Annotated in this window: 107 protein-coding genes, 1 tRNA gene and 1 riboswitch (2 of these 109 running past the window's edge); of the genes, 53 read left to right on the forward strand and 55 right to left on the reverse strand. The window is 64.7% G+C overall.

Annotated elements, in window-relative coordinates; translation table 11 throughout:
* A protein-coding gene (ccmI, locus tag E4P09_RS02740; protein WP_137388036.1) for a c-type cytochrome biogenesis protein CcmI crosses the window boundary here: on the reverse strand, positions 1 to 4 show its 5' end (the start). Its footprint begins 1109 nt before the window's first position; only the first 4 of its 1113 coding nucleotides appear in the window; the start codon lies at positions 2 to 4; its stop codon lies off the left edge, out of view.
* A gap of 197 nt (positions 5 to 201) precedes the next feature.
* On the opposite strand from ccmI, the gene E4P09_RS02745 reads away from it, so the two are divergent.
* The 4 genes from E4P09_RS02745 to E4P09_RS02760 all read left to right on the forward strand — a co-directional run bounded on the left by E4P09_RS02745 (position 202) and on the right by E4P09_RS02760 (position 5866).
* On the forward strand, positions 202 to 1452 hold the full coding sequence (locus E4P09_RS02745; protein WP_137388037.1) for a sarcosine oxidase subunit beta family protein: 1251 nt from the start codon (positions 202 to 204) through the stop codon (positions 1450 to 1452).
* 409 nt (positions 1453 to 1861) lie between these two features.
* Positions 1862 to 2224 (forward strand): sarcosine oxidase subunit delta, encoded by a 363-nt coding sequence (locus tag E4P09_RS02750; protein WP_137388038.1) that lies wholly within the window; start codon positions 1862 to 1864, stop codon positions 2222 to 2224.
* On the forward strand, positions 2221 to 5262 hold the full coding sequence (locus tag E4P09_RS02755; protein WP_428977683.1) for a sarcosine oxidase subunit alpha family protein: 3042 nt from the start codon (positions 2221 to 2223) through the stop codon (positions 5260 to 5262). Before E4P09_RS02750 ends, E4P09_RS02755 begins: the two co-directional genes overlap by 4 nt.
* Positions 5255 to 5866 (forward strand): sarcosine oxidase subunit gamma, encoded by a 612-nt coding sequence (locus E4P09_RS02760; protein WP_170984197.1) that lies wholly within the window; start codon positions 5255 to 5257, stop codon positions 5864 to 5866. The genes E4P09_RS02755 and E4P09_RS02760 overlap by 8 nt, the downstream gene beginning before the upstream one ends.
* 4 nt (positions 5867 to 5870) lie before the next feature.
* Here E4P09_RS02760 and E4P09_RS02765 read toward each other — a convergent pair whose 3' ends face one another.
* Positions 5871 to 6755, reverse strand: a complete 885-nt coding sequence (locus E4P09_RS02765; protein ID WP_137388040.1) for a methylenetetrahydrofolate reductase — start codon at positions 6753 to 6755, stop codon at positions 5871 to 5873.
* Between the two features lie 310 nt (positions 6756 to 7065).
* On the opposite strand from E4P09_RS02765, the gene E4P09_RS02770 reads away from it, so the two are divergent.
* Positions 7066 to 8067: a GlxA family transcriptional regulator gene (locus E4P09_RS02770; protein ID WP_137388041.1), complete on the forward strand. Its 1002-nt coding sequence runs from the start codon at positions 7066 to 7068 to the stop codon at positions 8065 to 8067.
* A gap of 340 nt (positions 8068 to 8407) precedes the next feature.
* Here E4P09_RS02770 and E4P09_RS02775 read toward each other — a convergent pair whose 3' ends face one another.
* From E4P09_RS02775 to E4P09_RS02830, 12 genes are all read right to left on the reverse strand, one after another.
* Positions 8408 to 9790 (reverse strand): ATP-binding protein, encoded by a 1383-nt coding sequence (locus E4P09_RS02775; RefSeq protein WP_137388042.1) that lies wholly within the window; start codon positions 9788 to 9790, stop codon positions 8408 to 8410.
* A gap of 39 nt (positions 9791 to 9829) precedes the next feature.
* Positions 9830 to 10501, reverse strand: a complete 672-nt coding sequence (locus E4P09_RS02780; RefSeq protein ID WP_137388043.1) for a response regulator transcription factor — start codon at positions 10499 to 10501, stop codon at positions 9830 to 9832.
* Positions 10502 to 10505: 4 nt separating this feature from the next.
* Complete coding sequence (locus E4P09_RS02785; RefSeq protein ID WP_137388044.1) at positions 10506 to 10706, reverse strand: PepSY domain-containing protein; 201 nt, start codon at positions 10704 to 10706, stop codon at positions 10506 to 10508.
* Positions 10707 to 11107: 401 nt separating this feature from the next.
* Positions 11108 to 11869, reverse strand: coding sequence for an SDR family NAD(P)-dependent oxidoreductase (locus E4P09_RS02790; RefSeq protein WP_137388045.1), 762 nt, complete (start codon positions 11867 to 11869; stop codon positions 11108 to 11110).
* A 4-nt stretch (positions 11870 to 11873) separates the two neighbouring features.
* The gene (locus E4P09_RS02795) at positions 11874 to 12509 is read right to left on the reverse strand and encodes a microcompartment protein (RefSeq protein WP_137388046.1); all 636 of its coding nucleotides are present in this window, start codon (positions 12507 to 12509) and stop codon (positions 11874 to 11876) included.
* Between the two features lie 35 nt (positions 12510 to 12544).
* Positions 12545 to 12826: a BMC domain-containing protein gene (locus E4P09_RS02800; protein WP_137388047.1), complete on the reverse strand. Its 282-nt coding sequence runs from the start codon at positions 12824 to 12826 to the stop codon at positions 12545 to 12547.
* A gap of 25 nt (positions 12827 to 12851) precedes the next feature.
* Complete coding sequence (locus E4P09_RS02805) at positions 12852 to 13127, reverse strand: EutN/CcmL family microcompartment protein (protein WP_137388048.1); 276 nt, start codon at positions 13125 to 13127, stop codon at positions 12852 to 12854.
* Entirely contained in the window at positions 13124 to 13549 is a 426-nt protein-coding gene (locus tag E4P09_RS02810) for a hypothetical protein (RefSeq protein WP_137388049.1), read from the reverse strand. The genes E4P09_RS02805 and E4P09_RS02810 overlap by 4 nt, the downstream gene beginning before the upstream one ends.
* A 5-nt stretch (positions 13550 to 13554) precedes the next feature.
* Entirely contained in the window at positions 13555 to 14154 is a 600-nt protein-coding gene (locus tag E4P09_RS02815) for a BMC domain-containing protein (protein WP_137388050.1), read from the reverse strand.
* Positions 14155 to 14172: 18 nt separating this feature from the next.
* Entirely contained in the window at positions 14173 to 15783 is a 1611-nt protein-coding gene (locus E4P09_RS02820) for an aldehyde dehydrogenase family protein (protein WP_205041997.1), read from the reverse strand.
* On the reverse strand, positions 15780 to 17072 hold the full coding sequence (locus E4P09_RS02825) for a class-III pyridoxal-phosphate-dependent aminotransferase (RefSeq protein ID WP_137388051.1): 1293 nt from the start codon (positions 17070 to 17072) through the stop codon (positions 15780 to 15782). Before E4P09_RS02825 ends, E4P09_RS02820 begins: the two co-directional genes overlap by 4 nt.
* An 18-nt stretch (positions 17073 to 17090) precedes the next feature.
* Complete coding sequence (locus E4P09_RS02830; protein ID WP_137388052.1) at positions 17091 to 18089, reverse strand: phosphotransferase enzyme family protein; 999 nt, start codon at positions 18087 to 18089, stop codon at positions 17091 to 17093.
* Positions 18090 to 18344: 255 nt separating this feature from the next.
* Here E4P09_RS02830 and qhpR (E4P09_RS02835) point away from each other — a divergent pair, with 255 nt between their 5' ends.
* The gene (qhpR, locus tag E4P09_RS02835; RefSeq protein WP_137388053.1) at positions 18345 to 19397 is read left to right on the forward strand and encodes an AraC-like transcriptional regulator QhpR; all 1053 of its coding nucleotides are present in this window, start codon (positions 18345 to 18347) and stop codon (positions 19395 to 19397) included.
* A 31-nt stretch (positions 19398 to 19428) separates the two neighbouring features.
* Here the strand turns inward: qhpR (E4P09_RS02835) and fabG are convergent, their stop codons facing one another.
* The 7 genes from fabG to E4P09_RS02870 all read right to left on the reverse strand — a co-directional run bounded on the left by fabG (position 19429) and on the right by E4P09_RS02870 (position 27383).
* The gene (gene fabG / locus E4P09_RS02840; protein ID WP_137389210.1) at positions 19429 to 20208 is read right to left on the reverse strand and encodes a 3-oxoacyl-ACP reductase FabG; all 780 of its coding nucleotides are present in this window, start codon (positions 20206 to 20208) and stop codon (positions 19429 to 19431) included.
* 18 nt (positions 20209 to 20226) lie between these two features.
* The gene (locus E4P09_RS02845) at positions 20227 to 21048 is read right to left on the reverse strand and encodes an ABC transporter permease (protein WP_338048977.1); all 822 of its coding nucleotides are present in this window, start codon (positions 21046 to 21048) and stop codon (positions 20227 to 20229) included.
* Positions 21049 to 21050: 2 nt separating this feature from the next.
* Positions 21051 to 21896, reverse strand: coding sequence for an ABC transporter permease (locus tag E4P09_RS02850; protein WP_239025002.1), 846 nt, complete (start codon positions 21894 to 21896; stop codon positions 21051 to 21053).
* Between the two features lie 118 nt (positions 21897 to 22014).
* Positions 22015 to 23082 (reverse strand): ABC transporter ATP-binding protein, encoded by a 1068-nt coding sequence (locus E4P09_RS02855; protein WP_239025003.1) that lies wholly within the window; start codon positions 23080 to 23082, stop codon positions 22015 to 22017.
* Positions 23083 to 23165: 83 nt separating this feature from the next.
* Positions 23166 to 24329: an ABC transporter substrate-binding protein gene (locus E4P09_RS02860; RefSeq protein ID WP_137388055.1), complete on the reverse strand. Its 1164-nt coding sequence runs from the start codon at positions 24327 to 24329 to the stop codon at positions 23166 to 23168.
* A gap of 322 nt (positions 24330 to 24651) precedes the next feature.
* Positions 24652 to 25092 (reverse strand): diol dehydratase small subunit, encoded by a 441-nt coding sequence (locus E4P09_RS02865; protein ID WP_137388056.1) that lies wholly within the window; start codon positions 25090 to 25092, stop codon positions 24652 to 24654.
* On the reverse strand, positions 25089 to 27383 hold the full coding sequence (locus E4P09_RS02870; RefSeq protein WP_137388057.1) for a propanediol/glycerol family dehydratase large subunit: 2295 nt from the start codon (positions 27381 to 27383) through the stop codon (positions 25089 to 25091). The genes E4P09_RS02865 and E4P09_RS02870 overlap by 4 nt, the downstream gene beginning before the upstream one ends.
* A 188-nt stretch (positions 27384 to 27571) precedes the next feature.
* On the opposite strand from E4P09_RS02870, the gene qhpR (E4P09_RS02875) reads away from it, so the two are divergent.
* Positions 27572 to 28630: an AraC-like transcriptional regulator QhpR gene (qhpR, locus tag E4P09_RS02875; RefSeq protein WP_170984198.1), complete on the forward strand. Its 1059-nt coding sequence runs from the start codon at positions 27572 to 27574 to the stop codon at positions 28628 to 28630.
* Between the two features lie 117 nt (positions 28631 to 28747).
* On the opposite strand, the gene E4P09_RS02880 is transcribed toward qhpR (E4P09_RS02875), so the two are convergent.
* Positions 28748 to 28821 (reverse strand) — tRNA-Cys (locus E4P09_RS02880).
* Between the two features lie 441 nt (positions 28822 to 29262).
* Here E4P09_RS02880 and E4P09_RS02885 point away from each other — a divergent pair.
* The 4 genes from E4P09_RS02885 to E4P09_RS02900 all read left to right on the forward strand — a co-directional run bounded on the left by E4P09_RS02885 (position 29263) and on the right by E4P09_RS02900 (position 35541).
* Positions 29263 to 29931: a protein-L-isoaspartate O-methyltransferase family protein gene (locus E4P09_RS02885; RefSeq protein WP_338048978.1), complete on the forward strand. Its 669-nt coding sequence runs from the start codon at positions 29263 to 29265 to the stop codon at positions 29929 to 29931.
* Positions 29932 to 30173: 242 nt separating this feature from the next.
* Complete coding sequence (locus tag E4P09_RS02890) at positions 30174 to 31652, forward strand: TolC family outer membrane protein (protein WP_137388059.1); 1479 nt, start codon at positions 30174 to 30176, stop codon at positions 31650 to 31652.
* A gap of 154 nt (positions 31653 to 31806) precedes the next feature.
* Entirely contained in the window at positions 31807 to 32604 is a 798-nt protein-coding gene (locus tag E4P09_RS02895; RefSeq protein WP_137388060.1) for a DUF2497 domain-containing protein, read from the forward strand.
* Between the two features lie 231 nt (positions 32605 to 32835).
* Positions 32836 to 35541: a valine--tRNA ligase gene (locus tag E4P09_RS02900; protein ID WP_137389214.1), complete on the forward strand. Its 2706-nt coding sequence runs from the start codon at positions 32836 to 32838 to the stop codon at positions 35539 to 35541.
* A 79-nt stretch (positions 35542 to 35620) separates the two neighbouring features.
* On the opposite strand, the gene E4P09_RS02905 is transcribed toward E4P09_RS02900, so the two are convergent.
* The 3 genes from E4P09_RS02905 to E4P09_RS02915 are packed head-to-tail and all read right to left on the reverse strand — an operon-like array spanning position 35621 to position 37537.
* Complete coding sequence (locus E4P09_RS02905) at positions 35621 to 36148, reverse strand: CoA-binding protein (protein WP_137388061.1); 528 nt, start codon at positions 36146 to 36148, stop codon at positions 35621 to 35623.
* A gap of 4 nt (positions 36149 to 36152) precedes the next feature.
* Positions 36153 to 36980, reverse strand: a complete 828-nt coding sequence (locus E4P09_RS02910) for an enoyl-CoA hydratase (protein WP_137388062.1) — start codon at positions 36978 to 36980, stop codon at positions 36153 to 36155.
* Positions 36981 to 36982: 2 nt separating this feature from the next.
* Positions 36983 to 37537 (reverse strand): hypothetical protein, encoded by a 555-nt coding sequence (locus tag E4P09_RS02915; RefSeq protein ID WP_137388063.1) that lies wholly within the window; start codon positions 37535 to 37537, stop codon positions 36983 to 36985.
* A 128-nt stretch (positions 37538 to 37665) separates the two neighbouring features.
* Between E4P09_RS02915 and E4P09_RS02920 the strand changes: the two genes are divergently transcribed.
* The 4 genes from E4P09_RS02920 to argC all read left to right on the forward strand — a co-directional run bounded on the left by E4P09_RS02920 (position 37666) and on the right by argC (position 40330).
* Positions 37666 to 38112, forward strand: coding sequence for a PaaI family thioesterase (locus E4P09_RS02920; RefSeq protein WP_137388064.1), 447 nt, complete (start codon positions 37666 to 37668; stop codon positions 38110 to 38112).
* 180 nt (positions 38113 to 38292) lie between these two features.
* Positions 38293 to 38754 (forward strand): 50S ribosomal protein L13, encoded by a 462-nt coding sequence (gene rplM, locus E4P09_RS02925; RefSeq protein ID WP_137388065.1) that lies wholly within the window; start codon positions 38293 to 38295, stop codon positions 38752 to 38754.
* A 5-nt stretch (positions 38755 to 38759) separates the two neighbouring features.
* Positions 38760 to 39236: a 30S ribosomal protein S9 gene (gene rpsI / locus E4P09_RS02930; protein ID WP_137388066.1), complete on the forward strand. Its 477-nt coding sequence runs from the start codon at positions 38760 to 38762 to the stop codon at positions 39234 to 39236.
* Positions 39237 to 39382: 146 nt separating this feature from the next.
* On the forward strand, positions 39383 to 40330 hold the full coding sequence (argC, locus tag E4P09_RS02935; protein WP_137388067.1) for an N-acetyl-gamma-glutamyl-phosphate reductase: 948 nt from the start codon (positions 39383 to 39385) through the stop codon (positions 40328 to 40330).
* A 221-nt stretch (positions 40331 to 40551) separates the two neighbouring features.
* Here argC and E4P09_RS02945 read toward each other — a convergent pair whose 3' ends face one another.
* From E4P09_RS02945 to E4P09_RS02955, 3 genes are all read right to left on the reverse strand, one after another.
* A complete protein-coding gene (locus tag E4P09_RS02945; RefSeq protein ID WP_137388069.1) occupies positions 40552 to 42042 on the reverse strand; it encodes an aldehyde dehydrogenase in 1491 nt (496 codons plus the stop codon).
* A 169-nt stretch (positions 42043 to 42211) separates the two neighbouring features.
* Positions 42212 to 42379 (reverse strand): 50S ribosomal protein L33, encoded by a 168-nt coding sequence (gene rpmG / locus E4P09_RS02950; RefSeq protein WP_137388070.1) that lies wholly within the window; start codon positions 42377 to 42379, stop codon positions 42212 to 42214.
* Positions 42380 to 42496: 117 nt separating this feature from the next.
* On the reverse strand, positions 42497 to 43255 hold the full coding sequence (locus E4P09_RS02955; protein ID WP_137388071.1) for an NUDIX hydrolase: 759 nt from the start codon (positions 43253 to 43255) through the stop codon (positions 42497 to 42499).
* Between the two features lie 128 nt (positions 43256 to 43383).
* Between E4P09_RS02955 and E4P09_RS26675 the strand changes: the two genes are divergently transcribed.
* A complete protein-coding gene (locus tag E4P09_RS26675) occupies positions 43384 to 43518 on the forward strand; it encodes a glycine zipper domain-containing protein (RefSeq protein WP_275406434.1) in 135 nt (44 codons plus the stop codon).
* Positions 43519 to 43537: 19 nt separating this feature from the next.
* On the opposite strand, the gene E4P09_RS02960 is transcribed toward E4P09_RS26675, so the two are convergent.
* From E4P09_RS02960 to topA, 3 genes are all read right to left on the reverse strand, one after another.
* On the reverse strand, positions 43538 to 43879 hold the full coding sequence (locus E4P09_RS02960; RefSeq protein WP_137388072.1) for a hypothetical protein: 342 nt from the start codon (positions 43877 to 43879) through the stop codon (positions 43538 to 43540).
* A gap of 170 nt (positions 43880 to 44049) precedes the next feature.
* On the reverse strand, positions 44050 to 46419 hold the full coding sequence (gene rnr, locus E4P09_RS02965; protein ID WP_137388073.1) for a ribonuclease R: 2370 nt from the start codon (positions 46417 to 46419) through the stop codon (positions 44050 to 44052).
* 5 nt (positions 46420 to 46424) lie between these two features.
* Complete coding sequence (topA, locus tag E4P09_RS02970; protein WP_137388074.1) at positions 46425 to 49127, reverse strand: type I DNA topoisomerase; 2703 nt, start codon at positions 49125 to 49127, stop codon at positions 46425 to 46427.
* A gap of 446 nt (positions 49128 to 49573) precedes the next feature.
* Here topA and E4P09_RS02975 point away from each other — a divergent pair, with 446 nt between their 5' ends.
* Positions 49574 to 49882, forward strand: a complete 309-nt coding sequence (locus tag E4P09_RS02975; RefSeq protein WP_137388075.1) for a hypothetical protein — start codon at positions 49574 to 49576, stop codon at positions 49880 to 49882.
* A 6-nt stretch (positions 49883 to 49888) separates the two neighbouring features.
* Here E4P09_RS02975 and dprA read toward each other — a convergent pair whose 3' ends face one another.
* The 5 genes from dprA to ruvX form a co-directional block, all read right to left on the reverse strand.
* Positions 49889 to 51046 (reverse strand): DNA-processing protein DprA, encoded by a 1158-nt coding sequence (dprA, locus tag E4P09_RS02980; RefSeq protein WP_137388076.1) that lies wholly within the window; start codon positions 51044 to 51046, stop codon positions 49889 to 49891.
* Positions 51047 to 51109: 63 nt separating this feature from the next.
* Complete coding sequence (gene plsY, locus E4P09_RS02985) at positions 51110 to 51718, reverse strand: glycerol-3-phosphate 1-O-acyltransferase PlsY (RefSeq protein WP_137388077.1); 609 nt, start codon at positions 51716 to 51718, stop codon at positions 51110 to 51112.
* Between the two features lie 10 nt (positions 51719 to 51728).
* The gene (pyrC, locus tag E4P09_RS02990) at positions 51729 to 53051 is read right to left on the reverse strand and encodes a dihydroorotase (RefSeq protein ID WP_137388078.1); all 1323 of its coding nucleotides are present in this window, start codon (positions 53049 to 53051) and stop codon (positions 51729 to 51731) included.
* Positions 53048 to 54082 carry an aspartate carbamoyltransferase catalytic subunit gene (locus E4P09_RS02995; protein ID WP_137388079.1) on the reverse strand — a complete coding sequence of 345 codons (1035 nt, stop codon included), beginning with the start codon at positions 54080 to 54082 and terminating at the stop codon, positions 53048 to 53050. Before E4P09_RS02995 ends, pyrC begins: the two co-directional genes overlap by 4 nt.
* A gap of 65 nt (positions 54083 to 54147) precedes the next feature.
* Entirely contained in the window at positions 54148 to 54651 is a 504-nt protein-coding gene (gene ruvX / locus E4P09_RS03000) for a Holliday junction resolvase RuvX (RefSeq protein ID WP_137388080.1), read from the reverse strand.
* Between the two features lie 139 nt (positions 54652 to 54790).
* Here ruvX and E4P09_RS03005 point away from each other — a divergent pair, with 139 nt between their 5' ends.
* The 5 genes from E4P09_RS03005 (at position 54791) to E4P09_RS03025 (ending at position 60143) form a co-directional block, all read left to right on the forward strand.
* Positions 54791 to 55483: a metal-dependent hydrolase gene (locus tag E4P09_RS03005; protein ID WP_137388081.1), complete on the forward strand. Its 693-nt coding sequence runs from the start codon at positions 54791 to 54793 to the stop codon at positions 55481 to 55483.
* A 14-nt stretch (positions 55484 to 55497) separates the two neighbouring features.
* Positions 55498 to 56442, forward strand: a complete 945-nt coding sequence (locus tag E4P09_RS03010; protein ID WP_137388082.1) for a GNAT family N-acetyltransferase — start codon at positions 55498 to 55500, stop codon at positions 56440 to 56442.
* 170 nt (positions 56443 to 56612) lie between these two features.
* Entirely contained in the window at positions 56613 to 57233 is a 621-nt protein-coding gene (locus E4P09_RS03015; RefSeq protein ID WP_170984199.1) for a helix-turn-helix domain-containing protein, read from the forward strand.
* Between the two features lie 54 nt (positions 57234 to 57287).
* A complete protein-coding gene (betB, locus tag E4P09_RS03020) occupies positions 57288 to 58751 on the forward strand; it encodes a betaine-aldehyde dehydrogenase (protein ID WP_137388084.1) in 1464 nt (487 codons plus the stop codon).
* 408 nt (positions 58752 to 59159) lie between these two features.
* Positions 59160 to 60143, forward strand: a complete 984-nt coding sequence (locus E4P09_RS03025; RefSeq protein WP_170984200.1) for an HWE histidine kinase domain-containing protein — start codon at positions 59160 to 59162, stop codon at positions 60141 to 60143.
* Positions 60144 to 60175: 32 nt separating this feature from the next.
* Here the strand turns inward: E4P09_RS03025 and E4P09_RS03030 are convergent, their stop codons facing one another.
* The 4 genes from E4P09_RS03030 to E4P09_RS03045 form a co-directional block, all read right to left on the reverse strand.
* Positions 60176 to 61579 (reverse strand): carbohydrate porin, encoded by a 1404-nt coding sequence (locus E4P09_RS03030; protein WP_137388086.1) that lies wholly within the window; start codon positions 61577 to 61579, stop codon positions 60176 to 60178.
* Between the two features lie 178 nt (positions 61580 to 61757).
* Positions 61758 to 62990, reverse strand: a complete 1233-nt coding sequence (locus E4P09_RS03035; protein WP_137388087.1) for a porin — start codon at positions 62988 to 62990, stop codon at positions 61758 to 61760.
* Positions 62991 to 63289: 299 nt separating this feature from the next.
* Entirely contained in the window at positions 63290 to 64222 is a 933-nt protein-coding gene (locus tag E4P09_RS03040; RefSeq protein WP_239025004.1) for an alpha/beta fold hydrolase, read from the reverse strand.
* A 13-nt stretch (positions 64223 to 64235) separates the two neighbouring features.
* Entirely contained in the window at positions 64236 to 66419 is a 2184-nt protein-coding gene (locus tag E4P09_RS03045; RefSeq protein WP_137388088.1) for a transglycosylase SLT domain-containing protein, read from the reverse strand.
* A 251-nt stretch (positions 66420 to 66670) separates the two neighbouring features.
* Here E4P09_RS03045 and dapA point away from each other — a divergent pair, with 251 nt between their 5' ends.
* Together dapA and smpB are read left to right on the forward strand one after the other, a co-directional pair.
* Positions 66671 to 67549, forward strand: coding sequence for a 4-hydroxy-tetrahydrodipicolinate synthase (dapA, locus tag E4P09_RS03050; protein ID WP_137388089.1), 879 nt, complete (start codon positions 66671 to 66673; stop codon positions 67547 to 67549).
* Between the two features lie 8 nt (positions 67550 to 67557).
* A complete protein-coding gene (smpB, locus tag E4P09_RS03055) occupies positions 67558 to 68037 on the forward strand; it encodes an SsrA-binding protein SmpB (RefSeq protein WP_137388090.1) in 480 nt (159 codons plus the stop codon).
* Positions 68038 to 68040: 3 nt separating this feature from the next.
* Here smpB and E4P09_RS03060 read toward each other — a convergent pair whose 3' ends face one another.
* Complete coding sequence (locus E4P09_RS03060) at positions 68041 to 68712, reverse strand: uracil-DNA glycosylase (protein WP_137388091.1); 672 nt, start codon at positions 68710 to 68712, stop codon at positions 68041 to 68043.
* Positions 68713 to 68720: 8 nt separating this feature from the next.
* Positions 68721 to 69326, reverse strand: a complete 606-nt coding sequence (locus E4P09_RS03065) for a LabA-like NYN domain-containing protein (RefSeq protein WP_137388092.1) — start codon at positions 69324 to 69326, stop codon at positions 68721 to 68723.
* A 220-nt stretch (positions 69327 to 69546) separates the two neighbouring features.
* On the opposite strand from E4P09_RS03065, the gene folK reads away from it, so the two are divergent.
* The 16 genes from folK to E4P09_RS03145 all read left to right on the forward strand — a co-directional run bounded on the left by folK (position 69547) and on the right by E4P09_RS03145 (position 83454).
* Entirely contained in the window at positions 69547 to 70059 is a 513-nt protein-coding gene (gene folK / locus E4P09_RS03070; protein ID WP_239025005.1) for a 2-amino-4-hydroxy-6-hydroxymethyldihydropteridine diphosphokinase, read from the forward strand.
* A gap of 93 nt (positions 70060 to 70152) precedes the next feature.
* On the forward strand, positions 70153 to 70764 hold the full coding sequence (locus tag E4P09_RS03075) for a L,D-transpeptidase (RefSeq protein ID WP_239025006.1): 612 nt from the start codon (positions 70153 to 70155) through the stop codon (positions 70762 to 70764).
* A gap of 211 nt (positions 70765 to 70975) precedes the next feature.
* A complete protein-coding gene (gene rpoZ / locus E4P09_RS03080; protein WP_137388094.1) occupies positions 70976 to 71383 on the forward strand; it encodes a DNA-directed RNA polymerase subunit omega in 408 nt (135 codons plus the stop codon).
* A gap of 177 nt (positions 71384 to 71560) precedes the next feature.
* Positions 71561 to 73762: a RelA/SpoT family protein gene (locus E4P09_RS03085; RefSeq protein WP_137388095.1), complete on the forward strand. Its 2202-nt coding sequence runs from the start codon at positions 71561 to 71563 to the stop codon at positions 73760 to 73762.
* Positions 73763 to 73862: 100 nt separating this feature from the next.
* A complete protein-coding gene (locus tag E4P09_RS03090) occupies positions 73863 to 74486 on the forward strand; it encodes a DUF2062 domain-containing protein (RefSeq protein WP_170984201.1) in 624 nt (207 codons plus the stop codon).
* On the forward strand, positions 74483 to 74908 hold the full coding sequence (gene acpS, locus E4P09_RS03095; RefSeq protein ID WP_137388097.1) for a holo-ACP synthase: 426 nt from the start codon (positions 74483 to 74485) through the stop codon (positions 74906 to 74908). Before E4P09_RS03090 ends, acpS begins: the two co-directional genes overlap by 4 nt.
* Before the next feature lie 162 nt (positions 74909 to 75070).
* Positions 75071 to 75868: a signal peptidase I gene (gene lepB, locus E4P09_RS03100; RefSeq protein ID WP_137388098.1), complete on the forward strand. Its 798-nt coding sequence runs from the start codon at positions 75071 to 75073 to the stop codon at positions 75866 to 75868.
* Positions 75868 to 76608, forward strand: coding sequence for a ribonuclease III (gene rnc, locus E4P09_RS03105; protein ID WP_137388099.1), 741 nt, complete (start codon positions 75868 to 75870; stop codon positions 76606 to 76608). Before lepB ends, rnc begins: the two co-directional genes overlap by 1 nt.
* 3 nt (positions 76609 to 76611) lie before the next feature.
* Complete coding sequence (era, locus tag E4P09_RS03110) at positions 76612 to 77568, forward strand: GTPase Era (RefSeq protein ID WP_428977684.1); 957 nt, start codon at positions 76612 to 76614, stop codon at positions 77566 to 77568.
* A 21-nt stretch (positions 77569 to 77589) separates the two neighbouring features.
* Positions 77590 to 78330: a DNA repair protein RecO gene (recO, locus tag E4P09_RS03115; RefSeq protein WP_137388101.1), complete on the forward strand. Its 741-nt coding sequence runs from the start codon at positions 77590 to 77592 to the stop codon at positions 78328 to 78330.
* Positions 78331 to 78453: 123 nt separating this feature from the next.
* Positions 78454 to 78858, forward strand: coding sequence for a methylmalonyl-CoA epimerase (gene mce, locus E4P09_RS03120; RefSeq protein WP_137388102.1), 405 nt, complete (start codon positions 78454 to 78456; stop codon positions 78856 to 78858).
* Positions 78859 to 78879: 21 nt separating this feature from the next.
* Positions 78880 to 79158: a DUF1467 family protein gene (locus tag E4P09_RS03125; protein ID WP_137388103.1), complete on the forward strand. Its 279-nt coding sequence runs from the start codon at positions 78880 to 78882 to the stop codon at positions 79156 to 79158.
* A 174-nt stretch (positions 79159 to 79332) separates the two neighbouring features.
* On the forward strand, positions 79333 to 79557 hold the full coding sequence (locus E4P09_RS03130; RefSeq protein WP_137388104.1) for a hypothetical protein: 225 nt from the start codon (positions 79333 to 79335) through the stop codon (positions 79555 to 79557).
* 589 nt (positions 79558 to 80146) lie between these two features.
* Positions 80147 to 81493 (forward strand): proline--tRNA ligase, encoded by a 1347-nt coding sequence (proS, locus tag E4P09_RS03135; protein ID WP_137388105.1) that lies wholly within the window; start codon positions 80147 to 80149, stop codon positions 81491 to 81493.
* Positions 81486 to 82754, forward strand: a complete 1269-nt coding sequence (locus E4P09_RS03140; protein WP_137388106.1) for a lipoprotein-releasing ABC transporter permease subunit — start codon at positions 81486 to 81488, stop codon at positions 82752 to 82754. The genes proS and E4P09_RS03140 overlap by 8 nt, the downstream gene beginning before the upstream one ends.
* Complete coding sequence (locus E4P09_RS03145) at positions 82747 to 83454, forward strand: ABC transporter ATP-binding protein (RefSeq protein WP_137388107.1); 708 nt, start codon at positions 82747 to 82749, stop codon at positions 83452 to 83454. The genes E4P09_RS03140 and E4P09_RS03145 overlap by 8 nt, the downstream gene beginning before the upstream one ends.
* Before the next feature lie 3 nt (positions 83455 to 83457).
* On the opposite strand, the gene E4P09_RS03150 is transcribed toward E4P09_RS03145, so the two are convergent.
* Positions 83458 to 84150 (reverse strand): NAD-binding protein, encoded by a 693-nt coding sequence (locus E4P09_RS03150; RefSeq protein ID WP_170984203.1) that lies wholly within the window; start codon positions 84148 to 84150, stop codon positions 83458 to 83460.
* A gap of 318 nt (positions 84151 to 84468) precedes the next feature.
* On the opposite strand from E4P09_RS03150, the gene E4P09_RS03155 reads away from it, so the two are divergent.
* Entirely contained in the window at positions 84469 to 84939 is a 471-nt protein-coding gene (locus E4P09_RS03155; protein WP_137388109.1) for a GNAT family acetyltransferase, read from the forward strand.
* Positions 84940 to 84987: 48 nt separating this feature from the next.
* Here E4P09_RS03155 and E4P09_RS03160 read toward each other — a convergent pair whose 3' ends face one another.
* The 6 genes from E4P09_RS03160 to E4P09_RS03185 all read right to left on the reverse strand — a co-directional run bounded on the left by E4P09_RS03160 (position 84988) and on the right by E4P09_RS03185 (position 91134).
* Positions 84988 to 85518 (reverse strand): SRPBCC family protein, encoded by a 531-nt coding sequence (locus E4P09_RS03160; RefSeq protein WP_137388110.1) that lies wholly within the window; start codon positions 85516 to 85518, stop codon positions 84988 to 84990.
* A gap of 175 nt (positions 85519 to 85693) precedes the next feature.
* Positions 85694 to 86539 (reverse strand): ABC transporter permease, encoded by an 846-nt coding sequence (locus E4P09_RS03165; RefSeq protein ID WP_137388111.1) that lies wholly within the window; start codon positions 86537 to 86539, stop codon positions 85694 to 85696.
* Positions 86532 to 87446, reverse strand: a complete 915-nt coding sequence (locus E4P09_RS03170) for an ABC transporter permease (RefSeq protein WP_137388112.1) — start codon at positions 87444 to 87446, stop codon at positions 86532 to 86534. Before E4P09_RS03170 ends, E4P09_RS03165 begins: the two co-directional genes overlap by 8 nt.
* The gene (locus E4P09_RS03175) at positions 87443 to 88522 is read right to left on the reverse strand and encodes an ABC transporter ATP-binding protein (RefSeq protein ID WP_338048995.1); all 1080 of its coding nucleotides are present in this window, start codon (positions 88520 to 88522) and stop codon (positions 87443 to 87445) included. The genes E4P09_RS03170 and E4P09_RS03175 overlap by 4 nt, the downstream gene beginning before the upstream one ends.
* A gap of 109 nt (positions 88523 to 88631) precedes the next feature.
* Positions 88632 to 89696 (reverse strand): ABC transporter substrate-binding protein, encoded by a 1065-nt coding sequence (locus E4P09_RS03180; protein WP_170984204.1) that lies wholly within the window; start codon positions 89694 to 89696, stop codon positions 88632 to 88634.
* Positions 89697 to 89883: 187 nt separating this feature from the next.
* The gene (locus E4P09_RS03185; RefSeq protein ID WP_137388115.1) at positions 89884 to 91134 is read right to left on the reverse strand and encodes an aminopeptidase; all 1251 of its coding nucleotides are present in this window, start codon (positions 91132 to 91134) and stop codon (positions 89884 to 89886) included.
* Positions 91135 to 91334: 200 nt separating this feature from the next.
* On the opposite strand from E4P09_RS03185, the gene E4P09_RS03190 reads away from it, so the two are divergent.
* Positions 91335 to 92408, forward strand: coding sequence for a helix-turn-helix domain-containing protein (locus E4P09_RS03190; protein WP_137388116.1), 1074 nt, complete (start codon positions 91335 to 91337; stop codon positions 92406 to 92408).
* A gap of 8 nt (positions 92409 to 92416) precedes the next feature.
* Here E4P09_RS03190 and E4P09_RS03195 read toward each other — a convergent pair whose 3' ends face one another.
* The gene (locus tag E4P09_RS03195) at positions 92417 to 93889 is read right to left on the reverse strand and encodes an aldehyde dehydrogenase family protein (protein ID WP_137388117.1); all 1473 of its coding nucleotides are present in this window, start codon (positions 93887 to 93889) and stop codon (positions 92417 to 92419) included.
* Between the two features lie 527 nt (positions 93890 to 94416).
* Positions 94417 to 94616: riboswitch (cobalamin riboswitch) on the forward strand.
* 110 nt (positions 94617 to 94726) lie between these two features.
* On the opposite strand from E4P09_RS03195, the gene E4P09_RS03200 reads away from it, so the two are divergent.
* The 5 genes from E4P09_RS03200 to E4P09_RS03220 are packed head-to-tail and all read left to right on the forward strand — an operon-like array spanning position 94727 to position 100332.
* A complete protein-coding gene (locus E4P09_RS03200; protein WP_137388118.1) occupies positions 94727 to 96724 on the forward strand; it encodes a TonB-dependent receptor plug domain-containing protein in 1998 nt (665 codons plus the stop codon).
* On the forward strand, positions 96724 to 97563 hold the full coding sequence (locus tag E4P09_RS03205) for an ABC transporter substrate-binding protein (RefSeq protein WP_137388119.1): 840 nt from the start codon (positions 96724 to 96726) through the stop codon (positions 97561 to 97563). Before E4P09_RS03200 ends, E4P09_RS03205 begins: the two co-directional genes overlap by 1 nt.
* On the forward strand, positions 97560 to 98582 hold the full coding sequence (locus E4P09_RS03210; RefSeq protein ID WP_137388120.1) for a FecCD family ABC transporter permease: 1023 nt from the start codon (positions 97560 to 97562) through the stop codon (positions 98580 to 98582). Before E4P09_RS03205 ends, E4P09_RS03210 begins: the two co-directional genes overlap by 4 nt.
* Positions 98579 to 99376: an ABC transporter ATP-binding protein gene (locus tag E4P09_RS03215; protein ID WP_137388121.1), complete on the forward strand. Its 798-nt coding sequence runs from the start codon at positions 98579 to 98581 to the stop codon at positions 99374 to 99376. The genes E4P09_RS03210 and E4P09_RS03215 overlap by 4 nt, the downstream gene beginning before the upstream one ends.
* Positions 99373 to 100332 carry a DUF6925 family protein gene (locus E4P09_RS03220; protein ID WP_137388122.1) on the forward strand — a complete coding sequence of 320 codons (960 nt, stop codon included), beginning with the start codon at positions 99373 to 99375 and terminating at the stop codon, positions 100330 to 100332. The genes E4P09_RS03215 and E4P09_RS03220 overlap by 4 nt, the downstream gene beginning before the upstream one ends.
* Before the next feature lie 100 nt (positions 100333 to 100432).
* Here the strand turns inward: E4P09_RS03220 and E4P09_RS03225 are convergent, their stop codons facing one another.
* Positions 100433 to 102064 carry a GMC oxidoreductase gene (locus tag E4P09_RS03225; protein WP_137388123.1) on the reverse strand — a complete coding sequence of 544 codons (1632 nt, stop codon included), beginning with the start codon at positions 102062 to 102064 and terminating at the stop codon, positions 100433 to 100435.
* The gene (locus tag E4P09_RS03230) at positions 102061 to 103047 is read right to left on the reverse strand and encodes an aldo/keto reductase (protein ID WP_170984205.1); all 987 of its coding nucleotides are present in this window, start codon (positions 103045 to 103047) and stop codon (positions 102061 to 102063) included. The genes E4P09_RS03225 and E4P09_RS03230 overlap by 4 nt, the downstream gene beginning before the upstream one ends.
* Before the next feature lie 203 nt (positions 103048 to 103250).
* On the opposite strand from E4P09_RS03230, the gene E4P09_RS03235 reads away from it, so the two are divergent.
* The 3 genes from E4P09_RS03235 (at position 103251) to E4P09_RS03245 (ending at position 106452) form a co-directional block, all read left to right on the forward strand.
* Positions 103251 to 104207, forward strand: a complete 957-nt coding sequence (locus E4P09_RS03235; RefSeq protein WP_170984206.1) for an alginate lyase family protein — start codon at positions 103251 to 103253, stop codon at positions 104205 to 104207.
* A gap of 138 nt (positions 104208 to 104345) precedes the next feature.
* Entirely contained in the window at positions 104346 to 105755 is a 1410-nt protein-coding gene (locus E4P09_RS03240) for an undecaprenyl-phosphate glucose phosphotransferase (RefSeq protein ID WP_137388126.1), read from the forward strand.
* A gap of 4 nt (positions 105756 to 105759) precedes the next feature.
* Entirely contained in the window at positions 105760 to 106452 is a 693-nt protein-coding gene (locus E4P09_RS03245; RefSeq protein ID WP_137388127.1) for a polysaccharide deacetylase family protein, read from the forward strand.
* On the opposite strand, the gene E4P09_RS03250 is transcribed toward E4P09_RS03245, so the two are convergent.
* The 3 genes from E4P09_RS03250 to E4P09_RS03260 are packed head-to-tail and all read right to left on the reverse strand — an operon-like array spanning position 106421 to position 109826.
* Positions 106421 to 107320, reverse strand: a complete 900-nt coding sequence (locus E4P09_RS03250; RefSeq protein WP_137388128.1) for a glycosyltransferase family 2 protein — start codon at positions 107318 to 107320, stop codon at positions 106421 to 106423. The two genes, E4P09_RS03245 and E4P09_RS03250, sit on opposite strands and share 32 nt — an antisense overlap.
* Positions 107308 to 108606: an O-antigen ligase family protein gene (locus tag E4P09_RS03255; protein ID WP_137388129.1), complete on the reverse strand. Its 1299-nt coding sequence runs from the start codon at positions 108604 to 108606 to the stop codon at positions 107308 to 107310. Before E4P09_RS03255 ends, E4P09_RS03250 begins: the two co-directional genes overlap by 13 nt.
* Positions 108603 to 109826, reverse strand: coding sequence for an MATE family efflux transporter (locus E4P09_RS03260; RefSeq protein ID WP_137388130.1), 1224 nt, complete (start codon positions 109824 to 109826; stop codon positions 108603 to 108605). Before E4P09_RS03260 ends, E4P09_RS03255 begins: the two co-directional genes overlap by 4 nt.
* Before the next feature lie 188 nt (positions 109827 to 110014).
* Between E4P09_RS03260 and E4P09_RS03265 the strand changes: the two genes are divergently transcribed.
* The 3 genes from E4P09_RS03265 to E4P09_RS03275 form a co-directional block, all read left to right on the forward strand.
* On the forward strand, positions 110015 to 110770 hold the full coding sequence (locus E4P09_RS03265) for a WecB/TagA/CpsF family glycosyltransferase (protein ID WP_170984207.1): 756 nt from the start codon (positions 110015 to 110017) through the stop codon (positions 110768 to 110770).
* Positions 110767 to 113076 (forward strand): GNAT family N-acetyltransferase, encoded by a 2310-nt coding sequence (locus tag E4P09_RS03270; RefSeq protein WP_338048996.1) that lies wholly within the window; start codon positions 110767 to 110769, stop codon positions 113074 to 113076. Before E4P09_RS03265 ends, E4P09_RS03270 begins: the two co-directional genes overlap by 4 nt.
* 66 nt (positions 113077 to 113142) lie before the next feature.
* Positions 113143 to 113565 carry the 5' end (the start) of a GumC family protein gene (locus tag E4P09_RS03275; protein ID WP_137388133.1) on the forward strand. 1059 nt of this gene lie beyond the right edge of the window, so only the first 423 of its 1482 coding nucleotides appear in the window; it begins with the start codon at positions 113143 to 113145; its stop codon lies beyond the right edge, outside the window.

Consider the following 113565-nt stretch of genomic DNA (forward strand, 5'->3'; position numbering starts at 1 on the left):
CCATGTTTCTCCTGTGCCGGGCGCATGCTGGCCTGGCGCCTCGATCCACTTTATGGTGTCGCAGTTTACGCGCTCGGCGTCGCAAAGCTGCGTGTCTTGATGCCGGCCGGTGCTATGGTCGCCCACCATGCGGGCGGTCATCACAGGCCGCCTCACAGCTTTGCGCGTCGGGCGGGCCCGGCAGCACCATCGCGATAGGCCATGAAGCTCTACTCGATATTCACGTTGGCGCGCAATGCGCTGAACTATCACAAGGACTGGCCGCGCGCCTGGCGCAGTCCGGAGCCGCGGCCCGAATATGATGTCGTGATCGTCGGGGCGGGCGGCCATGGGCTCGCCACGGCCTATTACCTCGCCAAGGAGCATAAGGTCACCAATGTGGCGGTGCTGGAGAAGGGCTGGCTCGGCGGCGGCAACACGGGGCGCAACACCACCATCATCCGCTCGAACTACCTGCAGGACGAGTCCATGGCCATCTACGAGCTGTCGCGCAAGCTCTATGAGGACTTGTCGCAGGAGCTGAACTTCAACGTGATGTTCTCGCCCCGCGGCCTGCTCATGTTGTGCCAGACCGAGCACGAGCTCAGGGCGCTCAAGCGGACGAGCCATGCCAACCGCCTGGCGGGCATCGAGGCGCGCATGATCGATCCGGCCGAGGTCAAGCGCCTGGTGCCGATCATCAACGACAGCCCCAATGCGCGCTATCCCGTTCTCGGCGCCTATTACCAGCCGCGCGGCGGCACCGGCCGGCATGACGCGGTGGCCTGGGGCTATGCGCGCGGGGCGGATGCGCGCGGCCTCGACATCATCCAGAATTGCGAGGTGTTCCGCATCCTGCGCGAGGGAGACGGGGTGGCGGGTGTCGAGACCAGCCGCGGCACGATCCGCGCCAAGAAAGTGGCTGTCGTCACCGCCGGCAACACCTCGCCGCTCATGCAGTCGGCGGGGGTCAACATGCCGCTCGAAAGCGTCTGCCTGCAGGCATTGGTCTCCGAGCCCATAAAGCCGGTGATCGACGTGGTGGTCATGGCCAACACGGTGCACGGCTATATCAGCCAGTCCGACAAGGGCGAGCTGGTGATCGGCGGCGGGGCGGACCCCTATAACAACTATTCGCAGAGGGGCACACTGCCGGCGCTGGAGCACACCATCACAGCCCTGGTCGAGACCTTCCCCATCATCTCCCGGCTGCGCATGATGCGCTCCTGGGGCGGCATCGTGGACATGACCGGCGACCGCTCGCCCATCATCGGCAAGACCGACGTGAAGGGCCTCTATGTGAATTGCGGCTGGGGCACCGGCGGGTTCAAGGCCATCCCGGGTTCCGGCTTCGTGTTCGCCGACACCATCGCCAATGACCGCCCTCACCCGATCGCCGGCCCCTTCGGTCTCGACCGTTTCCTGCAAGGCCGCCTGATCGACGAGAGCGTGGCGGCGGCGGTGGCCCACTGAGGCCTCGATGTTGGGTTGCAGCAAGCATGAATAACTCTACGAATGTCGTCATGCCCCGGCATGACCGGGGCATCCAGGGCAACACGGCACACCCCTTCCCCTCCGGTCCCTGGATCACCCGGTCAAGCCGGGTGATGACGCTGACAGAATCCGTCATGCCCCGGCTCGTCCGGGGCATCCAGGGCAGCACGGCACACCCCTTCCCCCGGCGCCCCTGGATCACCCGGTCAAGCCGGGTAATGACGCTGACAGAATCCGTCATGCCCCGGCTCGTCCGGGGCATCCAGGGCACCACGGCACACCCCCTCCCCCGGCGCCCCTGGATCACCCGGCCGAGCCGGGTGATGACGGTCAGGGCCAGCCGATCTGCCGTAAGCCGCACACAACCCATAGCAAGGGATGGCCTGCCATGCTGCTGATCACCTGCCCCGTCTGCGGCAATGTCGGGGACGAGACCGATTTCCACTATGGCGGCCAGGCGCATATTGCCCGGCCCGCCTCGGCCAACCCGGCTGACGTGAGTGACGAGGCGCAGCGGGACTATCTCTATGTCAGGCTCAATCCGAAGGGCCTGCATTTCGAACGCTGGCGCTGCGACCGGGGCTGCGGGAAATGGTTCCACATGGCCCGCGACACGGTGACCATGTCGATCAAGGCCTATTATCCCATTACCGAGAAGCCGCCGCGCGAGATCATCGCCGAGATCCCGCCGACCAATCCCTGGTACGGCGTTTTCGATGAGAGCCAAGCCGGCGATGGAGGCGCGCGGTGACCGGCCAGCCCTACCGTCTGCCGGCGTCCCCCGATCACGGCCGGCTCATCGACCGCAGCCGCAGGCAGATCTTCACCTTCGACGGCCGGCGCATGACCGGCTTTGCCGGCGACACGCTCGCCTCGGCCCTGCTGGCCAATGGCGAGCGCCTCGTGGGGCGCAGCTTCAAGTATCACCGGCCGCGCGGGATCATGGGCCTCGGCGCGGATGAGCCCAATGCGCTGGTCGGCATCGGCGTGGGCGCGCGGCACGAGCCCAATCTCAGGGCGACGCAGGTCGAGCTCTATGACGGCCTCACCGCCGTCAGCCAGAACCGCTGGCCCAATCTCACCTTGGACATCGGCCAGGTGAGCAGCCTGTTTTCCCGCATCCTGCCGGCCGGCTTCTACTACAAGACCTTCAAATGGCCGCAGCGGTTCTGGGAAATGCTCTATGAGCCGCTGATCCGCCGGGCCGCGGGCCTCGGCAAGGCGCCGACGGGCCCCGACCCGGACATCTACGAGCAAGTGCATGCCCGTTGCGACGTGCTGGTGGTGGGGGCAGGCATCGCGGGCATCGCCGCGGCAGAGGCTGCAGCCTCGCGCGGGGCGCATGTCTTCATCGTCGATGAAAACCCGCGCTTCGGCGGCGTCGCCGATCTGTTCGGCGGCACGATCGATGGCCGCCCCGCACTGGACTGGGTGCGGGACAAGGCCGGCGCGCTCGCCAAGGCGCCGAATGTGCAGGTGATGACCCGCACGACGGCCTGGGGCCATTACCACGACAATTTCGTCGCGCTGCTGGAGCGGGTGGCGGACCATGAGCCGGGCGCTGCCGCCTCGGGCAAGCCGCGCCTGCGGCTATGGAAGCTCAGGGCCCGGGAGATCATCCTGGCGACCGGCGCCTTCGAGCGGCCGATTGCCTTCGCCAATAACGATCGCCCGGGCGTCATGCTGTCGACCGCCGGTCGTGCCCTGCTCAGCCGCTACAGCGTTGCGCCGGGCCAGCGCGGCGTGATCTTCACCAACAATGACGATGGCTATCGCACGGCGCTCGCCTATGCCAGGGCGGGCGTGCCGATCGCGCGGCTGGTGGATGCGCGCGCCGAGGCGGCGGGCCCGCTCGCCGAAGAGCTGCGCGCGGCAGGGGTGGCCATCGCGCCGGCCGCGGCGGTTTCGAACATCAAGACCAGCTTGGGCGGCCTTTCCATCACAGAGGTGGTGGTCAGCCCCTACCGCGCCGGCCAGGGCCGCGTGTCGTCGGAAGAGGTGATCCCGGCGGATTTCGTGCTGGTGGCGGGCGGCTGGAACCCTGTGGTCAATCTCTGGTGCCACAATGGCGGCAAGGTCAGGTTCGACGAGCAGAGCGCCACGTTTATGCCCGACGTGACCGCGGCGCGCATGCGGGCGGTGGGTGCTGTGAATGGCACCTTCGACCCGGCGGCAATCCTGGACGAGGCCTATGCGGCGGGTGAGGCGGTATCGGGCCGGGATGGCGCACCGGTCGCCCGCGAGCGGGTCGCCCGCGCCAAGGCGGAGCCCCAGCCCATCGGCTCACTCGAGCCCGTGTGGTTCGTGCCGGCCACCGGCTCGTATAACGAGGGCAACAAGCATTTCATCGACCACCAGAACGATGTCACCGCCGCCGACCTGGAGCTTGCCTTGCGCGAAGGTTACCAGTCGGTCGAGCACGTGAAGCGCTATACCACCTGGAGCATGGCGACCGACCAGGGCAAGACCAGCCACCTCTTGGGCCTGGGCGTTGTCTCCGGCGCGACCCACAAGCCGATCGGGCAGATCGGCACCACCACCTTCCGGCCGCCCTATACGCCGGTCACCTTCGGGGCGATTGCCGGCAGCCACACCAAGCAGCTGTTCCTGCCGGTGCGCCGCACGCCGGTCTATGGCTGGCACCGCGCCCAAGAGGCGAGCTTCGAGCCGGTAGGCCATTGGCGCCGGCCCTATTGCTATCCCAAGCCGGGCGAGAGCCGGCATGACGCGGTCAACCGCGAGATCCGCACGGTGCGCGAGAAGGTGGGGCTGCTCGATGCCTCGACCCTCGGCAAGATCGAGGTGAAGGGCCCCGATGCGGCCGAATTCCTCGACCGCATCTACACCAACACCTTTTCCACCCTGAAGGTCGGCCGCGCCCGCTATGGTCTCATGCTCACCGAGGCCGGCTTCCTGTTCGACGACGGGGTCACCGTCCGGCTCGCCGAGGACCATTTCCTCGTGCACACCACCTCCGGCGGGGCCGACCGGGTGGCCGCCTGGCTGGAGGAATGGCTGCAGACGGAATGGCCGCACTATAAGGTGTTCGTCACCAATGTGACGGAGCAGTGGGCGCAGTTCGCGCTGGCCGGGGCCAAGGCCCGCACCATCCTTGAGAAGCTCGGCACGGACATCGACCTGTCCCCCGAAGCCCTGCCCTTCATGGGTTATGCCGCGGGAACGCTCGGCGGCTATCCCGTGCGGCTCTATCGCATCTCGTTCTCCGGCGAGCTGTCCTTCGAGATCGCCACGCCGGCGCATTACGGCCGCGGCCTTTGGGATGCGCTGCTGGCTGCCGGGGCGGAGTTCGGCATCGGCCCTTACGGCACGGAAGCCCTGCACGTGCTGCGCGCCGAGAAGGGCTTCATCGCCATCGGCGACGAGACCGACGGCACGGTCACCCCGCTCGATCTCGGCCTCGGCTGGGCGGTTTCCAAGAAGAAACCGGACTTCCTGGGCAAGCGTGCGCTCGAGCTCGCCGATCTCAAGGCGGAGGGGCGCAAGCAGCTGGTGGGGCTTTTGACCGAAGACCCGCAGGTGGTGCTGCCGGACGGCGCCTATGCGGTGGAGACGGTGCTGCCGCAGCCGCCGATGGACATGATCGGCCAGGTCACCTCCACCTATTGGAGTCCGACCCTCGGCCGCTCCATCGCCCTCGCCCTGATCCGGAACGGGCGTGAACGCATGGGGCAGGTGATCAGCTTCCCCTTAGGCGATGGCAAGGTGGTCCGCGCCAAGGTGGTCGAGCCGGTGTTCTACGACAAGGAGGGAGCGCGGCAGAATGTCTGACCCGGTTTTCACAAGCCCGCTTCAGGACAGGATCTCGCCCGGCGATCTGGCGATTGGGCTGAGCGAGATTGCCGATCTCGGCATGATCGATTTACGCGGTCATGCCGACGATGCGGCCTTCATGGCGGCGGTGCGCGATGGCCTGGGTGTCGACCTGCCGCTTGCGCCGCGCAGCTCCGCCCGGCATGGCGACCTGACCATCCTCTGGCTTTCGATCGACCAATGGCTGGTGCTCGCCCCGCGCGCCGAGATCCCGAGCTTGGCGGAAGCGCTGCGGGCAAGGCTTGCCGGCGTGCATTCCCTGGTCTGCGATGTCAGCGACATGCGCTGCATCATCCGCCTCACCGGCCCGAATGCGCGGACAGTGCTGATGAAGGGCTGCTCGCTCGACCTGCTCGGCCCGGAGATCAAGGCGGGCTATGTCAAGCGGGTGCTGTTTGCGGAGATCGCGGCGCTCATCCACGTGGTCGACACCGATCCCGACGTCATCGACCTGTTCGTGTTCCGCTCCTATGCGGATTATGCCTGGGAATGGCTGCTCAAGACCGGCCATCGCAACGCGGCGCTGACGCTCTATGGCGAGCAGCCGGCCCCGCCGGTTTAGCCCGCTAGCGCGAACGGACCTCGTCGACCCAGCCGAACAGCTTGTCATAGCCGCCGAAGGGATAGAGATGCGCCCCGGCGATGCCGAGCTCCGGCCGGGTCTGCTGTATCAGGCCGAGATCGGCCACCAGCTCGTCGGGGGTTGCGACCGTCAGCAGCTTGGTCACGTTCAGCGCCTGCTTGCGGATCATGCGCGCCGACGGGCCGACGCCGCAGAGCAGCGCATATTTCACCAAGGTCTTGACCGTGGCCGGTCCGGGGATGCCCACATAGATCGGCAGCGTGACGCCATTCGTACGCAGCGCTTCCGCCCAGCGCTCCACCGGCTCCGCCGCGAACAGGAATTGGGTGGCGAGGTAGGCCTCCATCCCGTGCTCGGCCGCATAGGCCTGCTTCTGCAGCAAGGCCTCGAGCAGCACCGCTTCCCCGTGGGCCTTGGTGATGTCCGCATTGCCTTCCGGGTGGCCGGCAAGCCCGAGCTTGCGGATGCCGTGCTTCTCGAAAATCCCGGTGCGCAGCAGGCTCATGGTCGAGTCGAACATCCCCACCGGCGCAAGCCCACCGCCAATGGCCAGCACCTGGGTCACCCCCGCCTCGCCGGCAAAGCGCGCCATGCGGTCATCGAGGGACGCCGCGTCGCTGATCAGCCGCGCCGGCACGTGCGGGACGGGGTTGAGCCCCCTGGCGGCCAGCAGCTTGGCCGTCTCGACCTGCTGGGGAACCTCGTTGGGATCGATCAGGGCGATGTAGACGCTTGCCCCCGGCTCCATGGCGTCGCCGAGCATCGCCACCTTGTCGGCGTGCTTCGGCGTGATCTCGACCGTGAAATTCTCGAGGAAGTCACGGGCGGGGTTCGGTCTATTGCGCAGAGTGGCAAGCAAGCTGGCCATCACGGGCGAGTCCTGGCGGAACGGTTCAATTGCTTAGCAGTATGTAGTCGCTTCCGAAAGCAGGCACCCCTCTCAAAGCGACTTCGCCGCACGAGATTGCGACGGCCCTGGCCGATAGAATTCAGACGTCATTCTGAAAATCCCAAGGCAAGGCGCGCGTGGCTGTGCTAATGATCAGGCGGGTTGTTATCTTGCGTGCCCGGCGTATGTTCCTAAGGGCCAGTGCGTCGCGCCTGGCCTAGCGCGGCGCCGAGACGTTCGGGCAGCCCCGCCGCATGATGCAGCGGCCTGATTTGGGTTCGGACGAGCGATGTTTGGACAACCGCCTTACGATCTGCCGCAACGGTTCGCGTTCATCCTGGTTCCGGAATTCTCCATGATGCCGGTGACCTCCGCGATCGAACCGCTACGCCTGGCCAATCGCGCGGCCGAGCGGCAGCTCTATGACTGGTCCATGTATTCGGTGGACGGCGAGCCGGTGACCGCGTCGAACGGGCTCGTCACCGCGGTCAGCGGCACGCTCGATGCCATTCCCGCCCATGCGACGATCGTGGTGTGCAGCGGGCTCGACGTGCAACAGCATACGGACAAGCGGCTGGTCTCCTGGCTGCGCAAGATGGGCCGGCGCGGCAACGACATCGGCGCGCTGTGCACGGCCAGCCATATTCTGGCCGAGGCCGGGCTGTTCGACGGCCATCGCTGCACGATCCATTGGGAGAACCTGCCGGGTTTCTCCGAGGCCTTTCCCGATATTGACGTGACAGGCAGCCTGTTCGAGATCGACCGCGACCGGTTCTCCAGCGCCGGCGGAACCTCCGCCCTCGACATGATGCTGTCCCTGATCAGCCGTCAGCACGGGCCGGACCTTGCGGCGGAGGTGGCGGAGACCATCCTGCATTCGCCGGTGCGGCACCACAGCGAGCACCAGCGCATGTCGCTGCCGGCCCGCATCGGCACGCGGCATCCGAAGCTGGTCAGCATCATCGAGCAGATGGAGCAAAACCTCGAGGACCCGCTGAGCCCCACGGTGCTCGCGCGGCAAGCCGGGCTCTCCACCCGCCAGCTGGAGCGGCTGTTCCGCCGCTATCTCGACCGCTCGCCCAAGCGCTATTATCTCGAGCTCAGGCTGCGCAAGGCCCGCTCGCTGCTCTTGCAGACCGACATGTCTGTCATCAACGTGGCGCTCGCCTGCGGCTTCTCCTCGCCTTCGCATTTCTCGAAGTGCTACCGCGCGTTTTTCGGCCGCACCCCCTATCGCGAGCGCGGCGTTCCGAGCCTGGACAAGGCCGTCTCGGGGCAGGCCGCGGAATAGTATCAGTTATGTACGTCATCACCGGCCTTGAGCCGGTGATCCAGGGCTTCACGGGAAAGGGTGTGCCGCGAGGCTCCTGGATGCTCCGGTCAAGCCGGAGCATGACGTTGAGTAACAACATCAAGCTTTTACGTCGTCACCGGCCTTGAGCCGGTGATCCAGGGCTTCATGGGAAAGGGTGTGCCGCGAGGCTCCTGGATGCTCCGGTCAAGCCGGAGCATGACGTTGAGTAACAACATCAAGCTTTTACGTCATCACCGGGCTTGAGCCGGTGATCCAGGGCCACGAGGAACGGCGCGTGCGCGCTCCCTCCCCTCGAAGGCAGGGATGATCCCTGCACTCAGCCCGCCGCCGGCAAGCGCAGCACCACGAGCAGGCCGCCAAGAGGAGATGTCTCGAGGCTGAGGCTGCCGCCATACATGCCGGCCGCCTCCGAGACAATGGAAAGGCCAAGGCCGGAGCCGGGCTTGGTTTCATCCAGCCGGTAGCCGCGCTTGAGGGCATCGGCGCGGCGTTCGGGCGGCAGGCCCGGTCCGTCGTCATGCACCTCGACGAGAAGCCAATTGCCGCGCTCGCCCGAGCGCGGCGGCAGCGGGAAAGCCTTCACTGCGATCGCCGAGCGGGTCCACTTGAACGCATTGTCCAGCAGGTTGCCGATCATCTCCTCGAGATCCTGTCGCTCGCCGCGGAACCTGAGGGACTTCGGGCAGTCGACCTTCACATCGATCGTGCGGTCGGCATTGATCCGGTGCAGCGTCCTGACCAGCGCCTCGATCACCGGTGCGATCTCGGTCACCGCCCCCAGGCTTTGGGCGCGAGCGGCCAGCCGCGCCCGGTCGAGATAGAGGTTCACCTGGTCGCGCATCACGCCGAGCTGTTCCAGCACCTTGGCCGAGAGCGGGCCGGGCGTGGCATTGGCCTCGTTGGTCATCACGCTGAGCGGTGTCTTGAGCGCATGGGCAAGATTGCCGACCTGGGTGCGGGCGCGCTCGATCACCTCGGTGTTCGACTGGATCAGGGCATTCAGCTCCTGGGCAATATCCTGGATCTCCACGGGAAATGAGCCGGTAATGCGGTTGGCGAAGCCGGCGCGTATGGCGCCGATCTCGCCTTGCAGCTTGCGCATCGGCCGCAGGCCGTAGCGGACCTGCACGAAAATGGCGGCCACCAGCCCTAACCCGAGCAGGCTCAACACCAGCACGAGCGTGTTGGTGAAGGCGGAGATTTCGCTGCGCAATTCGTCGAAATTACCGGCAACGACAAAGGAATAAGGCTCGTCCGAGCCGAACAGCCGGTACCGCTGCTCGATCGCGCGCAGCCGGTGCCCGTCCGCATCGCTGAGATAGAAACGGGCAAGCCCGTTTTCATCGCGCTGGTCGAGGGCGCCGGGCGGGATTTCCAGGCGCTGTTCGAGGAGGGAATCGGAGGGCAGGCTCTGCTCGGGATTGTTGACGGCGCTGACTTGCCAATACCAGCCGGAAAGCGGCAGGCCGAAGCGGCTGTCGGCGAGCGTCTCACGCAGGGTGAGCTTGCCGTCTTCGGTCAGCTCGACGGAGGCCAGCAGCCCGTCGAGCACGGCTTGCAGGCGGGCGTCGAAGTTCCGTTCGACCGCGTTCTGGAACAGCGATTGCAGGAGGATGCCGGCGGCGAGAATGATGATGAGGCTGACCAGGGCCGCCGAGGCGATGAGGCGGAAGGTCAGCGAGTTCAGGCGCATCGCCATCGGCGATCCGCGCCCGTGCCCTTGTCCCGCGAAGGCGTGCTAAACGGCATTGTCCGGCTCTGCCAGGCAATAGCCGAGCCCGCGGACGGTCCTGATCATATCGGTGCCGATCTTCTTGCGCAGCCGGCCGACAAACACCTCGATGGTGTTGGAGTCGCGGTCGAAGTCCTGGTCATAGAGGTGCTCGACCAGCTCCGTGCGCGACACCACCCTGCCCTTGTGATGCATGAGGTAGGCGAGCAGGCGGTATTCGAGGGAGGTTACCTTCACCGGGTTGCCGTTCACGATCACCCGGGCGCCACGGGTGTCGACCGTCAAAGGCCCGCAGGTGATCTCGTCAGTGGCGTGGCCGGCATTGCGTCTGAGCAGCGCCCGGATGCGGGCCAGCACCTCTTCCATGTGGAACGGCTTGGCGACATAGTCGTCGGCGCCGGCATCGAAGCCGGCGACTTTGTCGCTCCAGCGGTCGCGCGCCGTGAGGATGAGCACGGGCATGTTGCGCCCGTCGCGGCGCCATTTCTCCAGCACGCTCACCCCGTCGAGCACCGGCAGCCCGAGATCCAGCACCACGGCGTCGTAAGGCTCGTTGTCGCCGAGGTAATGTCCTTCCTCGCCATCGGCGGCGGAGTCGACCGCGTAGCCGGCATCGCTCAGCGCCATCACCAGCTGTCGGTTGAGATCGGGATCATCCTCTACGACCAGTAGTCTCATCTGCTCAGTAACCCAAAACCTGCCCTGTGCGGGCGTCAATCACCACCACACGGATTTGCGAGTCGTCGCGGAGCTTCACAAGATAAACCGGCGCGCCGCGCTTCGAAAGCCGTACATCGAGCAGCTTGCCGGGTACAGCCTTCTGCGCGGCGCGGGCGGCGACATATTTGGAGATGAGGGGCTCGCCGCCGCCCTGGCCGAACATATCCGCAGGCCGACCGCCCGGATTTGGCGGCAGGCGCTGAGGACCCCCCGGCGGCGGAGCAACGGGGGGCAGCCCGGGCAAGGGCTGCGGCAGCACGATCAGGCCGGGGCTGCGGGGTGGACGCGTCCCAGGGGGTGGCGGTGCCGGTGGGCGCATGGCGCGCGGCGAGGGTGCCGGCGCGGCGTCCATGGCCGGCCGGGCGGNTGCCTCGCGCCAGACAAACCACTACCTCTCCCTCTCAGGCCAAATCCAATGGTGAGCCGAGCCAACGCGCCAACGCCCTCCCTGCGAGCGTAAACCTCGAGGGCCCGCCATCCCGCGGGCCCCTCTCTTTTTTGCTCCGGGAGTGGTGGAAGAAACGTGGTGCCCAGCGCTCGTCGCCTGGCAACGCGCGACGTCAGTCAGCCGAGGCACTCGCCGCCGTCGATGACCAGAGCCTGGCCGGTCATGAAGGATGAGCGGTCGGATGCGAGAAACAGCACCGCTTCCGCGATCTCGTCGACGCTGGCGAAGCGGCCCATCGGAATCTTGTGGCGGACATAGTCCTCGAGCGCGGCGCGTTCGCCCATCTGGCGCATGAACGGCTCGTTGAACGGCGTGTCGACCCAGCCTGGGCAAAGCGCATTCACCCGGATGTTGTGGCGGGCATAGTCGAGCGCGATCTGTTTCGTCATGGCCACGACCGCATGCTTCGTGGTCGCATAGGCGATCATCTCGCGGTCATACAGCACGCCCGAATTCGACGCCGTTATGATGATCGAGCCGCCGCCTTGCGCCTTCATGTGGGGGACCGCCAGCTGCGCCAGCCGGAAATGCTGGCGCACGTTCAGCCGCCAGGATCTGTCCATGCCCTCCGTATCGGCCTGTTCGAGCGAGCCTTCCACCTGGATCCCGACATGCGAGTGCAGAATGTCTATCCGCGCGAAGGTTTCCATGCAGCGGGCCACCAGCGCTTCGAGCTGGCGGTCGTCCGACACGTCGGTGACGACTGCCAGGGACCGAGCGCCCGCCCGCTCCAGTTCGCGCGCGGTTTCAGCCGCCTTTTCGCCGTCGCGGTCGGCAACCACCACCGCTGCACCCTCGCGCCCGAGAATTTCGGCGCTGCCTCGACCGATGCCGGATCCGGCACCGGTCACGATGGCTACCCGGTCTTTCAGGATCATGCCTTCAATCCTTTCTGGTCCGGCCGATGACACTGCCCAGCACCTTGTCGATGCGGTCGCGGGCACGCTCGCACTCCTCGTGCGTGCCGGCGAGAAACAGCCGTCCGCTGGCGCCGATCATCTGGACATCGACCAGCGTGATCCCAGGTGCTGCCCGCTCCGCTTCGTTGGCGGCGACGGTCGCAAAGAGCGCCGGCTCGAGCTCATAGACCAGCAGCGATTTTCCGGGCAGCAGCATCGATGCCTCGCGCGTCCTATTGAGGATGATCGCATGCTGATCCGACACGTCGTCGAGGATATCGGCATAGAGCGTGCGGGGCTTCAGCTGGTCCTCGGCCTTGCAGCCTATGCCATCGAGAATGGCCTTGCCGGCCTGCTCGAGCTGGGCAAGGTCGGGCGAATGCAGTTCGAGGATGCCGTATTGGCGCTCGGTATAGAGCAGGCCCGGCTCCATGTCGGGCATCTGCTTGAGGGCGAGGTCGCAGATGCGGTGAATGGCCAGGGCCGGCGCCACCTCGATGATCAGCGAGTGCTCGCCTTGCATGGGCGGATAGCCGCGCGCCCGTGTCGGCGTCGACATATAGGCCGCAAACTGGCGACCGAGGTCCTTGACCAGCAGGTAGACGCGAAGTTGGGTCATCCTGGCTTCCAGCGCAAATCTCGACTAGCCTCGCGTCATGCGCCGGTCGCGGTTGTGAAATGCTTGCCGAGATCGGGATGAGGGCGTGGAATGACATGCACCGAGACCAGCGTGCCGACGCTGGACGCAGCCTCCGCACCCGCCTCGGCGGCAGCCTTCACCGCACCGACATCGCCATTGATGATGACGGCGACGAGGCCGTCGCCGACCTGCTCGCGGCCGACGACGGTCACGTTGGCCGCCTTCACCATGGCGTCAGCCGCGGCGAGGGCCGCGACGAAACCTTTGGTCTCGATCATTCCGATTGCATTCGACATGGGTGTCTCCTTGGTGCGTCCAGAGTTACTTGGATTTGGATTTCGGTTGGGATTGCGATTTCGGCATCTCGTCGAGGGAGCCGATGATCAGCGCGTCGATGGGGATCTTGCCGCCGCCCAGCCATGAGGCGGCAGTCGAGCCGGTGACGATCAGGACCTCCTCGCCCTCACCGCAGCCGAGGACGTCGAATGCGACGATGAGCCCGCCGCCGGCGCTTTCCACCTCGAGAAAGGCTCCGGACGGGATGTGCTCGATGCGCTTTGTGGCCCAGTAGCGGCCCACGACCCGACCCCGTATCATTGCCTGGTCCTCTCAACGCTGATGTTGCGCGACTTCGCCTTGTCGCGGCCCAGGGGCGTGATGCTGACGCCCGGTCCAAGTTGCAGACGCTTGACCTCGGCCGGCAGCCTGCCGATCACCGCTTCCGTCACGATCCCGACGTCGATGCGATGGCTTTGGCCGGCGGAAACGGCCGGAGCCGTGGTGGCCGAGGGGTCTGCCGCAAGGCGGAACGGATACCGCCCGGCCTCGATCGCGGCACGTATCTCGGGGTCGGTCGCAAGCCTCAGCACCTCGCGGGCGAAGCTGGCGAGATCGGCATCGCTGGAAATCCGCACCGATCGAGGCGCGGGTAGGGCGGGCAAGCGACCCTGCCTCAGGTGCTTCACTTCCTCCGAAATCACCTCGCGGATGAGGCTGCGGATGGCGTCTTTGTCGAGCATGTCCGTCAACCCTTCAGCGCCGCGAGCGCGGCCTCGGCGCCCATGCGCACGTCGGATTCCGCACCGGACAGGTAGACCCGTCCGGTCGCCCCGAACATGCGATAGTCGATCACCTTGATATCGGCGGTCTTCTCGGCCTCGTTGGTCGCGAGCACCGCGTAGGAGGCGGGCTGCATCTCCAGCACGAAAAGCGACTCTCCCGGCAGGACCATCGATCCCGACTTGTTGCGGTTGATGAGAAAGGCATGGCCGTGATCGATCCGCGTGACGATCTTCGATGCCAGGATCTGGGGGGCGATGGCCCGGCCGGATCTCTCGTCGAGCATGTCGAGAACAGCATTCGCGGCCGATTTCACCGCCGCCGTCGAGCGCGAATGGAATTCGAGATAGCCGTACTGGCGCTCGACCACCAGCATGCCGCCACTGACATCGGCGTATTTCAGCGCCACATCGGTGAGCGCCTCGATGTCGAGACCCGGGGCAACCTCGATGATCTGCGCCGCCATACTGGTGCGCGGCAAGCGGCCGCGCATGCCGCTCGCCATGTAGCACAGCGTCTGCGGCTGAAGCTGGTCGATGAAGATGAAGGAGCGGAGCTCGGCCATGATGTCAGGCTGTCTTTCTCATGACCGCAGGGCGTCGCGGAGTTCTTCGAGGACCATGCGGCGGATCTCCTCGCGGAGGATGGAGATGTCATTCATGGCCCCCGCGCCGGATGGCTGCGCCGGAACGGCGTCGCGAGAGACAGCGTTGCGTACCTGTTCGCTGCCCTCCTGCAGGCGCCCGAGCGAAATCGGCGCCTCGCGGCCAAGCGCCAGGGCCGGCCCGCCCGCCCAGGCGTCGAGCTGCGTGAAATCGCCGAAGGCCTCCCTGGGATCATCGCTATAGGCGATGCGGGTCCAGTTGATCAGGTGTTGCGGCCCGACATTCTCCCCGATCGACGACGAGCCGAAATAGCCGGTGCCGATGGTGAAGGCGGGCGCGAGATGAGTGCCATAGCCGGCGGCACCCTGGCTGCACGGTGCGTTGACGACCACGCGCAGCGCCTTCACGGCTGCGCCATAGGCGAGGATCGTCGCGCTGTTCCGGCTATGGATCGCGGCGGAATGGCCCGCGCCGGACAGACGAATGAGCGAGCGCGCCTGGGCGATGCCGGCCTGCGCATGGGGAACGCTGAGAAAGCCGAGCACCGGGCAGAGTTTCTCCTTCGAAAGCGGCTCGTCCATGCCGACGCGATCGATCTCAGCGAGGATGATCTTGGTGTTGCCCGGCAGGCGCAAGCCGATCATGGCGCCGATCTCGACAGCCGACTTGCCCAGCACCCCGACATTGAAGCTGCCGCGGCCGAACAGCAATTCGCGCAGCGCCGCCACCTCTTCGGGCTTCGCCACATGGGCGCCCGCCGATTTCATGCCCTGCAGCAGACGGTCGGCGATTTGCTCGACAGCAATGACGACGCTCTCATTGGTGCAGAGGATCGAATTGTCGAAGCTCTTCGAGGCAACGATACGTTTGGCCGCTTCCGCCGGGTCGGCAGTGTCGTCGACCAGCGCGGGCGCGTTGCCCGGCCCGACACCGATCGCGGGATTGCCCGAACTATAGGCGGCGCGCACCATCGGCGTGCCGCCGGTGGCCAGGATCACCCCGATACGCGGCGACTTCATTATATGCTCGATCAGCGGCAGGCTGGGCTGGTCGATCACCTGGATGATGCCGGCGGGCGCGCCGGCCGCTTCGGCCGCCTCGGCCATGAGTTTCGCAGCGCGAGTCGAGCAGGCTTTCGCCATCGGATGCGGCGAGACGACGATGGCGTTGCGGGTGACCAGCGCCATCAGCACCTTGTAATAGACGGTGCAGACGGGATTGGTGGATGGCGTCAGCGCAAAGACGATGCCCGCCGGACGCGGCAGCTCGACCATCTTCTGATCGGCCAGGATTCGGGGCGAGCAGAAATCGTGTTTCGCATAAAGCTCGTAAAGTCCGCGCGAGGTGAGCTCGTTCTTCAGCGTCTTGTGTTCGACGACGCCAAATCCCGTCTCCCTGACCGCCGCCTCCGCAAGCTCGCCGGCATGCGCATAGGCCACATCCGCCGCGGCCCGCGCAATGCTGTCCACACGCGAGCGATCGAAGCGGGCGAAAGCGGCAGCCGCCCATTCCGCGGTCTGCAGCATGAGGTCGGCCGCGCCGCTCGCGCGTTTGTCGCCGGCAAGGATCTCTTCGACGATCGCGGTCATGCTGCGCGGTTCCTGCTGCGCCCGCGGCCGAGGCATTCGGCGTGGGCAAGGCCGACACTGCGATCGACGCGTTCGAGCACCTCTTCGCAAAGATCAGCGGTCATCAACACGCCAGGCTTGAATTGAAGGACACGGGGGTCGAGCGTCGAGAAGATTGCCCAGACGCCGTTCTCGTAGAGATGCTTCATCACCGGCTTGGCACCTTCGGGGAAGTCGAACTCCAACCCCATGACGACGCCGCACTGGCGGATCCCCACAAAGAAGTCCGGGTAGAGCTTCATGATTTCGTGGAGGCCGTTGCGGAAGGTTTCCGAGATGTAGTTGACCATGGGTCTGACGGTCGGGCGCTGCAGGATTTCCAGCGTCTTCATGGCAACGAGGCAGCCGAGTTCGGCGCCCCCCATGGTCGACATGTGCGCGAAGCCGTCCTGGGTGAGCCATCCCGCGTATTTCTCGCGCACCACGACGCAGGCGATCGGGTACATGCCACCCGATATGCCCTTGCCGGTGACGATCATGTCCGGCGTGATCCCGTAGCGCTGATAGCCCCACATCTCGCCGCATCGCATGAGACCGGTCTGCACCTCATCGGCGATGTAAAGCGCGCCGTAGCGCTCGCAGAGCGCCTTCACCTCCTGGAGATAGCCGGGCAGCGGGATCGGAAAGCCATAGGTGGCCGGGATGGTCTCCATGATGAGCGCCGCAACGTCCTTGCCCTTCAGCGCGTCTTCCATGGCGGTGAGATCGTTGAACGGCACATGGACGAAGTCTTCCGGCTGGTCGGAGAGGAAGATCTTCTTGAACCGGTCGGCACCCGCGGCAACCGCAAGACCGGTATGTCCGTGATAGGCGTTGATGATGGAGACGATCTTGCGCCGCTGCGTGGCGTGGCGCGCGGTTTTCAGCGCGATGTCGATCGCCTCGGCACCGCCTGACGCATACATGGTGTAACGCAGGTCGCCCCCGCAGATCTCAGCCAATCTCTCGGCCAGCGCCGTGCGTGCCTGGGAGGGGAAATGGTGGTTGCCCATGTCGAAGCGCTGCGTGCCCCGATTGAGAACCTCGATCAGTTCGGGATGCCGGTGGCCGATATTGTAGGTGCCGCCGTTGAGATGGAGGTCGATCAGCCGCCTGCCGTCCATGTCCCACAGAAGGTATCCTTCGCGCCGGTCGATGACGAGATCGACGCCCATATCCTGCCAGGCCTGGGTCTTGCCCGGGTTCCAGAACGTCTTCGACTTGGCGAGGAACTCGCGCTTTTCCGGGCTCTGGAGGGTCTGATCGGCCATGGTCGGCTTCGGCTCCACTCATGAATACTGGCTGAGATAGCGTTCGGCGAGCTCGCAGGTCCCAGTGCTGTAGCCGGGGCCCTCGGTCCGGGCGAGCTCGGTCTCGCTGTGCGATCCCATCCAGGCGAACAGCGTCATCCGGCGCATCAATATGAAGGTCCACAACTCGTCTTCGTCTTCTTTCGGTAGCGTGCGGCAGCGGCGGTAGCCGTCCTTCCATGCCTCCATCAGCTCCGGCACATCGGCCCGATCCTCGAAGAAGCTGACCGCGGTCGCGGCGTCGTAGAGGAACCAACCCAAGCCGCAATCGTCGAAATCTATGACGCGCACGTCGCCGTTGTGGACGAGCAGATTGGCGAGCCGGAAATCCGCGTGGATCAGGCCATAGCGCTCGCGGCCCTTGCCGAAGCGCTCGAGCCGCCGCTGCATCAGGTCCACGGCGCGCTGCAGCAGCCTCTCGCGGTCCGGCGTGCAGTCGGGACCGTCCTGCCAGCGGCCCCAATTGGCGCGTGCCCCGAAGGAATGCTCGAAATCCCAGCACAGTCGCTCGAAATAGGGCGGCCGCTGCCATGTCTGGCTGTGATTGTGGCAGCGCGCCGTCACCTCGCCGAGTTGCCGGAACGAGGGCGCAAGATTGTCATGGGAGGGCTCCGCGCCATCGATGAACTCGAACAGCACGCAGTTGCGGGCAATCCCGCCGGCCGGATGCTCCACCCACTGGATGTCGGCGCCGTCGCTCGCCGTGATGGCCTGAGGCGTCTTGACCCCGGCCTCGCTCTGCAGGGCGCGCATCCAGGCGAGTTCGCTGCGGATGCCGTCGGTGGTGTGGTAGGCATCGCGATGAACGCGCAGAATGACCGGCCGTGCGGCGTCCGGCGGCGTCACCCGATAGGTCCAGTTCTCGGAGTGATTGATCAATGTGAGGTCGGCGCCCTCGATCCCCCAACGCGGCAGGGCAGCGGCGGCCAGTTCATCGATCGCCTCTCGCAGCCCTTCCGTGGTGAGTGCGTTGCTCATGCTTGTTCTATCTCCCGGATGAAGCATTCTGCCGCCGCCGATCTTCGGGCACGCCTTCCTCGATGCGGCACGCTAGACTGCCGTCCGCGCCGTAGCTTGACCCTTGAGGCGGCGATCTTGACAGCTGTGATGCCCGATGCGGCCGGATTCATAAAGACACCTGCCCAACCGGACCAGTGGTTCGTTCCTGCTTGAGCCCATGGGCTGACCGTGCAATCATTTTGTCGTATCCACTGCTTAGGCTGGACGTTCGCAATGACATCCGCTCTGCTGGAACGAACTTCCCCGGATCCGCGGCACAGTGCGCCCATCGTGCTTGCGGCGGCAGCGACCGGTATCGTCGACTTCATCGAAGCCCATCGCGGGGACGTGGATTCGATCTTCGGCAATTCCGGTATTGCGCCAGATATGGCCGGCGCCCCCACCTTGAAGGTGAAGCTCGCTTCCTATTGCCGGCTGTTCGAGGAGGCCGCCAAACAGACCCGCGCCGGCAATTTCGGCCTCTGGTTCGGCCAGCAGTTCCAGCCGCGCGATCTCGGCATGTGGGGCTATGCGGCGATTTCCGCCCCGACGCTGGGAGCGGCGCTCGACACCATGGTGCGGCTGTTCCACCACCATCAGGAATCGTCATGGATGCGGCTGACCCAGGGCCCCGACGGCCTGATGCATCTGGAATACCAGATCTATTCCTCGGAGATCGTCGAGCGCCGACAGGATGCCGAACTGTCGCTCGGCATGTTCGCCAACGTGATCCGCGACTGTGGCGGGCCAAAATGGGCGCCGGTGGAAGTTCATTTCGAACACCCGCGGCCGGAGCTCTGGAAGGAGCACGAAGCCGCATTCGATGCGCCGGTCTATTTCAGCCAGCAGACCAATGCGCTGCTGTTTCGCCCGGAGCTGCTGGACCGGGCCATGCCCGGGCGGGACCTGCAGCTGATGAGCATGATGGAGACTTGCCTGGAATCGCTGGGCTCGCGTCGCGCAGGCGATCAAGGGCTCGTCGACCGGGTGAAGACTGCGGTGCGGGTCAATCTGCCCAATGGCTATCCGAGCCTCGACCAGATCGCGCACGAGCTGCGCGTTACCCCGGCCAGCATTCAGCGCGACCTGAACGAGCAGGGCATGACCTACAAGGACGCGGTCGAACTGACGCGGCAGACCATGGCGCGGACCTATCTCGACCAGCGCCAGCTGCCGCTGACCGAGATTGCGCTGCTGCTCGGCTATTCCGAGCTGTCGGCCTTCACGCGCGCCTTCACCCGCTGGACCGGGATCAGTCCGAGCGCCTATCGCAAGCGCAAGCACTGAAGCCCGGGCGGTCGAATGCCGATGCGGCGCGCTACATTTGCGACAGCGCGTCGGGGGATTCCGGCAGGATCTGGCCGCCATCGACAATGATGGTCTGGCCGGTGATATAGCGGGCCTCGCGGCTGGCGAAGAACAGCGCCGCATGGCCGATATCCTCGACCTCGCCGAGATGGCCGAGAGGCACGGACGCCGCCATGCCCTTCATGTAATCCGGCCCCAGGCCTTCCAGGCCTTCCGTCACGATATTGCCGGGCATGACGGCGTTGATGGTGATGCCGTATTTCGCCAGCTCCATGCAGGCGGTGCGCATGAAGCCCAGCTGACCGGCCTTGGTCGCGCCATAGTGGCTCCAGCCGGGGAATCCCGTGACCGGACCGGTGATCGAAGAGGTGATGACGATGCGTCCCTCACCACTCTTCTTCAGATACGGCACGCAGGCCTTCACCGAAAGGAAGGTGCCCTTGAGGTTCGTCGCCTGGACCTCGTCCCAGGCCTCGGGGCTCATCTCCTCGATCTTGACCTGGGGAAACATGCCGGCATTGGCGCATAGCACGTCGACGCCGCCATAGCGGTCCACAGCGGCCTTCGCCATTGCCTCCATGTCGTCGAGCTTGGTCACGTCGGCGGAAAAGGCGCTCGCGGTATGGCCCATGCCGACGAGTTCGCGCGCCGCCGCTTCTGCAGATGCCAGATCCCGACCAACCACCAAAACCTTCGCGCCGTGCTTGGCGAAGACGCGGGCAATGCCCTTGCCGATGCCCTTGCTCGCCCCCGTTACGATGACTGATTTGCCTCTGATCGATTCTGCCAGCATCACGATTCCTCCGCATTATTGGTCGTTGTCGGGCTCGGCGGTCCCGCGGCGGCGCAGGACGACGATGACGAGGTATCCGCACAGCATCAGCAGCGCGGCGCCGAGGGTCGATACCGTTCCCAGCACAGGCACGCCGGGCGTGTAGCCGGCGATCATCTTGGCGTAGAGATATTCCGGCAGGGTCGTGTCCGCGCCGGTCGTGTAGAGCGAGAGGGGGAAATTGCCCCAGGAGAGCAGGAAGGCAAACAGGGCGCCGGAAAATATGCCGGGGAACAGCACCGGCAGGGTCACCTCGCGGAACACCTGCCACCGCGTCGCGCCCAGATCGAACGCCGCCTCTTCCAATGCCGGGTCGAACGAATAGACCTGGATCGAAATCACCAGCGTGCAGACGGGTATGATCCACACCAGATGCGCAAAGACCGCCGTCTGCCAGGACATGGTGAAGCCCAGCGCGTTGAACCACAGGAGCAAGGCCAGGCCGAGCACGGTCTGCGGAAAGAAGATCGGCAAAAGCACGATCTTCTGATAAAGCGAGCGGCCCTTCCACTCGTAGCGCGCAAAGGCCAACGCGCCGAACAGCGCGATGACGACGGCGATGACCGTCACGCAAAGCGCGATGAGCAGCGACGTCTCGAACAGCTGGTGCACCTCCAGCGACGCGAATGTCTTCTGCCACCAGCCGAAGCCCCATCTCTGGATGGGAAACATGAAGTAGCGGCTGTCGGTGCTCGAGGCGAGCAGGAGGCTGACCGTCGGCAGGTACATGAAGACGATGACGGCGAGCGCCCATGCCCAGAGAAGGGCCCGCCGCATGCGATCGCCGGTGCTCTCCACGTTCACCTCCGGCCCAATATGGAATCGAGATCGAAGCGGCGCAGCACGATCAGCACGAAGGTGCCCACGACCAGCATCAGAAGCACGGAGAGCGCGGCGCCCAGCGGCCAGTTCTGCGCATAGGTGAAGGCGATCTCGATGTCATGCGCGATCGGGATGATGCGCTGCCCGCCCAGGACCTTGGCTTCGGCGATGGCGCCGACCGCCAGCACGAAGGTCAAGAGAAAGCCGATGACGATACCCGGCATGGCCAGCGGCAGGTCGACCTCCTTGAACACCTGCCAGCGCGTCGCGCCGAGGTCGAAGGCGGCGTCGCGGACCTGCTGCGGCACCATGGAGACGCCGAGCGTCATCGGGAACAGCATGAAGGGCAGATAGACATAGACCATGCCGAGCAGCGTCAGGCCGGTGGTGAAGAGGATGCTTTCCGGCGCATAGCCGAAGAGGGATTCCAGCGTGCCCAGCAGCACGCCCTTCTTGATGAAGAAAAGGATCCAGCCATAGATGCGGACATTCTCGGAGACGAACAGCGGCAGCGTGAAGAGCAGCGTGATCAGCGTTGCGTATTTGCCGAAGACGCGCGCCAGGCCGAAGGCCACGGGGTAGCAGATCAGCGCCAGGATCACGACGGTCGCCGCAGCCAGGCCGAGCGACCACAGGAAGGAGATGTAGCTCGAAGAATTGAAGATCTCGGCGTAATTCTCGAGGGTCCATGGCTGCCATAGGCTGAAGGTGCGGCTCGGCACGAAGCTGAAGGCGATGACCGCCAGCAGCGGCGCGGCAAAGCCACAGAGCAGGAACAGCATAACCGGCAGCGCGTGGCGCGCGCCCGGACTGAAAATGCTCAAGCGTCTCCGCCTCTCTCCGGATTGCGAAACCACCCCGAAGTCCTGCTCGGTCGCCTTCTCCTCACGGGAACCGGCTACAGCTTCGCTCGAAAATGTTCTCGCTCGAGAGATCATCGGTTCAGTCCGTCACCAGAATGCTGTCGCGCGCATCCCAGCCGATCAGCACCTTGTCGTCCAGCTTGCCGGCAAAGCTTTGCTGACGAAGCTTTTCGACGATGAAGACCTGTTCGCCGACCCGCACCTGGTATTGGACGCGGGAGCCGAGCACATATTCGTTGTAGAGGAGGCCCTCGAGGCAATTGTCCGCCTCCGCAGGGCTGGAGACGAAGCGAAGCGATTCCGGCCGCACGACGATGTATCCCGCATCAAAGCCGGCCGGCACCGACGGGCTGCGGAACCGGGCACCGAGGGTTTCGGCTGTGACGTGATCGAGGCCGTCGGCCTTGACCGCGATCACATTGACGTCGCCGACGAACTCGGAAACGAACTTGGTGCGCGGCGCGGAATAGATCTCCTGCGGCGAGCCCACCTGCACCAGCCTGCCCGAACGCATGACGCCGATGCGATCGCTCATCACCATCGCCTCCTCGAGGCTGTGGGTGATGTAGATGAAGGTCTTGCCGGTCTCCCGGTGGATGTCCTTCAGCTCCTTCTCCAACGTCTTCCGGAGCTTGTAGTCGATGGCGGAAAGCGGCTCGTCGAAGAACAGGATGTCGGGTTCATAGGCGAGCGCCCGGGCGAGCGCGACACGCTGGCGCTCGCCGCCGGAACATTTGGTGACATTCTTGCCGTAGTAGGATTCCGGCAGCCGCAGCTGCGCCATCAATTCCAGGGCGCGCGCCTTGCGCACGTTTGGATCGATGCCCTTCATCTTGAGCGAGAATTCGATGTTCTGGCCGACGGTGCGGTGTGGAAACAGCGCGAGCGACTGGAACATCATGCAGGTGGGGCGCTTATTGGCTGGCAAGTCGTTGATGCGCTTGCCGCGCAGCAGAATGTCGCCGGAGCTGGGGAACTCCATGCCTGTCAGCATGCGCAGCAGGGTCGTCTTGCCGCTGCCGGAGGGTCCGACAATGGTGAAGAACTCGCCTTCCCGGAAATCCAGATCGATGCTGTTCACGGCCGTGAACCCGCCGAACAACTTGGTGAGATTGCGCAACTGCAGGATGGGAAGATCTGCCATCATACCACGGGTCATGGACGTGAAAGGATCGGGCCGCCCGGCTGGAGAAGGGGCGACCCGCTGCTGGTGACCGGCCGATCGGCGCGTCAGGCGCCGGAGGCTTCGCGCTTGGCCGCGCTCATGATGTCGAGCAGCCGGTCATAATCCGGCACGATGTCGTACTCGACCGACCGGGCCATCTCCTCTTCCAGGCTGTCCCACTGGATGATCTCGAGCTCTTCCTTGGTGAAGAGGTCGAAACAGGCGGGATTGCCCATCTGGGTGACCGGGTTGAAGGTGCCTTCGGCGAAGGCCACGGTGTGCGACATTTCCGGCGACTGGACATATTCCAGGAAGTCTTCGGCATGGGTCGACAGATTTGGGTTGTTCACCACCGAGGTGATCTCGGTCCACGAAATGCCACCCTTGCCGCCGGCCATGGGTCCCTTCAACGGGGTGATGGCGCGGATATTGAGATTGCCGTCGGCGCGGGCCGGCGAGCAGGAATAGGTGCCGCCGGTCAGGTAGAAATCGATCTCGCCGGAAACCAGCGCCTGGTTCATGGTGGCGAGATCGCCGACCATGCGGGCGCCCTTGAACACGCGCTTGGCGGTGTCGGTATATTTCGCCACCTCCTCCTCGGTGTGCTCCCGGAACGGATCGAAGCCCGAGATGCAGCACAGGTCGAAGACGTTCCAGTCGTCGGACGCCTGTATGCCGTATTTCTTGTCATTGGCGGGATCGTTCCAGAGATCCCAGCCCTGATCCTCAGCACTGGCACGGCTGATCTTGTCGGTGTTGACGACGAAGCTGAAGGGGCCGAAGCGCTGGGCCATCCCGAGCAGATGCTGGCCCGACTCGTCCATCGCCCATTTATATGGCGGCTTGAACCCCGGCAGCATCTTGTCGAAATACGGCTCGAAGCGGGCGCGGTCGATCGGCTTGATCAGCTTTTCGGGAAACATGACCTTGCGCGCCCAGGGATTGTTGACGTTGATCAGGTCCCAGATATTGGTCTCGCCGGCGCGCAGGCGGTTGATCATGGTCGGGTCGTTGGTCAGCGATTCCGCGCGCACGGTCGCGCCGGTCGAAGTCCTGAACGGGTCCAGCACCTGGGCCGAGTTGTAGCCTTCCCAGCACAGGATGTTGAGTTCGTTGGTGCGTGCGGCCGCTGCCGGCCGCATGCCGAGCGCACCGCCGGCCGCCAGAGCGGCGGTCGCCACCGCGGAGTTTTTGAGGAAATCGCGTCGTGTCTGCGTGAAATCGTTCATTTGACCCTCCGTTGCGCGAGCCGGGACACACCCTCTATCCCATTCGGTTCGCTTTTATTTTCGGCCATGTTGGCCGCGCCGCGCCACCACACGAACACGGCAAACGCATCACCTCGGATCACCCGCTTTCCCCTCGCGGGTTCTTATCCAGAGATGCGTCTATACCATAGACGATATGGACCGTCGGCCCACCGGTCTTGACATCAAGGCCGGTAATCTTGACAGGCCGGGAACCCCGAGTGCCTCAAGAATCGGCAATTCCAATTCTTTGCCTGAGCGTGATCTTTTCCGAAAACCGGCACCCACTTTTCGGGATCACGCTTTAGAAACGGTAGGAGAACAAGCCTCGTCGCTCATAGACCTCCGCGGCTTCCTCGAGAAAATCGGCCATATGGCTGGCCCCGTATTGGCTTCGCAAGGTTGCGGCCGCCGCGAGCAGCGCCGTCTTGTCCCTTGCCCGGCCGGGCCGCAGCAATTCATAGATCTCGAGAAGGACATGCTGCGGCACGTCGACCAGTTCGGCGGCCCGTTCGAAATTGCTGGCCAGCGTCGGCCGGCCCGCAGCCCGCGCAATCTGCGCCTGATCGCGCAACGCCTGCGGCGTGATGCGCAGATCCGTCAGGTTGACTTCGCCCGCCTCGACCGCTGCAAGCGTAAGGTCGTCGAGCGACTTGCCGCTGGCCGTCCGTACCCAGTTCGGCTGTTTCTCGGCGAGGGGGTAGTCGGCGATGCCGAGAGAGCGCTCAGCGTCGTCCTGGCTCATCGTGCCGCCTCCAGCTCGGTAACCTCGACGTCTTCCGGTTGGGCGCCGTCCTCGGTCATCGAGGTTTCGATCGCATAGAGGAACGCGACCTGGGCGTGGTAACGCGCCCCGAGGGCCACGCCTCGCGTCGGGACGACGACCGGCTGAGGCATCTCGCCCCGCGCGTAAGCCGCGGCGTTCTCGCCGAACGCCCGATAATGCGCGAGCGTGGTGATCGGAGCGTTGGAAAAGAGTTCGAGATTGTGATGGGGAAGACGGCCGGCCTGATGGATCACCGCCGTTCCCTTGGCCTGGATGCCGATGCCGATGCCGGAGCCCGCCAGGCGCGCCGCCGAAAGTCCGAGGAAGGACGTGTCCGCGGTATGGCGCATGCGCACGATGCGCGGCACGAAGCCCTTGGCGCGAATGCCCTCGGACAGCGCATGCAGCACGGCGGAAAGCGGATGTCCGGCGAGCGTCTGATAGAGCTTCGTTCCAAATGCCGGGCTGATGCCGATGACGATCTCGTCCGGCGGCCCTCCCTGTGCGGCTGGACCCAACGTCTTATAGGCGATGCGCCGCCCCTCGGCAGCGGCATAGGCGGCCTCCGTCCGCAGCACCTCGCCGCGGGTCAGCACATTGCGTATCGCCGCCAGTTCCTTGCGCCGAGCCTCGTTGAGACGGTAGCCGGTACCGGGGCCGCCATAATCATTGGGGTCGTTGACCGCGCTGATCACATGGCCGTCGCGCACCACCGCGGCCGTCTGCAGATAGTCGCCGGACACGCGCAGCCGCACGACATTGAGCAGGTTCTGGGCTTCATCACGGAAACCGCGTCGGGCCAGCGCCTTGATCACGTCGAGAACAGTGATCCCGCGCGCCTTGATGCCGTCACTAATCAGCGCCACGTCGCGCGGCGTGTAGCTGTCGGTATCGTCGGACCCCGATGCGACCGCGACGCTCTGCTTCATCAGAGCGGTGGGCTCGCCGAGCTCCAGTTCCGCAAAGACCGCCGCCAGCGCGTCGATCGCCCGCCGGCGAAGTTCCAGCGCGCCGGCTTCATCGATGGAGGTCAGGCCGCCATCAGCCTCGAAATCACGCTGCAGGACGAGGAAATCCTCCATCTCCTCGCCATTGAACGAGGATGGGTTGAAGGAATTGTCGTATTTGAGGATCGAGCCCATGCCGGAGCAGACGAGATCCGACCCGGCGATCAGGAAGGGCAGGATCTTGGCGCCGACCCTGATCTCCGATTCCGAATGGCGGGCGTCGTTGCCTGTGGCGCATTCCAGGTCGAGCCAGACGGCGATGAGATTTTCCGCCATAAGCTCGCGCACGCCGCCCGGCAGGCTGGCGGCCAGTGGGGCGCCGTCTATGCCGCCATTCTGGGTGCCCTGGGCGCCCATTGCCCGCTGCAGGCAAAGGCATCGTGCCTCCAGGTAGAGCAGCGATTTCGATTCATGAAATCCCATCAGCAGCTCGGATGCAGCCCCCGACGTACAGCGCATCTTGATGCCCCGGGACGCGTAGGCGGCAGCCAGGAAGCCCTTCGACCACGGCGTGTCGTCACCGTCGGCAAAGGCGCGCTCGGTGCCGTAGACCGACACCGTCTCGGCGTAGGAGGTGAAGCCGGCCAAGCCGATCTGCAATTCTTCCGCTTCTTCGCTCGAGCACTGGAACAATGTGCCCCAACGGCCAACCGCCGCCCCCACGGCGCAGGCGAGCGCGTTGGACCAAGCGTTGCGGGCGACCCGCATGGTGGTTTCGATCTCGTCGAAGCCGAAGGCGACGGCCACCGCCGCATCCGCCGCCAGCTGAAGCGGATCGTCCTTGGCATTGGTCACGTGAGCCTGGTTTCCGGGTGTCTTGCGCGTCCGCATCTTGGAGAAGGCGAAGGCCAGCTCGATCGACGAGAGCTGCGCCACGACCTCCGCGAGCTTGGCCGGCGTCAACCCATGCGCAAGCTTGGCAAGTTCGGCGCGCGGAACCGACACGTCGACGAGCATGCGGGCGATCTGCTCCGAGGGAAGCGCCATCGCGGTCTCGGCCTGCGCGAGGTCGAGGTGATGCTGGGCGATGAAATGGTCGATCACGTCGAAATCGGCGGCGGCGGTTCCGTCCATGCTGACGATCCGTCCGCCTTCGACGACCAGCCCAGGCCTGGGGTCGCGCGCACCGTTGAAGGCGGCGAAGCCGTTCTCGGGGTCTTCGGCTGCGAACTTGTCCAGCCGCAGCGGGCGCTCGTCCCAATCCGCAAAGCGCTGCCAGCGATTGGCGCCGTGATACGTCTTCGAGCGGATGTTCTCACTCATCGCCGTGTCCGCGCTCCCTGAACGTCGACGTCTCAGTAGATCTCCAGATATACCCGGCCGGCCCATGCCGGCTTGACTGGAAGGCATCCTCTCTTGACAGGGGGATGCCGCATCGCCTTGCGGCATGCTCGGCACCGTGCCATCATTTGCGGGCATGCGGCCCCGTAATGACAGTTTTGAGGACTGGCATGGCTTTGCCCGGACGCACATCATCGGCTGAGTTGCAGGGAGCGCGGGCTGCACCCGTCGTCCTGGCGGCCGCCGCGACCGGTTTGGTCGACTTCATCGGCATGCAGGGTGGCGATGCGGACGAGATATTCGGCCGGTGCGGAATTGCGCCCGACATGATCACCGCTCCGACGCTGCAACTCCGGCTGGACGTCTTCTGCAAGCTTTTCGAGCAAGCCGCACACCGCACAGGATGCGATAATTTCGGCCTGTTGTTTGGCCAGCAGTTTCAGCCGCGTGATCTCGGCATTTGGGGCTATGCGGCACTGTCGGCGCCGACTTTGGGATCGGCGCTGGAGACGCTGGTCGAACTCTTCCGTTATCAGCAAAGCTCGTCGGTCATGCGCTTCCGGCGCGAGGATGAGAAGCGCGTGCGGCTGGAATATCAGATCCGGACCCCCGCCATTCTGGCGCGACGGCAGGATGCGGAATTGTCGCTGGGTCAATTCACCAATCTCATTCGGGAGTGCTGCGGTCGCACCTGGTCGCCGATCGAGATCCAGTTCGAGCACCCCCGGCCCGCGGAATGGCGTCAGCACACCGACGCCTTTGGGGCTCCGGTATTCTTTGGCTGCTCCAGCAATGCCATTGTCTTTGAATCCGAGCTCTTGAGCCGGCCTATGCCCGGGCGCGATCTCAAATTGCTGGCCATGATGCGCAATTGCCTGGAGGTGATCGGGACGCGCGGTGAGACGGAGACCCTGTTGGACAGGATACGCGACGCCATGCGCCGGCATCTACCCGACGGCGCGCCCACGCTGGAGGAAATCGCAAGGACGTTACGGACGACGCCAACCGCAATTCGCCGTGCTCTGGCCGATGAGAACTTGAACCTGCGGGAAGCGGTCGACCTGGTCCGTTTTGAAACGGCGCGGCACTATCTGGCGCAAAGACATTTGCCATTGACCGAGATCGCGTTCCTGCTCGGCTATTCCGAACTTTCCGCCTTCACGCGCGCCTTTACGCGCTGGGCTGGTGTTTCCCCGTTGAGATATCGCGATAGATCGCTGCAGCACTGAGCGATTACGCCGTAGCAAAGCGTGATCGGCGTAACACCGGAATCGTCAGCTGGCCCCGCAGACGGATTGCATTCCGCCGTGAGGATCAAGGCGCTGGCGTCCCAGGGCTTTAACGGTTGGAGGCCTCGTCCGGAATCGAACCGGAGTAAACGGATTTGCAGTCCGGTGCATCACCACTCTGCCACGAGGCCGTCGAGGCGGATATCTACCACAGGAGCGGGGATGCGCAAGACGGCAATCCGCGCCGGCCCGTATTGGCTATCACTGACATCCGCATATGTCGTCTATATAGGCGCCGGACCGATCCCGTGCACCCCGCACAGGGGAGCCCGGCCAAGCCGCCCGTCGAATTGCCGGCAATCCGCCATGGCCGTGGCCTTTGCGTGACGCTTGCCGCATCGCTCTTCGAACGGACATTTTCCTGACACAAAAGCTTGGTGAGCCTTTCGCTGCTCCGTGGCCGGCGCCATCGCTGCAGCGTGACGGCGGCAGCGGAGCAGTGATCGAAGGGGCCACAGGTCTTCCCGGGGGCATGTGAATATCTGGTTGGCGGGCTTCGGCGCTTCCGGTATTCCTGTATTCAGGGGACACATGTACAGCTTATGTGGACGAGCGAGCTCGGGAAATCGCCGATGATGATCGACTATGCGACGAAGCGACGGAACATGGTGGAGTCGCAGTTGCGTCCGAACGGGGTGACGGATCCGAGAATCAATACGGCGATGCTGGAGATCCCGCGCGAGCTGTTCGTTGCTCCGATGCGTCAGCCGCTCGCCTATATCGATGAAGATGTGGCCATCACCGACGGTAGCCAGGCCCGCTACATCATGGAGCCCATGGTTTTCGCGCGCCTCATTCAGCTCGCGGAGGTCGGGCCGGGGGATGTGGTCCTCGACATCGGCTGCGGACTTGGCTACTCGAGCGCCGTCCTTGCCCGGCTGGCCCAGTCCGTCGTCGGCCTCGAGGAAGATCCGCAATTGGTCGCCGATGGCAATGCGCGACTTGCCCAGATCGGCGCCGCCAACGCCGTTCTGGTGCAAGGCCATCTCAACCAGGGCTACCCCCAGGAGGCGCCCTATGATGTCATTGTGATCAACGGGCAAGTTGCCGAAGTGCCGAGCAGAATATTTTCTCAGCTGAGAGACGGTGGGCGGCTAGTGGCGGTGATCGATCACGGGCCGATTGGAAAAGCCTCTCTGTTCACAGTAAACAAAGGGGCGATAAGCCAGCGTATCGCCTTTGACGCTTCTGTTGTCCGACTGCCAGGGTTCGAGAAGCAGCGACCTCTATTCACTTTCTGATGGGCTGATGAACTTGCGATTGCTTGAGTGATGATGCGTTTGATTATTATCTGATTGTATTGTTTAGGGAGCATCGAGCTCCTTAGGGATATCTTAACCATAACTGCCCAAAAAAGAGGGTGGCGTGGTTGAGAAACCAGAGTGGGGGGCAGTGCTCCCGGTGAGCTGCGGATCGGCGAGTGGCGCTCGGTATGCCTGCAAGGCGATAGCCGTCTTACCGAGAGCCGAGTAGAGGTGGCGAAATGGCATTTCGTGCGCATGGTGCGCGTGGGTCAGGTCAGTTTTCCAGATGCGTGAGCCCTTGCCGGCTCAAGGCGCCCGAGAGAACCGGCCGCTTTCGCCTCGCCCTGCTGCTGCTTGCCGCAGCGGTCCCTCTGGCGTTGCCGGTCTCACCGCTGAAGGCCGAAACGCTCCGCGAGGCGCTGGCGAAGGCCTATACGAGCAACCCGCAATTGCTGGCACAGCGCGCGCAGCAGCGGTCGACGGACGAAGAGGTGCCGCAGGCGCTTGCGGGCTGGCGGCCCACCGTGATCGCGGAGAGCAGCTATGGCTTTCTCAGCGCCACGCAGCGATCTGTGAACCAGTTCACCGGCAACCGGCAGACAACCAGCTTTACCACCGATCCCGGCACCTTCAACATTCAGCTGAGCCAGCCAATCTTCAACGGCTTCCAGACGGTCAACCAGGTCCGCGCCGCCGAGGCCAATGTCATGGCCCAGCGCGGCGAACTGGCCCGGATAGAGCAGCAGGTGCTGCTTCAGGCCGTCAACGCCTACATGGCGGTGATCGAAGACCGGCGCGTGCTCGACCTCAGGCGCAAGAACGTGCAGGTCCTGCGGGAGCAGCTGCGCTCGACCCAGGCGCGTTTCGAGGTGGGCGACAATACCCGCACGGACGTCGCCCAGGCACAGGCCCGCCTGGCAGAGGCACAATCGGCACTGACGCGAGCCGAAGCCGATCTCGCCATCAGCGTTGGCGACTACATCCAGGTGATCGGGCAGGCGCCCGGCAGCCTGGTCTTTCCGGAACCCGCGGATGACATGGTGCCGAGGACCATCGACGGTGCCATTCAGCTGGCAGAGCTGAACAATCCGCAGGTCATCACCGCCGAGTTCAACGAAAAAGTGCGTGGGTTCCAGGTCGGTGTCAGCCTGAGCACCCTGCTACCCTCGGCCAGCCTCGCCGCCGGCTACAACTACAGTGCCAATCAATCGCCCTCGACGTTCTGGGGCGAGACCTTCTCCGTTACGGCACAAGTGCAGGTGCCCATCTACCAAGGTGGCGGGGAATATGCCGCGGTGCGGCAGGCCAAGCAGCTTCGCAACCAGGCGCAGCTGTTGATCGCAGACACACGCCGCACGGTTCGCGAGGCGGTGGTGCAGGCCTGGAACAATCTCGTCGCCGCGCGAGATTCCATCCGATCCCAGCGGGAAGCGGTCCGGGCCCAGCAACTCGCCTATCAGGGCGTCAGGCTGGAGGCCGAGGCGGGCACACGCACCACGCTCGACGTCCTGAATGCCGAGCAGGAGCTGCTCAACGCGCAGGTGAACCTGGTGGCCGCGGAAGTGAACACGATCACCGCGAGCTATGCTCTGGTGGCGGCAGTCGGCAGGCTGAATGCCGTTGACCTGAAGCTGCCGGTGCAAATCTATGATCCGCGCATCTACTACAACAAGGTGCGCAATCTCTGGTTCGGCCTGAGCACGCCGAACCCGGACTAACCGTCAAACCGGCTTTTCCACTGCCAAGATGGGGTAAACACGGCGCTCGTGTTTGCTCCATGGCGCATTTTGCGAGACTCTAGGGCCAAAGCCGCTGATTCGCGGGGGCAATTCCCCGCCGGACCGCGGCAGTTCTGGAAGAGCCGGTCGCGCGATGAGTAAGCCCGAGCAGTTGGAACCATCCATGGAGGAAATCCTCGCCTCGATCCGCAAGGCGATCGACGAGGACAGCCGCTTCGCCGGCGAGGGCCCGGTCTCTGCGAAGCCGCGTGTGCCCAGCCTACAGAAGGAGACCCGAACCGCCTCCGAACCTGAGGCCGACGAGATCGTGCGCCTTGCCGATGATGTGCTCGAAATCGCGCGTGGGGCGCGCGGACAGGGGCGCACAGCGCCTGCCGAGCGGCGGCCGGCGTCGCCGAAACGGGAGGGCACCGACGAGGGAAGTGTGCTGCGCCCCGCTTTCGGCCTGCGCGATGCTGAGCTGGCCGCCGTGATCCCGCCGGAGCCGGTTGCATCGGCCGGCCCGGGCACAGCCGAGATCGCCGCTTCGGTTCAGCTGGCGGGCGCTGAGGTCGCGCCATCGGGGAGCGCTGCATCTTCGCCTGACCGCCCCGAGGGGGCACAGAAAGGAGCCGAGATGGCCACGAGCCAAACAAATGGAAGCGCCGCATCGGCTGCAAGCCCGCAGAAGCCCCGGATCGAAGCTTCGCCGGGCTCCGCGGACGCACCGGTGCGGGTGGGTGATGTGGAGGCGGTGGTTGCCACGGCGTTCGAAAAGCTTGCCGGCCAACTTGCGGAAAGCCGGCGGCGGTCGACACCCACACTGGAAGATCTGGCGAAGGATCTGATGCGCCCGGTGATCAAGGAGTGGCTCGACCAGCACCTTGCGACCATTGTCGAACGCTTGGTGCAGGCGGAGATCGAGCGGGTTACCCGGCGCCACGGCTTGTGAGCGCTGGCCGCTGCCGCTTGGCCCGGCTGAGGCGCGGCACCGTCAACCACGCCCCTTCTGCCGCGTGTTGCAACAGCGGCGTCAACTGCTATTAAGAGACCGAATTTTGCAGCGCTATGCACCGGGGCCTGCCCCGGCGCATATGGCTGCCTTTCCGTGTTCTCGCGGATCCAGACGGCCAAATGGCGTTCGAGGCTGTTCCGGGACCGCTCCAGATCGACGTGAGGCATGATGCTCGACAAGAATTACAAGCCGCAGGAGGTCGAAGCCCGGATCTATGCGGCATGGGAGAGCAGCGGTGCGTTCCGGCCGGTGGGCAAGCCGGGCACGCCGAGCTTCGCGATCGTCATTCCGCCGCCGAACGTGACGGGCTCGCTGCACATGGGGCACGCCCTCAACAACACGATCCAGGATATCCTGGTGCGCTTCGAGCGCATGCGCGGCAAGGACGTGCTGTGGCAGCCTGGCATGGATCACGCGGGGATCGCCACGCAGATGGTGGTCGAGCGGCAGCTCATGGAGCGGCAGGAGCCCTCGCGCTGGGAGATGGGCCGGGAAGCCTTTGTCGAGCGGGTGTGGGCGTGGAAGGCCGTCTCGGGCGGCAATATTCTCAACCAGCTCAAGCGGCTGGGTGCCTCCTGCGACTGGAGCCGCGAGCGCTTCACCATGGACGAGGGCCTGTCGCAGGCGGTGGTCAAGGTGTTCGTGCAGCTCTACCGCGAAGGGCTGATCTACAAGGACAAGCGGCTGGTCAACTGGGACCCGAAGTTCCTGACCGCCATCTCCGATCTCGAGGTGGTCTCGGTCGAGACGAAGGGCCGCCTCTGGCATTTCAAATATCCGATCAAAGGCGAGCCGGGGCGGTTCATCACCGTCGCCACCACCCGACCCGAGACGATGCTGGGCGACAGCGGCATCGCCGTCCATCCGGATGACGGGCGCTACAAGGATCTGGTTGGCAAGTTTGCCGTTCTGCCGCTGGTCGGACGCGAATTGCCGATCGTGGCCGATGAATATGCCGACCCGACGCAAGGATCGGGCGCGGTCAAGATCACGCCGGCGCACGATTTCAACGACTTCGAGGTGGGCAAGCGGCATAATCTTAGGCAAATCAATATCTTCGATGAACATGCTCGCCTGGATCTCGAATCCAACCATGCCTTCCTGCACGACTTGCATACGTCGGACGAACTGGCGGAAACCCTGAATCTTCACCGCCTCGGCCGGTTCGAGGCGCGCAAGCGCGTGGCCGAGCGCATGGAGGCGCTGGGGCTGGTCGAGAAGGTCGAGGACCACGTGCATATGGTGCCTTACGGCGACCGCTCGAACGAGGTGATCGAACCGTTCCTGACCGAGCAGTGGTATTTGGATGCGGCAACCCTGGCCAAGCCGGCGATTGCTGCGGTGGAGAAGGGCAAGACCCGGTTCGTGCCGCAGAACTGGGCCAAGACCTATTTCGACTGGATGCACAATATCCAACCCTGGTGCATCTCGCGTCAGCTGTGGTGGGGGCACCAGATCCCGGCCTGGTATGGGCCGGACGGGGAGGTCTTCGTCGCCGAAACGGAAGAAGAGGCGCTGGATGCGGCCGAGAGCTTCTACGACAGTCGCGTCGCGCTGACGCGCGACCCGGATGTGCTGGATACCTGGTTCTCCTCCGCTCTTTGGCCGTTCTCGACCCTCGGCTGGCCGGAGCAGACGGGTGAGCTCAAGCGCTTCTATCCCACCAGCGTGCTGGTGACGGGGTTCGACATCATCTTCTTCTGGGTGGCCCGCATGATGATGATGGGGCTGCACTTCATGAAGGAGGTGCCGTTCCACGACGTTTATATCCACGGCATCGTCCGCGACGAGCGCGGGCAGAAGATGTCGAAGTCCAAGGGCAATGTGGTCGACCCGCTGGCGCTGATGGACGAGTACGGGGCGGATGCCTTGCGCTTCACCATGGCAGCGCTGGCGACACCCGGCCGCGACGTGAAGCCGTCGCGGGCGCGCATCGAGGGCTACCGCAACTTCGCCACCAAGCTGTGGAACGCGGCGCGGTTCTGCGAGATGAACGAGTGCGTGCGGCAGCCGGGGTTCGACCCGGGCGCGGTGCGCCAGCCGGTCAACCGCTGGATCATCGGCGAGGCGAACCGCACGGCCAAGGCGGTGACCGCCGCCATAGAGCAGTACCGGGTGAATGACGGGGCGCTCGCCACCTATCACTTCGTCTGGAACGTGTTCTGTGATTGGTATCTGGAGCTCATCAAGCCGCTGCTCTCGGGGGGCGATGCGGCGGCCAAGGCCGAGACCCGGGCTACGGCCGCTCATGTGCTGGACCAGATCGTCACCATCCTGCATCCGTTCATGCCCTTCGTCACCGAGGAGCTGTGGGGGAGGCTCGGGGAGGCGGGCGAGCCGCGGCCGGACCTGCTGATCCGCAGCCCTTGGCCGGCGCTCGATGCCCCGGAGGATCCCGCGGCCGATACGGAATTGAACTGGATCATTCGGCTGATCAGCGAGATCCGCTCGGTGCGCTCGGAGATGAATGTGCCGGCGGGGGCGAAGCTGCCTTGCGTGATCACCGGCGCCACCGCTGAGATCAGGGCGCGGGTGGCCGCCTGGCAGACCGAGATCACGCGGCTTGCGCGCCTCCAGTCGCTCGACTTTGCCGATGCGATGCCGGCGGGAGCGGCGCAGATCGTGCTGGGGGAGGTGACGGTCGGGCTGCCGCTGGCCGGCATCATCGATCTCGGGGCGGAGAAGCAGCGTCTGGCCAAGGACTTGGACAAGCTGCGCGATGAGATCCGCAAGATCGACGCGAAGCTGGCGAACGAGGCCTTCGTCGCCAAGGCACCCGAGCATGTGGTCGAGGAGCAGCGCGAACGACGCGAGGAGGCCGCCGTGATCGCCGCCAAGACCGAAGCGGCGCTCAATCGTCTCGAGGCGATATGACGGGGCTAAGAACGCCTCAGACCAGCCAGGTTTGAGGCAGGGCCAAGGAACGCCAGGTCTAGCCATATAGGGCGCCAGGCTAATACCCCGTGCGCTCCTTGATCGAGAGGCTCTGCACCCGATTGCCCGAGAGCTGCGGCCGGCGCGTTGAGATGCGGCCGGGATTGCCGCCTATCCAGCCCCATTCGCCGCAGAGCTTGGCATATTCCATTTTCGGGCAGCGGTTCATGACCACCTTCAGGCCGGCGGCCTGCGCCCGCTGGGCTGCCGCGTCGTTGCGCACGCCGAGCTGCATCCATACGACCTTCGCGCCGATGGCGATGGCCTCGTCGGTGACCGGCCCTGCCGCCTCCGAATTGCGGAAGATGTCGACCATGTCGACCGGCTCGGGGATGTCGCGCAAGGACGCATAGACCTTGCGGCCGTGAATCGCTTCAGCCGCCTCGCGCGGGTTGACCGGAAAAACCAAATAACCCTTTTCTGTCAAATACTTCAGCACGAAGTATGAGGGGCGGATCGGGTTGGCGCTGGCCCCGACCAGCGCGATCGTCTTCACGCTGTTGAGAATGCCCCGGAGATAGTGGGGTGAATAGCTGTCGTGATCCATGGGGTCAGCGGTCCCGCCAGTTCGGCTGGCGCTTGTCGATGAAGGCGCAGATGCCTTCCTCTGCATCGTCTAGGCGCATGTTCTCGATCATGACGGCCGAACCATAGGCGTAGGCCTCGTCCAGCGGCATGGTTCGCTGGCGGTAGAAGGCTTGCTTGCCCAGGCCAATGGTTGCGGCCGACTTGCTGGCGATCTTGCGGGCAAGCGCCATCGTCTCCTCGGTCAGGCTCTCGGCGGGCACGACACGGTTGACCAGGCCGATCCGGAAGGCGTGGTCCGCATTGATGAAATCGCCGGTCAGCAGCATCTCCATGGCATGTTTCGGCGCCACGTTGCGGGAGAGCGGGATCATGGGGGTGGAGCAGAACAGGCCGATATTCACGCCGGGTGTGGCAAAGCGGGCGGTATCGGCGGCCACCGCGAGGTCGCAGCTTGCCACCAGCTGACAGCCGGCGGCGGTGGCAATGCCGGAAACCTCGGCGATCACCGGCTTGGGACAGGCCACCACGCTCTGCATCATGCGCGCGCACTGATCCATCAGCCAGGCGAAATAGGCCTGGCCGCCGTCGGCGTCACTGCGGTGGGCGATGACCTCCTTGAGGTCGTGGCCGGCGCTGAAGGCCGGGCCTTCCGCGGCGACCACCACGACCCGAACCGCGGGATCCTGACCGGCGCGATCGAGCTCGCTCTGCAGGGCGGCGATCATGGCTTCCGACAGGCTGTTGCGGCGCTCCGGCCGGTTGAGCACCAGACGCAGCACACCGTCATCGAGAGCGCGCGCGACCAGTGGACGATCGGCTGAGGATTCCTTCAGAGCGGCGGCTTGCGACATGCTCACATTTCCTCCAGCACCTGGGCGAGCTTCTGGTTGGTTTCGGGGTCGCGCATGAGATCGCGCAGGACCTGCAGGTTGTTCTCCGAGGGGATCATGCTGTTCAGCATCGTGATCAGCTCCCGCTTCTGATCCGGTGGAAGATCGTTGTCGTTCTGGATCTCCTCCAAGGCGCGCTTGCTCTCCGCGAGGTTGTTGCCCTGCAGCGCCTCATAGGCGATGACCACGCTCTGAAGCGCCTCGATCCAGCGGTCTTCGTTGGTGAACCCGTTGGTCACGAGGATATCTGTGAGCTGAGGCACCAGCGAGGTGAGGCTTTCCTCGGTCGAGTTCTCGAACAAAGTCTCAAGCTGGTCGATGCCGACCGTCTTGCTGAGCGCGATATAGGTATCGAGCGCCCGGATCGCCAGTGACCGATCGAGCTCCACTTGCTTGAGCGGCATCAGCTCGGTGCCGGTTCCGGCATCCTGCGCCCTTGCCGGGCTTACCGGTGTTGCAGGCCCGATCGCCCACAGGCTAAAGCTCAACAGGACGATAGCGATCATACGCGGCATCATGGGGTGTGCACTCCGAGAGCAGGCATGGCGGGAGGCAACGAGCCTCCGCCCAGCCGAAGCATAAGTGAGGCCGTTCGCTTTCGCAAAGGAATGCAACTGCGGTGAATTTGGTGCCCGGAGGGTCTGGAATGCATGACGGCAAGCGGCGGCTGAAATGGCAGGGAGAGGACGTGCTCGCGTTCCTGAGGACGGACTTTCCGCAGGCCTTCCGCGACGGCTGGGACTATACGGTCGAGCACCTGACGACGCGGCAGGCCATCGTGCGGCTTCATGCTCACGACAGCCAGCTCAGGCCGGGCGGCACCATCGCCGGCCCGACCATGATGCACCTGGCCGATTTCGCCTTCTACGTTCTGCTGCTGGCGCTGCACGGGGCTTCCGCCCGGCTGTCGGTCACCACCAACCTGTCCATCAGCTTCTTGCGAAAGCCGGTGGCGGGCGATCTCGTTGCCCGGGTGGAAATGCTGAAGCACGGTCGAACCCTGTCGGTCGGCGCGGTCCATATGGAGGATGCGGAGGGGAGGGTGGTGGCGCATGCGGAGGCCACTTACCACATGGGTGCGGCGGAATGGTAAGGTAGTATATTACCTCTATTGTAAATTATTGTTTTAGCCGAGATTTTTTGAGCTGTGCTTCGGGATTCGTCATTGACGCCGAGCTTGGCTTGGTTTAGAGACGGCACGAAAATTCGCTTCGCCGCCCTCGGTATCGCGCTGGCGGGCGCGCGCTTTGCCAACATCCATGACGGGTGCACTATGAAAACCTACTCTGCGAAAACCGCGGAGGTCGAGAAGAAGTGGATTCTGATCGACGCTGAGGGGCTGGTCGTCGGGCGGCTGGCCGCCATCGTGGCGAACCGCCTGCGCGGCAAGCACAAGCCGATTTACACCCCCCATATCGACTGCGGCGACAACGTGGTCGTGGTCAATGCGGACAAGGTGGTGCTGACCGGCAACAAGCGGCAGGACAAGCCCTACTACTGGCATACCGGCTTCCCCGGCGGGATCAAGGAGCGCAAGGCGCACCAGATCCTCGAAGGGCGCTTTCCCGACCGGGTGCTGCGCCTGGCGGTGCAGCGCATGATGCCGGGCGGGCCCTTGAGCCGCCACCAGCTGAAGAACCTGCGCGTCTATGCAGGCCCCAATCATCCTCACGAGGCACAGCAGCCCGAGCCGCTGGATGTCGCCGCGTTGAACCGCAAGAACAAGAGAGACTGATCGCGATGTCCGAGGCCACCACTCTCGACCAGCTGGGTTCGGCTCTCAACCTGGAGCCTGAGACCGCCGCACTGCCGGAACCCAAGATCGACAGCCTGGGCCGCGCCTATGCCACCGGGCGGCGCAAGAACGCCATCGCCCGCGTGTGGATCAAGCCGGGACCGGGCAAGATCACCGTCAACGGCAGTGACGTGAACGTTTATTTCGCGCGACCGACCCTGCAGATGATCCTGCGGCAGCCGTTGGAAGCGGCGGGCCGGCGCGACCAGTATGACGTGATCTGCACGGTTACCGGCGGCGGTCTTTCCGGACAGGCCGGCGCCGTGCGCCACGGGCTGTCGCGGGCACTCACCCATTACGAGCCGGAGTTGCGCCCTCTGCTGAAGAGGCACGGCTTCCTCACCCGCGACCCCCGCGTGGTCGAGCGAAAGAAGTACGGCAAGGCGAAGGCCCGCCGCAGCTTCCAGTTCTCGAAGCGCTGATATTCGCTTACAGCTTCGCAGATCCACGGGGCCGGGTCTTCAGGGATCCGGCCCTTTTGTTTGGCCGCGCATGGGGTTGAGGACTGCACCTTGATTGCGGCTCGGCTGCCCCCTAATTAGGCAAGTTCCGCAAACAGGTAGGATCGATGGCGACCAAGGTTTTCATTGACGGCGAGGCTGGCACCACGGGGCTGCAGATCCGCGCGAGGCTCGATCAACGGCCGGATCTGACCATGATCCGCCTGGATGAGGCCCGGCGCAAGAGCGAGGCGGCCCGGCGCGAAGCCATCAACGAGGCCGACGTCGTGATCCTCTGCCTGCCGGATGATGCGGCCGTCGACGCCCTGTCGCTGATCGAGCGGCGGAGCGTGCGGGTGATCGATGCCTCGACGGCTCATCGCACCGCGCAAGGCTGGACCTATGGCTTTCCGGAAATGGCACGCGACCAGCGGGAGACCATCGCCTCCTCGCGCCGCGTCACCAATCCCGGCTGTTACCCGACCGGCGCCATCGCTCTGATCCGGCCGCTGGTCGAGCATGGGATCATTCCCGCTGGCTGGCCGGTCACGATCAACGCGGTCTCGGGCTATAGCGGCGGCGGCAAGAGCCTGATCGCCGCCTTCGAGGACCCGCAGGCGGCGAGCTATACCCACGATCACTTCAGACTCTATGCCTTGGGGCTGGGGCACAAGCACATTGCCGAGATGCAGCGCTATACCGGGCTGCACCAACCGCCGCTGTTCGCGCCGAGCGTCGGCCGGTTCGCGCAGGGCATGCTGGTGGAGGTGCCGCTGCAGCTGTGGGCGCTACCGAAGGCGGCGGGCACGGACGACATCCGCGCGCTGCTCGCCGCGACCTATGCGGACAGCCGGTTCGTGGAGGTGGCCTCGCGGGCGGAGTGCGAAGGGCTCGCCTCGCTCGATCCGGAGGGGCTCAACGGCACCAACCGGCTGAAGCTGTTCGTGTTCGGCAACGACAAGCTGAGGCAGGCGCGGCTCGTCGCGCTGCTCGATAATCTCGGCAAGGGTGCGTCCGGCCAAGCCGTGCAGAACCTGAACATCATGATCGGGGCGGACGAGGCGACGGGGCTTTAGAGCATTTTCGAGCGAAGTGGATACCGGTTCGCGTGAAGAAAATGCGACCAAGCAAGAACTTGGAGCGGTTCCGCGATTCGAAGAAAAGCGGAACAGCTCTCGGACGGCGCGGCATGGCTTTCCCCGTCCGCCCTGGATTGCCGCGTCAAGCGCGGCACTGACGATCCCTGAGTTCCTGAACCGCCGGGCTCATGACCCGGCGGTCAGGTGCATGCAGAGGCTCAGCGCAGATTGACGAAGGTGTGCTTGATCTGCGTGTATTTCTCGTAGGCGTGCAGCGACTTGTCGCGGCCGATCCCCGACTGCTTGTAGCCGCCGAAGGGCGCGGTGATGTCGCCACCGTCGGTGGCGTTCACATTCACCGTGCCGGCGCGCAGCGCGCGGGCGACGGTGTGAGCCTTCACCACATCGCGGGTCCACAGATTGGCCTGCAGGCCATAAATGCTGTTATTGGCGATGGAGATGGCCTCTTCCTCGTCCTTGAACGGGATGGTCGACAGCACGGGGCCGAAGATCTCTTCCTGAGCGATGCGCATGTTGTTGTTCACCGCATCGAAGATGGTGGGCTGCACGTAGAAACCGCCGCTGTCCTGGCGGGCCGGCGTGCCGCCGACTGCGATCTTGGCGCCTTCCTCGCGGCCGATATTGATGTAGCTCATCACCCGCTCCATCTGCGTCTTGTCGACCATGGAGCCCATGAGGGTCTTGGGATCGAGCGGGTCGCCCGGGGCCCAGGCCTCGGCATATCGCGCGACTTTCGCCACGAACTCGTCGCGGATGTCCTGTTGGACCAGCAGGCGAGTGGCGGCGGTGCAGACCTGGCCGGAATTATAGAACACGCCGGCCGCCGCCTCGCGCGCGGCGCGGTCAAGGTCGGCCACATCGGAGAAGATGATGTTGGGCGACTTGCCGCCGCACTCGAGGCTGATGTGCTTCATGTTGGATTCGCCGGCATATTTCAGGAAGTACTTGCCGACCTCGGTCGAGCCGGTGAAGGCGACCATGTCCACATCCATATGAAGGCCCAGCGCCTGGCCTGCGGTCTCGCCAAAGCCGGGCAGCACCTGGAAGATGCCGTCGGGGATGCCGGCCTCCGTCGCCAGCTCGGCGATGCGGATGGCGGTCAAGGGCGACTGCTCGGCCGGCTTGAGGATCACGGCATTGCCGGCGGCAAGAGCCGGGGCATATTTCCAGGCCGCCATCAGCAGCGGGAAGTTCCAAGGCACCACCGCAGCAACCACGCCGAGCGGCTCGCGGGTGATCAGCGAGACGGAGTCGGGACGGGCCGGGGCGAGCTCGTCATACATCTTGTCCACCGACTCGGCGAACCACTCCATGCAGTTCACGACGCCGTTCATGTCGGAATTGAGCGATTCCTTGATGGGCTTGCCCATGTCGAGGGTCTCGAGCAGGGCAAGTTCCTCCTTGTGCTGGTCGACCAGGGCGGCGAATTTCAGCAGCGTCTTCTTACGCTTGCGCGGGGCGATGGTGGACCACTTGCCGGATTCGAAGGCGGCGCGGGCGGCCTTTACGGCCCGGTCGACGTCTTCCCGGTCGCAGGCCGCCACCTTGGTGAGCACACGGCCGTCGATCGGGCTCACGCAATCGAAGGTCTTGCCCGAGGCGGCATCGACATATTTGCCGTTGATGAACGCCTGATTGCGGTAGGCCATGCTCGTGATCTGATTGCGATAGTCTTCGGCAGCGGACATGGGTAGCCTCCGTTAGGGGATTTTCGCTCTTATCCGATGGTGCACACCGCGATATGGCATCGCCACATCGTGCAGGATGACCCACCATAGCAAAAAGGCACCGCAGGATGCGATGCCTTTTCGGAGATCAAATTGAAACCGGCAGGATCCGTGCGCCTGCCGGCCGCCGTCACTTGATCTTGGCTTCCTTGAACTCGACGTGCTTGCGCGCCACCGGGTCGTATTTCTTCAGCGAGAGCTTCTCGGTCATGGTGCGCGAATTCTTCTTCGCGGTATAGAAATAGCCGGTGCCCGCGGTGCTGACGAGCTTGATCTTCAGTGTGGTCGGCTTCGCCATGGGGCAACTCCAGGAATTGTTCGCGCCGGCACATGCGGCTTGCGTCATTTGCTCCGCATATCGCGCGCGGATATGGGTAATGTCAAGGGATCAACCGCGGAATCCTCGACGCCCAGGTCAGATCGTTTCGTGGATCCAGTCGGCGCCTTGCCGCCGCTGGAAGGGAACCGTGCAGCCGGGGGCGATCTCGCCGTCCTTGTCCAGGGCCTCCTCGAGCATGCGCAGGATCTCGCGGGTGATCCAGGGCAGCTCCTGGGCGCGGGCCTCCTCGAAGGTGAACCAGTAGCGGTCGAGCAGCTCTTCCGTGTCGACCACATGCGGCTCATCGATATTGGCCACGCAGCTCGCGTCGACCACGAAGAAGCGCGCGTCGAACCGGCGCGGCCGTCCGGGCGGGGTGATGGCCCGGGCGAAATAGCGCAGGCCCGAGAGATCAGGCACGTAGCCGGTGCTGAGGAAGCTCTGCCAGGCTTTGTCTGACGTGCGCGGCAGCTTGCCGTGGGCGGGCTTGCCGACAATAAGCCCGGTCTCCTCGAAGGCTTCGCGGATGGCGGCCAGGGCGAGCCCGCGGGCGCGCGCCCGGCTGACCCGGCCACGCATTTGGACGAGCAGCTTTTCCTCCACCAGCGGATGCAGGTGGTGCTCGACCGAGAGCCGGCAGTCGGCAGGATCGAGCCGCCCACCGGGAAAGACGAACTTGTTCGGCATGAACTTGTGCGCCTCATGCCGCTTGCCCATCATCACGCGGCGGGCGTCGCCATCATTGCGCAGCACAATCAGGGTTGCGGCATCGCGCGGGCGGACGCTAGGCCCCGGCACCGGCTTGCCGTCCAGCATCTGCGGGTCGGGTTCAGGAAGGATCTTACGTTCGGACATAGGCTCTCAATCCCGCTGAACAACGCGAATGTCAAGGGACGACTCCAACGGGTTGCCGTAGACGTCAAAGTAAGCAGCGACAGCTTTAGCGCCACAGTGTCGCCGCGCGGTTGTGCGAGCGTTCAGCCATGGCTTTGGGCATTGCCATAGGAGTTGCTCTGGGCTGGGTGCTCGGGGTTGCCGTGCTGGATGATCCGGCCATCGGCATCGCCATCGGCGTGGCGCTCGGAGCGGCAGTCGGCCACTATATGGGGAAGCAATAGCTGTTTCGGGCGATTGGCTTCAATCAAGATCCGCATGGAACGTGTGAAGCAGGCGGTGCGCCCAAGGGGCCACAAGGATGCCGGCTATGCCCACGAAGACGATGTCGGCAAATAGGACGAAGCAGCCGGCGAACAGCTTTCCGGACGAACTCTCGATGTGGTCGACGAGTCCCATGCCCCCCAAGATCAATGCCGCGTTGAAGGCTGCTTCTTGCCAGCCAAGCGGACCAAGAAAATGCAAGCCGAGGGTGCCAATCCCCATGGACAGTACCAGGAGCGCGCCTGCGAATGCTGCAGAACAGGCGACGCGCCGGCGCCAGCGGGCACGAGACAGTACAGGCTGCGACTTGTTTTCGAACATCTCCGGCCGGCTCCGGCGCCACCAGCCGCGAGTCGATTGACGAGTGAGGCCGGACCGCTGCAGAGTGCCGGCCAGATGGTGAGAGCGGCGGATGGACCGCGGCCTAGTTTGGGAGGGATCACTTGCGATCCGTTTATATCGGATCGCGGCATTTTAGACAGTTCTTGCGGTTAGCCGCCGCGCTGCTTGGTGTTGGCCCGCGGGCTGCGCGCGGCGCGGGGCCGCCCCTTGCTCCGCTCTGCCGCGGCAAAGCTGCGGCCGCGCCTGCCGCGCAGGGCTCGTGAGCCTGATTTCAGCGGCTTGCCCGGCTTGCCCGGGCTGATCATCTCGAAGCGCAGGCCGCCCGCCACCGGGGTTGCCTCCGCAAGGCGCACCTCCACCGGGTCGCCCAGCTGATAGGTGTCGCCGGATTCGCGGCCGACGAGCGCATGGTTTGCCTCGTCGTAATCGTAGTACTCGCCGCCCAGGGTCGCGGCCGGGACGAAGCCGTCCGCGCCGGTCTCGGCCAGGGCAATGAACAGGCCGGCTTGGGCGACGCCGCCGATGCGGCCGTGGAAGATGGCGCCCACCTTGTCGGCCAGGAATGCCGAGACCAAGCGGTCGACCGTGTCCCGTTCCGCCGCCATGGCCCGGCGCTCGGCTGCCGAAATCAGCTCGGACGTCTCTTCCAGCCGCTCGATATCCTCCTGCGACAGCCCGTCCTTGCCGAAGCCGAAAGCGGTGATCAGGGCGCGGTGCACGATGAGGTCGGCATAGCGGCGGATGGGCGAGGTGAAATGGGCATAGCGCCTGAGGTTGAGCCCGAAATGCCCGCGATTTTCCGGCGAATAGATGGCCTGGGCCTGGCTGCGCAGCACCACCGTGTTGACCAGGTGCTCGTTCTCGCTGCCGCGCGCCCGATCGAGCACGCGGTTGAAGTGCTTCGGCATGAGCACCTGGCCCTTGGCGAAGGGGATGTGAAGGGTCGCGAGAAACTCGATCAAGCCCTCCACCTTTTCCGGCGCCGGCGCATCATGCACGCGGTAGATGAAGGGGACCTTCCTCTCCTCTAGGCTTTCCGCGGCCGAGACATTGGCCTGGATCATCATTTCCTCGATCAGCCTGTGAGCATCGAGCCGCTCCGGGGTGATCACCCGGTCGATGAGGCCAAGGGCGTCGAGGATCAGCTTGCGCTCGGGCAGGTCCAGCTCCAGGGGGCCGCGGCGCCTGCGGCCGGCGGCGAGCGCCCGATAGGCGGCCCAGAGCGGCTTCAGCACCGGTTCGAGCAGGGGACCGCTCACGTCGTCCGGGCGGCCGTCTATGGCAGCCTGCGCCTGCTCGTAGGACAGCTTGGCGGCCGAGCGCATGATGACCCGGGCGAAGCTGTGGCCGAGCTTGCGGCCCTGCCGGTCGAAGATCATGGAGCAGGCGATGGCCGGCCGCTCCTCGTTCGGCCGCAGCGAGCACAGGTCGGCCGACAGCCGTTCCGGCAACATGGGCACCACCCGGTCGGGGAAATAGACGGAGTTGCCGCGGTCGCGCGCCTCGCGGTCGATGGCGGTGCCGGGGCGGACATAAGCCGCCACGTCGGCGATGGCCACGATGACTCTGAACCCACCTTCGTTCTTCGGGTCGGTATCGGGCGCAGCCCAGACGGCATCGTCGTGGTCGCGGGCATCGGGCGGATCGATGGTGATCAGCGGCACGTCGCGCAGGTCGGTGCGGCCGCGCGGTTGCACCGGCTTGAGCTTCTCCACCTCCGCCAGGGTGCGCTCGCGGAAATGATCGGGCAGCCCGTGCTGATGGATGGCAATCAGACTGATGTTGCGCTGATCGGTGAGATCGCCCAGCCGCTCGCGCACGCGGGCCCGGCGGGGGCCGCGACCGCGATCGCGGATGACATCGACGGAGACCAGCTCGCCGCTCTGCGCCCCGGCATCATCGCCGGGTAGCACGATGAGGTCGCTCGCGTTCTTCTTGTCCACCGGCTGCACGCGCATGCCGCGGCCCCGGGCGATGCGGAAGACGCCGATGGTGCGGGTCAGGCCCTGGTCGAGCACCTTGATGACCCGGCCGGTATAGGGTTCCTCCGTCTCGCCCTGCGGTCCGCCGTCGATATGGGCGAGCACCCGGTTGCCGATACCGGGTGGCGGTCCGCTCTGGCCCAGCGCCTTGGCGCGCGACCGATGCGGGATTATCACCCTGGGTGCCACGCCCTGGGCGTCCGCGTCCCAGTTGCTGGGGGTTGCGACCAGGTCGCCGTCGTCGTTGATATCGACCACCTCGAGAACGGTGACGGGCGGCAGCCGTGCCGCGTTCTCGAGGGCGCGGCTGTCGCGGCGGAGCAGGCCGCGCGCCGTCATGTCCTTGAGCAGCTGCTTCAAGGCGATGCGGTCCGCGCCTTTGATGTTGAAGGCGCGCGCGATTTCCCGCTTGCCGACGCGACCGGTCTGGGTCTGCAGGAAATCCAGGATCTCGGCTTCGGAGGGCAGGGCGCGCTCAGTCGATCGCCTGCTCTTGCCCGTAGCCTTGCGCTCGCCCCCGCCGCGTCCCTTCGACATCTCTTTTATGACGCTTCCGCCTTCTTGCTTGGTGATACCTTCGCAGTGCTCGACCGCGTACCGGCCGCTCGGCCGGCCGGCTTTTGTCGCTTGGCGCTGCCAGCCGCGCTCTTAGGTTCGGCCTTGCCGTTGGCCTTGGCGACCTTGGCTTTGCCATTGCCGGATTTGGCGCGCGCCTTCCCGCCAGCCCCGTCACCGGCCTTCTGGGCGATGAGCTCGACCGCTTGCTCCATGGTCACCGCTTCGGGATCCAAAGCCTTGGGCAGGGTAGCATTGACCTTCCCGTATTTGACATAAGGGCCGTAGCGACCGCTCAGCACCTGCACCGACCCGCCGCCCTGCGGGTGCTCGCCCAGCTCCTTGAGCACCTGGGGGCCGGGACGGCGGCCGCCGCGCGCTTCCTTCTCCGCCAGCAGCGCCACGGCCCGGTTGAGGCCGATGGTGAACACGTCCTCCGGCCCTTCGAGGTTGGCGTAGGTGTTGCCATGCTTCACGAATGGTCCGAAGCGGCCGAAATTTGCGGTGATCGGCTGCTTGGTCTCCGGATGCAGGCCGATCTCGCGCGGCAGGCTCAGCAGCCGCAACGCCATCTCAAGGTCCACATCCTCTATGGCGGTGCCCTTCGGGATGCTGGCCCGCTTCGGTTTCTCCTCGCCTTCTGCCGAGCCTAGCTGGACATAGGGTCCGAAGCGGCCTTCGAACAGGGTGACGTTGAGGCCGGTTTCGGGGTCCACGCCGAGCGGCAGGCCTTCGGGTGAAGCGGCCGGCGATTTCTCCTGCTCGCCATCGCCCAGCTGGCGGGTGTAGCGGCATTCCGGATAGTTGGAGCAGCCGATGAAGGCGCCGAACTTGCCCGTCTTAAGGCTGAGGCGCCCGTTGCCGCAGTTGGGGCATTGCCTGGGGTCGCCGCCGTCTTCGGTCGGCGGGAAGATGTGCGGCCCGAGGATTTCGTTGAGCTCCTCCAGCACATCCGAGACCCTGAGTTCCTGGATGCTCTCCACCGCCCCGATAAAATCGGTCCAGAAGTCGCGGAGCACCGCCTTCCAGTCGATATCGCCATTGGAGATGCGGTCGAGCTGCTCCTCGAGGTTGGCGGTGAAATCATATTCCACATAACGCCGGAAGAAGCCTTCCAGGAAGGCGGTGACCAGGCGGCCCTTGTCCTCCGGGAGGAGGCGCTTCTTGTCGAGGCGCACATAGCCCCGGTCACGCAGGGTGGTGAGGATGGCGGTATAGGTGGAAGGCCGGCCGATGCCCAGCTCTTCCATCTTGCGGATCAGCGAGGCTTCGGTGTAGCGCGGGGGCGGCTCGGTGAAGTGCTGGACGGGCGAGAGCTTCACCAGCTCGGCTGGCTCACCCTCGCGCATGGGCGGCAGCCGGCGCCCGTCCTCGCTCTCATCCTCGTCGTCGCGCCCTTCCTGATAGAGCCTGAGAAAGCCGTCGAACCGCACCACCGAGCCGGTGGCGCGCAGCACGTGCTCGCGGCCATCGCTGCCCGTGGTGGAAATGTCGACGGTGGTCCGCTCGATCTCGGCGCTCTCCATCTGGCTGGCGATGGTCCGCTTCCAGATCAGCTCGTAGAGCCGCGCCATGTCAGGCTCCAGAGCCCGTTCCACCTGCTGCGGGGTGCGGGCGAGGTCGGTGGGCCGAATCGCCTCGTGCGCCTCCTGGGCGTTGCGCGCCTTGGTAGTGTAGCGCCGGGGGGACTGGGGCACATAGGCCTGGCCGTAGGTCTTGCCGATGACGCTGCGGGCGGCGGTGATCGCCTCTTCCGCCATCTGCACGCCGTCGGTTCGCATATAGGTGATGAGGCCCACCGTCTCGCCGCCGATATCCACACCTTCATAGAGACGCTGCGCGAGCTGCATCGTGTGCTTGGACGAGAAGCCGAGCTTGCGGGACGCCTCCTGCTGGAGGGTGGAGGTGATGAACGGTGGCTGCGGGTTGCGCCGCGCCGGCTTGCTCTCGACGCTGCGGATGGTGAAGCGGCCGTTGCGCAGGGCGGCGACGATGCGATTGGCAGTGGTGCCATCGCCGATCTCCAGCCGGTCGAGACGGCGGCCGTCGATCTCGGCCAGGCGGGCGTCGAACGGCTCGCCCGCCTTGGTGCGCATGGCGGCCTCGATGCTCCAGTATTCCTGGCGCTTGAAGCGCTCGATCTCGATCTCGCGGGCGCAGACGAGCCGGAGGGCGACCGATTGCACTCGCCCGGCCGAGCGCGCGCCCGGCAGCTTGCGCCACAGCACCGGCGACAGGGTGAAGCCGACGAGATAGTCCAGCGCGCGGCGGGCGAGATAGGCTTCGACCAGATCGTCATCGATCTCGCGCGGGTTGCGAATCGCTTCCGAGACCGCCGACTTCGTCACCGCGTTGAAGGCTACCCGCTCGACGCGCTTGTCCTTGAGCAGGCCCTTCTTCTTCAGCACCTCGAGGACATGCCAGGAGATGGCCTCACCCTCGCGATCCGGGTCGGTCGCCAGGATCAGCTTGGGGGAAGACTTGAGGGCGCGGGCAATGTCGTCCAGCCGCTTCTTGGCTTTGGCGTCCACCTCCCAGGACATGGCGAAGTCTTCGTCGGGACGGACGGAGCCGTCCTTCGCCGGCAGATCGCGCACATGGCCGAAGGAAGCGAGCACGGTGTAGTCGCTCCCGAGATACTTGTTGATGGTCTTGGCCTTGGCCGGCGATTCGACGACGACAACGGTCATGAAGCTTCCAGTCAGAGATTAGCAGGCTTTGCTGCTCGCGATCGGACTAGACTCCAAGGAGGCCAGCCTCGATGCGGTTCAGCGGATCGAAATGGCTATGCAGCAACCAAACCGCAAGCCCTGTCGAGCAAAACGGCATCGCCGCTCATACCGGTTGAACCGGGTTCCGGCAAGCCGGCGCATTTTTCCGAACCCTTTTTGACAAGCGTCGGCCATGTTCCGAAGCCACACTCCGGGCTTAAGCAAGTTGCCCATCCAGCCCAAACCGAAATAGCGGATGTGTTGGGGAAGGTTGTCTCCTTCCGCGATTATTATACGCTCATGACAATCACTGGTTGGGTGTACGATCTCTTGCGGTGTGTGGCGGCCGGGGGTTGATCCGGCCGCCAGGAACCAGGATGCGCCCCAATCGGGGCGCATGTCTTAATGGAAACGAGGCGCGGATAATGACAACAAAGCCTTATGTGTTTGCGACGGCAGGTCAGGCGGCGTTCGGCACTGAACCGGGCTCCAGCAGAGGGGCATCGGCCAGCCGGCGTCCCGCACCCATGCGGCCGACGCCGCCCGGCGGGCAGTGCGATGCGGCGGTGGTGGAATATATCGCCGACATGGCGCTGTCCCTGCGGGATATGTCGGCGGAGGCGAACCAGCCCTTCCTGGGCTATCTTCTGGAAATGGTGTTCCAGGAAGCCCATAACGAGGCGCTGAAGCTGCGGTTTGCCGCGGCCAAGCAATGCGCGGTGCATCAGGCCTGACCGGTCTCAAGCGTCGATGGCCTCCACGCGCAGCACCACCATGCGGCCGTCGGCGCGGCTGAGCTTGCCGGCAAGCTCGAGTTCCAGCAGCACCACGTGGAGCACGCCCAGGTCGACGCCGGCCTCGCGGATCAGCACATCGAGCGGGATGGGCGTCGTGCCGAGCAAGCTGATGATCCGGCGGCGGTCGGCCTCGGCAATTTCCGGCTCCTGCGGCTCCGGCTCCGGCATGCCGCTGAGCGGCTGCGCTTGGCGGTCATCATGCCCGGCAAAGCCGCCGTCCTTGGGCGGCTTCGCCATGGGATCCAGCGCCTCGGCCACATCCTTGGCGGATGTGACCAGCATGGCGCCGCGCCGAATCAGACCGTTGGTACCGGCGGCGCGCGGGTCGAGCGGCGAACCCGGGACGGCGAAGACCTCGCGGCCCTGCTCGACCGCCAGCCGGGCGGTGATCAATGACCCCGAGCGTTCCGCCGCCTCCACCACGACCACGCCGAGGGCGAGCCCGGCGATCAGCCGGTTGCGGCGGGGGAAGTGCTTGGCCTGGGGCTGGGTGCCCGGCATCATTTCGGTGAGGAGCAGGCCCTTCTCGCCGATTTCTGCGGCAAGGGCCGCATTCTCGGGCGGGTAAATCACATCGATGCCGCCGGCCAGCACCGCGATGGTGCCGGTTGCAAGGCTCGCCTCATGGGCGGCTGTGTCGATGCCGCGGGCGAGACCGGACACGACAGCGAAGCCCATGTGGCCGAGGTCGGCGGCGAAACGGCGGGCCAGGGTGCGTCCGGCGGCGGACGCATTGCGCGAGCCGACGATCGCCACAGCCGCCTTCTCCAGAAGCGCGGCTTGACCCTTCACGCAGATCAGCGGCGGTGCCGCATCGAGAGCGCGCAGCAGGGCAGGGTAGCCCGGGTCGCGATGGGCGATGAAACGTGCGCCGGCGCGCTCGGCGGCCTCAAGCAGCCGCTCGGCCTGTTCCAGCGAGCACAGACGCAAAGGCCCCCTATGGCCGCCGCGGGCCGACAGCTCCGGTAGCTTCTCCAGCGCACGCCGCGCCGAGCGATAGCGTTCCATGAGGGCGTGGAAGGTCGCCGGCCCAACGTTCTCGCTGTTGGACAGGCGCAGCCAGTCGAGCAGTTCGGCCCGCGATATCGATTCCTTCGCCATGACGCCCCCCGGTCGCCAGGGTGCCTTTCGTCAAGATGAAAGCACCCGCCCCACGGCCTTGCGTCACTTGCCGAGCTTGATCTTGGATTCCTCGCCGCGCCACAACCGTGCGATGTTCTCGTGGTGGGCGGCGATGACAATCAATCCCATGATGACGGCGGTGAGGCCAGGCCAGCTGCCATCAGATGCCGCGCAGGCCACCGCTGTCAACGCCGTTGCGGTCATGCCGCCCATGGAGGAGTAGCGGGTGACGTAGACGACCGCGATCCACAGCACGAGGAAAAGCAGCCCGAGCGGCCAGGCAAAGCCGAACATGACGCCCAGAAAGGTGGCAACGCCTTTGCCGCCTTTGAATCGCAGCCATACTGGAAACAGATGGCCGAGAAAGGCGGCCAACCCTGCCACGGCCGCGCCTTCCGGGCCCCAGCGCCAGCCGACCAGCACCGGGAGCGTGCCCTTCAGCGCATCGGCCACCAGGGTCGCGGCGGCGAGCATCTTGGAGCCGGTGCGCAGCACGTTGGTGGTGCCGATGTTGCCGGAGCCGATCTGCCTGATATCGCCGTGGCCAGCGAACCGGGTGATGATCAGGCCGAAGGGGATCGACCCGCAGAGATAGCCGAACAGGGCCAGCAATGCCGCAGACGCAAGGGGGAGTGACCAGGTTAGGTCCATGGGGCTTGGCTCACGCCGTGCTGCGGGCGAAGACGAGGTGGCCTGCGACCACCGTCTGCACCACGCAGCCCTCCAGCACCCGGTGCTCGAAAGGCGAATTCTTCGACTTGGATTTGAGCGTCTCGGCCTCGACGCGCCAAGACTGGTGCGGCGCGACCAAGGCGAGGTCGGCGGGCGCGCCGGGGCGAAGGCTGCCGATGCCGAGCCGCAAGATACGGGCGGGCGCCGTGCTCAGCGCATCGATCAAGCGGGGCAGAGGCACAGCGCCGTCATGAACGAGCCCGAGCAGGGCCGGCAGCATGGTCTCAAGCCCGATGGCCCCGAATTCCGCCTCGCTGAACGGCAGCCGCTTGGTGTCGGGCTCCTGTGGATCATGGCTCGATACGATCACGTCGATTGTGCCGGCCGCAACGCCCGCCACCAGCGCCTGCCGGTCCGCTTCGGTGCGCAAGGGGGGCGCCAGCTTGAAGAAGGTGCGGTAGGCGCCGATGTCGTTCTCGTTCAGCACGAGATGATTGACGGAGACGCCGCAGGTGACAGGCAGCCCTCGCGCCTTGGCTTGGGCGATGAGCTCGACAGAGGCCGCGCAGGAGATCTGCGCCGCGTGATAGCGGGCGCCGGTGAGCTCGACCAGGCGCAGGTCGCGCTCCAGCATGATGACCTCGGCGGCGGTGGGAATGCCCGGCAGGCCCAGGCGGCTTGCGACCTCGCCCTCGTTCATCACGCCGCCGGCGGCGAGCTCCCGCTCCTCCACGTGCTGCACCACCAGCATGTCGAAATCGCGGGCATAGGAGAGGGCGCGGCGCAGCACCCGGGCGTTGGTGACACAGCGGTTGCCGTCCGTGACCGCCACGGCGCCGGCCTCCTGCAGCAGGCCGATCTCGGTCATCTGCTCGCCGGCCAGTTTCTTGGTCAGCGCCGCCATTGGCGCCACGCGAACGATGGCCGTGTCGCGCGCGCGCCGCAGAATGAAATCGACCAGGGCGGCATCGTCGATCACCGGGTCGGTGTTCGGCATGACAATGATGGTGGTGACCCCACCGGCCGCGGCGGCTTCGGAGGCGGAGGCGAGGGTCTCCCGGTGCTCGGCGCCGGGCTCGCCGGTGAACACGCGCATGTCCACCAAGCCCGGCACGAGGATGAGGCCGCTGGCGTCGATATGCGGAATGTCGCCGAGGCCGTCCGGCACGACCTCGGGCCCGCAGGCGGCGACCTGGCCGCCATCGACGAGAATGCCGCCTCTGCCCTGCATTCCAGCGGAGGGATCGACGATCTCGGCATTAACATAGGCGTAGGGGCCCTGGGCCGGTGGCAAGATGATCGCCGCGCTCATGGCTCAGGTCCGCCTTGCGTATAAGCGCCGATGGCCGGGTCGCGGCGTCCATGGAAGCCAGGCGGAGACGATGGCGGGGCGCTCGGCAGGTTGCGTGCCAGCGCATCGAGCACGGCCATGCGAACGGCGACCCCCATCTCCACCTGTTCGCGGATGACGCTTTGCACACCGTCGGCCACGGCGCTGTCGATCTCAACCCCGCGATTCATCGGGCCGGGATGCATGACCAGCGCATCCGGCTTGGCATGGGCGAGCTTGGCCGCGTCCAGGCCGAAATAGCGATAATATTCCCGCACCGACGGCACGAAGGCGCCGTTCATGCGCTCGAGCTGCAGGCGCAGCATCATCACGATATCGCAATCCTTGAGGCCGTCCTCCATGCGGGAAAAGACCTGCACGCCGAACCGCTCGATTGCGTAGGGCAAGAGCGACCGGGGCGCTATCACCCGCACGCTGGCGCCGAGCAGCTGCAGCAGCAGGATGTTGGAGCGGGCCACCCGGCTGTGCAGGATGTCGCCGCTGATCGCGACGGTAAGACCCTCGATATTGCCCTTGCGGCGGCGGATGGTCAGCGCGTCCAGCAGGGCCTGGGTGGGATGCTCATGGGCGCCGTCGCCGGCGTTGATGACGGCACAGCCTACCTTCTGCGCGAGCAGCTCGGCCGCCCCGGCGGAGGAGTGGCGCATCACCAGGAGGTCGGGATGCATGGCATTGAGGGTCACGGCCGTGTCCAGCAGGGTTTCGCCCTTGGACACGGACGAGCCCTTCACCGACATGTTCATCACGTCGGCACCGAGCCGCTTGCCCGCCAGCTCGAACGAGCTCTGGGTCCTGGTGGACGGCTCGAAGAACAGGTTGATCTGGGTGCGCCCGCGCAGGACGGACTGTTTCTTCTCACCCTGCCGATTGAGCTCCACATAGCTGTCGGCCAGGTCGAGCAGCTGCATGACTTCCGACGCCGATAAGCCATCGATGCCCAGCAGATGCGGCTGAGAGAGGATCGGCGCGGGTTGGACGGTGTCGGGACTCATTTAAAGTTGGTTCTATAGAACCGGCTTGTGCCTGCTTCAAGACGCTTGCATGAGAAATGCCGCGGCTAATTGCGTGGACGGCTATTGTCGGCAAAGAGCCGGAGTCGATCGAGCACGCCTTGCAGGATGTAGGCAGCCGCGAGCTTGTCGACGACCTCCGCCCGCCGGGCGCGGCTCGAATCCGCTTCAAGCAGCGTGCGGGTCACGGCGGCGGTGGACAGGCGCTCGTCCCACAGCAGGATGGGTAGCGGGGTGAGTTGCGCAAGATTGCGCATGAAGGCGCGTGTCGCCTGGGCGCGTGGCCCCTCGGTCCCGTTCATGTTGACCGGGAGCCCGAGCACGATGCCGCCCGCCGGCTCTTCGCTCAGGATGGCGAGCAAGCGCGCGGCGTCGTGGGTGAACTTGGTGCGCCGGATGGTTTCGCGCGGGCTGGCGATCGTGCGGGTTGCATCCGACATCGCCACGCCGATCGTCTTTGTGCCGAGATCAAGCCCCATCAGGCGCGCGCCCGGTTCAAGCAGGCGGCCGAACGCCTCTATGGTCAGATCACCCGCCGTTCTGCTGCTCATGGCACTCCGATAAGCTCATGGTTGAAAAGCCGGATGCTTCCGCTAGGTTGGCTTGGTCCTGGAGCGGAGCTGCCGTCGGGCCTTGCACGACCGTGCGGTTCCCGCTCTTCCTTGCCACAGAGATGATTGGGATCCGCACATGAAAATCACCTGGCTCGGGCATTCCGCTTTCCGTATCGAGACCGGATCGAGCGTTCTGCTGATCGATCCCTTCCTCGCGGCGTTCAATGGGGATGCGGCCCAGGCGACGCGAGGCACGACCCATATCGCCCTGACGCACGGCCATGACGACCACGTGGGCGATACCGTCTCCATTGCCAAGGCCAACAACGCGACCGTCATCGCAGTCTACGAGCTCGCCGTCTACCTCCAGAACAAGGGGGCGCCGGCGGCCGAATATGCCAATACGGGTGGCACGATCACCACGCCGGATTTCGATGTGACGTTCGTGCGGGCGGACCACTCCTCCTCCACCACCGGCAGCAACGGGGACACGATCTATCTCGGCAACCCCTGCGGCCTGGTGGTCACGACCCGCGAGGGCAAGACCATCTACCACATGGGCGATACCGACATCTTCAGCGACATGGCGCTGATCGCCGAGATCCACAAGCCCGACATCGGCATCGTCCCCATAGGCGACCGTTTCACCATGGGCCCCAAGGTGGCGGCGCTGGCCTGCACCAAGTTCTTCGATTTCTCCGTGATCCTGCCTGCGCACTACAAGACGTTCCCGCTATTGGTTCAATCACCTGATTCCTTCATTGAGGCGCTCGGGCCGCAAGGAAACAAGGTGAACGCCCTGGCGAGCGGCGAGAGCATCACGGTGTAGGGCGGTCCCACGTCATGAGCGAAGCGAGGGGAAGACGCAAGGGCGGCGGCGCGGGGCGCAAGGCCGATGCGATCACGGCCGCATCGTCCGATAGCGCTCCGGCCAAGGCCACGAAGCGGAAATCCCGTGAGGGCAAGGCTGAACCGGCCAAGGTCGGGGCGACCTCTCGTGCCGAGGCGGGCCAAAGAGCGGCTCGGCCTGCAGCAAATCGCAGGTCAGCCCCTGCCGAGCCTCGACGGGAGGCGGCCAAAGCCGAGCGCCACGAGCGGCCGGTCGGCCCGCGGGTTGATCCGCTGCCCCCCGGGCGGGCTCCGGACGGACGCATCCTGTTCGGGCGGACGGTGACGCTGGAGCCGATCGATGCGGTGCGGCACGGCGCGGCTTTGTTCGAGGCATCCCACGGCGGGGCAGATCCGGAGGGGGCCCTCTGGACGTACATGGGCTATGGCCCATGGCCGGGGCTTGCCGGCTTCCTCGGCTGGCTGACGGGGCAGATGCCCAGCACCGACCCGCGTTACTACGCCATCGTGCCGCGCAAGACGCGGAAGGCTGCCGGCATGGCGTCCTATCTCAATATCCGGCCCGAGGCGGGGGTGATCGAGATCGGCCATATCTGGCTCGCCCCCAGCTTGCAGAAGACACGGGAGGCCACCGAGGCGATCTTCCTGCTCATGCGCCATGCCTTCGAGGACCTAGGCTGCCGGAGGCTCGAATGGAAATGCGATGCGCTCAATGCCGCTTCGCGCGCCGCGGCGCGCCGCTTCGGCTTCACCTTCGAGGGCGTTTTCCGCAAGCATATGATCGTGAAGGGCCGCAGTCGCGATACCGCCTGGTTCTCCATCACCGATGATGAGTGGCCTGAGATCCGGAACGGCTTCACCCGCTGGCTCGCCGACGACAATTTCGACGGCGCCGGCCGGCAGAAGCAGCCGCTCTCGCGCATGATGCCACGCGACTAGGCCGACGCTTCAGTCCTAGCCCTGCCGTTCGCAATTCCAGACACGCTCCGCAGCCAGAGGCCGTGGAGTCGTAAGCATATTGCTGTTTTTCCAAAGAAAGCGCATACACTTGGCGCAATGATCTGAATTGTTCGATATGTAGAACACCGTGATCCTGAGGAATGCGACCGATGTCAACGCGCCGACGCCGCATGGGCGGCGAGCATGCGGAAAATGAAATTGCGCCGGCTCTGGGAAAGACCATTCAGCGGCTGCGCAAAGCCTACAACATGTCGCTGGGGGAGCTCTCGGAGCAGTCCGGGGTGGCGAAGTCGATCATCTCGCAGATCGAGCGCAACGAGACGAACCCGACCATCGGCACGGTCTGGCGCCTGTCGCGGGCGCTGGACATCACACTGGATGAAGCGCTGAAGGCGGACAGCCGGGAGAATTTCCTCCAGCACCAGACCCGGGCGGGCATCCCCATGCTCACCAGCGAGGACGGTCTGTGCACGCTCTATATTATCGGCGCGCTCGGGCTGGTCGAAGTGTTTCAAGTCTATGATTTCCATGCCAAGCCCGGCGGCGTGCTCGAATCGGAGCCCCATCAGGCCGGATCGGAGGAGCACCTCTCTGTCCTGTCGGGGATGCTATCGGTGACGGTCGACGGCGAGACGCGCGAGATCAAGACGGGCGAGACCCTGCGCTACCGGGGCGACCGTGCCCATCGGATCCAGAACACCGGTGATGATGACGCCCATGCCACGATGGTGGTCGTGCTGCGGCCGCCGGTGCCGGAGGAAAGGCGGTAGGATCCGCGGCGGGGCCGGCCGGGAGCCCCATGGCACTTTACGGGAGCAGCGCCTATGCCAATCCTGTCCGATATCAAGAACTATATCGGCGGCCGCTATGTCGATTCGGCGGGAACGGAGCGGTTCGAGACACGCAATCCGGCAACGGGCGAGGTGCTGGCGATTGTCGAGCAGGCCGTTGCTTCTGACCTCGGGGCGGCTTTGCAGTCCGCTCGCGCCGGATTTTCAACTTGGCGGCAGAAGACGGGCGCGGAGCGGGGCCGCATCCTGCGCCGAGCTGCCGACATTCTGAGGGCGCGCAATGAGGAGCTGGCCCGGCTCGAAGTGCTCGATACCGGCAAGCCTTGGCAGGAGGCCATCGCCGTAGACGTTTTGTCCGGCGCCGATTGCCTGGACTATTTCGGGGGCATTGCCGCAGCCATTCATGGCGACCACTTCCAGCTCGGGTCCAACTTCGCCTATACGAGGCGGGAGCCGCTCGGCGTGTGCGCCGGCATCGGTGCCTGGAACTATCCGCTGCAGATCGCGTGCTGGAAAGCGGCGCCGGCCCTGGCCTGCGGCAATGCGATGCTCTTCAAGCCGGCCGAGCTCACGCCGATCACCGCCGCCAAGCTGGCGGAGATCTTCACGGAGGCCGGCCTTCCAGACGGGGTGTTCAACGTCGTGCAGGGGGATGCCCGGGTTGGCCGCTGGCTCACCACCTCACCGGGCATCGCCAAGGTCTCCCTGACCGGTGAGGTAGGCACGGGAAAGGCGGTGATGGCGGCCGCGGCGGATACCCTCAAGCATGTCACGCTCGAGCTCGGCGGCAAATCGCCGATCATCGTGTTCGACGATGCCGATCTGGACGCGGCGGTCTCCGGCGCGATCCTCGGGAATTTCTATACCCAGGGGGAGATCTGCTCCAACGGCACCCGCGTCTTCGTGCAGCGCCCGGTGCTCGATGAATTCTTGGACCGGCTTGCCAGGCGGGCCGAGCGGATCCGAATCGGGGACCCAATGGATCCGGAGACCCAGATGGGCGCCCTGATCTCGGAAGAGCATGGCCAGAGGGTGATGGCCTATATCGAGGCCGGTACACGCGAGGGCGCGCGCCTTGTCTGTGGCGGCCGGCGCGCCTCCGTGCAAGGCTGCGAATGCGGCTGGTTCATCGAACCTACCGTGTTCGCCGACTGCCGGGACGACATGACCATCGTGCGCGAGGAAATCTTCGGGCCGGTGATGACCGTTCTTGCCTTCGAGGGCGAAGAGGAGGTGATCGCGCGCGCCAACGATACAATCTTCGGACTGTCTGCCGGCGTGTTCACCCGGGACCTGAGCCGCGGGCACCGGGTCATCGCCGCGCTCGACGCCGGAACCTGCTGGATCAACACCTATAACGTGACCCCGATCGAGATCCCGTTCGGCGGCTTCAAGCAGTCCGGCATCGGCCGGGAGAATTCCTTGGCCGCGATCGAGCATTACACCCAGCTCAAGACCGTCTATGTGGAGACAGGCAAGCTCGCTGCGCCCTACTGAGCACGCTCATGCAGGGCCGCGTTGACGTTGCGGAACATTTGCTTGACCGCGGCGTTCTCCCGGCATGATGACCGACCGAGACAACCATTCAGAGCAAGAGAGCACGCCGGTCCTTACGCCCAATGAGGCCCGGCAGGCCGAACCGCGGCACAATGTCAGGATTGTGCTGTTTACCGCTTTGATACTAATCGTTGTTTGTTTCTCGATATTGTACTTCTCATATCAGTGAGGACAGGTGATCCCGCTGCATCTCCGGGAAGGAAAGACCAGCCGTCGCGGCACAGTATCGAGAGAGATTCGGCGGATGCTGCCTGTACGTTCCTACCCCGTGACGCTTCGACGATGAACCAGGAAGAGCAGATTCAACACCTGGTTACCGCTGTCGAATGCGCGAGGATGTCGGTGTTCGTGCAGGACCGACATCTCCGCTATGTCTGGGTGATCAATCCGCCACTTGGCCTGGAGGCATCCGCCATTCTCGGCCGCACCGACGAAGAGCTGTTCAACAAGTCCACGGTCGCCCAGCTCGAGCCGATCAAGCACAAGGTGATGCTGACCGGCCGCAGGCGGCGGGATGACATCTTCGTCGACCTGCCGTCGGGTGAGCGCCGTTGGTACACGATCTGTGTGGATCCGTTCCGAAGCGCGGACGGGAAAGTGGTCGGCGTGAGCGGGTCATGGACCGACGTGACCGAGCAGCGGCGGCTAGACGAGCGGGTGCTGATGCTCATGCGCGAGGTGGCGCATCGGTCGAAGAACATGCTGTCTATCGTGCAGGGGCTGGCCAACCAGACCGCGAAAACGAGCGCGAATGTCCGCGATTTCGTGGGCAAGTTCACGGGCCGGCTGCTGTCGCTCGGGCATGCTCAGGATCTGCTTACGGCAACCGATTGGAAGGGGGCGTCGATCGCCGAGCTGGTCAAGGTCCAGCTCGGGCCCTATCTCGACGCTTACGGCAGCCGGATCCATACGCGGGGCCGACGGCTGATGCTCAAATCCAATGCCGCCCAGTATCTCGGCCTGGCTCTGCATGAACTCGTCACCAATGCGGTCAAGCATGGAACGTTGTCCGAGCCTGGAGGGCACGTGTCGGTGGCCTGGCGCCTGGCGACCTCAAAGCGGGACGGCGAACTCTATTTCGTACTGGTGTGGAGCGAACGCGGCCGGGAAAAGCCGGTTTCCGACTGGCAAGGGGATGCCGGCGGATTCGGCCGGACGATGCTGACCAAGATCGCGCCGCAGGCGGTCCAGGGGGAAGCATCGATCCGGTTTCGGCCGGAAGGCATCATCTACCGGCTGACCGCGCCTCTCGAAGAGATCGTGGTCAATGGATGGGCCTACTACAAGGGCACCCAGCCGAAGTCAGGCAATCCACCGGAGACACCGGGCTGAGCGCGCCCCGCGGCCCCGCGCCGGGCGCGGGCTTAGAAGAAGAACCACGCGCCGAACTGGCCGCGCACATTGTCGTCACGCCTTATTCTGCCGGCATCCGCAATGTGGTGGTATTCGCGTTCGCCATAGATGATTTCCCAGCCGAGGTGCAGCTCGTTGACGGGCTTCCAGATGATATTGCCATGGAAGCTCATGACCTCGCGGACGATCTCGCCGGAGCCCACGCCGCCTCTCAGAATGCCGCCCTTGATGTCTTCGCGGTCCGCTACGACCATGCCCCAGCCGAAGTTGAAGCTGGTGGTTTCGGTGAGCGGCACGCCAACGCCCGCGAAGAGACCGAGCGCCGATATGAGAGAGATGTGGCCGGTGTCCTGGTGGACCCAATAGGCAGGTCCGTTGCCGGCGATGTAGTTGCCGGCGCCGTTGCCGTAGATGACGCTGGTTGAGAAGGTGGCGTAATCGGCAAGATTGATCGTGGCGGCGCCCTGGATCACCCAGCCCAGCGCGTCGTCGCTGCGGATGGCGCCACGGCGCCGGGTGGTCTCAAAGTAGCGGGTTGCGCCGGAGACGAGGAACTTGTGCCCGCCGGCCGCGTCGTATTGCCAGCGCGCGGCAAAATCGGCCATGACGTCGTTGTGGCCGAACCCGTTGAGCCAGTCGCCTTCCCCCGTCGGATCTTCCGCCGAGATGGCAAAGACGTGGGGGCCGTCCCGATAGGTCAATCTGACCTGGCCCACGCGGCTCGTGCCGATCAGGCCTGCGGGGCCGAAGAAGTCCACAGTGGTTATGCCTGTGATGAGCGACATGAAATTGCGCCAGGTCTGGCCAGCACCGAACGTCCAGTTCGGCGTCATGTCCCATTCTCCCCAGGCATGCCGCAACCGGAAGTCGGTATTGCCATATGCGCCGCCACTGAAGAAGTCGCCCTCGATCAATGTGCGAATCTGGCCGATTTCCGTGTCCGACTTCGATTGGATGCGGAAGCGCGATTGGCGGGCGTGCAGCCGGAGATGTCTGTGATGCCGCCGGAAATCCAGGTCGCTGTAAGCGAAATAGTCGCCGACGTCTCGCTTGAAGTCGTAGATGAAGTCACCCTTCACATAGCCGGATATGGTGACCTCGTGGACTGGAACAGGAAAGTCTGCGCTTGGGGTGACAGCGATCGTGAAGCCCCGCGCGGTCGGTATCGATTCGCCGGCACGGTCGACGGTCCAATCCGAGGCGGTATCAGTTCCACGATAATAGGTAATCAGGCCCGCTCCCTCGGGAACGGCTGCTGCGCGGGGCGCTGTCGCCTCCAGCTCGGCTATTCGGTTCTCGAGCGCGGCGAGCTCAGCCTTGAGCGCGGAAAGCTCATCGGCTTGGCCGATAGCGGTCATGGTGCACAACGCGGCGCCGGCGAGCGCCATAGTCCTGACCCTGTGCTCTACGTCCATCTGCTATCCTCCGCGTTGTTTTCCCCGACGCACCCTTCGGGCGTATTATTCGGTGAACACAACTTATGCGAGAATAAGACAGATGGGAGGATTTTTTAACGGAAATTAGCGTAAATTCCTCGCTTCCTTTGCCCACGTGCTTGGAAAGCCACAACTGTGGCGGTCGCGATATGGGCTGCTAAAAGAAGAACCAAGCCCCGAACTGACCGCGGAGATCGCTGGCCTTGAGATGTCGAGGCGGCGGAGGCGGATCGATCAGCGGATCGCCAGCCGCCCAGTATTTCCTTTGAGCCCACATCACTTCCCACCCCAGGCGGATCTGCTCAATCGGCTCCCAGATGAAGTTCGCATGCAGGCTCTTCGTTTCGCTGGTAAAGGTGCCGTCAGCTGGGTCATCGCCACCAAGGTTGTAGTCGACAGCCCTCTGCAAGGCCGAGGCCTTTGGCTTCGCATAACCGGCTCCGACATTGATGCTGGTCGTGTCGGAGAGGTAGACGCGGGCGCCCGCGAAGAAACCCCAAGCGGGAAGGACGTGGGCTTTGCCGGTGTCTTCGAACCAAGCGGCTGCAGTGCCGCCCATGAGATAGGAGCCAAGGCCCGTGCCGTAGGTCACCGCGGCCGACAGAACGGCGAGATCGCCAAGATTGAGGCTGGCTCCGGCATGGACGCCCCACCCGAGCGCGTGATCCTTTTCCGGCATGTCTGCCGGGGAGGAGAAGTAGCGGCCGAGGCCCGAGACATAAAAGGCTGACCCGCCCGGCACCTTGTATTCTACCCGTCCGGCCAGATCGGGCACCCTATCCGCGATAAGGTTGACGCTTGAATTCTCGGCCGAGATGGCGAATTCGAGCGGGCCGGATCTGTGGGTCAAACGGACCTGCGGGGCGAAGGGTTTGCTGGCCAGTCCAGCCGGCCCGTTCTCGTCAACTGTGATAAAGCCGGAAACCGGCGGGACGAAATTTCGCCAATACTGGCCCGCGCCAAAGATGGCGCCATTGACCGGCTCCCACTCGCCCCAGGCATGGCGTAGGCGAAGCGCGGGATCGCTCGAGGTTCCGCCGAAGAAATCCCCTTCGATCATCGCGCGGAAATAGCCGATGTCCGTATCCGACCGCGCCTGCACGCGCAGCCTCGACTGCCGGGCGTGCACTCTGGTGTGCTTGAGCCGATAGTCGTCCGCGAAGAGTTTTTCGAATTGGAATATGTCGCCCAGATCGTGCCTGGTGTCGTAGATCACGTCGCCTTTCACATAACCTGACAAGATGATCTCGGCGACGTGTTCGTCGGCAGGCAAATCCGCGGCGGGCTTCACCATTGTCGTGCCGGTCCGTTCTTGCTGGGAAGGTGTCAGACCGAAATAGCGCGCGGAGGGGATCGTGCTGGCATTCCGCTTCAACAGCCAGTTGGGCACGTAACGGCTCCAGCCAGAAGCGGCACTTGCATTCTCCTCCTGGACGGGTGACGAAGAGCCCGGAGAGGAAAGGCCGATGTCGTCGGCACCACTCGGTGTGGAGATTGCGACTAACGCGACGCACGAAAGAGCATTGCGGAGCAACAACCGGCTACCCATTGAAATCACCTCGTGTGGACCAACAACTGATTAAAAATCGCGAAACAGGTAAATATGCACGCTTAGATTGTATCGGTTATAGGAAAATAACCATAATAGTTGGTAAACAGCTGCAGATGCTGTCGCAGAAAGCCGGTTTGTCAGCTGAGAAACGCGCTGACGGCAGCTAAAGCCGCAGGCTCGTCGAGAAAGGGCGCATGTCCGCGCCCGGGGATGGTCAGCGACTGCACAGTGGGCCGCCGGGCCGTCATGCGGCGCAAGGTGAGGGGGGACAGGAGGTCCGAATGCTCGCCCCGCAGCACCAGAACGGGGCGCGCGGCCAAGAGTTTGAACGGCGCCCACAAGGTCGGCAGTGGGACGACGCCGGAGACCGCGGCCTTCAGCAGCGACTCGTCGGGCAAGGCATGGGCCAGCGCCGGATCATAGTCGAGGACTGGGTATCCGCCTTGGTCCCGGTAGATCCGCTCGGCAAAGGCTGCCCAATCCGCAGGCCCAAATCCGGAGATCTCGGGGTGTGCGCGGGCAAGATCGGCGATCGCCGTGCTCCAGTCCTGGGCCGGCTGCCGCCCGACATAGGATTTTATGCGCAAAAGGCCTTGCGCCTCGATCACGGGGCCGATGTCGTTCAGCACGCAGCGGCGGATGAGGCCAGGGCTGGCGGCCGCCGCCAGCATCGCGATGATCCCGCCGCGCGAGGTGCCGACCAGGTCAACCACGCCGATCCTCAGAAGCGTGAGAAGCTGGATGGTGTCCTGCAACTCGACCTGAGGCGTGTAAAGCCGCCAGTCACCGTAATCAGAGCGGCCGCGACCGCGGTAATCCGGCACGATGACGCGCCGGCCGCTTTCGGCGAGCACAAGGGCCAGAGCGTGGAAGTCCTTGGCGTTGCGCGTGAGACCGGCGAGGCACAGCACGGGTGGCGCACTTGCCTGCTCCGGTCCGTAATCGCGGGCAACGAGCTTCAGGCCGTCGGCGCTGCGGTAGGTGACCAGGCGCCAGGGCAGGGCATTCATGCCCGAGGCATCCACGCCCGAGGCATCCACGCCCGAGGCATTTTTGCCCGAGGCATCCATGCCGCCCTCCTCATCACCGGCAGGTGATCAGGCTGGCGATGGATGTTATGTTGTTGCACTCCGCTGCGGCTGGGGCAACGCTTTCCTCCGGCTGTTCGGGTGCGCCGACGGCGGTCGTCACCGGCGCGGTCGTCGAGGCTGTCATCGGCACGGCTCCGCCGCGCGAGATCTCGGCGATCATGCCGCGCATTTCCCGTGGCGCCAGGCGCGAGCGATAGACCATCACGTTCGCCATGATCTTCTGCACGTATTCCCGCGTCTCCTGGAAGGGGATCGCTTCGACCCAGTCGATGGGATCGATTTCGCCTTTGCGCGGATCGCCGAAACGGGCGTTCCATTCGCTTACCCGGCGCGGGCCCGCATTATAGGCCACCAGGGTCATGATGTACGATCCACCGAACCCTTCCACCAAGTCGCTCAAATGGGCTGTGCCGAGCGTCAGGCTGTAGACAGGATCGGTGAGCTTGCTCGGCTGGAAACTCTGCTTGTGCTGGCGGGCAACCATCTGCGCCGTGCCCGGCATGATCTGCATCAGGCCCCGGGCGCCGGCGCCGCTTACCGCGACCGGGTTGAACTCGCTTTCCTGGCGGATGACCGCGTACATCAGGGCAGGGTCGACCGGCGTCGTGATCGGCTTGATCCTGGGGATGGCGTTCACGGGATAAGCGAAGCCGCCGAGATCATAGCCCTTGCGGTGCGCCAGGCGCGCGGTGCGCAACGCCAGATGAGGCGATTTCAGTCGCCAGGCAATGGTGGCAATTGCCGCGGCCTCCTCGTGGCTTTTGGCATTGCTCGTCGCGGCGCTGAAGAACTGGGGCAGCAGGCTGTTATACCCTGCATTGGCCAAGAGCTGCGCGGCAGCCATGAGGTCGTTGGACCGGCTCACCCTGGCGATCGTGCTGTCGGAGACTTCCGGTGCGCCGCCGACTGGCAGCGGCTGGGCGCCGTGTCCCAAGCGATCGCGAGCGAGAAGGCCGTAATAGGTATAGTGGTGCCGCGCGGCCGCGGCGAAATGGGCCTGGGCGCCGCCCTGATCGCCGAGGGCCAGCTTGGTGCGGCCGAGCCAATATTCCGCCTGGGCGATGCGCTCGTCATACTTGGCGCTGCGGCGCAGCTGTTCGAAATGCGGCAAGGCCTGGCGCGGGTTCTTCAGGTAGCGCAAGGAGATCCAGCCGGCGAGGAACTCGCCTTCCTGCAGTCCGGAGCCCTCCTCATGCCCGTGGGACCGCACCAGCTTGTAGGCTTCGGCCCAGGCCTGCGGCGAATTGGGCGTCAGGGCGTAGCGCGCGAGCAGACGCTTCTCGACCCACCAGGCATAGGGGGCATCCAGCTCACCGGGCTTGGGATTGACGGTTACCGCAATCTGGCGCGCCTTCTCCTCCTGGCCGGCCCGGCGATAATAGCGCACCAGCGGGTACAGGGCGACGGGCTGGCTACGCAGGCTGGCCGGCAGGCTGCTCAGCAGCTTGAGGCCGGCTGGCGAGCCGTCGAACAGTGCCTTGGCGGCCTGCACGAGCCGAACGTGATCGCTGGAGATGCGGGCGGCGGTGCGCGCCGCAGCCGCCGGCTCCTGCTCGTAGATCTGGCGGACAAGCCGGCGCCGATGGTCGCTGTCGGTGATGAGCGCACCGAACTCAGCAAGCACCTTCTTCTCGCCATCGGCGGAGAAATCGGTTTCGCGCCAGGCCTTGCCCGCCCAGCGCTGCGCTTCGCTCCGGTTGCCCTCGGCGAGGTAGAGGCGGGCGAGCGCCAGCATCCCGGCGAAACTTACCGGCTGGGCCCGGGAGAAGTGGGCGCGCAGCACTGAAGCGGGCGGTGGCCGGTCATAGAACGCCCGTTCGAGACGGCGCAGAATGAGATCGCGCTGGGGCCAGTGCGGGTTTTCAGCCAGGAACGCCATGATGCGTTCGTGCCCCACATCGGGCGATCCGCTCTGCACGAACAGCCACTCGACCACCTTCCGCTCCACGGGGCTCGACAACTGCCGGGCGAGCGCCTGGCCCTCCACATGCTTGCCGGCGAGCGTGCGGCTCACCGCCGTCGCAAAGGTGCCGGTGGACTGCGCCATGGACGGCGCAGTCCAAGCGGGTGTCAGAATCAGCGCAAGGGCAAGGCTCGCCGCGATGACCCCTTGCGAGGCCTTGCGCCGCCCCGTCGCACGGTGGGGTGTGGTGCCGCCATTGACCGACATGCTCATGAGTGACGAGTTTGAACCAACTTCCTGCACGTTACGAGCCTAAACCTACAGTGGTAAGCCACGATTAATGAGTTATGACTATGATCGAAACATATTGCTCGATCCTTACACGTTCACATCAGATATGAAACCGGGAACAGCGCAGGCTCACCCCGGTTCGGCTTGCTGGTCCTGGTTGGAAGCACTATTGTCGCCCGCACGCAAGGAAAGCCATGGCGTACACGCATTGGAAAGGCCCGGGAGAATAAAGGATGTTCAAGGGTTCGATCACGGCTTTGATCACCCCGCTGCGCGACGGCGCGGTCGACGAGAAGGCATTTCAGGATTTCGTCGACTGGCAGATCAAAGAGGGCACCCATGGCGTCGTCCCGGTCGGCACCACGGGCGAGTCGCCCACTCTCGATCACAACGAACACGAACGCGTGATCGCGCTGGCGGTTGAGGCCGCAGCCGGCCGGGTGCCGGTCATCGCCGGCACCGGCTCGAACAGCACGGACGAGGCGATCTCGCTCACCCGCTTTGCCCAGGAGGCCAAGGCCGATGCGGCCCTGGTGGTGGTGCCCTATTACAACAAGCCGACCCAGGAGGGTCTCTACCAACATTTCCGGGCGGTGGCCTCGGCGGTCGACATCCCGATCCTGGTCTACAATGTGCCCGGCCGGACGGTTGCAAATATCTCGGTGGAGACACTGGCCAGGCTGGCCCGGGATGTTCCCAATGTCGTCGGGGTCAAGGATGCGACATCGGACGTGACCCGCGCCACCCGGCAGAGGATCGAGATCGGCACCGACTTCATTCAGCTCTCGGGCGAGGATGCCAGCACTCTCGGGTTCATGGCCCATGGCGGTCATGGCGCCATTTCGGTGACCGCCAACGTCGCGCCGCGGCTTTGCGCCGAATTCCAGGAGGCCTGCATGGCGGGCGATTTCATCAAGGCGCGCTCGTTGCACGATCGGCTCATGCCGCTTCATATAGCGCTGTTCGTCGAGACCAGCCCGGCACCGGTGAAATTCGCGGCGAGCCTGCTTGGCCGGGCCACGCCGGAGCTGCGCCTGCCCCTGGTGGCACCGACCGAGACCACGCGCCGGCAGGTCGAAGATGCCATGCGGCATGCCGGCCTGATCAACTGATCGCGACCATGCCTCATCCGAGCACCCAGAAGGGCGGGCGGCTGGTGGTTGCCGACAACCGCCGCGCCCGCTTCGATTACGAGATCATGGAGACCTTCGAGGCGGGCCTTGCCTTGCAGGGCACCGAGGTGAAATCCTTGCGCGAGGGCAAGGCGGGGCTCGGGGAGTCCTATGCAGCGGTCGAAGGCGACGAGCTCAAGCTGATCAACGCCTATATTCCGGAATACGGGCAGGGCAACCGCTTCAACCACGAGCCGCGGCGCCCGCGCAAGCTGCTGATGCACCGGCGGCAGATCGACCGCCTGGCGGGGGCGATTCAGAGAGAGGGCCTCACGGTCGTTCCCCTACGCATCTATTTCAATGAGCGCGGTCTGGCCAAGGCAGAGGTGGCGCTCGCCCGCGGCCGCAAGGCGCATGACAAGCGCGAGCATCTCAAGGAACGGTCGTGGGAGCGGGAGAAGGCTCGTCTCTTGCGTCATCACGGGTGAGGTCTATCGCGCATTCTCTCCAGATCTGACGTGCGCGGCGGCGGCGCCGATCACCTCGGCGAACATCTCGGGCGTGAGGCGATAGGTCTGAGTGTTGTAGCGCGAGCAGTGATAGGTGTCGAAGAGGGTCACCGTGCCGAGCTCGTGCACCGCACCATGGGCGAAGCGGTAGGCGGAGCGCTTGAGGCCCAAGGCCAAGAGCACGGCGTCATGGGCGATGCGGCCCAGGGCAACGATTGCCCGTATCCGGGGCTGGGCGGCGAGGGTTGCCGCGAGGAAGCGGTTGCAGGTGTTTATCTCGAGCGGCGTCGGCTTGTTCTCGGGGGGCACGCAGCGCACGGCGTTGGCGATGAGGCAATCCCTGAGCATGAGCCCGTCGTCAGGCCGCGCTGCGTAATGTCCCTCGGCGAGGCCGAAGCGCAGCAGGGTCGAATAGAGCAGCTCGCCGGCATAGTCGCCGGTGAAGGGGCGTCCGGTGCGGTTGGCGCCGCGCAGGCCGGGTGCGAGGCCGGCGATCAGCAGCCGTCCTTGTGGATCGCCGAAATTGGCGACCGGTGCGTTGTGCCAGTCCGGATACTGGCTGCGGGCCGCTTCGCGAAAGGCGACCAGCCGCGGGCAAAACGGGCAGTCGCGCGGAGGCTCCGCGACCGAGGGCGTGAGATTGGCTGAGGTCATCTCGGCGCTTAGATATCGGCGAAGTCCTCGAAATCGTCGTCGCGCGCCGCATAGGGCTCGTCGCGCTTGGACGGCTCGCGCTCGCTCGGCTCACGCCCGATCTCGCCGCGCAGGTCCATCAGGTCGATGAACTGGTCGGCTTGCCGGCGCAGATCATCCGAAACCATCGGCGGCTTGGTGGCCAGGGTCGATACCACGCTGACCTTCAGCCCGCGCCGCTGCACCGCCTCGACCAGGCTGCGGAAATCCCCGTCACCGGAGAACAAGATCACGTGATCGAGATTGGCCGACATCTCCATGACATCGACTGCCAGCTCGATATCCATGTTTCCCTTGATCTTGCGGCGGCCGAAAGAATCCGTGAATTCCCGCGTCGGTTTGGTCACCACCGAATAGCCGTTGTAATCGAGCCAGTCGATCAGCGGCCGAATGGGCGAGTATTCCGTGTCGTCTACCAGGGCCGTGTAGTAGATCGCGCGAACAAGGCGCCCTTTGTTCCGGAAGAGGCTGAGCAGGCGCTTGTAGTCGATGTCGAACCCAAGCGCCTTTGCTGTGGCATACAGGTTTGCGCCGTCAATAAAAAGGGCGGTCCTTTCGCCCGGATAAAAGAACATGGGGTCTCCTGAATTCAGAGCAACAGGCCACCACTACTGAAATCGAGAAGGCGCGCGGCCCGTTCCGCTAGCCGCCTCGCCGAGCACGATCTTGGTGGTTTATTCCTCAAGACCTGTTCGATCAAAGCCGTTATAAGCGACTTCTCCCTATTGTAACAGCGTTCAATAACACTGCAGCCGACTAATGGACCTTTTCTGCGCACCCCGGATTTTCGTTGGTTTGGGAAGCAATCTCCAGGGACCTTGGGGCCCGCCGGCTGCCACCTTGCAGGAGGCCTTACGCAGACTGGCCGATTTCGGCGTCGTTCTGGTGGATTGCTCGACGATCGTGTCGACCACGCCCTATGGCAGGACCGACCAGCCGGTCTTCGCCAATGCGGTGGCGGCGGTCGAGACCCATCTGCCGCCATCGGCGCTGCTGAAGCGCCTGCACATGATCGAGGCCCTGGCCGGGCGCCGCCGTGCCGAGCGGTGGGGGCCGCGGGCGCTCGACCTCGACCTCCTGTGCTACGAGACCGTGGTGACCCGCGGCATCAGCCGTCAGGAATGGCGCAGCGGCCGGCGCCATCCGCTCGTCCTGCCTCATCCCGAGCTTCATCTGCGGCCCTTCGTGCTGGAGCCGATCCGGGAGATTGCGCCTTTCTGGCACCACCCGGTGCTGGGGCTGACGGCAGCCCAGCTTAGCCAGCGCCTGCCGGGCAGCCGGGAGGGCAGGGTGCTCGGCCGCGCCTGAAGCGCTGCTCCTCATACGGTCCAGTCTTTGGCCTACAGCAGGGCTTAAGAATATCGTAAGCCTCATTCTGTCTGATGGCGGCGGGGATTATGAATGAATCGTAAGATGAGCCAAGCCATGGGCAAGACCTTTGCGACCGGGCGGCACCTTTTGCTGCTGACTGCATTGCCGCTCGCGGGGATCTATCTCGCGCTGGCGCCAGCCAACGCACAAACGCGCTACAATTTCTCGGCCGCCATTCCGGAGACGCCCGCCTATAACTCGACATATGAGGGAAAGCGCATCCAGGCCTATCACGGTCCACACGAGCCGGGCACGATTGTAGTGCGCACGTCAGAACGCAAGCTTTACTACGTTTTGCCTGATGGCAGGGCGATGGTCTATGGGATCGGCGTCGGCCGGCAGGGCTTCACCTGGAAGGGCAGGCACCGGGTGACCCGCAAGGCCGAATGGCCGGACTGGCGTCCGCCCGCCGCCATGCGCAAGCGGCAGCCGGGGCTTCCCGTACACATGCCCGGCGGGCCCAACAACCCGCTGGGGGCGAGGGCGCTCTACATCGGCAATACGCTCTACAGGATCCACGGGACGAGCCAGCCCTCGACCATCGGCCGGGCGGTCTCCAGCGGTTGCATCAGGATGCTGAACGAGGAGGTCATCGACCTCTATAACCGGGTTCAGGTCGGAACCAGGGTGGTGGTCGAGTAAGATCCGGCCGGCCGGAGTGACCGCTCACTTCGCCGGCGGCCTTGCCTTTCGCGGCAATCGGCCATAAATAGAGCCTTGATCCGGACTTAGGGCGCGGCAATCCATCGCTGGTTCGGGTTTGCGCCCTATCTCTTCGTTCAAGCGCATGATTGCCCCGCTGCTTCGGCAGCTTGGTTCGGCGACGTGCCAGACCAGATGAGGAGCGAGCCGCATGGCGCGCGTCACCGTAGAAGATTGCATTCAGAAGGTTCCGAACCGTTTCGAGCTGGTCCTCTTGGCAGGCCACCGGGCGCGCTCGATCGCGCAGGGCTCGCCGCTGACGGTGGACCGGGACAATGACAAGAACCCCGTGGTCGCACTGCGCGAGATTGCGGACGGCACGGTGGACAAGGACGATCTCTCCGAGGATCTCATCCACTCCATGCAGAAATACGTGGAGGTCGACGAGCCCGAGCCCGAGACCGTTCCGCAGATCGCACTGCCGGCCAACCCCGCCAAGTTCTCCGATACGGACGAGGACGACGTGGTATTCGACCGGATGAGCGAGGAAGACTTGCTGCGCGGCCTCGAGGGCCTGCCGCCGGCCGAAAGCCCCGGCAGCTCGCGCTCGGGCCTCTGAGCCGGAGGTGGGGCACGTCTCCGTCGCCTCTTCAGGTGGCCGGAGCGGGGCTGTTTACCTAAAAGACCTGACATGGACCGGGGTGTCGGCGCAAGGCCCGCTCCGGTCTTTTCCTTTTAACGGTTGTGCCGCAGGATCATTGACCGTCACATCCGTTAGCCAGAGTCCTAAGCGGCGATGATGCGCCAGTACGAGCTCGTCGAGCGGGTTCAGAGCTATAATCCCGATGCCGACGAAGCGCTGCTGAACAAGGCCTATGTCTACGCCATGCGTGCCCATGGCGCGCAAAAGCGTGCGTCCGGCGCGCCCTATTTTTCCCACCCCCTCGAAGTTGCCGCGATTCTGACCGAGCTGAAGCTCGATGATGCGACCATCGCCTCGGCACTGCTGCACGACGTGGTGGAGGACACTGGAACCACCGAGAAGGAGATCGAGGAGATCTTCGGCCCGGAGATCGCCGCGCTGGTGGATGGCCTCACCAAGATCAAGAAGCTCGACCTTGCCACCAAGGAGGCCGCGCAGGCGGAGAATCTGCGCAAGCTGCTGGTGGCGATCTCCCAGGACATCCGCGTGCTGCTGGTGAAGCTCGCCGACCGGCTGCACAATATGCGCACCATCGAGCACATGAGCCCGGACAAGCGGGTTCGCATCGCGCAGGAAACCATGGATATCTATGCGCCGCTCGCCGGCCGCATGGGCATGCAGCAGATGCGCGAGGAGCTCGACGACATAGCCTTCAGAGTGCTCAATCCAGACGCGCACAGCACGATCACCGCGCGCCTCCAACGGCTGCGGGTGGAAAGCGGCAACATTCTCGACGAGATCGAGGAGGCGCTGCGGCAGAAGCTGGCGGATCACGCCATCCAGGCCAAGGTGACGGGGCGCGAGAAGCGACCCTATGCCATCTGGCGGAAGATGGAGCGCAAGCACATCTCGCTGGACCAGCTCTCCGATATCTATGGCTTCCGCGTGATCGTCGACACGGTTGACCAGTGCTACCGGGCGCTCGGCATCGTGCACCAGACCTGGCGGGCGGTGCCGGGGCGGTTCAAGGATTATATCTCGAACCCCAAGCAGAACGGCTACCGCTCCATCCACACCACCGTCATCGGCCCGCACCGGCAGCGGGTCGAGCTGCAGGTGCGCACGCAGGACATGCATGAGGTGGCAGAGCGCGGCGTTGCCTCGCATGCTCTCTACAAGGACCTGGGCAGCGGCGAAGGCGTGCGGCCGGGCGCAGTGCCGCTGGAGCGGGATTCGAGCGCCTATCAGTGGCTTCGGCATCTCGTGGAGATGCTGTCGGAGGGGGCGAGCCCGAAGGAGTTCCTGGAGCATACCAAGCTCGAGCTGTTCCAGGACCAGGTCTATTGCTTCACCCCCAAGGGGGCCCTCATCGCCCTCCCGAGGGGGGCGACACCCATCGACTTCGCCTATGCGGTGCATACGGAGATCGGCGACAGCTGTGTCGGCTGCCGCATCAACGGCCGGCACGCGCCGCTGATCACCGAGCTGGAGAATGGCGACGAAGTGGACATCATCCGCTCGAAGGTGCAGACGCCGCCGGCCGCGTGGGAAGCCTTCGCGGTGACCGGCAAGGCGCGCGCGGCCATCCGTCGCGCCACCAAGCTCGCGATCCGGCGTCAATATGCCGATCTCGGACGCGAGATGCTGGAGCGCACCCTCAAGCAGCACAGCCACAGCTTCGACGAGGCGGAAATCGAGGCAGCCTTGCCCAGGCTGGGCCTCAAGAACCAGACGGTCGCGGATGTGCTGGCCGCCATTGGGCGCGGCGAGATCCCGCGCGAGGACCTGTTGAAGGCCATGCGCATCACCGAGGGCCAGCAGAGCGGCACGGCCGGAGGCCGGCTCAAGGGGCTTGCGCGGGCGATCGGCCTGCCCAAGGTGCTGAACCGGCAACAGCCGCAGGTCGATGCCATTCCCATCCGCGGATCATCGGGCCTGCCCCTCAAATTCGCAGCCGACCTCGGCGCGGTGCCGGGCGAACGGATCGTCGGCATCCTCGCGCCGGGGGAGGGCATCACGGTCTATCCGATCTTCGCCAAGGCGCTGAAGAACTTCGACGATGAGCCCGAGCGCTGGATCGATCTCGCCTGGGACGTGGAGCCGGGCTCGACCCAGCTCTTCCCGGTCGTGATCAGTGTGATGATCATCAACGAGGTCGGCGCGCTCGCGCAGGTGACACAGGCCATCGGCGAGAATGACGGCAATATTCTGAACCTGCAGATGAACGCCCAGGGCCCCGGCTTCTATGACCTCAAGGTCTTGCTTGAGGTAACCGACATAAAGCATCTCAACCGGATCATGGCGGCGTTGAAACGCAGGCCGCTCGTCAGCAGCGTGAGCCGCGCAACGGGCTAACGGCAACTTGCGGTCTCGGTTCGCATTTTGCATTCGTCGAGCCAAGGCTTGCGGCCATATGATGGCGCGGCCAAATCAAGGGATACCAGACAGGACTCGTATGCTTTTCGGAAGGCGAGAGAGGGCAAGGCTGCGGCACAGGCTGCGGGATTGGGTCTGGCCCAGGAGCGGGTGGCGGCGTGCCCTGACTTATCTCTGGTATCGCATCGTCCGGATTTCGGGAACGCCGCACCGGATCGCGGTGGGAATCGCCAGCGGTGTGTTCGTTTCGTTCACGCCGTTCATTGGCCTGCACTTCCTGCTTGCTGCTCTGATCGCGCTCGCCTTGAAAGGGAACGTGTTGGCCTCGGCCATCGGTACGGTGGTCGGCAACCCGCTAACCTTCCCGCTGATCTGGATGACGTCCTACAATATCGGCATGAAGCTGCTTGGCCGGACACCGAGCAAGGCGGTGGCCGACACCTCGCCACCAGATCTTTCGGTGATGTTGCTCGAGCCTTCCGATCACGCCTGGGGCAGGCTGTGGGCCGTGCTTGAACCGATGCTGCTGCCGATGACGATTGGCGGCGCCTTGCTCGGGTTGGTTTTCGCCGCCATCAGTTACTATATTGCGCGCATTGGCATCGAGGCCTACCAGTCCCGTCGCAACGCGGGACGGATGCCGGCGCGCGATCAAGGGCGGCCGTTGATGCCGAACGGCGAGATGGATGACAGGCGGCCATGATCCTCGGTATCGGCAATGACGTGATCGACATCCGGCGGGTGGAGAAATCGCTCGAACGGTTCGGCGATCGCTTCACCAACCGGATTTTCACCGAGATCGAACGGCGCAAGTCGGACCGGCGGGCGGCGCGTGCGGCCTCCTACGCCAAACGGTTCGCGGCGAAGGAGGCCTGCTCCAAGGCACTCGGCACCGGCTTCCGGAAAGGGGTCTACTGGCGCGACCTGGGCGTGGTCAACGAGCCCTCCGGCCGGCCGACCATGGTGCTGACGGGGAATGCCCGCGCGCATCTCGAAGGCATGACACCGCCGGGCTGCCGCGCCGTCATCCACCTGACCATCACCGACGATTACCCCTACGCCCACGCCTTCGTGATCATCACTGCAGAGCCTATGGCCGCCGGCCATGCGCTTGCGGCGGAATAAGGCAGCTCCATCGTGGCGGCGGTGCAACAAGCCGTGAACGGTCTTTTCCCGTGCCCGGAAGCCGTTTGCTTAACGGATGGCGAGGGTTTATAGGGAAACCATGGATCCCGATGACGCGGCGTCGATCATGCGCGCCTGTGAGTACGATTTGAAGCGGCAGATATGACGTCGATGACAGAGCACACAGAAAAGAAAGCTGCCGGCGGCGCTTGGGAAGTGATCCGCGTCGTTATCCATGCTCTCATCATCGCCTTCGTCATCCGCACCTTTCTGTTTCAGCCCTTCAATATTCCTTCGGGATCCATGATCCCGACACTGCTGGTGGGCGACTACCTGTTCGTGTCCAAGTTCGCCTACGGCTATAGCCGCTATTCCTTCACCTTCTCTCTCGACCTGTTCGGCAACCGCGTGTTCAAGATCGGTCCGCTTCCGTTCAACGGCCGCGTCCTGGCGAGCCAGCCGGAGCGCGGTGACGTGGCGGTGTTCAAGCTGCCCACCGACAACGAGACGGACTACATCAAGCGCGTGATCGGCCTACCCGGCGACCATATCCAGGTGCAGGGCGGGGTGCTTTACATCAATGGCGAGCCAGTGAAGCGCGAGCCGGCCGGCACCATCATGCAGCCCGATGCCTATGGCACGGAGCGGCCGGTGCGGCGCTACAAGGAGACGCTACCCAACGGGGTGAGCTACTACACGCTGGACCTCTACGACAATTCACCGGGCGACAATACCCGCGACTACCTGGTGCCGCCGGGCCACTATTTCATGATGGGCGACAACCGGGACAATTCGACTGACAGCCGCTTTCTCGGCCAGGTGGGCTATGTGCCCTTCGAGAATTTCGTGGGCAAGGCGGAGATCATCTTCTTCTCCCATGAACCGGATGCGTCCCTGCTGGCGGTGTGGGACTGGCCCTGGGTGATCCGCTGGGACCGGTTCTTCACGCTGCTCAATTGATGGGCGGAGCGCGTTCACAGCCCAGCAAGATCGACAAGCTCGTCGAGCGGATCGGGTACCGGTTCCGCTCAACCGATCTGCTCGAACGCGCCCTTACCCATGCAAGCTTCGCGGTTACCCATCGTAAGAAGCCCCCGGCCGGGTTTGCCACCGGCGCCAATTCAGATAACGAGCGGCTGGAGTTTCTGGGCGACCGGGTGCTGGGGCTGGTGGTGGCCGAGGAGTTGCTGCGGCGGTTTCCCGACAGCGCCGAGGGCGAGCTCGCGCCGCGGTTCAATGCACTGGTGCGCAAGGAGACCTGCGCCGAGGTGGCGCGCAGCATCGAGCTCGGCCGCTTCCTGCGGCTTGGCAGCGGCGAGGCCGCGGCCGGCGGCCGCAGCAAGACGGCCATTCTCGGCAATGCCTGCGAGGCGGTGATCGCGGCCATCTATCTCGACGGGGGGATCGGAGCGGCGCGCTCGTTCATTCTGGAGCGATGGCAGCCCCATTTCGATGGTATCGGCGCCATGCACAAGGACTCCAAGAGCGCCCTGCAGGAGTGGGCGCAAGGCCGCGGCCTGCCGCCGCCCGTCTACCGGGAAAAGGCGCGCAGCGGGCCAGACCACGCCCCGCTGTTCAAGATCGAGGTGGCGATCGAAGGCTATCCGGCGCAGGAGGGGGAGGGAACCTCGAAGCGGGCCGCCGAGCAAGCTGCCGCGGATGCCTTCATGGTCCGGGAGGTCGCGAGCGACAGATCGTGAGCAATGGACGAGAGCACTGAGCAGCGAGAGCATGGAATGGACGCGACTGGAGAGGGCACCCGCTGCGGCTTCGTCGCGCTGATCGGTGCACCCAATGCCGGCAAGTCCACGCTGATCAACGCGCTGGTCGGCACCAAGGTCGCGATCGTCACGCCCAAGGTGCAAACCACACGTGCGCCGCTGCGGGGCATCGCCATGGTCGGCAAGAGCCAGATCATCCTGGTGGACACGCCGGGCATATTCGCGACCCGCCGCCTGTTGGACGAGGCCATGGTGGAAGCGGCCTGGGGCGGGGCTGCGGATGCGGACGTGGTCGTGTTCATCGTGGATGCGAGGCTCGGGCTGGACGATGAAGCGCAGATGGTGATCGAAGGGCTCGAGCGCGCAAAGCTTTCCGCGCATCTCGTGCTCAACAAGATCGACCTCGTTAAGCGTGACGCGCTGCTCGGGGTTGCCCAGGCGTTCAATGAGCGTTTTCCCTTCGGCCGCACCTTCATGATCTCCGCCCTGACCAGCGACGGCATCGATGCGCTGCGGACGTTCCTGGCCGAGGCGGTGCCGGAGGGCCCATGGCTCTATCCGGAAGATCAGGTGGCGGATGCGCCCCTGCGCCAGCTGGCGGCGGAGCTGACGCGCGAGCAGCTGTACCTCAAGCTGCACCAGGAGCTGCCCTATGCCTCCACGGTCGAGACGGAGGCCTGGACCGAGCAGTCGGACGGCTCGGTGCGCATCGACCAGGTGATCTATGTGGAGCGGGAGGGACAGAAGAAGATCGTGCTGGGCAAGGGCGGCGCCACCGTCAAGCAGATCGGCCAAGCGGCGCGACGCGAGATCGGCGCGTTTCTCGACCGGCGCGTCCACCTGTTCCTGTTCGTCAAGGTGCGGGAGAAATGGAGCCAGGATCCGGAGCGGCTGCGGATGATGGGGCTGGACATGCCGGGCAAGGCGGGCAGGCGCTGACGGCCTGGCGCAGGTGAACCGATGCATTGGCGCGAGGAAGGGGTCATCCTCAGTGTTCGCCGCCATGGAGAGAACGGGGCGATCGTCGAACTGTTCACGCGGGAGCACGGCCGCTATCTCGGCCTGGTGCACGGGGCGCGGTCGCGGCTGAAGCGGCCGGTTCTCCAGCCGGGCAATGTGGTGGATGCGACATGGCGGGCCCGGCTGTCCGAGCAGCTGGGCACGCTGGCGGTGGAGCCGGTGAGCCTCAAGGCTGGCGCGTTCATGGAGGATGCGGCGGCGCTGGACGCGCTCCTGAGCATGGTGGCGCTGACCCAGCTGGTGCCGGAGCGGGAGGCCCATCCGCGGCTCTATGACGCCTCCCGCTATCTGCTCGAGGTGCTGGACGACCCCGCCCTGTGGCCGCCGCTGATGGTGCGGTGGGAACTCGGCCTGCTGCAGGAGCTGGGCTTTGGCCTTGATCTCACCCGCTGCGCCGGCGGCGGACCGGACACCAATCTCGCCTTCGTATCGCCGCGGTCGGGCCGGGCGGTGAGCGCCGAGATGGGCGGCCCTTACGCGAACCGCATGCTGCGGCTGCCGGGCTTTCTGCGGCCCGGCGGCAGCGCGGACTATGCCCTGCGGGACATAACGGACGGTTTCGCCTTGACCGGCTACTTCCTCGCCCGGCACATCCTCGCGCCACGCGGCATGGCCATGCCGCAAGCGCGCCTGCGCATGGTGTCGCGGTGGAGCGGCGGCGAGCAAGAGCCCGGCGTCTAGGCTCCACTCTGGCACGGCCACCCGTGGCGCTGCCACCCGTGACGCGGCAACGGTGGTTATTGCGTTCGGGCCACGTCACGCGTAGGCAATCGCGAAGGAACATTCTGCTTGGGAGCGTAAGGGATGCTGGGTCGCCTCAACCATGTTGCCATCGCCGTGCCGGATCTCAACGCGGCCATTGCCGTCTATCGCGATACCCTGGGCGCCAAGGTGTCGGCGCCGCAGGACGAGCCGGAGCACGGGGTGAGGGTGGTGTTCGTCGAGCTGCCCAACACCAAGGTGGAGCTGCTTGGGGTGCTGGGCGAGAATTCACCCATTGCCGGCTTTCTCGAGCGCAACCCGCAAGGGGGCATCCATCACATCTGCTACGAGGTGGAAGACATTCTCGCCGCCCGCGACCAGCTGAAGGCGCAGGGCGCGCGGGTGCTGGGCAGCGGCGAGCCCAAGATCGGCGCCCATGGCAAGCCGGTGCTGTTCCTGCATCCCAAGGACTTCCTCGGCACCCTGGTGGAGCTGGAGCAGGCCTAGTCCCGGCAGGTTGGAAACGGCATGAGCCTGACGAGCAGTCTCGCGATCTATTTCATCCTCTGGTGGGTGGTGCTCTTTGCGGTGTTGCCCTTCGGCAATTATTCGCCTCACGAGCTCGACGAGACGCCCGGGCCGGGCGAAGCCCCGAGCGCGCCAAAGGATCCGCGGCTCGGGCGCAAATTCGTCATCACGACCGTCGTCTCGGGCGCGATCTTCGCGCTGGTCTACACGCTGTTCAGCGCCGGCGTGATCGCGCTCGACAATCTGCCGTTCTTCGACGTGCTCAAGCCCTATTCTTGAGGCGATGGCAGCGGGTGGCCGGCTGCGGCCAAAACGCTGCCTCTCGATTTGAAACCATCCCCTGCAGCGCCTGTTGAGGTGGTGAGGTCGTGACAATTTGCTTTGCAAAGCTTGGCCCGCGCACATCGCGGGACGCGTCACCCTCACTTACCGTAACACAGCAAGGAGGCCATCATGGCTAACGAGAACAGGCAAGGTACGGGCCGACACGGCCATAAGGACACGCAGGAGCCCTGGCCGCACCGCCAGGACCAGTCGCAGCAGCAGGCCCAGTCGGAACGCCGGCAGGACGGATCCGACGACAGCTCGCTCAAGGCGCGGGAGTATCGGGACGAACAGGGCAACGTTCATCACCACACGAAGACTTACATGGAACAGCACCGGGGTAAGGACAGATAAGGGGTAAGACAGCCAAGCTTTTCCCGGCCTGCCTACCGGCAGGCCGGGGGCCCAGAGCTCTCGATCATTTGAACAGAAAGAACTCGGCCGCCGCCGCTGCTCATCGCGATGGAACCATTGTTGAACGGTCGCCAAAAAACAAAAAACAAGGCATTTGCCTTGTTTTGAGTTGAGCTTGGTCCTGTTGCACTCCTGAGAGACGCCTCGCCAGAGCTTTATGACGCGGGCTTGAATACCCTTATTTGCGTCTTTGGACCACTCCTCCCCAGACTTGGACCTTCAGGGACCGCTAACCTCGCCCCTCTTAACCCGACATGCCACTTGGTTCTTCGTGTTATAGCGGCAGACTAGAACAAGCGAAGCGGCCTGTCATCTGAAATCTTGGCGTTGTTGTGGCAAGCTGCACGAGTTCAGAGCAGGATGCTGCTATTGCGTCAATAATGCTGTCCTATTGTGCGCCGCAACTTGGTTGGCCACTGAGGCCTTTGTTTCCGCACAAGTTTCGCATAGAAGAGGGCGTCTTGAGCGCGGCATAACCCGGTTCGGCCCGCTCCGGACGCGCCATCATCCTGCAAAATGGACCTTGCACATGCGCCTCAGCCGATTTTTTCTGCCAATCCTCCGCGACGACCCCAAGGAGGCGGAAATCGTCTCGCACCGGCTGATGCTGCGGACGGGGATGATTCGGCAGGAGAGTGCCGGCATCTATTCATGGCTGCCGATGGGCTTCCGGGTGCTGAAGCGGATCGAGCAGATCGTGCGGGAGGAGCAGAACCGCTCGGGCGCGCTCGAGGTGCTGATGCCAACGATCCAGCCCGCCGAGCTGTGGCGGCGCAGCGGCCGCTATGACGACTACGGCCTGGAGATGCTGCGCATAAAGGATAGGCATGAGCGCGAGATGCTCTATGGGCCGACCAACGAGGAGATGATCACCGACATCTTCCGGCAGGGCGTGCAGTCGTACAAGGATCTGCCGCGCAATCTCTACCATATCCAGTGGAAGTTCCGGGACGAGATCCGCCCGCGGTTCGGCGTGATGCGGGGGCGCGAGTTCCTCATGAAGGACGCCTATTCCTTCGACATCTCGGTGGAAGGCGCGCGTCACTCCTACAACAAGATGTTCATCGCCTATCTCAAGACCTTCGCGCGAATGGGACTCACGGCCATTCCCATGCGCGCCGATACCGGTCCGATCGGCGGAGACCTCAGCCACGAGTTCCTGATCCTGGCACCCACCGGCGAGAGCGCGGTGTTCTTCGACCGCGGCTATCTCGACCTCGACTGGACGGCGACGGAAGTGGATTTCGACGATGTGGAGGGCCTGAGGCACCGCATCGAGGATTTCACCAAGCTTTATGCCGCAACCGACGAGATCCACGACGAGAAGGAGTTCGATGCGCGCGTGCCCAAGGACCGCCAAGTCACCGGACGGGGCATCGAGGTGGGGCACATCTTCTTCTTCGGCACCAAATATTCGAAGCCGCTGGGCTGCCATGTACAGGGTCCGGACGGCAGCAAGGTCGACGTGCAGAGCGGGTCCTACGGCATCGGGGTGTCGCGGCTGGTGGGCGCCATCATCGAGGCGAGCCATGACGAGACCGGCATCATCTGGCCGGAGCCGGTGGCGCCGTTCCAGGTCGGGCTCATCAATGTCAAGCAGAGCGACGGCACGAGCGATGCCGCCTGCGACAAGATCTATGGCGCGCTGCAGGCGAAGGGCGTCGAGGTGCTCTATCACGATCTCGACGAGCGCCCGGGCGGCAAGTTCGCCACCATGGACCTGATCGGCCTCCCGTGGCAGATCATCGTTGGTCCGCGTGGGCTCGCCAGCGGCCTGGTCGAGGTGAAGAACCGAAAGACCGGTGCGCGCGAGGAAGTAAGCCCCGAGGACGCCATCGCCCGCTTCAAGCGGATCGAATCCGGCTGGCATGGCTGACGGTCGCGGCACCATGCCCTTTGCCGGCTTCGAGTGGGGCATCGCCTCGCGCTACCTGCGCGCGCGCCGGCGGGAGGGCTTCATCTCGGTCATCGCCGGGTTCTCGTTCCTCGGCATCATGCTGGGCGTTGCGACCCTGATCATCGTGATGGCCGTGATGAACGGCTTCCGGACCGAGCTGATGGACCGCATCCTCGGGTTCAACGGCCATATCACCGCCTTTGGTATCCAGGGGCCGATCGAGGACTACGACCGGCTGGCACAGAAGATCGCCGCCGTGCCCGGCGTCACCCGGGTGGTGCCCTATGTGGAAGGCCAGGTGCTGGTCTCATCGCGAAGGACGTCGGGCGGAGCGCTGGTGCGCGGCATGCGCGAGGCGGATCTCGCGACCATGGGGGACATCGCGGGCGATCGGCTGCGGGGCACGCTTGACGGCTTCGACCAGGGGGAAGGCGTCGCCATCGGCCAGGGAATGGCGCTCACGCACAATATCGGCCTGGGCGACCATATCAACATCCTCTCGCCGAAGGGGCCAGTGACGCCGTTCGGGGTAACGCCGCGCATCCGCTCGTTCGAGGTGGTCGCCGTTTTCCAGATCGGCATGTCGGACTACGACAATTCGGTAGTCTTCATGCCGCTGGCGGCGGCCCAGGAGTTCTTCGCCGAGGAAGGCGGGGTTACCGCCCTGCAGATCATGGTCGATGATCCCGATCAGGTCCGCCGCTACATTGCGGCGCTGCAGCCGCTGGCAGGCCCGGGCATCGAGTTCGTGTCCTGGCAGACGACCAACCGCGTGTTCTATGACACGCTGATCGTCGAGCGGAACGTAATGTTCCTGATCCTGACGCTGATCATTCTGGTGGCGGCGCTGAACATCATCTCCGGCCTGATCATGCTGGTGAAGGACAAGGGGGCGGACATCGCCATCCTGCGCACCATGGGCGCGACGCGCGGCACCATCATGCGGGTGTTCTTCATCACCGGCGCCGCGATCGGGGTGGTCGGCACCCTGGCGGGCCTCGTGCTCGGGGTGCTGGTGTGCTGGAACATCGAGGCGATCCGCCAGGGCCTCAGCGCCTTGCTCGGCGTCCAGATCTTTCCCTCCGAGATCTACTATCTGAGCCAGTTGCCAGCGAAGATGGAGGTGCACGAGACCGTGCTGGTCGCGGTCATGTCGCTGGTCCTGGCCTTCCTTGCGACGCTCTATCCATCATGGCGGGCAGCGCGGCTCGATCCGGTGGAGGCGCTGCGGTATGAGTGAGGCGGCGCGCGCGCCCGGCCCGGTTCTGGTGTTGCGTGACATCCATCGCAGCTTTCGCCAGGGCAGTCAGCAGCTCGACGTGCTGACCGGCACGAGCGTGACCATTCACGCCGGAGAGATCGTCGCGCTGGTCGGCCCGTCGGGCGCCGGCAAATCGACGCTCCTGCATATCGCCGGGTTGTTGGAGCAGCCGGATGCCGGCACAGTCTTGATCGCCGGCCGCGACATGGGCCAGGCGGGCGATGGCGAGCGCACCCGGGTGCGGCGCGAGGCGGTGGGGTTCGTCTATCAGTCTCACCGGCTGCTGCCGGAATTCTCGGCACTGGAAAACGTGGCGATGCCGCAGCGGCTGGCGGGCGCCGGCCGGCGGCAGGCACTGGCGCGGGCCAAGGAGCTCTTGCACCCGCTAGGTCTCGGAGGGCGGCTCAGCCATCTCCCCGCGGAGCTGTCGGGCGGCGAACAGCAGCGGGTGGCGATTGCGCGGGCACTGGCCAACCGGCCGCTCCTGCTGCTGGCGGACGAGCCGACCGGCAATCTCGATCCGCGCACGGCGCAGAGCGTGCATCAGCAACTGATCGAGCTGGTGCGCGGCCAGGGTCTCGCCGCGCTCATCGCCACCCATAATCTGGAGCTTGCCGCGGGCATGGACCGCATCGTGCGCCTCGACAACGGAAGGCTGGTGGAGGAGCTACGGGACTGAGCCTCACACCGGCTTGGCGTCCACGCCCGAAGATGGGGCCGCCTCTGTTGCGGCCTCAGGCGCTTTCCTAGGCTGATGGTAGTCCTCGGGAGGTTCATCGAGCACCGCGTTCGCGGCTTGGCGCATGTCCTCGGTGGGCTGATCATCGCTGGTGAGGGGCCCCCGACCAGCTCCCCCGCTGTCGGTGGACAGGACGAAATTCACCATGGCGTCGGCAATCTCGCGCTCGCCCATGATGACCCGGTCCGCCCCGTAGGACTGCAGATGCTCGGTTTCAGCGTCCGTATGGGAGCGGGCGACCACATGCAGGGCCGGGTTGGCCTCCTTGGCTTGCGCGATGATCTGGCTTGCCTCGAAGGAATGCGGAATGGCGACGATCAGCCATTTTGCGCGCGCGAGGTTCGCCGCTTTGATGAGATCGGAAGCGGCGGCGTTGCCGCTGATCGCCTCGATGCCGCGGTTACGCAAGGCAGTGACCGGCTCGTCACGCTCCTCGATCACAAGCAGGGGCGTTCCCCGCGCCAGCAGGGCCTCGCCGATGATCGAGCCGACCCGGCCATATCCGATCAGCACGGCATGATCCTCAAGCGATGTGGTCGGCAGCTCTCCGGTGGCCGGCCTTTCGACGGGCTCTGCCGCAGTGGCCGGCGCGGGCCCTGCCGTCGCGGCCGGCGCGCTCGTCTCCGGCGCGGCCATGCGCCGGCCGCGGCGTGCCTCCAGGCGNGAGCCAACGCGCGGTATCCCAACGAGACGGCGCCGTCGCAGCATTGCGCGCGGTAGAGGCCGACCAGCCCGCCTGGGAACGTCGACTTTGCGAACGCGTTCCCCACTAGAGCATTTTCGAGCGAAGTGGGTACCGGTTCGCGTAAGGAAGATGCGACTGACCAAGAACTTGAGACGCGGCTCCGCGATTCGGAGAAGAGCAGAAACGCCCTAGTCTGACGGGTTATCCCCTGGGCTTCGAGGCTCGGCATACTGGAGGGCTGTTGCACAGTCGGTGACGTGATGGAGACGATGGGCAAGCTCTACGAAAAGGCCGCCTTGGCCTATTTCCTTTTCGCCACCATCACGCTTCTGCTTTCCGCTTTCCTCCTGGTGAGCTTTGCCGTTTGGGAAGTCGTCGGCAGTGTCTTTTCGCGCGACATGGACATAGTCGACCGCGTCCGCAGCACCCTCGATGGTATTGGACTGATGATTATCGGGTTTGCCGTGGTGGAGACGGCCACCTTCATTGCCGAGGAGGAAGTATTGCGCAAGCGTGAGCTGCGCTCCCCGCGTGAATCGCGGCGCTCGATCACCAAGTTCATCACCATCATCGTCATCGCCGCGAGCCTGGAGGCGCTGGTGATGATCTTCAAGACCAGCCGCGAGGAGATTCCTGCGGTGCTCTACCCGGCCGCTCTCTTCGCGTCCGCGATGCTGGCGCTCGTGGCGCTCGGCATCTACCAGTGGCTCTCCAAGAGTACCGAACGTGAGGGTGGCTAGCGCCCCGTATCTATGCGGTATGGTGCGCGTGAGCGCATCACGCTGACATCATGCGCCTTGCGAGGCTGCCCGCCTGCTGACCAGCTCACGCAATCTCGGCCGCGTGGCTGTCTGCAGCACCCTGAAATTCTCTTCTTGTTGCTTGCGAAATGCGTCGAGTTCTGCCTCGTCACGATAAGGCACGAGGAATTCATAGTAGAGATGAGAGCAGAACCGTGTGCGCTCGCCTAGATCGTGAAGTCTGAAATCGATGATCCCGAAGCGATCGATCTCATGGGTGCCCTTCTCGATGAAGGTCTTCCACACGACCCTGTTCGGCGGATCAAGCTTGATGGTGCGAGCATAATAGGGAGGAAACACAAATCCATCTTCCGCCTTTACCAGGGAGACGACCTCCCCTTCCTTGCCAGGCGTGCCGGAGACGTGCCTGACCTCGGCATAGTTCTGCCACGACGGATAATTGAGGATGTGGAGCCACACATCACGTATGGGACCATCGAGCACCATCTCATTGTCGATGACGAGGTAGACCGGGGCAATCGCGCGGTCGTTGAGATCGGCTGCGCTGTCGGAAGTCATCAAGGCGGCACTCTCCTAAAGGTTGGTACTTCCCGGCGGCGTGGGCTGCCACGCCCGTTCGTAGATGGCGATATTAGACCCGGAGGGAATGCGATAGCTTGCCCGCTCGTCAGCCGTTTTTGCCTTTCTGTCCGCGCGCCGCGGCACCCGGTCGGGTGTTGACGGGCAGCTCCTGTCACGTCCGGGAGGTGAATTGCCGCCGAGCGAGTTGTCCAAATCCCATGAGGCCGATCGTGACCACGATGAAGATCGTGGAGACGGCGGCGATGATTGGGGAAAGGTTGAAATCGATATCCTCGAACAGCTTGCGGGTGACGGTCTTGTTTTCCGCACCCGAGATGAAGAACGCGACGATCGTCTCATCGAACGACGCAAGGAACGCAAACACAGCGCCGGCCAGTATCGCCGGCAGAACCAGAGGCGCGGTCACCTCGAGGAATGCGCGCATCCGCGAGGCCCCCAGGTTCAATGCCGCCATTTCGAGGGAGAAATCGAGGCGGGACAGCGCAGCGGAGACGATCACCACGACATAGGGCACGGCCAAGGCTGTATGGATCAAGACAAAGCCCGTCGTCGTGCCGATGAGTTTCAGCGGGGCGAACTGCAGATAGACGGCGATTGCTACGATGATATGCGGCACGATCAGCGGGGCCAGGAGCAGCGCATTGATGAACTCGCGACCAGGCACGTTGCCTCTGACCAGGGCGACCGCCGCGCATGTGCCGATGAGCACGGAGCAGACCGTCGTCATGCTCGCAATCCGCAGGGAGAACAATGTCGCACTGATCCACCCGGGATCTGCGAAATATGCCTTGTACCAGACCAATGAAAATCCTTCGGGCGGAAAGCGAAGATAGGCCGTTTCGCTGAACGACATCAGAATGACGAGCAAGGTCGGCAGCGCCAGAAAGACCAGGATCAGCGCACAGAGCAATCCGAAGGCCCACGTGGTCACCGCTGCGAAAGCCCCATGAGGCAGGGCCTTGCCTTTATAGCGGGTTCCAACAGCGAATTCAGTCATAGGTCACCATCCGTTCGATGCCGAGCAGTCGTCGGAAGACGACGGTTATGCCAACCGACAGCACGAGAAGGACGAAGGAAACGGCGCCCGCAAACGGCCAGTTGAGAAATTCGGTGGCCTGCTGAGAAATGAGGGTCGCGATCATGAGCGTTCGCGGCCCGCCCACCAGCGCCGGCGTGATGAAGGTTCCGAGCGCCAGAACGAACACCAGCAGGCAACCTGCAAACACCCCCGGCAAGCTGAGCGGCAATGTGACGGACAAGAAGGTCCTCGACCGGCTGGCACCAAGGTTGAGTGCAGCTTTGGTGAGGTCGGGCGAGATGTTTCGAAGCGTCGAGAAGATCGGGAGGATCATGAACGGCAGCAGCACATGGCTCATCGCCACCAGCACGGCGCCCTCCGTATAAAGCAGGGTGAGCGGGCTATCCACGAGGCCAATCCGCAGCAGCCAGTCATTGATGATGCCCCGGCGTTGCAGAAGAACGATCCACGCATAGGAACGGACCAAGACGCTAGTCCAAAGGGGCACGAAAACGCAGACGGCGACGATGATGGCCAGGAGGCCGCGCGCGCGTGTCATCAACAACGCGATTGGATATCCCAGTAGCAGGGTGATCGCCGTCGCCACCACGGCGATCCAGATGGTCCGTAGAATGATGCGGACATAAAGCGGCTCGTCCAGCAGCCTGAGATAGTGTTCGGCCGTCCAAGTTGGCACGGAGATGCTCTGGAACAGGAGTTTGGCGATCGGAAGGAAGAAGGCCCAGCCCAGCAGCACGGCCAGTGGGAGAAGGAGAAGCAATGAGGTCGAGACGGGCAAGCTGCCACGTAGCGAGAGGCTCCTGGCCGTCGATGCCGGAGCCGGCCTGGCGGCTGGCGCGGAAAGCGTCTCCGATGCGTCTGTCATTTGCCCGCACCCGGATAGGCAAACGCATCGCCCGCCGACCAGCCGACGGTAACGGCATCGCCGGGCCTGAGCCCAGAAAGGTGCGACTGCGCGCTTATGCTGGCCCGCACGGTCGGGCCATGATCAAGCTTGATGAGTATGGCCATGGTGGCGCCGTTGAAGACGAGTTGGCTGACCTCGCCAGCAAGTCCTGAGCATTGGCTCTGCTGCTGTCCCGCCGTCACGGCTAGCCGTTCTGGGCGGATGGCCACGCGAACGGGATCGCCGGGCGGTAGCGATGTGCCCGCCGGCGTGCAGGCGGAGATTATATTGCCGCCGATACTGACATCGCAGTGCTCTATTCTGACACGCTCCACCGTCCCGGGTAAAAAGTTCATCTCGCCCAAGAAATCGGCGACGAAAGCATTTGCCGGATGATTGTAGAGGTCTGTGGGCCGTCCGAGTTGCAGCAGCTTCCCGTGATCGAGGACCGCGATGCGGTCCGACATGGTCAGCGCTTCCTCCTGGTCGTGCGTGACATAGATGACAGTTGCGCCCAGCCGCTGCTGAAGCTGCTTGATTTCGAGCTGAAGGTGCTGCCGGAGCTTCTTGTCCAGCGCCCCCAGCGGCTCGTCCATCAGGATCACGGGAGGATCGAAGACGATCGCCCGTGCAAGCGCAACCCGCTGCTGCTGGCCACCGGAGAGCTGGCTTGGCATGCGCCCCTCGTAGCCGGACAGCCGCACCATATCGAGCGCCTGCCGAACCTTTGCTTCGCGATCCGCTTTGTTCACCCCGCGCATCCGTAGCGGGAACACGATGTTGTCGGCGACGGTCTTATGCGGAAATAGCGCGTATTTCTGAAAGACCATGCCGATGTTCCGCTTGTTGGGCGGGACGTTCGTCAAATCTTGCTCGCCGACCACCAGGCGCCCTTTCGTAGGCGCTTCGAAACCCGCGAGCATCATCAGCAAAGTCGTTTTGCCGGAGCCCGATGGCCCAAGAAGCGACAGGAACTCGCTCGCGGCGACCTCGAGGGTAACATCGTCAACAGCGAGGACATTGCCGTACGCCCGGGAGACGCCTTGGATCGACACGTCCAAGCCTTGGATCCTGCCGGGCGGCGCTACTGGACTCCGCATCAACAATTGGCTCCCCTTTCTTTATTGCAGGTTCAGTGGCGCGTCCCAGTCTATGCCGGCGCCATTACTGTGAAAACCAATTGTTCCACTTGTCCGTGATCATCTCTTTGTTTTCGACGACCCATGGATGATCCCCGACCTCCAGCATCTTGCGCCAGTTCGATTCTGTTGTCGGCAGCAACGATCGTTCTTTTTCGCTGAGCAGATCGAGGGTTTTCTCATTTGGCGACGTAACGCCGAAATTGAGCTGCTGCATAAGGGCGAGATGGGCGTCCGGTCGCCCCAGGAAGAAGTTCAGGAACGACATGGCAGCATCCTCGTTCGGCGCGCCGCGCACAACCGACCACGATGCGGTGCCCCTCATGCCTTGGTTATACTCGACCGCCACGGGCACGCCTTCCAGCTGCAAGGGCACGGTTCGCGTCAGCCAGCCCAGCGCCATCTCGCCTTCTTTATTGCGGAGTGCCTGCTGCAGCTGGTCGCCCGTGCGCCACCACACGCTCACATGCGGCCTGATCTCGTCGAGCTTTCGGAAGGCCCGATCGAAATCGAACGGAAACAGCTTCTCGGGCGGAACGCCGTCTGCAAGCAGTGCCGCGGCAATCACTTCAAACGGCTGCCCTGTATTCGACAGCATCCGGCTTCCAGGGAACTTCGCCGTATCGAAGAACTCGGCCCAATTCGACGGGCCCCGGCCTTCGGGAAACGCATCCGTTCGATACGCTATGGACGAGCCGCCGATCCCGCGCAGCACGCCGTAGTCGGAACAGGCCCCAGGCACACCCTGCGAAGCCGCGTTCGGGATTTTCCCGCAATCGAGCTTGACGAGCAGGTTCTTGTTTATGAGGGCATCGGCGCCGATTGTCTGAATGACGTCCCATTCGACTTGGCCGGCGGACGCCATGGCTTTCAAGCGAGCCCATTGCTCGGTGTTGCTCGCAGCCACCGAGCGAATGCGAATTCCCGTCGCTTTGGTAAACGGGTCATAGAAGTGCTTGCGCAATGCCTCTTCCATTGCCCCGCCTGACGTGACTATGGTCAAATCCTCAGCCTTCGCCCGCCCGAACGGGCAGGCCGCAACAGCTAGGGCAAAAGCACTCGCCAGAATGACGGCACGCTTCATTGTCATTGTGATACCTCCCTCCGCATTGAATATATCCCCGTGTTGTTGGCCGACCGTGGTCGAGCTTTGGTTCGGCGGCACCGGGTGATTGCTGATCGGCACCTTAGTCTCTCGCATCAAACCTCGCTTGTTCCGCCGTCAAGCTGATTTGACTAGGCGTTCGCGAGACTTGGGGGCGCAGGCATCTCCCGGATCAGCACCACTCGCCACCGCGCATGACCGGAACGGAGCTGCCATCGCTCCTGATGCCGTCCACATCCACCTTGTCGGAGCCGATCATCCAATCGACATGGATCTTGCTCATGTTCCCGCCGCGCTTGGCCAGATCCTGGCGGCTCGCAGCCGCGGCATCGTGAAAACAACGAGAATAGCACTGGCCGAGGGCGATATGGCTCGCGGCGTTCTCATCGAACAGCGTCTTGTGGAAGAGAATCTTGCTCTGCGAGATCGGCGATGAATGCGGCACGAGCGCGACCTCTCCAAGCCTGCGAGCGCCCTCGTCGGCATCGAGAAGCCTGGCAAAGACGGCATGGCCTTCACGCGCGTCGGCGGCCACGATCTGGCCGCGTTCGAAAGTCACCGCGATGTCGCTGATGAGGGTCCCGTTGTAGTTCAACGGCATGGTCGACCGGACGATGCCGTCCACCCGGTTAGCGTGGGGTGCGGTGAAAACCTCCTCGGTCGGGATGTTGCCCATGAACGGAATGCCGTTGCGCGCCAGGAAGGCGCCGCCGACCCACCGATGCCCCTCCGCAAGCCCCACCCTGAGGTCGGTCCCGGGCCCGGTGAAATGGAGGGCGCTGAAGTCCTGCGCGTCGAGCCAGGTGCATCGGTCCCGTAGCTTCCCGTTCTCTACGGTCCAGGCGTCAATCGGATCGGGCCGGTCAACCCGGCTTGCCGCGAAGATCGCCTCCGCGAGCTTTGCCACTGCGTCGTGCTCGGGCAGATCGGGGAATATGGATTTGGCCCAGCGCGTGCTGGGATAGGAGATGATGGTGTAGTTCATTTCGCCGCCGGTGACCCTGTCGAGCGCCGGCTTGTAGGCGATTGAATTGGCCTCGTTTGCTCGGGCGACCTTCAGCGGGTCTTCGTTCACCAGCAGCAATGGATCGTCGCAGTAGATCGACAGGCGCGCCGCGTTGTCGCCATAGGCTTTCGCCATCCCGGCATAGAGCCATTCCGGCGCTCCATCGAACGCGACATCGGTTCCGAATCTAAAGCGGGCGAGCGTTAGTTCCTCGTCCGAAAGCACCGGCTGAACATACCTTGCGCCAGCGGCGTAGGCTTGCTCGACCAGACGCTTCACCAAAGGTAGGGCGCTGAGCGGTGATGTGACGATGAGATCCTGGCCGGGCCGGAGCTGCACGCCGATCCGGATCGCCACGTCGGCGAGCCGGTCCAACTTGACCGGATCAACGGCGGGATGTGCTGAATAGGGGTCCAAGGGAAGGCTCCTCTGATCGGTTGGGCACGCTGCCTCGCCGCCCGCTGACGGCCGGACGACTGCACTCGAGTCTACGGTAAACCGCCGACATGTGGTCAACTTGTTGCTTCGTCAGCCAGATTTGCCTTGGCGTTCAGCCGCGGCGGTGCGGCTGAGCTGCAGGCGCAGCGCGTTTGACTATTCTCGGGGGCGGCGACAAGATGCGGGATAACGCACATGGGCCGGCGGTCAAGCACCGGCTGGCGGAGGTTGAAATGCAAGCTGCGCCACTGGACTATGCCAACTATCTCGACCCGAGCACCTTCAGCGCGCGCTTCGGACAGAATTTCGAAGCGGACACGGCGCTCTATGACAACCCGCTCGGCATACGCATCAAGTGGAGGGATGCGAGCCATAGCGGCGTTCAGGAAATGGTGCAGTTGGCGGATGGCGCATTCCTGCTCACGAGCGTGGCGCAGCAGGGCAGCGCATACCATCGCCAGCGATCGGCGAAAGGCAGCGACTGGATTCATATCCAGTTTCGGGTGCAGGGCGGTGGCTACGACGAATTGCTCGGCGGCGAGGTGCTCGACATTCCCGAGCGCACCTGTATCGTCTCGCGCTACCCTGAGGACTCGGTCATCGGCCACTTCATGAAGAATGCCGACTCCGCGCGCATGGCCTGCCTCCTCATGCGGCCCAGCGCGCTCACCAGCTTGCTCGAGATATGGACGTCTCAAGTCGAGCCCGGACTGCAGTGGCTTGCCGATCCGGGCCAGCTCCAAGCGCAAAATCGGCAACTCCAATTGAGCCCGGCCATGTGCTTCGCGGTCGATGAAGTGATCAACTGCTCCATAGATGGCCCAGTCCGCCGGGCCTTCATGCGTGGGAAATCCCTCGAGTTGCTCTCCATGGTGCTTCATCAGCTTTCCCGGCCACATGATGGTCCGGGACGACCGCAGGCCCGCCTCTCGCCGGGGGACATGAAGCGCGTCGAGATGGCGCGAAAGATCATGGAAGACGATCTCGATTCAAGCATTCCCCTCGCCGATCTTGCCCGCCGCGTGGGTCTCAACAGAACCAAGCTCGCTTTGGCCTTCAAGCAGGTATACGGCACATCCGTGCAGGCGTGCTGGCGCGACTTGAAGCTCGACCATGCGCGGGAGCTTCTCGTCTGCAACGGCTTGTCGGTCACCGAGGTCGCCTTCCGCGTCGGCTATTCGGAAGTGTCCTCGTTCACCCGCGCCTATTTCCGCAAGTTCGGTGTTCTGCCTAAGGAATGCAGGCGGCACTGAACCCTGATCTATTGATGGTTGAACCAGACCAGATGCTGACGCTGGTAGGCCATCAGGCCGGGCATGCCGCCCCTGATCCCTATACCCGATAATCCGTAGGCCTCACTCGTATATGCGGCACCAGGGCCTGGACCGAACGGCGGATTGGCGTTCACCACCACCGCGCCCGCACGAATGCCCTTGCCGAGCGAGAAGCCTGTCGCGAGGCTCGCCGTCCATACATAGGCCGACAGGCCGTAATCAGTGCTGTTGGCAAGCCGAATGGCGTGATCGACATCCGTGAAGCTCATCACGGAGAGCACGGGCCCGAAGATCTCTTCTCTGGCGATCCGACTGTCGCTGCTCACCTTACGGAATACAGTGGGCTCCAAGTAATAGCCGCCCGTTGCCTCCTGGAGCCGCTTGCCTCCATAGATCAGCTCGGCTCCTTCCCTGTTTCCCGAATCGATATAGGAAAGCACGCGGTTCAGTTGCCGCTCGCTGACCAGTGGACCAAGATCGGTCGCGTTATCGAGAGGATCGCCAACCACCAGGTCGCGCAGCTTCTGGACCACCGCCTCCACAAACGCCGCCTCGATCGACCGCTGCACGAGCAGGCGCGAGCCGGCGCTGCACCATTGACCTTGGTTTACGGTGATCCCGGTTGCCACCGCGGCCGCCGCTGCATCCAGATCCACACCATCGTCGAACACGATCTGGGGCGATTTTCCGCCGCATTCGGCGATGACCGGCTTCATGTTCGACTGGCCGGAATACTGAAGCATCAGCTTGCCGACATCGCTCGATCCCATGAAAACGACCATGTCGACATCGCCATGCAGCGCGAGGCCCTTGCCCGTGGTCTGGCCGGCCCCGGGAACAACGTTCACGGCGCCGGGCGGAATCCCGGCCTCGCAGGCAAGGTCGGCCAGCATCAGCGCGGCCTGCGACGACAGTTCCGACGGCTTCAGCACGATCGAGTTTCCCGCCGCCAGGGCCGGAGCGATCTTCATCGCCGCGTTGTAAGTCGGAAAATTCCAGGGCGTGATCGCCGCGACGACCCCGCGCGGCACGCCCTTCCTGATCACCGTGGAATGGCGGTCGCTGGAGAGAACATCGCCCTTGGCCTTGTCGATGGTCTCTGCGTAGAAGCGCACGAGGCTGCTGGCTTTCATCGCGTTGAACGCCTTGAGGCGCAAGGGCTTTCCCATCTCGACGGCATCGAGCTGATCCAGCGTTTCGGCATTTCTCTCGACCAGATCGGCCCATTTGTGCAGGAGCTTCTTTCGGCCTTCAGGCTCCATTCCCCACCAAGCCCCCGATTCGAAAATGCGCCGCGCGGACTGCACAGCGGCATTGACGTCAGCCTCGCTTCCAATGGGCAGATCGAAAAGCTGCCGTCCGTTCGCCGGATTGATGACCGCTAAAACCTGGTCCGAGGTGGATGGAACTGGCCGGCCGTCGATGCGCAGCGCAACGTCGGGAAGCTTTTGAATAGCCATTGTCGATCCTCTCTCGCTTTGCAGACAGCCATGTTAGGCAGAGAGGTGCGCGACAACTTGCCCGCTCGTCAGTGACTTTTGATCTTCCGTTCTGGGCCGAGCCCGAAGAACAGGCCGAGATCGACGCCTCGGCAGGGACCCCGTTTTGAGTGCGGCCAGCGGGTGAACACTGGCCGCACAGATTTCACTTCTTCTTGGAGGCCGAGGCGGCCTTTGCACTTTTTGACATCGCTTTCGGCTTCGATGTCTTGTCTGAGGCTTTCTTGCTCGTCTTCTCGTGCTTAGTTTCCTTCGACATGCAGCATGTCTCCCATTTCCAAAGGAGTGAGCGATCTATTGTACAATCGGGATAGTCAACGAGAAGTAACACTGGCAGGGCGGTGGAAGATTTGCGAGACCCTCCCGCGCGCATGGGTGCATCTGCTCCGATCCTCTCGCCGTCGCTGCCTCGAACAGGACAGCGGCTTAGCCTCGGCTGCGCGAGTCCGCCAACCAACGAGTTGCCCGTTGACACGACTCATGAACGTCCGCATTGTTGCCGCGACGGCGCCTCATAGAGGCTTAATAGGGAACGCGGTGCGGGATGGATATCCCAACGCCGCGACTGCCCCCGCAACTGTAAGCGGCGAGTTTTCCGCCATAGGCCACTGGGACCAACGGGTCCTGGGAAGGCGGCGGACGACAGCGACCCGCAAGTCAGGAGACCTGCCGTCAGCCGTGGTCACACGCGATCACATCGGGCGGGGTGTCTCGATGGGACTGTCCTCTCTTCCATTCGGGCAGAGGACACCTCGATCGCGGTGACGTGCCACAAGGCCGAGCGCCGCCCGAGGGTTCATGTTCGTTCTGATTGTCCGCAAGGATTTCGCGCCGGAATCCGGCCCTTCCGCTCCCGTTCCCACGACGAAGCAGTCCATCCTGGTGGCGGCCCTTGCGCTGGCCGTCGGCCTCGAGGCTGCGGCGGCGCAGGATGCCGATCTCGACGATGGCGGCAATCTCGACCTGCCGGAGATCTCGGTGACCGCGAACTTGGTCGAGACGCCGCTTTCCCAGGTGGGCAGCGCCGTCACGGTCATCACCGGGGAAGAGCTGCGCGAACAGCAGATCAAATTCGTATCGGAAGCTCTGCGCCAAGTGCCTGGCCTGGCCGTCAGCCGCACGGGGCCGCTCGGCCAGCTCACGCAGGTGCGCATCAGGGGTTCCGAAGGCAACCAGACCAAGGTCTTCATCGATGGCATCCCCGTCAACGACCCGGCCGCCGGCTCGGAGTTCGATTTCGCCCATCTGCTCGCGGACGATATCGAGCGCATAGAGGTGCTGCGCGGGCCGCAAAGCGCGCTGTACGGCTCGGATGCCGTCGGCGGTGTGATCAACGTCGTCACCCGTCGCGGCGAAGGCCGGACCCGCGCCGCTGCACGCGTCGAGGGCGGCTCGTTCGGCACGCTTAACGGCAATGCGTCGGTGAGCGGCGGAACCGACCGCTACAACTTCATCGCCAGCGCCAGCGGCTTTCAGACCGAGGGCATTTCCGTCGCGAGCACGCGCCTCGGCAACAAGGAGAAGGACGGCTACGGCAACGGCACGGTATTCGCCAAGGCCGGCTACAATCTCACCGACACCTTCGACCTCTCGGCCGTGGTGCGCTACACGACAAGTCGCAGCGACCTCGACGCCGAGACGTTCTATCCCCAGTATGGCCACACCGGCCCCGTAGACGCATTGCAGGATGTGAAGGGGGAGCAATTCTTCACCCGCGCCCAGGCGCGTCTCCTGCTGCTCGACGGCCACTGGGAGCAGATCGCGGGCTTCGCCTACACCGATCAGGACCGCACCTATCGCGACCTCGATCCGCGCATGGTCACCAGCACCTATGACGGCGAGCGCGCCCGCTTCGACTACCAATCGACTTTCTTCTTCGACACGCCGCAGTTCCTGGATGCAAGCCACGCCGCGACCTTTGCCGTCGAGCATGACGAGGACAAGGCGATCTCGAAAAACGTGTGGTCCAGCTTCGAGAAGTCGATCGGCACGACCGGCTTTGTCGGGCAATACCAGGTGAGCCTTTTCGAGGATCTGTCGCTCACCGGAAGCATCCGCCGCGACGACAACGAGCTGTTCAAGGACTCGACCACCTATCGTGCGACCGCCGCCTACTTCCTGAAGGAGAGCGGCACCAAGCTCCGCGGCTCCTACGGCACGGGCGTCAAGAACCCCACCCTGTTCGAGCTCTACGGCTACACCAACAATTACAGGGGCAATCCGAACCTGAAGCCGGAACGCGGCGAGGGCTGGGATATCGGCATCGATCAGCAGATCTTCGGCGGGGGCATTCTCGACATCACCTATTTCAGCCAGCGCATCACCGATCTCATCACCGGCGCCGGCCAGACCTCCATCAATTTACCTGGCAGCTCGAAGATCGATGGCGTCGAGCTTGGACTGAGCGTCAGCCCTATCACCAATCTCACCCTGCGTGCGTCCTACACCTACATGAACGGAGAAGACGCCGATGGCCGGACGCTGGTGCGGCGGCCGAAGAACTTGGCCAGCATCGACGTGAGTTACATTTTGCTGGACGACAGAGCCCAGCTCAATCTCAGCGTAGACTATGTCAGCAAGCAGAAGGATTGGGTCTACAGCGCCGATTACAACGAACGCTATATAGTCGACCTCAACGCCTATACGCTGGTCAACCTCGCAGCCTCCTATCAGATCAACGACGGCCTGCAACTCTATGGCCGCCTGGAAAACATCCTCGACGAGAAGTATTACGAAGTCTGGGGCTACGGCACCTTGGGTTTCGGCGGCTATGCCGGCGTGAGGCTGACCTTCTGATGGCAAGCCACGCGCGAAACCTGCTCATCGCCCTGCTGCTCGCCTGGTCGGCTTCGGGCAGCCTGGCCGCACCGCAGCGTATCGTCTCCTTGAACCTGTGTGCCGACGAGCTGGTGCTCCGGCTCGCGGATCCCGCACAGATCGCGTCGGTGACATGGCTGTCGCAGGATCCCGCCAACGCCAATCTGGCCGCGCTGGCCTCACGCTATCCGGCCAATCGCGGCTTGAGCGAGGAAGTGATCGCCCTCGCGCCAGACCTGGTCATTGCCGGCCGCTATACGACGCGCGCCACCGTCGACCAGTTGAAGCGGGTTGTCATCGAGGTGCTCGAGCTTGATGTTCCCGCAAGCTTCGAGCAAACGGAGCAGCAGATCCTCGAGCTTGGCGACACGCTCGGCCACCTCCCGCGGGCGGAGGCCCTCATTGCCCGAATGCGTGCTCGTCTTGCGTCGCTGGACACCGCGCGGCAACACAGGCCGACCGCGATCGTCTATCAGCCGAACGGCTTCACGGCGGGCAAAGGCTCTCTCATCGATACGCTGCTCGCGCGCGCCGGCTTCCGTAACCTCGCAGCGGAAAACGGTCTTGACAATTACGGCGCCGTTCCCCTCGAGCTGCTGGTTGCATTCCGGCCCGACGTCTTGATCCTGAACGCTGAGCCGACGGCCCCAGCGCTTGCCTATGAAGTGCTCCGGCACCCGGTGCTGAAGGCGCTGCCCCACACTCAAGTCGTTAGCGTCCCGCCACGGCTGTGGACGTGCGCCGGACCCGAGATGGTGGAAGCGGTCGCGCTTCTCGCGCGGGCCGCGGAGCAGATCGCGGCGAGGGCAACGCCATGACGGTTTTCCTCCGGGCGTTAGGCGACGAGATCGCCTATCCCTTGCTCGTCAGCAGCCTTATCGCAGCTTCCTTCGCTGCGTCCATCGCCTCGCTCTCGATCGGCTATGCGCCTTTCAACCTGGCCAGCGCCATGGTCGACTGGATGGCCGGCCGGGAAAGCCTCGCCGCGCTCGTGCTCATCGAGCTGAGAGTGCCTCGTGCTCTGCTCGGCCTGCTCGTGGGGTATACTCTGGGGCTCGCCGGCGCGGTCATGCAGGGCTTCCTGCGCAACCCGCTGGCCGAGCCTGGTATCATCGGCGTTTCGGGTGCCGCGGCGCTCGGTGCGGTCGTCATCTTCTATTCCGGCCTGGCACATTTGACATCGCTGCTCCTGCCGCTGGGCGGCGTCGCCGGGGCGGCCATCGCCGGGGTGATCCTGTTCGGCCTTGCCGGCCGCGGAGCAGGCACGACCACGCTGATCCTGGCCGGCATCGCCATCAACAGCCTGGCGGGCGCGCTGATCTCCCTCGCGCTCAACCTGTCCGCGACCCCTTATGCCGCAATTGAAATCATGTTCTGGCTGATGGGCTCGCTGGCCGATCGCAGTCTCGACCACATCGCGCTCGTACTGCCCCCCATGGTAACCGGCTGGGCACTGCTTCTCTGGACAGGCCGTGCGCTCGACGCGTTGAGCCTGGGCGAGCTGACCGCATCGAGCCTCGGCTTCAAGCTGGAGAGGGTCCGCGGCGCGGTTGTCGGCGGGACAGCGCTCTGCGTCGGCAGCGCCGTCGCGGTGAGCGGTGCCGTCGGCTTTGTCGGTCTTGTCGTGCCGCATCTGATCCGCCCGTTCGTCGGTCATCGGCCGGGCCGGCTGCTGATGGCCAGCGGCTTCGCCGGCGCGGTGCTGACGACATCGGCGGACATTGCGGTCAGGCTCATTGCCACCCAGCCGGAGCTGAAGCTCGGGGTGGTCACGGCCATTGTCGGCGCACCCTTCCTGTTCGCGCTCCTTTACCGCCTCAGGAGCGAGCGGCCATGAAGATCGAGGCCAAGGCTGTCGGCGTCCGGCTTGGCAGCCGCCAAATACTGAGCGACGTCGACCTGGCCGTCTCGCCTGGAGAGATGATCGGGCTGGTGGGGCCCAATGGTGCAGGCAAGTCTACCCTGCTGGCGGTGTTGGCCGGCCTGTGCGCACCCGATAGCGGCCGGGTGATCTTCGACGGATGCGACGCCAATAGCATCGGCCCCCGCCAGCTGGCCCGACGCTTGAGCTTTCTCGCTCAATCCGCGTCGATCGAGTGGCGGCTCAATGTGGAGCAGGTGGTCGCCCTGGGGCGCCTCCCCCACCGCGGCTTGTGGGGACCGCAGGATCCAGCCTCCGACGCGCGGGCGATCGCCGCTGCCATGCGCATGACGGAGGTTGAGACCCTCGCCAAGCGCCCGCTCAACGCTCTGTCGGGCGGAGAGCGCATGCGGGTGCTGCTTGCCCGCGCATTGGCAGTGGAAGGCGAGGTCCTGCTGGCGGACGAGCCCATCGCAGGGCTCGACCCCTACCACCAGCTTCGGGCCATGGAGCTGCTGGCCGCGGCGGCATCTGCCGGCACGGCCGTGGTGGTTGTGCTGCATGAGCTGACCCTGGCGGCGAGATTTTGCCGACGGCTGGTGCTCATGAGCCAGGGCCGGCTTGTCGCCGACGGCACGCCCGAAGCGGTGCTCAGCCCGGGGTTGCTGGAGGCCGTCTATTCCGTCTTGCCGCTGGTCGGAACGCAGGATGGCGAACGCTTCATCCTGCCCTGGCGGCGAAACCCATCCATGCACGGAGATTCCGCATGAGCAACGAGACCCTGCAGTTCATTCGCCGGATGATTGCCGACCAGAAGGCCGGCTGGAGTCTCGGCACTTTCGGCGCCATCGCCGAATTCACGCGCGACGAAGGGGAGGCAGTCGCGTTCGGACAGGACGGCTTGTCGGCCGCAACCTCGCGAGGCGCCATCAGGATCGCCCATGATGCGGATATTCGGATATTCGCCTACGAGGCCCCCGCCAAGGATCCCGCAAGCTGGCACCAGGCGGTGGCGCTCTGCTTGCCCAAGGCAAACAGCTTGATGAGCCATCGGCGCGTGGTCACGGAGCTCGGGCCGGACGAAGAGGCCGTTCGTGAGATGGATAGGGGCGCAATTCTGTTCGATATCGGCCTGGGCACGCCGACCGTGGATGTGTGCGTGCGCTCTATGGATCCGGCGGTGATAGCCCGGCTGCGGGAGGCGGTGGGAACGTCCATTTTCGACCCGGACAATACGTTGATGCGCGACATGCCTGCGCTTTCGCCGCACCGGGTGTTCGCAACCAGGCTCGGCCGCGCGGAAATCATGCAGCCAGTCCCGGCTGCCCATGAGAAAAGCCCGGAAGGACCGCACACCCACGTTCTACCGCAACTCCTCAGCCAAGGCCGCACCCACAGCGCCAATGAACCGATCCCGTTTGGATGGGTGCCCTGCGCCTATATCTACCCGCAGCATCCGCTCAAGGATCCGCTCGGGCGGGATATCCCTTTCGACCCGGCAGCCTTGGAGGCGTTCCGCGACGTCCTGAGTGACTACGGTGACCCCGAGCTTGCGGCTCTCAAAACCGAGATCGAGGAGCTTGTCTGGAGCGGCGCAAGCCCCGAAGCGCTGCCGAAACTGACGAAGCGGTCACACCGGGCGACCTTGCGCGTGACCTTGCGACAATTGAAATGCCAAGCGGAAGGGGACACCGGAGCTCTCGACCTTTGGAGAGAGTATTTCTAGTTAGAGGCCATTAAACCTGGCACGCAATCGCGCCGAAGCAAATTTGCCGTTCGGCCACGAGCTGGCCAAGGGCGGGGGTCATTCGCACCGTCCCGCGCGATCAAGCCCGCCTCCAGTGAGCGGCGAACCGAACGGCCAATGCAATGGCGGTGAGCGTCGGGTTGGCCTGGCCGGAGGTGGGCAGCACCGCCGAGCCGATCGCGTAGAGATTTGCACAATCGAAACATTTGAGGTCAGCATCGACGATGGCCTCGCGGCGATTGGCGCCCATGCGCGCCGTGCCGATCTGGTGCGTGCCATGTGCTGCCAGGGCGAGGATCGCATCGACCGTTTCCTCCCGCGGCTGCCGGTATGTCAGCGAGCCGAAGCCGGTGCGGCCAAGCCAGCGGCCAAGCTCGTCATGGGCCCGGGCCAGGGCTTCCGCGTTGTCGCGGCTGAAACGCAGATCGATGCGCAGGCGCGGCAGGCCGAGCCGGTCCGTTTCATATCCCAGTTCCACCCGGCTTTCGGCCTGGGGGAAGTGCTCGGCGTGGTAGGAAAGGCCGTAGCGGCGGGCGGAATTGCGGATGAAGAATCCCGGCAGCCGCATCGGGCTCGCATAGCGGCGGTAGAGGAAGGAGGGGACGAACACGGCGGCCGCGGGCAAGCCGCGCACTACGTTCAGAAGGTGCGGCCAGCGGTCGAGATCATCGGGCACGTGGCGCTTGCGGATGGCCTCCGCCACCAGCCGGCGGCCGAGCGGGCCGACGGACAGGGCCAGCATGACGGCGGACAGGACGGCGCTGCCGTGGCGGGGATCGGCGCTGGGCGGTACCACCGGCCAGAACGAGACATTGGGCAGCTGCGCCGATCGCTGCAAGCCGTCGGATGGAACGAAACGCCGGCGCGCATAGGAGCCGTGGCCGTCGAGGTAGAAGTCATAGGCCTGGTCGAGCGCGTCCGTCGCGAACTGGATGTCGGCCACCTCGCCGATCACGTGACCCATATAGTAGCGGCCGAGCGGGCCATCCCGCCCGCCGAAGCGCTCGGGCTGCTGCCGCTGGGCGGCCAGCAGCAGCCGGGTGGTTTCGAGCCCGCCGCAGGCCAAGGCGACTGCCGAGACGGGAATATCGTGCCGGCTGCCGTCGAGCCTGCTCACGGTCAGCGCGGTGATGCGGTCATCGCTCCCGAAGACGAAGCCGGTCACGGTCGCGTTGAGGCGCACATCGATGAGCGGATTTCCGGCGAGCGCGCGCATATGGGTGAGCTGAAACGCCGGCTTGTTGCTGAACCGCTCCAGCCGCGTGTAGTCGAACGCATCATCCTGCGAGGCCACACCCGGGATCGGATCTCGGAAGACAGGGGCGCCGCACTGCGCATAGCCGCAAGCGGCCGCGTAATGGGGCGCCAGGTCTTCGAGCGTGATCGGCCAGCGGACATCACCCGCCCAGGGCCGACGCTCGAAATCGATTGCATCAAAGGGCTGGCAGCGCCCGGCCCACAGGTTCGACGTGCCACCGAAGCGGCGCGCGACGGCGATGCGCATGTCGTCGTGCCGGGATGGCTCGGCAATCTCCGCCGCCGACAGCTCGGTGGTGCTCGTGTCAGGCTGTTGGCCGCCGGATTCGAGCAGAAGCACGCTCCGGCCAAGCCGGGCCATTTCCAGGGCCAGTGTGATGCCGACTGGGCCCGAGCCGACGATGCACAGGTCGTGGCGTGCTTCGTCGAGGCCCTCCAGGTGATCGAGGATCATGCGGGCACGAGGCCGGGCGCCGGTGTGGCGGTGAGTGATTTGGCGAGATCGAGCGCCTGGCGAGAGGCAGGTCGTGAGGCCCGCGCGATGTTGAACCGGCGGTGCCGCTCGGAAAACATTGAGGTGAGCACGACCCCTTGCGGGTTGGCGGCCAAGGCGCGGTCCAGGAGCAGGGCGCCGGCGGCGTCCGGCAAAGGCCCGGCATAGCCGGCCTCCGCCAGCTGACGCTGTGCCTGCGGGTCTTGCGCCAGCCGCTGAACCAGCCGCTCCAGCGCGCCGTCCACCCCGAACACCGAATGGGTCACGGTGGCGATGGGACGTCTCGCGGCTCGGGCTATCTGAGGCACCGCGTCGATGTCGAGACCATCGGCACATTGGGCGAAGCTGAAGGGGCCGGGTTGCGCCGCACCTGCGAGACAGGCCCGCAAGCTCCCCGCAACCGAGACGTGACGCGCCTTGCCGGCACGCACCACCTCTTCCAGCGCCCGCAGCACGTCCTCGCGCGTGACATCGGCCGGGTCGGGATCGTGCAGGGCAAAGACGTCCACGTAATCGGTGCCGAGGCGGGTGAGCGACTGATCGAGCGACGCCTTGATCGTGCTGCCATCCAACGGCACCTTGCGATAGCGCGTGGCCGGCAGCGCGCGAAAGCCACGCCGCAGCGCCTTGAGCTTGCCGGCCACAGGGCGGGCCGCGGCATAGACCATTTTCATGAGCTGATTGCGCTCGGGATGGGTCAGGCCCACTTTGGTACAGACCTGAACCTGCTGGCGACGCTCTCTGAGGAAGGCGCCGACCGCCAGTTCCGCCTCTCCCGCGCCGTAGGGAGGCGCCACGTCATACCAGGTCACGCCAGCATCAAACGCTGCTTCGAGGCTTCGCAGCCCCTGCGCGCGCGATATGCGCGAGCCCAGGGAAGCGCAGCCGAAGCCGATGACCGAGGTTTCGATCTCCGTGCCGGGAAGTTTTACTTGCCTCACCATTAACGCTGCCCTCGTTCTTCGGCCGTGCCGGGACGTGTTGCTTCGTTCCATTTTGAACCAGGGAACCCTTTCCGGTCCCAAGTTCGTCCTTGCTGACGCGACGGTGCCAGGGATACCGTGCCGGCCAGCAAGCATCGAGCATGTGGGTAGCGAACGGCGTGCCAAGCGGAGGAAGCGACAGGGCAGTTTGGCTGATAGCAGCCTTGCTTCTCATCCCGTTGCTGCCGGGCACCGTCTGGGCGAACCCGACCTGCAAGCTCGCATTGCCGCCGAGCCAGCCGCTGAAAGTTGAAGGGTTTTACGCCGACAGCCAGGGGAGCGTGGTGGATGGCTCAAAGCGCGCAGCCAGGGATAAGGCGGTGGCCCCCTATGAAGCTTTCGTCCGCCTGCAGCAGCAGCGCGCGGATGCCTATCTCGTCCGTGGCGACGAGGCGGCCGGCCGCTGCGCGCTCGACAATTTGGCGCTGTGGGCCGAACGCCGTGCGCTGACCGGCCGCTGGTCCTCGCGCCAGGCCAATTACGAGCGGAACTGGTATCTCGGGGCCCTGGCCCTCGCCTATCTGAAGGTCATGGCGCTGGCCGATCCGTCGGAACGTGCTCGCATCGCGCGCTGGCTCGAGGAGATGGCCGCACCAATCCCAGATTTCCTCGCGCGGGACGACGTGCCGGAGAACAACCTGGCCTATTGGGCCGGTCTTGCGATGGCGGCCACGGCGCTGGCGACGGGCGACGGGCGACTGCGGAAACAGGCGGATGGGATCCTGGCGCAAGGCCTTGCCGCCATAGCGCCGGATGGGACCCTTCCTCTGGAAATGGAACGCGGCGGGAAGGCTCTCGACTATCATTGCTTCGCCGCAGCACCGCTTGCCGCCATGGCCTTCATGGCGAAGGCGCGCGGTGACACCGTGGACTTTGCAAGCCTCAAGCGCTTGGGCGAGCGCATTATCGCCGGCCTCCGTGACCCCTCCTCGTTCGCGGCCATGGCAGGCGCACCTCAGGAATCGCCCCCTCAATGGAACCTCGCCTGGTTCGGCTTCTATGGGGCGTTGGTCCCGACGGATAACCTGCCCCCTCATGCCGCCAACAGCCATTTCCTGGGTGGCGATGTGGCTGCCACCATGCAGGCGATAAAGACCGCGACGCGCCGAGACGTTCGTTGATGCTGCGACGCGCTGCCGCATCTCGCGGCGGTGTTCTGTGTCACCGCAATCGCGGCATCGTTCTTGCGATGCCATGGCGTAACGTCAACCTCCGGCTCCGGTCGAACCGACCGGCCTCAAACCCATGCTGATAACGCAATGACGATGGACCGCGTCGAAGGCCGCCTGTTCCTCGGTACGGGAAATCCACGGATTTCCTGGCTAGCCTTCGCGCTTACGGCCGCTGCGCTCGACGCTTCGGCGATCTTGGTCGCGGCCTTCGTAACCGGGCCAGCCTATTATCTCGCGAGCTTCGGCAACACCGACTCGCTGGCGCAGCATCTCGAATGGGGCGGCACTTTCGCGCTCGTCTTCCTCGTGATTGCCTCCGCGCGCGGATCCTATCGGTTCCGCAACTACGTCCAGTCCAAGAACCGGTTCGACGACCTGCTGCTCACGTGGACGATAACGTCCGGGATCGTGCTGGCGCTGGTCTTCCTGCTCAAAGCGGGGGCTGACTATTCGCGCGGTGCCACCGTCGTTCTCTACTTCTCCGGGCTTGCGGCCCTGTTCACCCTCAGGCTCGCCACGGCCCGACTGGCGGAAATCCTGGCGCGGTCTGCGGGTTTTGCGGCGCGCAAGGTGGTGCTGGTGGGCCGGCGCGACGACATTGCGAGCCATATGCGCCGCTATGACCTGCGCGACGTGGGGTGGAGCGCCGTCGGCATCGTCGAACTGGACAACGTGGTCGAGACTGCCGTTCAGATGCAAGGAACCATCCGGCAGCTCAGGCCGGACGATGTCATCCTGGTCGTTCCCTGGTCCGAGGTGTCGCTGATCGAGACGCTCACGGACGCCCTGATGGAAACGCCCGTTGCCATCCATATTGCGCCGGGTCCCTTTCTCGACCGCTATGCGGGCATGGGCACCGCTGGCAACGCCGCCGGGCTGATCCTGGTGCGGGCTGCGTTCCAGCGCACGGATGTCATCACCAAGCGCATCTTCGACATTGTGGTTGCCTCGGTCGCGCTGCTGCTGCTTCTGCCCGTCCTTGTCCTAACCGCCATCGCCATCAAGCTGGACAGCCGCGGGCCGGTTTTGTTCCGGCAGACGCGCCACGGCTTCAATCACCAGACTTTCCGCGTGTTCAAGTTCCGCTCCATGACGGTGATGGAGGATGGGGAGGCGTTTCGCCAGGCAACCAAGAACGATGCGCGCATCACCCGGGTCGGTCGCTGGATCAGGCGCACCAATATCGACGAGCTGCCGCAGTTCCTCAACGTGCTGCTCGGGGACATGTCGGTGGTGGGGCCGCGGCCGCATCCGGTAAACCTCAACAAGGCCTTCGACGGGCGGATCGCCTACTACGCCAGGCGTCACATCGCCAAGCCGGGGATTACCGGTTGGGCACAAGTGCACGGCCTGCGCGGCGAAACCGACACGGAAGAGAAGATGCGCGCCCGCATCGAATATGACCTCTACTATCTCCGGAACTGGTCACTGTGGCTCGACGTCAAGATCGTGCTCATGACGGTCTTCTCGCCGAAGAGCTACCGCAACGCCGGCTGATACCATGCTGCCCGACCGACTGGTGCTGACATTTCATGGGCTGGGGAGGCCGGCCGGCGCCATCGACCCGGCGGAGGCGCCCTATTGGGTCGACACGTCCGTGCTGCACGAGGCGGTGGACGCGGCGCGGCGCGACCCGCGCATCGAAATCACCTTCGACGACGGCTACGCATCAGATTTCCACATCGCCTGTCCGGTGCTGGCACAAGCGGGGCTTTCCGCCACGTTCTTCGTGCTGGCGGGCCGGCTCGGGCAGCAAGGGTCGCTCTCCAAATCAGACCTGGCCGAGATGGCAGCCATGGGCATGCGGATCGGCAATCACGGCCATGATCATGTGAACTGGACCAAATGCGCTGACGATACCTTGCGGCGCGAGCTCTATGATGCGCGCGCGGTGATCGAGGATGCAGCCGGCTGCGCCGTCGACACTCTGTCGGTGCCTTTCGGCGCCTTCGATGCCCGGGTGCTCCGCACGGCCTTCGCGGCAGGGTACCGCCGCGTCCATACCAGCTCCGGCGGGCTTGCCCATCGCGGCGCCCGCCTGGTGCCGCGCAACACGGTGCGCAGTGATCTCGACGTCGGCCGCATGATCGCGGACCTTACGGGCTGGCAAAGCCGTGCCAGGTCCGCGGTGCGCGACCCGATCCGGCGCTGGAGATATGGCGTCAATACATGGGCGGCAGATCGCGCCCCGTAATCTCCCGAAGCTTGCCGAGATTGAGCCAGGCCTTCTGCCTGAGCTTCAGCGAGCGGGCCCGGCACACCGGCCGCAACAGGGCCGCACCGGCCCCACCGATCAGCGCTTTCGCCCCGGCATCCATGTAAAAGGCGATGTGCCGCGGATCGAGCTTGCCGCCGGGGCCGATGCGCAGTCGGGCGTAGGACTGGCCCGACCGCAGCGCCCGGCGCCTGATATAGCCGAGATCGAGCCGAGCGGGCGGTGCTTCCTCATAGATATGGGCGTCGTCGGTGGCGATGATCACCGCTCCCGCACGGTGCAGACGGCTGAAGAAGTCCGTGTCCTCGCCACCCGTCCGGCCGAGCCCCACATCGAACCGCAGGCCATGCTGCTCGACCGGGGCGCGGCGGAACAGCACATTGCCCGAGCGCCCGGTCTCGAGCCTGCGGCCCCGCGGCCCCCATTCGATATAGAGAGGATTGGCGGCTGCGAGCCAGGCCGGCGTGCCCTCGGGATATTGCGGGAAGACCGGGCCGATGACCACCTCGGCCCCGAATTCCGCCGCCGCCGCGAACATGCGCACCAGCCAGTCGGATGCGACCCACTCGTCATCATCCACGAAGGCGATCCACTCGCCCTGGGCCGCGTCCAGCACGGCATTGCGCGCCGCCGATATGTTGCCCGCGCCGACCGCCAGGGCGCGGACGGGCAAGCCCCACGGTGCGCCGCCAGCGACGATGGCCGCCGCCCCGCCACCGGGATCATCGTCGGCGACGATCACCTCCGCAGCGATGCCGTCGGGAATGCGCATGGCCCCGAGCGATCGAAGGGTGCGCGCAAGGCCCGGCCGCCCGCAGCTCGCGATGCCGATGGTCAGCCGTTCCATGGCAGCTTGCTCCGAGCGCTGGCGGCAAGAGCAGCCGCGAGCACGAAGATCATGGACATGTAGTCGAACCCGCGAAACCACGCGGTCTCCAAGAGATTATAGAGCATGAGGAAGACGATCAGGGTAATGCAGAGATAGCCGAGGCTGAAGCTGCGCTTCAGCACCTGGCCGGCGGTGCCGAGGGCGGCGGCCAGCGTGAGCGTCAACAGCCCCAGGCCGAAGAAGCCGGTCTGCAGGACGATATCGACATAGCCGTTATGGGCATGCGGCATGCGGGCGACGAAGCCCGGCGCCTCCCGGAAGCTCGGCGACTCGACGCCGGTCTGCCAGAAGGACTCGAAACCGTAGCCGAGCCAGGGATGGCGCTGGGCCATGGACGAGGCGAAGGCCCAGATGTCGGTACGGGTGGTGAGCGTCGGATCGCCGAACAGAGCATAGGCGACGGACTCGAATGTCCAGACGTAACAGGCGATGCCGATGAAATAGACGAGCACCACCGCGCCGATGAGTCCCGCGACCAGGACGGGGACGGAAAGGCGGAAGGCGCGGGCGGCAATGCAAATGGCGAGTACGAGCGGCGGCACCATGAGGGCGAGGCCGAGGGAGGTTTTCGACTTGCTGAGCACCAGCAGGGCCAGCGATATCGGGATGATCACCCAGGCGAGCAGCCGGATCCGGCCGGGGCGCGCCGCCAACTGATGCAAGGCGAACAGCAGCCCCAGGGCAGCGGCTGCGCCGAGCCCGTTCTTCTGCGGGAACAGCCCTTCGTAACCCAGGGGGCCGGGCGCGGTGACCGAGACCACCGCCAAGTTGGTGATGAGTACGGCGGCCAGCATCCAGAAGATGCGGTCGACCACCCCGTCCGGGTCGTCGGCGGCTGCGATCGACAGGATCAGCGTGCCGATGATGGTGATCTGCAGGATCGCCCGCTTCAGAGCGATGTCCGGCACGATCGACCAGCCCGCCGAGACGACGAACAGACCGAGCATGAGCGCAACCAGGAGCACGGCGGGGTCGCGCAGCGCCGGGCTGCGGCGGTAGCACGTTGCGAGCCAGACGAACAGCGCGACCAGGAATATGGCGGGGAAGAAGACCTGGTTCAGCAAAGTCGACTGGTTCTCAGCGATCCGCTCGGCCAGCGCCGGGTCGGTGTCGGGGCTGCGGCCATAGAGAACGGGCCAGATGAACAGGCTGTAGAAAAGGGTGATCGCGGGGAGCCACCGCGCGAGCTTGCGTGCCCACAGCGCCGTCCCCGGGTTCACGCGGATATCGGTGGCTGTGCTCATGATGCGGGCACCAGCTGTGTCATGGGCTTACGCGCGCGGAGCACCAGCGCCAGGGACCAGACCACCGCGAGCAGCTCGCCGGCGGCCGCTGCGCCCACGGCATAGATCGGAGGAACGGTCCAGGCGAGGCCGGTGAGTGCGGCAAGCGAGACGGCGGCAGCTCCCACCGACACGAAGGCCAGCGGCCGGAACAGGCGGGCCGCCTGCAGGTAATAGCCCAGGCAGATCTGGGCGAGGCTCAGGACGGTGGTGAACCCCCAGGCGGCGGTCAGCATGGCGATCTGCGGATGACGGCCGCGGAACAAGGCCGGCTCGATCCACGGCCAGGCCGCTGCGAGAATGCCGACATAGACCAGGCTCAGGGCCAGCACGCCGGCGGTGCCCACAAATAGGACGCGACGTGCCCGGCCTGCATCACCCTCGACGATCGCCCGGGTCATGGTCGGACGAGCAATGCGCCCCCAGGCGGAGGCGAGCAGCGACATGGGGCCCATCAGGACCCGGCCTGCCTGGACCTCGCCCAGAACGTCGGCGCCCCGCAAGCCCTCGACCATGAACACATAGCCGCGATACTGCGCTTCCGTCGTGGCGGCGCCGGTGAGCGTCCAGCGCGATTCCCGCCAGGTGGAGCGGTAGGCGGCCAGTGCCTTGCCGAGTGGCGCCAGCCGTTGCGATGTCGCGGCCAGAACGACCGCCGCGGCGTTGCCGGCGGCAGTGCCGAGCAGCATGGCCTTGACGGGCTCGAGCATCGTCCACAGCACCGCAATGGCCGCGGCCGAGAGGCCGACCATGGCGGCGTCGATGACCAGGGCCCGGTGCGGCCGCATCAGCGTGAACGCCACGGCGCGCTGCGTCTCGCGCCAGAGGCCCGTCATGCACAGGGCGGCGGCAGCCAGCCCGTAGGTCATGTCGCCGCTGGTCAGCGCACAAAGACCTGCGACCAAGGGCAGCAGAATGAGCCGCAGCAGGTGATCCGCCGTCAGCAGCACCCCCAGGGTCTGTTGCTGCTCGCCCTCGGGGCGCCCGGGAAGACCAACGCCGATGGGCGTGGCGATCAGGGCGTTGTGAAGGGAAGTGAGGATCAGGAGCAGCGTGAGCGCATAGGTGAAGAGGCCGAATTGCGCTGCGGACACATGCGCCAGCAGCAGCAGGTTCAGCGCGAGGCTGAACCCGCTGAGCATAGCCTGGTCGACCAGGGATAAGGCGATCGCCGTCCGCATTTGCCGTCTCTCGTTGAGGCTCGCTTGGCCCGTGCAGGGGGCGTGCCACCGCGCGTCCCGCCTTTTCAGTGAGACAGAGGCATGAAAACTGCGACTGGCCTCCGCAGAACGATCTGGCGCCTGCACTCTCGTGCCGAAATGAGACGAGGGACCCTGCAGGCACCGTTTCGATGTGGAGAGAAAGCTTCATGCCGGCTGGCAACGACATAGCGGGGCGCGTGCGGTTCCTTGGCGCCCCTTACGACCTCAGGCCGATCGAGCAGGTGCTGTGCTCGCTGCAGGGCGCCAAGCCCGACGACTGGTTCCGGTATGTGGTGACGCCCAATGTGGACCATGTCACCAGGCTGAGGCACCGCAAGGACCTGCTGCCGCTTTATGAGAACGCCTGGCAGAGCTGGTGCGACAGCCACATCGTGCGGCGCCTGGGCTTCCTGGTCGGCCTGCGGCTGCCCCATCTCAACGGCACCGACGTGGTCGAGCGGATCTTCGCCGAGGTCCTGCGGCCGGGAGACCGGCTCGCGGTGATTGCCGCGCGGCCCCAGGTGCTGGAGGCGCTCGCGTGGAAATATCCGCAATATCAGTTCGTCGGCCATGTACCGCCCATGGGCTTCGTGGACGACCCGGAGGCCTTCGAAGCCTGCGTCACGTTCGGCGCCACCTGTAATGCGCGCTTCCTGTTCATCGCCGTCGGCGCGCCGCAGTCGGAACAGGTGGCCTATGCGATCGCCCGCCGGCCCAGCGCGCAGGGCACGGCCTTCTGCATCGGCGCGGCCATGGAGTTCATGGGTGGGGTCAAGGCCCGCGCGCCGCGCCTGATGCAGCGGCTGGGCTTCGAATGGCTGCATCGCCTGCTCAGCGAGCCGCGGCGGCTCTGGCGGCGCTATGTGATGAGCGTGGGGCCGCTTGCCATGCTGTTCGCCAGGGAGGTGGTCCGGTGGAGATGACGCGCATTTCGGTCCCGGCCCGCCCGGATACGGCGCCGCGGCCTCTCATTCTCCATATCTCGTCGGACTACCCCAACCCGATCCGCACGCCCACCACCAACGCGGTGGAACGGCTGGTCGATCGGCTGACCATGTTCGAGCAGGTGGTGATTTCGCTGCAGCGCATCGGCAATCCCTTCCGCTGCTACTGGAAAGATCTCGGCATGGTGAATGGCCGCAGGCTCGTTGCACACGGCTATTTTGCCCTGCCCTTCGGGATTGGCATGCTGCCGTCGCAATTGCTGCTCGGCCGCCGCATCGCTCGCTTCCTGAAGCAGGAAAACCTCAGGCCGAATGTGGTGCACAGCCATCGCTTCACCTTCGAAGGGATCGCCGCCTGGCTAGTCGCACGGAAGCATAAGGCCGCCCTGTTCTTTTCCGTCCGTGGGGAAGTCGAGGCCAAGGTGTTCAAGGCCAAGCCCACCTACCGGCCGCTGTTCCGGCGCATGGCTGATGATGCGGCACGGGCCTTCTACGTGTCAGCTTGGGTAAGGGAAACCTTCGAGCGGCTGACCGGCATCGATGCGGCGAAGACGCGGCCCCTGCCGAATTTCGTCGAGAACGCACAGCCGCTGATCACGCCAACGGAACCCGACCCAGTCCTGGTCACTGTCATCAACCTGGATGCCCTGGAAAAGAAGGGCCTGCCGACATTGCTGGAGGCTCTCAAGCTGGCGGGCGATGCGGTCGATGGCGTGAAGCTGGAGATCATCGGCTATGGCAGCGAGGCTGGAGCCGCGGCCGCCAAGGGGCTGATCGAACGCTACGGCCTGGCCGACCGCGCCTTCCTGCGCGGCTTCGTGCCCCATCAGCAACTGCTGGCGGAACTCCCGAAGCGGCTGGCCATGGTCATGCCGTCCCGCAATGAGACATTCGGGATGGCCTATGTGGAGGCACTATTTGCCGGGACGCCTGTGCTCTATTCCAAGATGACCGGCGTCGACGGCTATCTCGGCGGTCTCGAGGTCGGCGAAGCAGCCGACCCCTATGACGCCAAGGACGTGGCCCGCGCGCTTGCCGCCTTGGTGCGCGACAACGCCGCGTATCGGCAGAACATCCGCGAGCAGGCCGGCGAGTTGTTCCGCCGCTTCGACCCCGTTCGCAATATCGAGCTCTATCGGGACGATGCCCTGCGCTTCGCCAGCGAGGGAAAGGCCGAGCCGGTGATCGAGATCCACTGGGATATCGAGCCGCTGGAAGCCGAATGGCGGGCGCTGGAGGAGCAGGGCCACGTCACCGCCTTTCAGCGCTATGACTTCGTCGCCCCCCTCTATGCCGCGTTCCGCCGCCATGATCGTGCGGAGCCGGTCATCGTGGTGGTCCGCCCGACGGCCGGCGCGACGCCGATGATGATCCTGCCCCTCTGCGCCTATGCCGAGCGGGGATTGCGGATGATCAGCTTTGCCGATCTCCGGGTGGCGGACTACTGCGCGCCGGTTCTCGCCAAGGATTTTCCGGCGGACGACAAGTCCTGGTTTCTGGATCTCTGGCGCCGGATCGAGAGCGCGCTGCCCGCAGCGGATGTCATCCGGCTGCGCAAGCTGCCGGACAAGGTGGGTGCACTTTCAAACCCGCTTCTCCACTTGCCGATTAAGGCGCCGTTCAGCGCCATGGCCCATGGCCTGCCCATCGGCGCGCCCTGGAGCGAAAAGGCCAAGGCGGTCATGAGCAAGAACACCCTGCAGCTGCTGCGGCGCCGGGAGCGCAAGCTCGGCCAGGTCGCGCCCCTGTCGCTGCAGTTCTGCACGGGCGGGCCGGAGACCGCCGCCATCTACGATGTTCTTGCCAAGCAGCGGGTGGACCGCTTTGCCCGCCTGGGACGCGACGATCTCATGCGGGAAACCATGTGGAGCGAGTTCTACCGCGACCTCGCCTGCGGCGGCACGGCGCGGTCTATTGCCCGGCTGTTCTGGCTGAAAGTAGGCGACGAGATCGTGGCGACCGGCCTTGGCCTCGTGCACGACAAGGCATTCCTCCTGCTCATGATGGCCTTCGATATGGACCGGCATGCGCAGCTCGCACCCGGCCGGATCATGCTGTTCAAGGCCATGGACGCCTTTGCGCAGGAAGGGCTCACCTATTTCGACCTGACGGTCGGCGACGAGCCCTACAAGAAGAACTTCGGCGCCGATGACCGCGTCCTCTATGAGGCCATGTGCGCGCGCAGCTTGCAAGGCAGGCTCGGGGTCGCGGTCTGGCAGGGCCGGCGCTGGCTCAAACGCCTGCGCGGTCGCGATTTGTTGCGACGCAACGACGACGGCGACTGATCGGCACGGAGCTTGCTGAAGACCTTTTCGCCACGGCTGTCCGGGTCCTGCTTTGAGACGCAAACAATGAACATTGCCAATCACTCTCGGATCGACACGTTCTCCGGCGCGCAGATGATCGCCGCCGGGCCGGTGTCGGGCCTCGACGCCTTCAGCCGGGACGTCAGGGAAGTCTTGCGGGTCTTGTGGCGGCGAAAGACCTGGATCGTCGCGATCACCGCTCTCTTCCTGATTGGCGCGATGCTCTTCGTCCTGTTCTCGACGCCGCTCTATCGCGCGTCGGCCGAGCTGCTGATCGATCCGCGCTCGAAGCGGGTGCTGCAGACCGAGCAGGTGGTGCCCGGCGGGCTCGGCACGTCATCCCAGGGTGCGGACTCGCTGCTCGTCGACAGCCAGGTCGAGATCATCGCTTCGGATGCCGTTCTCCGGCGCGTCGTCACATCGCAAGGGCTGGATCAGGATGCCGAATTCACCAAGCCGGTGAGCCCG

This window comes from Rhodoligotrophos defluvii (genome assembly GCF_005281615.1).
Classification (GTDB): Bacteria; Pseudomonadota; Alphaproteobacteria; order Rhizobiales; family Im1; genus Rhodoligotrophos; species Rhodoligotrophos defluvii.

Coding starts and splice junctions, on each gene's coding strand:
- topA (WP_137388074.1), bottom strand. CDS start 49,127: ATGACCGTTGTCGTCGTCGAATCGCCGGCCAAGGCCAAGACCATCAAC.
- E4P09_RS02895 (WP_137388060.1), top strand. CDS start 31,807: ATGAGTAAGCCCGAGCAGTTGGAACCATCCATGGAGGAAATCCTCGCC.
- E4P09_RS03180 (WP_170984204.1), bottom strand. CDS start 89,696: ATGACAATGAAGCGTGCCGTCATTCTGGCGAGTGCTTTTGCCCTAGCT.
- dapA (WP_137388089.1), top strand. CDS start 66,671: ATGTTCAAGGGTTCGATCACGGCTTTGATCACCCCGCTGCGCGACGGC.
- E4P09_RS03165 (WP_137388111.1), bottom strand. CDS start 86,539: ATGACTGAATTCGCTGTTGGAACCCGCTATAAAGGCAAGGCCCTGCCT.
- E4P09_RS03030 (WP_137388086.1), bottom strand. CDS start 61,579: ATGGACGTAGAGCACAGGGTCAGGACTATGGCGCTCGCCGGCGCCGCG.
- E4P09_RS02975 (WP_137388075.1), top strand. CDS start 49,574: ATGACAACAAAGCCTTATGTGTTTGCGACGGCAGGTCAGGCGGCGTTC.
- E4P09_RS02820 (WP_205041997.1), bottom strand. CDS start 15,783: ATGACCGCGATCGTCGAAGAGATCCTTGCCGGCGACAAACGCGCGAGC.
- rnc (WP_137388099.1), top strand. CDS start 75,868: ATGGGCGGAGCGCGTTCACAGCCCAGCAAGATCGACAAGCTCGTCGAG.
- E4P09_RS02885 (WP_338048978.1), top strand. CDS start 29,263: ATGATGATCGACTATGCGACGAAGCGACGGAACATGGTGGAGTCGCAG.
- E4P09_RS02955 (WP_137388071.1), bottom strand. CDS start 43,255: ATGTCCGAACGTAAGATCCTTCCTGAACCCGACCCGCAGATGCTGGAC.
- qhpR (WP_137388053.1), top strand. CDS start 18,345: ATGACATCCGCTCTGCTGGAACGAACTTCCCCGGATCCGCGGCACAGT.
- E4P09_RS03230 (WP_170984205.1), bottom strand. CDS start 103,047: ATGGTGAGGCAAGTAAAACTTCCCGGCACGGAGATCGAAACCTCGGTC.
- rnr (WP_137388073.1), bottom strand. CDS start 46,419: ATGTCGAAGGGACGCGGCGGGGGCGAGCGCAAGGCTACGGGCAAGAGC.
- E4P09_RS03220 (WP_137388122.1), top strand. CDS start 99,373: ATGAGCAACGAGACCCTGCAGTTCATTCGCCGGATGATTGCCGACCAG.
- E4P09_RS03130 (WP_137388104.1), top strand. CDS start 79,333: ATGGCTAACGAGAACAGGCAAGGTACGGGCCGACACGGCCATAAGGAC.
- E4P09_RS03195 (WP_137388117.1), bottom strand. CDS start 93,889: ATGGCTATTCAAAAGCTTCCCGACGTTGCGCTGCGCATCGACGGCCGG.
- pyrC (WP_137388078.1), bottom strand. CDS start 53,051: ATGAGCGCGGCGATCATCTTGCCACCGGCCCAGGGCCCCTACGCCTAT.
- E4P09_RS02900 (WP_137389214.1), top strand. CDS start 32,836: ATGCTCGACAAGAATTACAAGCCGCAGGAGGTCGAAGCCCGGATCTAT.
- E4P09_RS02790 (WP_137388045.1), bottom strand. CDS start 11,869: ATGATCCTGAAAGACCGGGTAGCCATCGTGACCGGTGCCGGATCCGGC.
- E4P09_RS03160 (WP_137388110.1), bottom strand. CDS start 85,518: ATGACTTCCGACAGCGCAGCCGATCTCAACGACCGCGCGATTGCCCCG.
- E4P09_RS02860 (WP_137388055.1), bottom strand. CDS start 24,329: ATGAACGATTTCACGCAGACACGACGCGATTTCCTCAAAAACTCCGCG.
- E4P09_RS03015 (WP_170984199.1), top strand. CDS start 56,613: ATGTCAACGCGCCGACGCCGCATGGGCGGCGAGCATGCGGAAAATGAA.
- E4P09_RS03225 (WP_137388123.1), bottom strand. CDS start 102,064: ATGATCCTCGATCACCTGGAGGGCCTCGACGAAGCACGCCACGACCTG.
- E4P09_RS02995 (WP_137388079.1), bottom strand. CDS start 54,082: ATGAGTCCCGACACCGTCCAACCCGCGCCGATCCTCTCTCAGCCGCAT.
- E4P09_RS03045 (WP_137388088.1), bottom strand. CDS start 66,419: ATGAGCATGTCGGTCAATGGCGGCACCACACCCCACCGTGCGACGGGG.
- argC (WP_137388067.1), top strand. CDS start 39,383: ATGGCGACCAAGGTTTTCATTGACGGCGAGGCTGGCACCACGGGGCTG.
- E4P09_RS03075 (WP_239025006.1), top strand. CDS start 70,153: ATGAATCGTAAGATGAGCCAAGCCATGGGCAAGACCTTTGCGACCGGG.
- E4P09_RS03265 (WP_170984207.1), top strand. CDS start 110,015: ATGCCGGCTGGCAACGACATAGCGGGGCGCGTGCGGTTCCTTGGCGCC.
- E4P09_RS03090 (WP_170984201.1), top strand. CDS start 73,863: ATGCTTTTCGGAAGGCGAGAGAGGGCAAGGCTGCGGCACAGGCTGCGG.
- E4P09_RS03260 (WP_137388130.1), bottom strand. CDS start 109,826: ATGCGGACGGCGATCGCCTTATCCCTGGTCGACCAGGCTATGCTCAGC.
- E4P09_RS02920 (WP_137388064.1), top strand. CDS start 37,666: ATGCATGACGGCAAGCGGCGGCTGAAATGGCAGGGAGAGGACGTGCTC.
- E4P09_RS02855 (WP_239025003.1), bottom strand. CDS start 23,082: ATGATGGCAGATCTTCCCATCCTGCAGTTGCGCAATCTCACCAAGTTG.
- rpoZ (WP_137388094.1), top strand. CDS start 70,976: ATGGCGCGCGTCACCGTAGAAGATTGCATTCAGAAGGTTCCGAACCGT.
- acpS (WP_137388097.1), top strand. CDS start 74,483: ATGATCCTCGGTATCGGCAATGACGTGATCGACATCCGGCGGGTGGAG.
- E4P09_RS02775 (WP_137388042.1), bottom strand. CDS start 9,790: ATGGCGATGCGCCTGAACTCGCTGACCTTCCGCCTCATCGCCTCGGCG.
- E4P09_RS03065 (WP_137388092.1), bottom strand. CDS start 69,326: ATGTTCTTTTATCCGGGCGAAAGGACCGCCCTTTTTATTGACGGCGCA.
- E4P09_RS02765 (WP_137388040.1), bottom strand. CDS start 6,755: ATGGCCAGCTTGCTTGCCACTCTGCGCAATAGACCGAACCCCGCCCGT.
- E4P09_RS03255 (WP_137388129.1), bottom strand. CDS start 108,606: ATGAGCACAGCCACCGATATCCGCGTGAACCCGGGGACGGCGCTGTGG.
- E4P09_RS03250 (WP_137388128.1), bottom strand. CDS start 107,320: ATGGAACGGCTGACCATCGGCATCGCGAGCTGCGGGCGGCCGGGCCTT.
- dprA (WP_137388076.1), bottom strand. CDS start 51,046: ATGGCGAAGGAATCGATATCGCGGGCCGAACTGCTCGACTGGCTGCGC.
- E4P09_RS02890 (WP_137388059.1), top strand. CDS start 30,174: ATGGCATTTCGTGCGCATGGTGCGCGTGGGTCAGGTCAGTTTTCCAGA.
- E4P09_RS02830 (WP_137388052.1), bottom strand. CDS start 18,089: ATGAGCAACGCACTCACCACGGAAGGGCTGCGAGAGGCGATCGATGAA.
- E4P09_RS03085 (WP_137388095.1), top strand. CDS start 71,561: ATGATGCGCCAGTACGAGCTCGTCGAGCGGGTTCAGAGCTATAATCCC.
- E4P09_RS03205 (WP_137388119.1), top strand. CDS start 96,724: ATGGCAAGCCACGCGCGAAACCTGCTCATCGCCCTGCTGCTCGCCTGG.
- E4P09_RS03005 (WP_137388081.1), top strand. CDS start 54,791: ATGAAAATCACCTGGCTCGGGCATTCCGCTTTCCGTATCGAGACCGGA.
- E4P09_RS02785 (WP_137388044.1), bottom strand. CDS start 10,706: ATGTTCGGCCAGGGCGGCGGCGAGCCCCTCATCTCCAAATATGTCGCC.
- rplM (WP_137388065.1), top strand. CDS start 38,293: ATGAAAACCTACTCTGCGAAAACCGCGGAGGTCGAGAAGAAGTGGATT.
- E4P09_RS03155 (WP_137388109.1), top strand. CDS start 84,469: ATGGGCAAGCTCTACGAAAAGGCCGCCTTGGCCTATTTCCTTTTCGCC.
- E4P09_RS02910 (WP_137388062.1), bottom strand. CDS start 36,980: ATGTCGCAAGCCGCCGCTCTGAAGGAATCCTCAGCCGATCGTCCACTG.
- E4P09_RS02870 (WP_137388057.1), bottom strand. CDS start 27,383: ATGAGTGAGAACATCCGCTCGAAGACGTATCACGGCGCCAATCGCTGG.
- E4P09_RS02805 (WP_137388048.1), bottom strand. CDS start 13,127: ATGATACGGGGTCGGGTCGTGGGCCGCTACTGGGCCACAAAGCGCATC.
- E4P09_RS02960 (WP_137388072.1), bottom strand. CDS start 43,879: ATGTTCGAAAACAAGTCGCAGCCTGTACTGTCTCGTGCCCGCTGGCGC.
- E4P09_RS03145 (WP_137388107.1), top strand. CDS start 82,747: ATGAGTGAGGCGGCGCGCGCGCCCGGCCCGGTTCTGGTGTTGCGTGAC.
- rpmG (WP_137388070.1), bottom strand. CDS start 42,379: ATGGCGAAGCCGACCACACTGAAGATCAAGCTCGTCAGCACCGCGGGC.
- E4P09_RS02810 (WP_137388049.1), bottom strand. CDS start 13,549: ATGCTCGACAAAGACGCCATCCGCAGCCTCATCCGCGAGGTGATTTCG.
- E4P09_RS26675 (WP_275406434.1), top strand. CDS start 43,384: ATGGCTTTGGGCATTGCCATAGGAGTTGCTCTGGGCTGGGTGCTCGGG.
- E4P09_RS03040 (WP_239025004.1), bottom strand. CDS start 64,222: ATGGATGCCTCGGGCAAAAATGCCTCGGGCGTGGATGCCTCGGGCGTG.
- qhpR (WP_170984198.1), top strand. CDS start 27,572: ATGGCTTTGCCCGGACGCACATCATCGGCTGAGTTGCAGGGAGCGCGG.
- proS (WP_137388105.1), top strand. CDS start 80,147: ATGCGCCTCAGCCGATTTTTTCTGCCAATCCTCCGCGACGACCCCAAG.
- E4P09_RS03140 (WP_137388106.1), top strand. CDS start 81,486: ATGGCTGACGGTCGCGGCACCATGCCCTTTGCCGGCTTCGAGTGGGGC.
- E4P09_RS02800 (WP_137388047.1), bottom strand. CDS start 12,826: ATGTCGAATGCAATCGGAATGATCGAGACCAAAGGTTTCGTCGCGGCC.
- E4P09_RS03060 (WP_137388091.1), bottom strand. CDS start 68,712: ATGACCTCAGCCAATCTCACGCCCTCGGTCGCGGAGCCTCCGCGCGAC.
- mce (WP_137388102.1), top strand. CDS start 78,454: ATGCTGGGTCGCCTCAACCATGTTGCCATCGCCGTGCCGGATCTCAAC.
- plsY (WP_137388077.1), bottom strand. CDS start 51,718: ATGGACCTAACCTGGTCACTCCCCCTTGCGTCTGCGGCATTGCTGGCC.
- E4P09_RS03240 (WP_137388126.1), top strand. CDS start 104,346: ATGACGATGGACCGCGTCGAAGGCCGCCTGTTCCTCGGTACGGGAAAT.
- E4P09_RS03010 (WP_137388082.1), top strand. CDS start 55,498: ATGAGCGAAGCGAGGGGAAGACGCAAGGGCGGCGGCGCGGGGCGCAAG.
- E4P09_RS03210 (WP_137388120.1), top strand. CDS start 97,560: ATGACGGTTTTCCTCCGGGCGTTAGGCGACGAGATCGCCTATCCCTTG.
- E4P09_RS02750 (WP_137388038.1), top strand. CDS start 1,862: ATGCTGCTGATCACCTGCCCCGTCTGCGGCAATGTCGGGGACGAGACC.
- rpsI (WP_137388066.1), top strand. CDS start 38,760: ATGTCCGAGGCCACCACTCTCGACCAGCTGGGTTCGGCTCTCAACCTG.
- E4P09_RS03150 (WP_170984203.1), bottom strand. CDS start 84,150: ATGGCCGCGCCGGAGACGAGCGCGCCGGCCGCGACGGCAGGGCCCGCG.
- E4P09_RS02815 (WP_137388050.1), bottom strand. CDS start 14,154: ATGGCCGAGCTCCGCTCCTTCATCTTCATCGACCAGCTTCAGCCGCAG.
- E4P09_RS02780 (WP_137388043.1), bottom strand. CDS start 10,501: ATGAGACTACTGGTCGTAGAGGATGATCCCGATCTCAACCGACAGCTG.
- E4P09_RS02905 (WP_137388061.1), bottom strand. CDS start 36,148: ATGGATCACGACAGCTATTCACCCCACTATCTCCGGGGCATTCTCAAC.
- E4P09_RS03215 (WP_137388121.1), top strand. CDS start 98,579: ATGAAGATCGAGGCCAAGGCTGTCGGCGTCCGGCTTGGCAGCCGCCAA.
- ruvX (WP_137388080.1), bottom strand. CDS start 54,651: ATGAGCAGCAGAACGGCGGGTGATCTGACCATAGAGGCGTTCGGCCGC.
- era (WP_428977684.1), top strand. CDS start 76,612: ATGGACGAGAGCACTGAGCAGCGAGAGCATGGAATGGACGCGACTGGA.
- E4P09_RS03170 (WP_137388112.1), bottom strand. CDS start 87,446: ATGACAGACGCATCGGAGACGCTTTCCGCGCCAGCCGCCAGGCCGGCT.
- recO (WP_137388101.1), top strand. CDS start 77,590: ATGCATTGGCGCGAGGAAGGGGTCATCCTCAGTGTTCGCCGCCATGGA.
- E4P09_RS02945 (WP_137388069.1), bottom strand. CDS start 42,042: ATGTCCGCTGCCGAAGACTATCGCAATCAGATCACGAGCATGGCCTAC.
- E4P09_RS03245 (WP_137388127.1), top strand. CDS start 105,760: ATGCTGCCCGACCGACTGGTGCTGACATTTCATGGGCTGGGGAGGCCG.
- E4P09_RS02915 (WP_137388063.1), bottom strand. CDS start 37,537: ATGATGCCGCGTATGATCGCTATCGTCCTGTTGAGCTTTAGCCTGTGG.
- E4P09_RS02745 (WP_137388037.1), top strand. CDS start 202: ATGAAGCTCTACTCGATATTCACGTTGGCGCGCAATGCGCTGAACTAT.
- E4P09_RS03190 (WP_137388116.1), top strand. CDS start 91,335: ATGCGGGATAACGCACATGGGCCGGCGGTCAAGCACCGGCTGGCGGAG.
- betB (WP_137388084.1), top strand. CDS start 57,288: ATGCCAATCCTGTCCGATATCAAGAACTATATCGGCGGCCGCTATGTC.
- E4P09_RS03270 (WP_338048996.1), top strand. CDS start 110,767: ATGACGCGCATTTCGGTCCCGGCCCGCCCGGATACGGCGCCGCGGCCT.
- E4P09_RS02825 (WP_137388051.1), bottom strand. CDS start 17,072: ATGGCCGATCAGACCCTCCAGAGCCCGGAAAAGCGCGAGTTCCTCGCC.
- E4P09_RS02865 (WP_137388056.1), bottom strand. CDS start 25,092: ATGAGCCAGGACGACGCTGAGCGCTCTCTCGGCATCGCCGACTACCCC.
- lepB (WP_137388098.1), top strand. CDS start 75,071: ATGACGTCGATGACAGAGCACACAGAAAAGAAAGCTGCCGGCGGCGCT.
- E4P09_RS03125 (WP_137388103.1), top strand. CDS start 78,880: ATGAGCCTGACGAGCAGTCTCGCGATCTATTTCATCCTCTGGTGGGTG.
- smpB (WP_137388090.1), top strand. CDS start 67,558: ATGCCTCATCCGAGCACCCAGAAGGGCGGGCGGCTGGTGGTTGCCGAC.
- E4P09_RS02795 (WP_137388046.1), bottom strand. CDS start 12,509: ATGACCCAACTTCGCGTCTACCTGCTGGTCAAGGACCTCGGTCGCCAG.
- E4P09_RS02770 (WP_137388041.1), top strand. CDS start 7,066: ATGTTTGGACAACCGCCTTACGATCTGCCGCAACGGTTCGCGTTCATC.
- E4P09_RS02760 (WP_170984197.1), top strand. CDS start 5,255: ATGTCTGACCCGGTTTTCACAAGCCCGCTTCAGGACAGGATCTCGCCC.
- E4P09_RS03200 (WP_137388118.1), top strand. CDS start 94,727: ATGTTCGTTCTGATTGTCCGCAAGGATTTCGCGCCGGAATCCGGCCCT.